The organism is Burkholderia sp. KJ006, from assembly GCF_000262695.1.
GTDB classification, from domain to species: Bacteria; Pseudomonadota; Gammaproteobacteria; order Burkholderiales; family Burkholderiaceae; genus Burkholderia; species Burkholderia vietnamiensis.
The window spans coordinates 2,122,183-2,236,962 of record NC_017921.1 but is presented as its reverse complement, the minus strand read 5'-3'; the positions used below and the strand labels follow the sequence as shown (position 1 = coordinate 2,236,962).

Genomic DNA, 114,780 nt, shown 5'->3' with positions numbered 1-114,780 from the left:
GCAACCACATGGAGCGCTTCTACCTGCTGACGCCGCGCGTGGTGACGAACGCGTCGATGTATGCGCCCGACGGCTCGCCGGTGAATCCGGGCGCGGACGCGCCGGCCGACCCGAACGCGATGTCGATGTATCGGCCGCCCGACAACGACGTCGCGGTGCCGCTCACGCCGCGGCCGCTGCCGGGCACCAAATTCGGCCCGCCCGCGCTGCCGCCGCCGCCCGATGCGGCGTCGCAGCCCGTGGCGGCGACTGCAGGAGCACCTGCCCATGTCGACGACCATCATTGAACCGCACGGCGACGGCCCGTTGCCCGGCGGCGCGGCAGGCGGCGCTGCGGGCGTCGTCGGTGCAGGCGGTGCAGGCGGTGCCGCGGCCGCGCTCGCGTCGCCGTGGAATCTGTGCTTCCTCAGCGGGCCGATGTACGGGCGCACGATGTCGCTCGCGCGCGGCGCGAACTGGGTCGGCACGGCGGCCGATTGCGAGGTGATCCTGCCCGATCGCGAGATCGGCGCGAAGCAGGTGTGCCTGCAGGTCGGCGCGCTCGCGGTGACCGTGCAGAACCACGGTGGCGAAGGCGCGGCGCCGGTGCTGTTCAACGACGCGCCGATCGGCGCGGGACGCCGCTCGATGACGCCGCAGGACGTCGTGACGGTGGGCTCGATCAAGCTCGGCATCGCGCGCCACGCGCAGGCTAGCGTCGCGGTGCCCGACGACGCGGATGCGCCGCACGCCGCGCACGACGCCGCCTGGCTCGCGTGGCTCACGGGCGGGCTGCGCCGGCTCGGCGGCCGACGGCTCGTGATCGTGCTGGCGGCGCTGTGGACCGGCGTGCTGCTCGGCGCGCTCGGCTACGGCTTCGTCGCGTGGTCGGGGCGGCTGCCGTGGCAGCACGAGTCGGTGCTCGCGCGCACGCACCGGTTGCAGCAGCTGCTGCACGCGTATCCGGAGCTGGCCGTCGCGCCGCGCGACGACGGCGTGATCGTGTCGGGCTACGTCGCCGATCCGGCCGCGCGCGAACGCGTCGCGCAAATCGTCGCGGGCGTCGACAACGCGGCGCTCGGCAACATCTACGTGGTCAGCGATCTCGTCGCGACCGCGCAGACTTATTTCAGCGACACGCCGCTGACGGTCGCCTATCTCGGCCGCGGCCGCATCGAGCTGACCGGCGCGGCCCAGCGCGCGCAGATCGAGCCGCGCATCCGCAACTACATGAAGGACGCGCGCCCGGCGCTCGAGGTAGTCGACCACGTGCGCGACGCCGATGCCGGCGCGCCGCGCACGGCGACGACGCTCGGCGGCGTCGCGGGGATTCCGGAGATCACGACCGTGTTCGCTGGCGACGGCGACCAGCGCTACATCGAGACGGTCGACGGCAGCCGCTATTTCGAAGGCGCGCGGTTGAAGGAAGGGCCGACCGTCGTGTCGATCGGCCCCGACGAGGTGGTGTTCGAGCGCAACGGCCAGCGCATCACGATGCCGCTCGGTGGTCCGCAGGCGAGCGCGCCCGAGCGCGTGCCGGCGCCGCCCGTGGCGCCGCTCGCGAGCGGCGCGGCGGCCGGCGTCGCGCAGCCGGTGCCGGGGCCGACGCTGTTGCCGGAAGCGCCAGCGACGCCGACGACGACGTCCGCCGTCGCCCCGGCCGGCGCGGCAAAGGACGTGGCGAAGGACGCAACGAAGGACGCAGCGCACTAGCGCCGCGACAGGTCATGCGCATCGCGCGAGCGGTGCGCGCATCACGCGACGCGCCGCACGCATGCGGCGCGTCACGTCGCCGGCGCGGCATGGGGCCGCGGCCGGATCGGGAATCGTGGTTCACGTAAAGGAGCGCAGCATGGGTAACTCGACAGGCAGTGTGAGCAATACGGGCGACGTGCAGAAGCAGGCGGACGACCTCACCAAGACGCAGCTGGAACTCACGAAGATCAACTTCCAGGTCCAGCAGTCGACCGCGACGTTCGAAACCAGCAACGCAGTGACCGCGCAGGAAGGGACGGCGAACGCCCAGGTTGCGCAACACCTGAGTTCGGCCGGCCGCGCATGACGGCGGTCGCCGGCCGCGCCGCGCGACGCCGCGTGCACGGGCTGCCCGCGACGGGCGCCCGAGCGGACGCGGGCGCGCGCCGGCCGGCTCGTTTCCGGCTTTGCCGGTCAAGGAGGACACGATCATGTCGGTAACAGGCGTAGGCGCGGCGCCGCCGGGCGCGGCCGCGCTCGCGGGCGCCGCACAGCAGGCGGGCGCGGCGTCCGATCCGGCGCAGGTGCGCCAGTTCGATGCATTGATGCAGCCGGGGGCAGCGGGCGGGTCGTCGCCGTCGGCAGCGGGCGTCGCGATGTCGCGCGCGCCGGCCGATGCGGCGCCGGCCGTGCAGATGACGCCCGCGACGCCCGCGCAGGCGAACCATGCGTCGCTCGTCGAGCGCTTGCGCACGTACGGCAACGATCTCGACACGCGGTACGCGAACATCGACAAGCATCGCGCCGAGATGCTGACGTCGATGGCGGACAACCGCCGCGACCCGCTGATGACGATGGTGCAGGCGATGGACTTCCAGTGGACGGCGACCACCACGATTTCGGAATACCAGTTGAGCCTGTCGGTCGCGCAGGCGGCGAACGGCTTCACGCACACGGTGCTGAAGACGCAGGAGTGACGACGGCCGGCGCGCGGCCCGACGCGGCCGCGGGCCCTGAAGCGGACAAACGATGACGACGATCGATTCGACGCCGCGCACGCACGCGTGGCGCAGCCGGGCGGCGCGCGCGCTGCTCGCGGGGCTGCTCGCGCTGCTCGCGGGCTGCCAGAAGGAGCTGTACTCGGGCCTGTCCGAGCGCGATGCGAACCAGATGGTCGCCGTGCTCGGCGATGCGGGCATCGGCGCGTCGAAGGACAACGACGCGCGCGACACGTCCGATCGCAACGCCTGGCAGGTGAGCGTCGCCGATGGCGACATGCAGTCGGCGCTGACCGTGCTGCAGGCGAACGGGCTGCCGAAGCCGAGCTACGCGAGCCTCGGCGAGCTGTTCCAGAAGCAGGGGCTGGTGTCGACGCCCGCCGAGGAGCGCGTGCGCTATCTGTACGGCGTGTCGCAGGACCTGTCGCGCACGCTGCAGGACATCGAGGGCGTGGTGGTCGCGCGCGTGCAGGTCGTGATCCCGGAGAACGATCCGCTCGCCGACAAGATCAAGCCGTCGTCGGCCGCCGTGTACATCCGCTACCGGCCCGGCGTCGACCTGCGCGCGATGGCGCCGATGGTGAAGGATCTGGTCGCGCACAGCATCGAGGGGCTGCAGTACGACAACGTGTCGCTGTTCCTGCAGCCGGCCGCCGCGCGCGCGACGCGCGTCGACGGGATCGGCAGCGCGGTGTCGGACCTCCTGCGGCTGCGCTCGCCGCTCGGCTGGCTGGTGTTCGCGCTGATCCTGCTGACCGGCGCGGTGATCGCGCTGTCGGCCGCGCGGCGCGGCATGTTCGGCGCGCGGGTCGCCGCGCTGGTCGGCACGCCGCGCGGTGTCGCGGGCGGCAATGCGGCAGGCGCGGGCGCCGCGCAGACGGGCGGCGGCTTGCGCACGCCCGACGGCGCGCGCGACGGCGCATGAGCGAGGTGCACGCCGCGTCGCCGGGTGCCGCGCCCGACGCCGTGCCGCTGCCGTGGCTGCAGCCGCTCGGCGCGCCGCCTGCCGCGCGGCGCGCGGCGTTTCACGCGCTCGTGTGCGAATTCAATCTGCGCCCGGACCGCTATCTGCACGTGACGCGCGTGCCGGCCGCGTGGCCCGCGCGCTACCGTTCGCTCGACGCGTTCGGTCCGGCCGGCCGCAGGCTGCTCGCGCGACATCTGCTCGACGCGCACGGCGTGGCCGGCCGTTACGACTTCGACGTCGCCGATCCGTGTGCGCGGCTCGCGCTGCTGCCGGGCGCGGCGCTCGAGCAGCTCGCGGCGTACGCGGGGCTGCTGCTGCATCGCGGCTGGCTGCGCGACGCGCTGAACGTGCGGCGCATTCGCGCGGAAGTCGCGGCGAAGCTCGGCGGCGACGCGCTGGAGCTGGCGCTCGAGCGCGCGCCGGAGTTCGGCGCGCTCGCCGACACGCTCGAGCCGTGGCGCGCCGATCCGGCCGCGCTGCCGGCGGTGATCCGCGCTCGCGGCGCGCGGCTGCTGGCCGATTTCATCGGCGTGGCCGGCGACGCGGTCGGCGTGCGCGCGCGGCTGAAATTCAACCGCGCGTGCGACGACGAAGCGCCGTACTGGCTCAATCGCGCGCAGCGCGACCAGTTCGGCGAGTTGCTGTTCCTGTTTCTGATTCCCGAGAGGCTTGCGTCATGGGACTGGCTTTTCTGATCACGAGCGACAACCTGCAGCTGCTGTCGGAGCGCAAGGTGCTCAAGGAGCGCGAATACGCGGCGCTGCTCGACGCGTCCGCGGTGATCGCGACCGCGCGCGACGAGGCGGCGCGCATCGTCGCCGACGCGCAGCGCGAGTTCGACAGGCGTCAGGCGGCCGGCTACGACGAAGGGATGCGCCGCGCGCAGCGCGAGCATGCGGCGCAGGCCTACACGCAGGCGCTGGCCGCCGCGCGCACGATGGAGTCGATGAAGGACGCGATGGCCGACATCGTCGTGAAGGCCGTGCGCGCGATCGTCGCCGAGATGAGCACGCAGACGCTCTACGAGGCCGCGCTCGCGCGCATCGCGCCGCTCGTGCGCGACGAGGCGTTCCTGATCGTGCGCGTCGCGCCGGGCCGTCAGGACGAGATGCGCGACGCGCTCGACCGTGCGTTCGCCGGCCAGTCGAACCGGCAGCGCATCCGCATCGTCGAGGATGCGCAGCTCGAGCGCCATGCGTGCACGGTCGAGACGCCGTCCGGGCGCATCGACGCGAGCCTGGACCTGCAGATCGATGCGCTGCGCCAGGCGATTCGCCGGGACGTGCCGCGATGAACGCGCCGCTCGACGAACCGCGCCCGTTCGGCGGCAGCGGCAGCAGCAGCGACGACGGCGACGGCGACGGCGCGCCGTTCGATGGCGGCCGTCTGGTCGGCGATCTCGACGCCGGGCTCGCGTTCTTCTCGCCGGTGTCGGTGCAGGGCCGCGTGAATCACGCGGTCGGGCAGATCCTCAATGCGACCGGCATCCGCGCGCGGCTCGGCGAGATCTGCGAGCTGCGCACGCCGAACCAGCCGACGCTGCTCGCCGAAGTGGTCGGCTTCTCGCGGCAGACCACGCTGCTCACGCCGCTCGGCGACGTGGCCGGCCTGTCGCCGGAAACGACGGTCGTGCCGTCCGGCCGCGAGCACGTGTTCGCGGTCGGCGACGCGCTGTTCGGCCGCGTGCTCGACGGGCTCGGGCGGCCGCTCGACGATCTCGGGCCGGTGACGGGCGCCGCCTGGGTGTCGACCCAGCAGGATCCGCCGAACCCGCTCGCGCGCAAGCTGATCGACACGCCGTTTCCGACCGGCGTGCGCGTGATCGACGGGCTGATGACGCTCGGCGTCGGCCAGCGGGTTGGCATCTTCGCGCCGTCCGGCGTCGGCAAGAGCACGCTGCTCGGGATGATCGCGCGCGGCGCGCAGGCCGACGTGAACGTGATCGCGCTGGTCGGCGAGCGCGGCCGCGAAGTGCGCGAGTTCATCGAGCACAGCCTGTCGCCGGAGGTGCGGGCGCGCTCGATCGTCGTCGTGTCGACGTCCGATCGCCCGGCGATGGAGCGCGTGAAATCGGCGCTCGTCGCGACCGCGATCGCCGAGCACTTCCGCGATGCGGGCAAGCGCGTGCTGCTGCTGGTCGATTCGCTGACGCGCTTCGCGCGCGCGCAGCGCGAGGTCGGCCTCGCGAGCGGCGAGCCGCCGACCCGGCGCAGCTTCCCGCCGTCGACGTTCGCGGTGCTGCCGCGGCTGCTGGAGCGCGCGGGGCAGGGCGCGCGCGGCTCGATCACCGCGCTGTACACGGTGCTGGTCGAGGGCGACGAGGAGTCCGACCCGATCGCCGAGGAGGTGCGCTCGATCCTCGACGGCCACATCGTGCTGTCGCGCAAGATCGCGCTCGCGAACCGCTATCCGGCGATCGACGTGCTCGCGAGCCTGTCGCGCGTGATGCCGCTCGTCGCGAGCCGCACGCATCAGCATGCGGCCGCGCGCGTGCGCGAGCTGATCGCGAAGTATCAGGAGATCGAGCTGCTCGTGCAGATCGGCGAGTATCGCGAAGGCAGCGACCGGCTCGGCGATCTCGCGCTGCGCGCGCGCGACGCGATCGGTGCGTTCTGCGCGCAGGCGTCGCACGAGGACGTGCGCTTCGACGCGCTGCTCGCGAAGCTGACGCGGCTCGCGAACGATCATGTCTGAAGCCGACGACCGCATCGTGCTCGCGACGCTCGCGCGGCTCAGGCGCGTGCGCGAGATGCGCAGCCAGATCGCGCGCGTCGCGGCCGCGCGCCAGCAGGGCGTCGCCGCGCAGAGCCGGCGCGCGCTCGACGCCGCGCAGGCGCAGCTCGCGCAGCAGGTCGCCGCGAAGGCGGCGATCCAGGCGCGCCTCGCCGACGACGTGCGCGAGGCGCGCGCGCTGCAGAACGCGGCCGCCGACACGCGCACGTTCGACCGCCATATCGGCGTCGCGAATGCGTCGGTCAGCGAGGCCGCGCACGTGCATCGCGATCACGAGGCGACGCTCGCCGACCTGCAGCGCGCCGCGCGCAAGGCGAAGGCGGCCGAGGACAAGCTCGACAAGGCGGGCGAGAAGGCGCTGCATGCGCGCGCCGCGCGCGTCGAGCGCGAGGCCGACGAAGTCGCCGATGCGCACGCGGTGCGTCGCTTCGCGACGGCCGGCGTGTGGGCCGCGGGCGGCGCGGATGGCCATGCTGCGCGCAGCCAGCCGGAGATGACGGCGGCGTTCGATGCGGAGATGGTCGGGGGCGCGGCGGAGGCGGGGGGGGATGTGGGCGATGTAGCCAATGCAGCCAGCGCAGCCGATGCAGCCAGCACAGACAACGCAGACAATGCAGACAATACGAGCGATGCCGCAGATACGGCAGCTGCCTCCGCCCACCCATCTCCGCACTTCGACGACACAGCGCCCGCACCCGTGCCCGTGCCCACGGAGCGCCGATGCTAGATCAAGCGACGAACTTCAACGACATCGCCGGCACGCTGCGTCCGCTGCTTTACGTAATGCCGCGCCTGTTGCCGATCATGCTGATCGTGCCGGTGTTCAACGAGCAGATCATCACGGGCCTCGTGCGCAACGGGATCGCCGTCGTGATCGCGGCGTTCGTCGCGCCGGCGATCGATCCGGCACAGGTCGCGTCGCTGCCGTTTCTCATGTGGTGCCTGCTCGTCGCGAAGGAGGCGGTGGTCGGCCTGCTGCTCGCGGGCGCGTTCAGCGCGGTGCTGTTCGCGATCCAGGGCGTCGGCTTCCTGATCGACTTCCAGACGGGCAGCGGCAGCGCCGCGTTCTTCGATCCGATGGGCGGCCACGAAGGCGGCCCGACCTCCGGCTTCCTCAATTTCGTCGCGCTCGCGCTGTTCGTCACGGCGGGCGGCCTGCAGGTGCTCGTGCAGCTGTTCGCGCAGTCGTATGCGTGGTGGCCGATCGGCTCGTTCGGCCCGGATCTCTCGTCGATGCTGCAGACCTTCGTCGTGCGGCAGACCGACACGATCTTCGAATGGATGGTGAAGCTCGCCGCGCCGGTGATCATCGTGCTGGTACTGGTCGAGCTCGGCATCGGGCTGGTCGGGCGCGCGGTGCCGCAGCTGAATGTCTTCGTGTTCTCGCAGCCGCTCAAGAGCGCGCTCGCGGTGCTGATGATGGTGCTGTTCCTGCCCGTCGTGTACGCGTCGCTGCATGCGCTGCTGAGCCCCGACAGCGGCTTGATGGCGCTGCTGCGCGCGCTGTTCGCCGCGCACGGCGGCGCGTGACGGCCGGCGCGGCGACGGAGCGACGATGGCCGAAAAGAACCAGCAGCCGACCGCGAAGCGCCTGCGCGAGGCGCGCGAAAAAGGCGACGTGCCGAAGAGCGCGGAGACGGTGTCGTCGGCGTTCTTCGTCGGCGTGTGCGTCGCGCTCGCGGTCGGCCTCGGCACGCTGTTCGCGCGGCTGCAGGCGCTGTTCCGGCTGGTGTTCGATGCGGCCGGCGCGGCCGACCCGGCCGCGCGGCTCGCGGTGCTGGTGGACGGCGCCGCGCGCGACTGGGCGCTGCTGTCGGCGCAGATCGTCGCGGCGGGGCTGCTCGCCGGCCTGCTCGCGGGCTTCGTGCAGGTCGGCGGCGTGATGGCATGGAGCCGCCTCGTGCCGCAGCTGTCGCGGCTCAATCCGGCCGAGGGGCTGAAGAACATGTGGTCGATGCGCAACCTCGTGAAGATGCTGCTGAAGACCGTGCTGCTGGTCGCCACGCTCGGCTGGCTGATCGTCGAGTCGCTCGATCCGTCGGTGCAGGCGGGTTTCACGCGGCCGGTGTCGATCCTCGCGCTGATCGTGAAGCTCCTGATGCTGCTGTTCGGCTGGGCCGCGCTGATCTACGTCGTGATGGCGCTGATCGACATCGTGCATCAGCGGCACGAGTTCAACCAGAAGATGAAGATGTCGATCGACGAGGTGCGGCGCGAGCACAAGGAGGACGAAGGCGATCCGCATATCGCGGCGAAGCGCCGGCAGCTCGCGCGCGAAGCGCAGTTCGCGGCGCTGCCGGACCGCATCGGTTACGCGTCGGTGGTCGTCTATTCGCCGCGCGTCGCGGTCGCGCTCTATTACGGCGGGATCGGCTCGCTGCCGTGGGTGCTCGCGCGCGGCGAAGGCGAGGCGGCCGAGCGGATCGTGCGGCTCGCGCGCGACGCGCTGCGCCCGACGCTCGCGAACGTCGGGCTCGCGCATGCGCTGTACGAAACCACGCCGGAGAACGGCACGATCCAGCAGCAGCATTTCCGCGAGGTCGCGCAGTTGCTCAAATGGGCGACCGGCGCGTAGTGGATGCGCGGCTCATGCGAACGAATCCATCATCGAATGCAGGGTCGCATCCCGCGCGCGCAGCACACGCGGTGCGAATCTCCGCGCCCATTTTCGCGCACGGTGCGGCAGCCGCTTGACGCCGTTTTTTTTCGGTAGCAGCACCGTTTCGCGCGGGAATTATTGCTGATTTATTTCTTCGTAAGATGGCTCGACCGTCAACCGGGCGGCGGGCCGCGAAGTCGCGCCGCCGTTGCCGGATCGGGTCAACAGGGGCAGACAAACCAATGTGCGGAATCGACGGCTTTCTGAATAGCGTCGCCTTCGATGAGGAGACAGCGCGCGGCACGCTTGCGCGCATGACGGCGAGCCTCGCGCATCGCGGGCCGGACGGGCAGGGCATGTGGGTCGATCCGGAGGCCGGCATCGCGCTCGGCCACCGGCGGCTCGCGATCGTCGATCTGTCGGTGCAGGGCCGGCAGCCGATGGCCTCCGCGTGCGGCCGTTACGTCCTCGTCTTCAACGGCGAAATCTACAACCATCGCGAACTGCGCGCGGAACTCGAACGCACGGGGCGCGCCCCCGCGTGGCGCGGCCGCTCGGACAGCGAAGTGCTGGTCGCGGCGATCGCCGCGTGGGGCGTCGACGCGACGCTGCGGCGCGCGACCGGCATGTTCGCATTCGCGCTGTGGAACCGAGCGTCGCGGGTGCTGACCCTCGCGCGCGACCGGATCGGCGAGAAGCCGCTGTACTACGGCCGGATCGGCGACGCGCTGGTGTTCGCGTCCGAGCTCAAGGCGCTGCGCGGCTATCCGGGCTTCGACGGCGCGGTCGATCGCGACGCGCTGTGCCTGTACCTGCGCCAGTCGAGCGTGCCCGCGCCGCATACGATCTATCGCGGCATCAGCAAGCTGCCGCCCGGCACCTTCATCCAGTTCGAGCATGCGCGCGACACGCCGCGCGTGCGCGCGTACTGGACGCTCGAGCAGGCGATCGAAGCCGGCCGCGAGCGGCCGTTCGACGGCAACGCCGACGACGCCGTCGGCCAGCTCGACGCCGTGCTGCGCCAGGCCGTCGCGCGCCAGATGGAGGCCGACGTGCCGCTCGGCGCATTCCTGTCGGGCGGCATCGATTCGTCGGCGATCGTCGCGCTGATGCAGGCGCAGTCGGCCAAGCCGGTCGACACGTTCACGATCGGCTTTCACGAGGCCGGCTACGACGAGGCCGGCTATGCGAAGGCGGTCGCGCGCCACCTCGGCACGCGCCACACCGAGCTCTACGTGACGGCCGACCATGCGCTCGCCGTCGTGCCGAAGCTGCCGTCGATCTACGACGAGCCGTTCTCCGATGCCTCGCAGATCCCGACCTTTCTCGTGTCCGAGCTGACGCGCCGGCACGTCAAGGTGAGCCTGTCCGGCGACGGCGGCGACGAGCTGTTCGGCGGCTATACGCGCTACTTCCTCACGCCGCGCCTGTGGCGCAAGCTGCATCGCGTGCCGGCCGCGGTGCGCGCGCGGATCGCGGCCGCGCTGCACGCGCTGCGGCCCGACCACGCGGACCAGCTCGCGGCCGTCGCGCAGGGCGCCTGGGGCGGCGTGGACGCGCGCGACGGCGCGTCGCGCATCGGCGACCGGCTGCACAAGCTCGGCCACGTGATGACGGCCGAGAGCCGCATCGGGCTGTACCGGCTGCTGATGTCGTCGGTCCATCATCCCGAGCGCCTCGCGCTCGCCGGCCAGGAGCCGCCGACGCCGCTCGACACGGTGTCCGCGTGGCCCGCGCATCTGAGCTTCGCCGAGCAGGCGATGGCGATCGACACGCTCACGTACCTGCCGACCGACATTCTCGCGAAGGTCGACCGCGCGGCGATGGCCGTCGGCCTCGAGACGCGCATGCCGTTCCTCGATCATCACGTCGTCGAATTCGCGTGGCGGCTGCCGGCCGCGGTGCGGCTGCCGCAGGGGCAGCCGAAGGCGCTGCTGCGCCGGCTGCTCGATCAGTACGTGCCGCGCGCGCTGATCGACCGGCCGAAGCAGGGCTTCTGCGCGCCGGTCGATCACTGGCTGCGCGGCGCGCTGCGCGACTGGGCCGAAGCCTTGCTGGAGCCGTCGCGGTTGCGCGCCGAAGGCTTCTTCGACGCGGCGGCGGTCGAGCGGCTGTGGCGCCAGCATCTGACGGGCCGGATGAACTGGCAGCATCAGCTGTGGACGGTGCTGATGTTCCAGGCGTGGCTCGAGGGACAGCGCGCGGTGTGACGGCCGGGTGAAACGCGATGCGCAACACGCGGAGGCCCGCGAACGGCCCCCGTCCTTGCCGGTTCAGGCCGTTCGAGGCTCACACTCCCACGCCGCTCAACCGATGTTCAGCGGCGTACCGACCGACAACTGGTTCGGATCGCCGGCGACCGACGGATTGAGCTGCAGGATTTCGGTCAGCGCGCGCGCGTCCTGCTGGTCGCGCGTCAACCCTTGCTGATCGGCGCGCGACACGTGCGCGGCATCGAGCAGCGACTGCCGATGCCGGTTGGCGATCACCCACAGCGAATCGCCGGCGACGACGATGTACGGCTGCGCGGCGGCCGGCGTCTGCGGCGTCGTCGGTGTCGTGGGCGGCGCCGCGGGCGCGACGTGCGCGTGCGTGCCCGATGGCGGCAGGGGCGGCACGGCCGGCGCGGAAGGCGCGCTGCCGTGGTGCGTGGTGCCGTTCGACGGCGGCGTGTTGTTGTTGCCGTTGTTACCGCCGTTGCCGCTGCTGCTGCCGCCACTGACCGCCGTATAAACCCAGTTGCCGACGTAGATCCCGATCGGCGCGAGCAGCAGGATCGTCGGCATCTTGCCGGTGACGCGCTTGGTCAGGTTCGGGAAATGCGTGTCGGCGCGGGCGAGCGCGAGCAGCGTGGCCGAGCTGAGCGACGCGATCGCCGTCGGCAGGTTGGTGTGGATCGTCGCGGCCGCGCCCACGAACGGCGCGATATAGCCGCCGGCGATGCTCGCGAGGTCGGACGCGGTGTCGATGAAGCGCACGAAGCGGCTGCGCCGTTCGATGCTCAGGTGGGTGAACGCGCTGGCCTGCACGAGGCCGGTGTAGGTGAGGCCCAGCACCGCGCCGGTGGTGCCCAGCAGCGGCACCAGCGACGGATCCTGCAGCAGCGTATGCAGCGACATCTCGCCGAGGCTCGCATAACCCGCGATCGCGGCCGTGCGGCCCACCTTGCCGAGGAAGCGGCGCGGATTGCCGTGGTGCAACTGCTGGATCGACGTGCCGGCCAGCACGCCCTGCATCTGCTGGATCATGTCGTTCGCGAGCAGCTTCGTGTACTCGACCGTCTTGTCGGCGGACAGCGCGTTGCGGCCGTGCAGTTCGAGCTGCAGGTTGATCTTCGCGCGGCCTTCGCCGGCCAGCCGCACCAGCGACGCGCGACGTTGCGCCTCGTCCATCCGGTGCGCCGACAACTGGTTGTTGAGCCCGTTGATGAAGCGATCGATCACGTGGTTGAACAGCCGCGGATCGCCGCTTTGCAGCGCGCGCAGCGTGTCCTGATGCAGCGCCTGCACGAGGCGGCCGGTCCGCACGCCGACGAAGGTCGCGTTGGCCGCCTGCTTGTAGTCGGTCGGCGTCAGGCCGATATGGTGGACGGCGATGCCGGCGCCGATCCCGACCAGCCCCGACAGCACGTTCTTCCAGCTGAGCACCGACCACGAGCGTTCCATCTGCTGCAGGCGCAGCGCATTGAGTTCCGCGAAGGCGGCGAGCGGATCGCCCGGCTTCACGTAGTCGGCCGCCTGCGCGCTGATCAGGCGGCTCTCGCTGACCGGCAGCGACGCGTCGACCATCAGCGCCGGCCGTCGGACCACTTCGCGCCACGGTTCGAGCCCCGCCGCGACGGTGCTGCCGTCGACCAGCGTCGTATCCTGCTGCGGCGCGCGCAGCCGGGCGCCGACGTCCTTCAGCCAGGCCTCGTTGAACTTGCGCTCGCGCGACTTCTCGGACGGCGCATGGCTCGGGTCGGCGTGCCACGCGTCGGTCGCGAACTTCGCCGTCGCATAGCGCGCGCGATGCAGCAGGCGCGTCGTGTTGCCTTCGTACAGGCGCTGGCGCAATTCGGCGATCTGCGCGGGCGTGAGGCCCTTGTCGCGGCCGATCCGTTCGATCTCGGCCAGCAGCATCTGGTGCTGGTCGGCCAGCGTGTCGCGGTCGACGCGCTCGAACACGCGCGTCAGCGCGTCCGTGCCGTGCAGCCGCGCGAGCTTGCTGCGCGGTGCGTCGAGGCCGTCGGGCTGCGCGTATTCGTCCACGGCGCGCTCGACGAGCCGCTTCGCCAGCGCGGTCGTCAGCTCCTGGTTCGCGATGAAGTCGGCGCCGTGCGTCGCATACGACAGGCCGACGTGCACCCATTCGAGCGTGGGGCGATCGAGCAGCGAGTCGAGCAGCTCGAGGTGCCCGGCGCCGGGCACCGGCTCCGGCACCGCGTCCCAGCCGTGGAACGTGACCATCACGTGCGGCGCGGGTTCGCCCTCGTGCTCGGCGGCCCACGATTCGAGCAGCGCGCCGAGGCGTGCGTGATGGTGATAGCCGTCGTTGGTGCCCGCGAGGTGCCGGTAGTCGGCGGCCGACACGAGCGCGCGCGCGGGCGCCATCTCGAGGCGCAGCAGGAAGCCGGCCTCCGACGCCGCGTCGAGCCAGCGGTGCAGGTTCTCGCGGGTCAGGTCGTCGAGGTGCATGACCTTGCCGTTTTCGCCGGTGATGGTGCCTTCCCAGTAGTCGATCTTCGCCTTGCGCTGGTCGCCGATCGATTTCACGTCGCCGACGAATTCCGGGTCGTGCTTCGCGCCGCGCGTCGCGTTCAGCGTGTGCGGATCGATCGGGATCGTCACGACCGGCATGACGCCGCCGTGGCGACGCGTCTGCGCGACGAATTCGGCCGGATCGTCGGACAGCCGGTACGCACGGCTCATCGGCACGAGGCGGTTGCGCACCGCGTCGCCGGCGCCGAGCACGGCGCGCCGCAGCGCGCGGTCGGTGGCGGCGGCCGTGCTGAGGCCGCGCTGCGCGCGCCTGGAGAACGGCACCGGCGCGTAGCGCGCGCCGCCGCCCGACCAGTCGCGCGCCACGTACAACGGCAGGCCGGTGCTGCGCCATGCGGCGGCGTCGGCCATCGTCGCGGGCGGCGGCGTCGTGGCCGTCGCGTCGGTCAGCTCGAGCGGCGGCAGGCGCGAATCGCGCTCGTGCTTCGCGAGCGCGTCGATCCGCTCGAGGTGCGCGAACAGGTCGGGCACGTTGCCGTCGCCATACAGGCGCTTCCATTCGACCAGCGTCGTGCTGACGAGCGACGGCTGGTACGGGCGCAGCTTGAGCTCCGGATAGGCCGGCTCGGGCAGCCCCTGGCGCTTCGCGGCCTTGGTCGCGGCCTTGATTTCCTTCTTCAGCGCCTTGCGTGCGCTGCGCGTTTCGCGGGCCGCGTCGCTTGCCCAGTTGCGCAGCGACGCGAAGGTGCTCGGCGACGTGTCCTTCGCGATCCCGTCCAGATACTCGACGCGCCGGTTCAGCGCGGCAAGGCGCGTGCCGCGCGCGTGGTCCGCGAGTTCGGCCGGCGTCAGCTCGGTGAGCAGCAGATGGGTGTCGGCGCCGTAGGGCCCCGCGCCGATCGGCGACGATTCGAGCGGCACGCCGGGCGCGCCCGGATTCTGCCAGTCGTGCCACGTCAGCTTGCCCTTCGCGTCCGGCACCAGCACGCCCTGCGGCGTGTCGAGCCGGTGGGTGAGCGGGTCGCTCGTGTCGTACACGTAGATGTGATGCTTGCCCGCATCGAGCGCGCCGAACTCGGCCGCACTCAGCAGATGCACCGCATTGTGGCCGCTGAAATCCAGCGCCGCGTGCTTGCCCGACGGCAGCAGGTTCCGGTCGAACAGCGGCACGCTCGCCGCCGCCGCCCCGGCAGCAGGCAGCGCGGCGCCCGTGCGGGCGCGGCCGAGCAGCGCCGCGGTGCGGTTGCGCGTCAACAGCGCGACGCGGCGCGGCGCGTTAAGCGTCTTGGTGATGCCGAGCTGGCCGAGGTAGCGCAGCCCGGGCCGCGGCAGCCTGTCCGGCTTGTCGGCCTTCGGCGGCTTCGGCGCATCGAAGCGATTGCCGACCTGTTCGAGCATGGCCGGATCGATGCTGCTGACCACGAACGACACGCTATGCCGGCGCGCCCGCGTGAGCGGCACGCCGTGCGGTTTGCCGTGCGGCCGCACGCGCACCTGCGCGCGGCGCGGATAGGCGTCGCGCAGCGGCCGCTCGCCGATGCGCGTCTGCGCCAGCGGCGCCTTCTCGTGGTAGTTCCACGAACCGCTCGCGGCATCGTAGGTCGCATGGCCGCGCAGCTCGCCCGTCGTGCGGTCGATCGCGTAGATGGTGTCGGTCCGGCCGGCCGCGCCGAGCGCCTTGTGCGCGCTGCGATAGTGCTTCGCATCGGCGAGCGCGCCGATCGCATCGACGTAGCGGCTGCTCACGCGGCCGCGCCGCGTGAATTCGACGACCTTGCCGTCGCCCGCGTACTCGATCTTCGCCATCCCGCCGAGCGCCTGCAGCTGCTTGAGCGACACCGGCGACGCATGGAACGCGAAGCCCGCGCGCGCGGCCGCGGCCGGTGCGGGGTCGGCCGCGTCGTGGGCGGGATCGAGCGCGGCCGTGAGCGATTGCTGCTCGTCGGGCGTGAGCTTGCCGCCGACGAACTTCGGTTGCGCGATGGCGCCGTTCGCATCGATCCGTGCGGTCGCGACCACCTCGGGCACCGCCGCGGGCGTGATCTTGCCGGCGCGCGTGATCAGCAGCACGGTATCGGTGCCGGTCTGGCGCACGAGCGCGCGCAGCGACGCCGCATCGGCGCCGTCGACGCGCTTGAGCGTGCGCATCCCGCGCGCGTCGAGCCACGCGCGCGCACGCGTCATCTCGGCGCTGTCGAGCGCGTTGCGGCCCGACCGGGCGCCGCCGCGCCGCCCGCCGCCGCGCCCCGTGGCCGGGGCCGCCAGCGTCAGCGGCGCCGGCTCGCCCGCGAGCTCGGCGCGCGCCTGCTCGCCGTACAGCGCGCGATAGGTCGGCGTGCCGGGCAGCGACGTGCGGATCTCGCCGAACGCGTCGGCGAGCGCATCGAGCGCGGCCGGCTCGCCGCTGGCAAACGCGTGTTCCGCCGCGCGCGCGAGCGTCGCCGGCAGCTGCACGTGCGCGGCGACGTCGGGGCCGCCCGCCGCGAGGATTTCGGCGCGCACGCGATACGCGTTGAGCTGCGCACGCGCTTCGGCGAGCAGCAGGCTTTTCACGTACGCGTCGGGGCTGCTGCGGTCGAGGCCGAGCGTGTCGGTGGCGAGGTCGACGCTGTGCTGCGCTTCATGCGCGAGCGCGAACACCAGCGTGCCGGCGCGGCGCGTGTTGCCGTCGAGCACGATCCTGCGTCGCGCCGCATCGACATACTGACCGCCGCCGGGCGCGCCGAGCTTCACCTTCCAGCCGTCGGCGCGCGCGAGCCGCAGCTGCGCGCGCAGCGTCGGCGAGCGGCGCGCCAGCGCGTGGGCCTGCATCCTCAGCACGATGCCGCGGAAGGTCATGACGACGTGCGCGATCGCGCCGCGGCGCGGCGCATACGCGCCGGCCTCGTCGAACGCGGGATGCGCGAGCTTGATGCGGCCGTGCCTGAGCCCGGCGTGGATCTTCGCGGCGACTTCGTCGATGCGCGCGAGCACGGTGCCGTGCGGATCGCCGTGCGGCAGCACTTCGCCGGGATCGTGCAGCATCACGTCGCCGTTGCGGCCGAACAGCACCTGGAAGTCGTACAGCAGATTGTGGTCCTGCGTGACGCGACGGATGCGGGCGAGATCCGTCAGGCCGCGGCTCGACACCACGGCCGGCAGGCCGATGTCGAACTCGACGTCGACGCTGCTCAACTGCGCGGACGGCTTCAGCACGACGCCCACGCGGTTCACGACCGAGAACGGCCCGTCGGTGGTGCTGGTCGGCAGCTCGTAGACCTCGCTCAGCGTCTTGAGCCCGCCTTGCTCGAGCTCGACCGCTTCGTACGCATCGGCGAGGCCGTCGATCGAGCCGTCGCGGTAGACGCCGAGCGCCTGGCCGGCGCCGCCGTCGAACACCGTCTTGTACGCGCCCGAGCCGAGCACCGGCCCGAGGTAATCGGCCGGATCGACCGGCCGACCGGGCGCGCCGTCGAGATGGAGCGTGCCGTGCGCGCCGTCGACCGACAGCTCGCCGAGCGACGGCTGGCGATAGCTCGCCGGCACGTAGCGGTTCATTGCCGACAGGTCGGTCGGCATGCCGTCCGCGCCGATCGCGTCGGGATGGACGGTGTAGATCGCGCGCTGCCACAGGTTCGCGAGCTGCGCGGCGCCGCCTTCGTTCGCATGCCGCGCCGCCAGGATCGTCGTGTAGCCGTAATCGGACGGCGGCGCGTTGAGCAGCGTGAACTCGTGCGGACCGACCGGCTGCCCGTCGGGGCCGAGCAGCGTGCCGTCGCGCAGCGTGTCGGCCGGCACGATCGCGATGCGCTGGCCCATGTCGAGCAGCACGCGGCCGTCGCGCAGCAGCGCGAGCGTCTCGACCGGCGGCGCTCCGCTCGCGCCGAACGGCGACGCGTCGCGTTCCGCATGCGCCTGCGACCATGCCGCGCGCTGCGCCTGGATCTCGCGCATCGTCGTCGGCGCGTCGCGCTCGCCATCGCCGTCGTGTGCAGCGCGCGTCTCGGGCGCCGGCATCGCGCGCGCGCGCCGGCCGGGGCCGCGATCGTACGCGTCGCCGTAAAACTCCGTGTAGGTCTTGCCGCGCGCGCCCGACACCGGTGCCTCGGCGAACGCGTCGGCGAGCCGTGCGAGCGCGCCGGCGTCGCCGCGCGCGGCCGGCCATGCGTCGGCTTCCGCCTGCAGCGCGTCGGGCAGCCGCACGTTCGCGGCGATGTCGATGCCGCTCGCCATCCGGATCTCGTAGCGGGCCTCGAATGCGTTGAGCTGCGCGCGCGCCTCGGCTTCGAGCGCCGTGCGCGTGAAGCGGCCGCGACCGCTGTAGTCGAGGCCGAGCGTGCCCGCGATCGCGTCGATCGCATGCTGCGTTTCATGCGCGAGCACGTAGGTCATCCAGCCGGGGCCGGCCGCTGCGCCGTCGATCGTCACGCGCCGGTGCTTCGTGTCGATCCGGCTGCCGCCGCCGCGCTTGCCGACGCGCACGCGCCAGCCGTTCGCGTCGAGCATGCGCAGTTGCGCCGCGAGCGTGCCGGAGCGCTGCGCGAGCGCGCTGACCTCGGCCGGCAGCGGCGCGCCGCCCACCCGCATGCGCACGCGCGTGATCACCGACGGCTTCTGCACGAACGCATCGTCGGCCAGCGGCGTCGGGTCGCGGGCCGGATCGAGCGCCGAATCGAGCGCGTCGACGCCGTGCTGCTCGATCCAGCGGTGAATGCCTTTCTCGATCTCGAACAGGCGCGACAGCGACAGCGTGTGCGCCGCGTAGGTGTTCAGGATCGGGCCGGGATCGCAGACCAGAAAATCGCCCGAGCGCGTGAAGATGCCTTGCAGGTCGAAGCCGACCTCGTGTTGCTCGAGCACCTCGCGCGTCTTCAACACGTTCTGGATGGCCGCGCGCGCCACCGCGGGCGGCAGGCGGCCGCTCGCGAATTCGTCGCTGTGGAACACGCCGAGCGGGAGCGACAGCGCGGAGACGCGGTCGCCGAGCGCGGGGAACGGGCCGTCCAGCCGAACGGTGCGGATGCCCCACTGTTCCAGCTGTGCGAGCGCGCGTTGCTCGTCGCGCACGAGCTGCTCGTCGGCGGCGCGCTGCGCTTCGGGCGTCAGCGGTTCCTGCGGTGCGCCGGGCGGCTTCGGGCTGCGGTCGACGGTGGCGAGCGCGGCGTCGTCGCCGAGTGCGAACGCCGTCTTGCGCGCGCCGGCGCCGAGCAGTTCGCCGACGTTGCCGTCGATGTCGATCCGGCTGGCCGGATCGCCGGCCAGATGCACGCCGTCGGCGTCGGCGGCGAGTTCGCCGAGCGCGTGCGGCGCGGCGGGCGCGGGGTCGAAGCGGTGGAACATGCGCGTGTCGTGCACCGTCGCGTCGGCGCCGACCGCATGCTCGGGCGGCGCGTAGACGGCGCGCTGCCACACGTTCGCGAGCCGCGCGGCCGCTTCGTAGCCGCCTTGCCCGGCGGACAGCACGATCGTGTCCGCCTGCCTGAGCGTGGGCCACGGCGCCATCGCGAGCGCGTATTCGTGCGCGCTCACCGGCTTGCCGTCGACGAGCAGCGTGCCGTCGGGCAGCGTGTCCGCATGCAGCACCAGCACGTCGCCGTCGGCGAACGTCGACATGTGGCCGTCGCGGCGCGCCTGCAACGTGGCGGCATCGGGCGCCGGGCGCTCGCCGAACGGCGACTCGAGCACGGCGTGCGCGTAGCTCCACGCGGTGCGCGCGTCGAGCTGCTGCCGGCCGGCCGGCGCGGTGCCGTCCTGGCCGTCGGCGGGCTGCATCCGCGGCGCGGGCATCCGGCGCGGGACGCCGCCGCGGCGCTTCTGGCGCGCCCACACGTCGTCGTAGAACTCGCGGTAGGTCTGCGCGTCGCGAGCGGCCACCGGCGCATCGGCGAAGTTTTCGGCGAGCCGCGCGACCGTGCCCGTGTAATCGCTCGTCGGCCCGTGCCAGTCGACGCCTTCGCGCGCGATCGCATCGGGCAGCTGCGCGTGTTCGGCGATGTCGACGCCGGTCGACAGCGCGATCTCGTAGCGCGCCTCGAACGCGTTGATCTGCGCGCGCGCCTCCGCTTCGAGCGCCTTGCGCGTGAAGCGGCTGCGGCTGCCGTAGTCGAGGTCCAGCGCGCCGGCCATCGCCTCGACCGCCTGGCGCGCCTCGCTCGCGAGCGTGTAGGTGATGCTGCCCGGTTCCTGAAGCGCGCCGTCGATCGTCATCACGCGCTTGCGCACATCGATGTGGCTGCCGCCGCCGCGCTTGCCGACCTTCACGCGCCAGCCGCCGTCGTTCAGCATGCGCAGCTGCGTGACGAGCGTCGCCGACTGCGAGGCGAGTGCCAGCACGGTGTCGGGCACCGGCGCACCGCCGAAACGCACCTGCATCCGCGTGAACCAGCCGGGGCCGGACGCGGCCGCTTCGGGCGGCGCGGCTTCGGTGATCTCCGGATGCGCGGCCACCAGGTCGGCATCGTAGGCGTGGGCGACGTCGTGGTGTGACACGGGCCGCGCGGCGCCGCCGCCTGCGCGCTCGCGCGGCGGCGCGGTCTCGCCGTGTGCCGGCGCACGCTCGGGCGCGGCGCTGCGCTCGGACTTGACCAGCACCAGCACGCGGTTCGGCGCGCTGAAGCGGCCGTCGAGCGCCTTCAGCGGCCGCGGCGTCGCGGCGGGACGCGGCAGCGCCGGCTCGTTCGGCCCGCGCTTGCCGGCGAGCACGATCACCGGCGCGTCGCCTGGCGCGCGGGCGGGCGACGTGTGCGGTGCCGCTTCGGCGTCGCCCGCGAGCGCGACGCCGTCGGGCGCCGGATCGAAACGCAGCGTGCGCGCGTCGGCGCGCAGCTGACCGTCGGCGTCGAGCGCCTCGGGCGTCGCCGCATAGACGGGCTTGTCCCAGCGGTTCGCGAGCTCGGGTGCGAGTTGCGCGTCGTGCTCGCCGGCGATCACGACGATCGGTTCGTCGAGCTTCGGCGTGCGCGCGGCGGCGGGCGACGCGCTATGCGGCGCGTCGCCGTCGCGCACGATGTAGAGCGTGCGGCCGCCGACCTCGAGCGGTTCCGCGCTCGGCCCGCGCGGCACCGAGATGCCGGCCGGATCGGCCGTCGCCGCGCGGGCGGCGGGCTTCGCGCCGGTCAGGTCGACGACCCGGACGTCGACACGCGGGCGTGCCGCGGCAGGCGTCGTGCGCGCGCCCGCGCCGGGCGACGCGTCGGCGTCGAGCGGCCGGTAGCGCAGCGCCTGGGCGTCGGCGCTGCGCCGGTCGAGGTTCGCGTCGGTCGCGCGCTCGGCCGCGGCCTCGTCGCGCTGCGCGTCGACGCGCGCGCGTTCCTGGCTCGTGCGCCGCGTGCTGCGCGCGTCGTTCGCGGCGCTGGCCGTCTCGCCTTGCTCGGCCGCTTGCGCGAGGCTGCGCGGCGCCTGTTCGTCGCGGGCGGCCGCGTATTCGTCGCGCGCCTGCTGCAGCGTGCGGTCGAGCAGTTCGAGCGGTGTTCTCGCCACGACCTTCGGCGTCGTGCTCATGCCGCCGCCGTCGCCGAACGACAGCCGCTCGCCGGTGTCGGTCACCGAGTCGATCCGCGTGCCGTTGGTCCAGCTCTTGTCGGAGGCGGAGACGACCGACAGCTTGCCGTCTTCGCCGAGCACGACGAATTTGCCCGCGGGCAACGCGTTGCGCGACGTGCGGTCGAGCACGCGAATCGGCTGGTCTTCGTAGGTCAGGATCTTGTCGCCGACGCGCAGCGAGCCGTCCGGCGACACGGTGACGGCCTCGCCGTCGAGCGTCACGCGCGTGCGGCCGGCCGCGAGCGACGCGTCGTCGCCCTTGTTGAGGATCCGGCCGATCGTCTGACTGTCCACGCTGACGGTCTTGCCGTCCGCACCGCGGATCGGTATCGGCCTGCCGGTGCCCGTGCGCACCGACGTGACCACGCGCTCCTTGAGGCCGCCCGCGGCCATCAGCGCGACGTTCGTCAGCCCCGACTTGAGCTCCTCGCCGGCGGCCTTCTTGTCGCCGGTGACGAAGTAGTCGTAGCCGGCTTCGCCGAACGCCTCGAAGCCGGCGCCCAGACCGGTCACGACCGCGGTGGCCTTCGTGCCGCTGGCGAGCACCGACGCGACTTTCGGCGTGCGCGTGAGCGCCGTCACGGTGCGCGTGAACAGCTTGGCGCCGGCCAGCTTCGCGGCGCCCGCGGCGCCCATCGGCACGAGATTGATGAAGTCCATCCGCGCACCCGCGTCGGTGAACGGATTGATGCTGCGGCCGTGGTCGGCGCGGTTGGCCAGATCGAGCCCGGCGCTCGTCACCGTCGCGCCGATCGCGGTGTACATCATCCCCGCGCCGAGCAGGTTCAGGGGCACGCCGACGACCGCGCCGACGACGGTGCCGTCGAGCAGCGTGCCGAGGCCTTCGAGCGCCATCCCGCCGACCATCATGCCGATGTTCAGGCCGGTGCTGGTCAGCGTGTTCATGAAGCTGTCGAAGCCGCTCTCGTGGTGCGCGGCCTTCGAGACGAGCTGCAGCGTGCCGTCCGCGTTGTGGCCGGTGGCGATGTCGACGGTGCCGTCCTTCGACAGCTCGTTGTTGTCGATGTAGTCGTTGATGTCGTCGTAGGTGCTCGCCGTCTCGTCGACGTACTGCGTGTCGCCCTTGCCGCTGACCTTGAACAGCGCGCTGGTGGTCATGCCGGCATCCTTCGCCGCGTACACCATCGGCAGCACGCTGACCTGCGTCGTCGCGCCGCCGCCGACTTTCAGCAGCTGGTCGCGCACGCTGTCGATCGTCGACAGCTTGTCCTTGTTGGTGAAATGCGTCTGCGTGTCGGTCGCGATGGACGTGTTCGACGACGCGTCGCCGCCGACGTCCGGCGCCATGCCGAGCGCGACGCCGATCAGATTGCGCTGCTGCGTGTCGCTCAGCTTGCCGAAGTCGATGGTCGCGCCTTTGCCGGTGCTCGCGCTCGCCGCGTCGAGCAGCGTGTTCGACAACTCGCTGCGGTGTGCCTCGTAGAAATCGTGCTGCGCGCTCTGGTAGTCCTTGTACGCGTCGGAATTCGGATCGGCATAGCGCAGCCGCTCTTCGAGTCCCGCGTCGAACTGGTCCAGCAGCACCTGCTGGTGGGCCGACTCGCTCAGCAACTGCAGCCGCTGCACGGTGTTGTCGGCGTTCTGCGCATCCTTCTTCGCCTGATCGAGCTGGGTCTGGTTCGGGTTCGGCAGCGGCGGCGTATACGCGGGCAGGATGTCGCCGTCGGCGAGCTGCCGGAAGCGCGTCGGCGCCGGATGCGAGGCCTGCCAGTCGTCGTATTGCTGCTGGATCGTCGCGAGCGTCGCGTGCTTCTGCGCTTGCTGGTTGCGCGCTTCGGTGAGCGCCGCGCCGGTCGCACGCTCGTTGACCAGATTCGACAGCCGGTTGTCGGCGGCGCGGATGGCGCCCGCGGTGACGCGCAGGCGTTTCGCGTCGAGCAGCGTCGGGCCGGACGGCGTGGCCGGGTTCGCCGCCGCATCCGCCGGCGCGAACGACAGCGGGCCGTTCAGCAACGGCGACGTGTTCCACAACGGCTGGCTGCCGTTCGGCGCGCCGTTGGCGTTCGGCGCGCCTGCGGCGTTCGTCTTCGGCAGCGGCGACGAAAACAGCGGCGCCGCGTTCGTGGGGGTGCCGTTCGCTGAGGTGCCCGTCGTGTTCCACGGCGGCGGCGCGAACAGCTGCGACGGGTTCGCCGTGTTGAACGGCGAGGGGCGCGCGGGCGGCTTGACGCTCGCCTCGATCTGCGCGGCCTGGTCGTCGTACTGCTGCGCGAGTGAGGCGCCGTACGCGACCACGAACGCGTCGTGCGCGATGCTGGCCTGCTGCTTCGCGAGCTGCAGCTGCTGGTACGGCTCGCTCGGATCGTCGGACAGGCGAGCGAGCTTGCCGTGGTAGTTCGCCTGCAACGTGTCGGCCTGCTGCTGCGCGGCCAGCATCTGCAGATAGCTGCTGCTGGTGCCCGCCGTGACCTGCGCATGAGCGAGCGCCGTCTTGTCCTTGGCGATCGCGTCGGGCACGATCACCGTCGGCCCTTCCTTGCCGTTGTCGGCATCGGACTGCTGCTGCGCCTGGGCGAGCGTCACGTTGTCGTTTGCCGCCGCGAGCGCGGCATTCGCGTAGTTCGCGTCCTTGGCCGCGGCCGTGACGGTCGTCTGCGCCGCATCCGCGGAATCCGGCGCGTCGGGCATCGACACCTGCAGGTCGAGCGGCTGCAACGCATCGTTGAGCCGGCCGACGCCCGCATCGAGTGCCGCCTTGTAGTCGGGATCGGCGAGGTACGACTGGAATTGCGCGTACGCGAGATTGGAGTTCGCGACGTCCGCGAAAAACTTCGCCGAGCCGGCCGACGCATGCGCCTGCGCCTTCTGCCAGTCGTCATAAAGCCGGATCTGCAGCGGGTTCTTGCAGTCGCTCGCCTGCGGCGCCCAGTTCGGATCGTCCGGGTGATCGGGGAATGCCGCGATCAGCGTCTTGAGCTGCTGGTCGGCCGCGTGCTGCGCGTCGCCGGGGTCCGTCACCTTGCCGGAATCGTCGAGCTTCATCCCGGCCGGCATGTCGGCGTTCGCCTGCTCGCCGTACAGGATCATGTAGCCGGCGTCGGTCGTCACGTTCAGCTCGCGCTGCGCGTCGTCGGCGGCCGCGCGCGCCTTCGCATAGTCGGCCTGCGCGCTCTTGCGCTCGGCGGGCGTCGACTCCGGGTCGCGGTTCGCCAGGTGCAGCACGTTCTGCGCGCCTTGCAGCGCCTGCGACGCGTTGTCGTACTTGGTCTGCGCGCCCTGGATCGCCTTCTGCACGGCGGTCGTCTTGTCGTTCTCCACCGTGATGTCGGGCGGCGGCGCCGTGTACTGCGCGGCCATGCTCTGGATCAGCGACGTGGCCGACTGGATTTCCGCGTTGGTCGGCTTGGCCGGGTCGGTGGCCAGCGACGCGGTGACGGGGATCGGCGGCGTCACGGTCGGATTCGCGGGGCCGGCTGCCGGATCGTCCTGCTTCGGCGGCGGGGGCGGCGGCGCGACGACCGGATTCAGCGTTTCCGACAGGAAGCGCTGCCAGTTGACACCCAGTCCCAGTCCGTCGATCGACAGCATGCTCGTCTCCGTTGAGCCGCGCGATGCGCGGCGCGCACGGCGCGCCACACGCCGCGCCGCGATCGTTCGAGTGTACGGACGCGCATCGCGGCGGGCGCACGGCTGTTTCGTAGCGCGGCGAGGCGCGCGGCGCGACGGCGCCGCACGCGCTACGAGAGCGGCGCGGGCTGCGGTGGTGCGGCGCGGCAGCGTCGTTCGACCCCTGAAAACGACCCGCATCCGGCGATGCGCCGACGCGCGCTCAGCCCGTCACTGGTCGAGGCACCGCACGCACAGCCGCTTCGCCTGGCTGGCCGGCAAGCCGCGACACATCATCACGACGGGGCGCGCATGGCACGACGGCGCGTCCGCGGCGGCGGCCGCCGACGGCAGCCGTCGCGCGCGCTCGGGCGGCGTGGTCGCGACCGCGTCCATGCGCCGCTGCCGCGCCGGCGGCGGCACGTCGCGCACGACCGGGATCGGCTCGACGCCGCCCTCGCGCGCATTGCGCTGCGCGCTGGCGACGACGCGGCTCACGTAGCCGCTCGAGAAGCCGGTCGTGAAGTTGCCGCTGTAGTAGCAGGACAGCGCCGCGCGCAACGCGGCCTGCGGCGAGCGGCCGGTGTTCGACGAGCGCGCGAAGCACTCGGTCAGGATCGCGCCGCCCGCGCGCAGGTTGCGGCACGGTTCGAACATCGTCGCGTCGTCGAGCCCGTACTTCGCGAAGTTGCGCTCGTTCACCTGCGCGAGCCCGACGCTGTAGCTGAAGCCGCGCGCGGCCAGCTCGCTCGCGGTCGCGCGCGCCTCGTCGAGCGACGCCGGCTGGCGCGTCAGATGGCCGCCGACCACGCCGATCGCATACGGATTGAAGCCGGATTCGGTCCGCACCAGCGCGGCGAGCGTATCGGGATCGACGTTCGGCGCGCACGCGCGCGCAAGTTGCGTGAAGGCCGCGGCGCTGCCTGCCGCGCGCGCGTCGCGCACGTTCAGGCCCGAGCACGCGAGCATCAGCGCGGCCAGCGCGTACAGGCCCGCGGCGACGCAGCGCAGCGCGCGCGCGTTCATCCCGCCCCCGCCACGCGGTACGACAGCACGAGCCCGTGCACGAGCAGCGACCAGCCGTCGAGCGCGACGAACAGCAGCAGCTTGAACGGCACCGAGATCGTCGTCGGCGAGATCATCTGCATCCCGAGCGCGAGCAGGATGTTCGCGACCAGCAGGTCGACGACGATGAACACGATATAGATCACGAAGCCGATCTGGAACGCCTTGGTCAGCTCGGCGAGCGTGAAGCTCGGCACCAGCACGAGCAGGTCGTCGTCCTTGATGCCGTCGGCGCGGTTCTTCGGCCACACCGACGTCGCGGTGCGCACGAAGAATTCACGGTCGCGCTGGCGCGTGTGCGAGACCAGGAAATCCTTGATCGGCGGCAGCGCGGCGTCGGCGAGCACGCCGATGTCCGCGGTCGACAACTGCCCCGCCGCGTCGAAGTGGCGCGCCTGCAGCGCGTCGCGGATCGACATCCCGACCGGCGCCATGATGAACAGCGACAGGATCAGCGCGATGCCGTTCAGCACGAGGTTCGGCGGCACCTGCTGGATGCCGAGCGCGGAGCGCAGCAGGCCGAGCACGACCACGAGCTTCGTGTAGCTCGTCACCATCAGCGCGGCGAACGGTGCGATGCCGAGCGCGGCGATCACCGCGATCAGCGCGACCGGATTCGGCAGATTGCCCATCGCTCAACGCTCGCGCGGGGCCGGCTGCGTCAGCGTGACGACGCGCACGCCGAGTTTCTGGCCGACCGCGATCAGATGCCCGGTGCCGATCAGCATGCCGTTCGCGACCAGATGGATCACGCTCTGGTTGATCCCTTGCTGCAGCTCGATCACCGCGCCGGGTTGCAGCGCGCCGAGTTCGCCGAGCGGGATTGACGTCGGCGGCAGCTCGAAGCGCAGGTCGACCGCGAGGCCGTCGAGCGAGCGCGGTGCGTCGTCCGGCGGTGCGTCGTGCGCGGTCGCGGGCGGGGTGTCGGTGCGGGTCGGTTCCAAAGGCATCTCCCTGATTCGTTCGACGGTCAGCCGGGTGCCGGACGGCCGGCCGGTGATCTCCCACGCCGGCGTGGCCGGCACGCGCGCGACGCACAGCAGGTTCTGCTCGTGCGCGCGCCAGCGTTCGATCGCGATGATGTCGCCGCCGACGACGTCGGCCAACTCGGCCGTCGTCAGTTCGGTGCGGCCGATCTCGAACACGAGCGGCACCGGCAGGCTCGCATAGGCCGCATGCGGGGCCGGCCGCGCGGGCGCCGGTTGCGCGAAGAACACCGCGAGCGCGTCGGGCGCGTCGAACAGCAGCGCGCCGTGGCAGCGCCATGCGCCGTCGGCGCGGCGCAGCTCGAAGCGCAGCGCGGCTGGTGCGGTGCGCCATGCGGGCACGCTCGCGGGCGGCGGCAGCAATTCGACGCGCTGCCGCGTCGCGGCCTGCAGCACGGCCGCGAGCGGCGCCGCGAGATCGGCCAGCAACGCCGTTCGGATCACGGCCGGCACGGCCGGGTCGGCGGCATCGCCGAGCCATTCGGTTTCGGCGAGCGGGTCGAGCCACAGCGTGCCCCTGGCCGGGCCGACGACGAACCGGTATGCATGGGCATCGGCAACCGGCTCGGCGGCGACGCGCCAGCGCACCTCGTACGCGTGCTCGCCGAGCGTGACCGGCACGGCGGCCGGCGCGCCGTATGCATGCGACAGCCCGCGCGCGGCGGCCGCGGACAGACGCGGCAGATACGGCGACGCGTCGAGCGGGACCGCGACCGCGACCGGCGCGGGCGGCACGGCGGCGGCGGTCTGCGCGGCGGCCGGAGCGGCGGCGGGCGCTTGGTTCGCGGCGTCGCCGGTGTCGGCATTCGTCAAAGGCAGCGCAGGCACGGCGGGATCGGGGCGGATTCGGCGATGGTCGACGGGTTGTGGTGGCCGGCGGCGCGGGGGGCGCGCGGCTGCTGCGTCGATTGTAGGGACGGTGCCGGCCGCGTGCGGCGCCGGAATCCGTAGTCGCAGACGGCACGCGGCGCGGCTCGTGGTGGCGAGCTACGAAGCGTGTCGGGGGTGTGGGGGCGGGTGAGGGGGAAGGTGGGTGGGGCTTGGGGCGCGGGGGCTGGGGCGGCGCTGGGCGGTGTGGCGAGGACGCGGCGCGGTGTGGGGCTCGGGTTGGCGCTTGGGTTGCCGTGGCAGGGCTTGGCTCGACTCGACCGGGCTCGGCTCAGTCCGGCACGACTTGGCACAGCTCGGCTCGATGCGGCTCGACATGGCATGGCTCGGCCTCGCCTCTGCTCAACGCGCCCGATGTACCGCGCCCCACCCAACCAGAAAACCGGCCGGCGCGCCTCGGGGCGCCGGCGCGGCCGCGGGTCACGCGTAGTCGGCGGTCACCATCGGCTGCGGCGCGGCGCGCAGGATCGGCGCGGCATCGTGGCGCTCGACGTGCGTCATCGCCGCGCCGAACAGCACGAGCCGATAGCCGACCGCATAGATCGGGATGATCCGCAGGTTCTTGTCGTGATCGAGCTGCAGCTTCGAACGGATCCGCGAGATGTGCGTGTCGAGCGTGCGCGACGACACGCCGAGCTCCCGGCCCCAGACCGCTTCCTGGATCGCTTGCCGCGGAACGATCTTGTTCATGTTGTCGAGCAGGAACTCGACGACGTCGAATTCTCGCGGCGTGACGTCGACGACCTTGTCGTCGATTTCGATCGTCCGGCGCACGAAGTTGATTTTTATGTTGTCGATGTACAGGTATTTGCAATCCATGGTGGCCCTCGCATGTCCGTAAAGGAGTGTTGCGAGTCATGTACTGCAACTTCCGGGCCAGTGATGAAGCCGCCCCAGCCGTGCGGCGGGTCCCGGCGCCCGCAATCGCGCGCCGGTGTTGAATCTAAAAGAATTTTTAACGGCGCCGCAGCCGCGTGCCGCGGCGCCGGCCCGACCGATATTGAAGAATTGTTACGTAGCATCGCGCGGGAACGTTACGGGCGTTACGTGCGTAACGTGCATTACGGGCGGCGTTACGGCGCAGTCACGCGCAGCACGATGCGGGCGCGGCGGGGCGCCGCGCCGCACCGACGCACCGGGCAACAACGCCACACCGCACCGCCCGATGCGTCACACGCCGGTCAAGCCTTCGCGCCGCCGGCCGAATCGAACGGCAGCACGTAGTGCCGCTTGCCGGTCGCCGCGAAGATCGCGTTGGCCACGGCCGGCCCGACCGGCGCGACACCGGGCTCGCCGACGCCGGTCGGCGCCTGCGCGGACGGCACGATGTGCACCTCGACCTTCGGCATCTCGGCCATCCGCAGCACGTGGTAGCCGTCGAAGTTGCGCTGCTCGACGCGGCCGTCCTTCAGCGTGATCGCGCTGTGCAGCGCCGCGCCGAGCCCGAAGCCGATGCCGCCTTCCATCTGCGCGGCGACGATGTCGGGGTTGATCGCGATCCCGCAGTCGACCGCGCACACGATGCGCTCGACCTTCACGTTGCCGTCCGCGTCCACCGACACCTCGGCCACCTGCGCGACATAGCTCTTGAACGCCTCGGCCACCGCGATCCCGCGCCCGCGGCCCTTCGGCAGCGGCTGCGCCGGATCCCAGCCGGCCTTCTGCGCGGCCAGCTCGAGCACGGCGCGCATGCGCGGCTCCTTCGCGAGCAGGTCGCGGCGGAACAGGTACGGGTCCTTGCCGGCCGCGTGCGCGGCTTCGTCGATGAACGCCTCGACCGCATACGCGGTGTGCGAGCTGCCGACCACGCGCCACCACAGCACCGGCAGGCCGACCTTGGTCGTGGTGAGTTCGACCGACACGTTCGGCACCGCGTACGGCAGGTTCGCCGCGCCCTCGACCGACGTCGCGTCGATGCCGTTCTTCACCATGAACGCGGCGAACGGCGTGCCGGCGAGGATCGACTGGCCGACGATGCGGTGCCGCCAGCCGACCAGCCGGCCATCGGCGGTGAGCCCCGCATCGAGCTTGTGGAAGTACATCGGGCGGTAGAAGCCGCCCTGGATGTCGTCCTCGCGCGTCCACTGCAGCTTGACCGGCGTGCCGTCCGCGCCGAGCGCCTTCGCGATCGACACGGCCTCGACCACGTAGTCGGACCACGCGTTCGCGCGCCGGCCGAAGCTGCCGCCCGCATACAGCGTGTGGATGCGCACCTGCTCGGGCTCGAGCCCCGCGACCTTTGCGGCGTTGCCCTGGTCGATCGTCTGGAACTGGTCGCCGGCCCAGATCTCGCAGCCGTCGGCCGTCAGCTTGACGACCGCATCGAGCGGCTCCATCGGCGCGTGCGCGAGATACGGGAATTCGTAGGTCGCGCTGAGCTTGCGCGCGGCGCCGGCGATCGCCGCGTCGGCGTCGCCGTCCTTGCGCGCCGACACGCCCGGTTTCGCGGCGAGCTGGCGGTATTCGCGCATGATCTCGTCGGAGCCGCGCTTTTCGGCGTGCGTTTCGTCCCAGTCGATTTTCAGTGCGTCGCGGCCCTGTTTCGCGGCCCAGAAGCCGGTCGCGACGACGGCGACGCCATTCGGCACCTGCACGACGGCCACGACGCCCGGCACCGCCTTCGCGGCCGTCGCATCGACCGACTTGACGGTCGCGCCGAAGCGCGGCGGCCGCTGCAGCAGCGCGACGCGCATGCCGGGGAAGGTCGTGTCGAGCGTGAATTGCGCGGTGCCGTTCGACTTCGCCGACGCGTCGACGCGCGGGATGCGATGGCCGATCAGCTTGAAATCGGCCGGCTGCTTCAGCGTGACGTGGTCGGGCACCGGCAGTTTCGCCGCATCGGCGACGAGCGTGCCGTAAGCGGCCGTCCTGCCGCTCTTCGCGTGCGTGACCACGCCGCCCGCGGTGCTCAGCTCGCCGGCCGGCACCTGCCAGCGCGCGGCCGCGGCCGACACGAGCATCGCGCGCGCCTTGCCGCCGGCTTCGCGCAGCTGCTGCCACGAGTTCGCCATCGCCGAGCTGCCGCCCGTGCCCTGTATCGTGCCGAACGCGAGGTTCGCGTAGCGCTTCGCGTCGGCCGGCGCGCTTTCGACGCGCACGCTCGACCAGTCGGCGTCGAGCTCCTCCGCGACGATCGTCGCGATGCCCGTGTACGCGCCCTGGCCCATTTCGACGTGCTTGGCAATTACCGTGACCGCGCCGTCGGGTGTGATGCGCAGGAACGCGTTCGGCGCGAAGTCGGCGGCGGGCGGCGTCGCGGCGAGCGCGCGGCGGCCGAGGCCGGCCCATTCGAAGCCGATCGTCAGGCTGACGGCGGCTGCGGCGCCCGCGGTTTTCAGGAAGGTGCGGCGCGACGCGCGCACCGAACCGGCGTTGTCGAGTTCGATCGTCATGGTCACGCTCCCAGCGTCGCGGCCGCGTCGTGGATCGCGGCCCGGATGCGGGCGTAGGTCGCACAGCGGCACAGGTTGCCGTTCATCGCGGCGTCGATGTCCGCGTCGGTCGGCTTCGGGTTCTGTTCGAGCAGTGCGGTCGCGGACATGATCTGGCCGGACTGGCAATAGCCGCACTGCGGCACCTGCAGTTTCACCCAGGCGGCCTGTACGGCCTGCGCGGGCTTGCTCTGCAGGCCTTCGATTGTCGTCACCTGTTTGCCCGCGATGCCGGCCAGCGGCAGCACGCACGAGCGCACGGCCTGGCCTTCGAGATGGATCGTGCATGCGCCGCACTGCGCCATGCCGCAGCCGAACTTCGTGCCGGTCAGCCCCGCATGCTCGCGGATCGCCCAGAGGACGGGCATCGACGGATCGGCGTCGAGCGTGACGCTCTTGCCGTTGAGGACAAACGTGGTGGGCATTTTTTTGTCTCCGTGGGGAAAACCCGGCATGCGCCGGATCAGGTGGGAGTGTGCGCGAACGGCCCGTCGTTACGGCTATCCGATCCTGCAAATTTATTGAACAATCCTGCAAATCCCGGGCACGGCGGCGCGCGTTTCGCTATGCTCGCGCGATCCGCAAAACGACACGAGGAACCGCCATGGACATGACCGATATCGCGGCATCGCGCGAATCCGGGCGGCGCGAGCTGGCGTCGCTGATCGGCCGCTTCGCGCCGGCGGACGGCTCGCACGCGACGGCCGTGCCGGCGCTGATGCTGCACCGCCATACGCGTGCGGTCGATCTCGGCTGCGGCGTGTCGCGCGCCGCGCTCGTGATCGCCGCGCAGGGCGCGAAGCGCGTGGTCGTCGCGGGGCAGGCCTACGAATACGACGCGCAGCACTGCCTGATTACGTCGATCGACTTGCCGATCCTGTCGCGCGTCACGCAGGCGTCGCCCGACGTTCCTTATCTTTGCCTGTCGCTGACGCTCGACCTGCAGCGCATCGTCGAACTCGCTGCAGAGATGCGTCTGCCCGAGCCGGAGGCCGGCCCCGAAGGCGAAGGCATCGCTGTCGCCGAGCTGACGCCGCCGCTGCTCGACGCCGCGCTGCGCCTGTTGCGGCTGCTCGATACGCCGGCCGACATCCCGGTGATCGCGCCGCTGATCGAAAAGGAACTGCTGTACCGGTTGATGACGAGCGGGCAGGGCGCGCGCCTGCGTCACATGGCCGTCGCCGGCAGCCACACGCACCGGATCGCGCGCGCGATCGAATGGATTCGCGACCACTACGCGGAACCGATGCGTGTCGAGACGCTCGCGCAGGCCGTCAACATGAGCGTGTCGTCGCTTCATCATCACTTCAAACACGTGACCACGCTCAGCCCGCTGCAGTATCAGAAGCAGTTGCGCCTGCACGAGGCGCGCCGGTTGCTGCTGCGCCAGGGCGGCGACGTGGGGTCGGTGGCCGCGACGGTCGGCTACGAGAGCGCGTCGCAGTTCAGCCGCGAATACAGCAGGCTGTTCGGCGCGCCGCCGATGCGCGACGTGGGTCATTTGCGCAGGAAGGAATTGCTCGGTACGTAGTCGGCGCCGTCGTCGGCCGATGTGGTCCGATGTGGTCCGACGCGGGCCGGGTGCGCGCGATGGTGCTGCGCGCACGGCCAACCACGCAGCGTTGCAACCGGCATGCCAGCGGCGCGCGCGTCATATGCGGCGCGGTATCGGGTCGTGCCGCGGCGCGGCCGGCGCGCCGCTGTTCCACCCGTGTATCCCGCGCCGCGCCGCACGCATTCGGCGCTTGCGGCGTCGCCGCGTATCGACGCGCCGAAAATGCGAGAAACGCCATACCACGATGATTTTTTCGCGCCGAAACGACGCTTGCGCGCGCCGCTTCGCGCGCGGGAAAGCGGCGTCGACGTCGTTTCCGAGTTGTTTCTCCGGTGTATCGCGCGCCATGCGGACTCGCGTGACGCCCGCACGATACGCACATCGAAATGCAATGCGCCGGCGATCATTACCGGACGATGAAATGAATGTGCAACGTAATAAAACGCCCGATGTGCTGGCGGATACGCGCGAATGCCCGGCGTTTTTCATCGAATATGCGGACCGGTAGAAAGCGGTGCGGCCCGTGCCGGTTTTGCGATTCGTCGCTCTGCGGCATTAACCATCGATGTGCGAGCGAGTCGGGATTTTCACGGATGAATCAATCGTATTTTCGGGTAATCGGTTTGCCGCTGCATGCTTCGTGCAATCGGTCCCGTGCCGTATGCGCGCACGCTTTGCGCGAAGGCGCGCGGCGCGCGAGCGAGCCGTCCGCAACTTGCCGCGCGCCCGCGAAAGCCCGGTGGCAGGCCGTTTTCGGGCGTTGACGTGTCCATTGTTCCGAACCGGCAGCGCGCGATTCTCAACTCTGAAACAGACGTTCGGTAGCACACACATGCGGCGCCGCGCACCGCGTCGCGCGGCCTTCGGTGGGATTGCTTCTCGTCAGTCGATGATCGCCGCAGGCGGCCACCCGTTGCCGCGATACATTCCTGAAACGAAAATCGCATGTTTCCGCGCTGCCCGCGCGCCGTGCCACCCGCAATCGTCGGCGCAATCGTGCGTGGCATGCCGCTTGCGGTATTGACCGCACCGGCGGGCAGTCGACCTGATGCAGTGAAGATTGGGGGGGCGACGGTCTCGTCAATAAGCAGTCGGGGAACAGCGATGAAGACCACAAGCAACGGCTTGATCCGCGCATTCTCAGCGCAACGATGGGGTAACCGTACGACTCGCGGCGCAGTGCCGGCGTCGCGAGTGCGTCGTTGCCGGCGTTCCGGTATCCGCGCATTGCGCGTGCTGGAGCAGCTGTCGTTTCGCGCCACCACTGATCGACAGCGGCGCTCTCGTCGACTCACTTCACCCTGATGGACCAGCAGTTCGTATCGGGCCGCTCGATGCCGATGCGCGCGTGCACGTCCATCGACATTTCGATCGCATCGCGGCAATAGCGGCGCGACCCGGACTGTACCGAAAACCCGCGAGCCGGATTATCCGCATGATCGGCGACCGGTAACTCACGAACAACGTTGCTGCGTGACGGTCAGGCGCGCGTGCACGGTTGCGCATTGTTGTCGCGTTGCCGCGATTACGCGGCGATTTTCAGCGGCAGGGCGTTCGCCTTCGGTAAATCGGGTCGTGCATTTTCGCTCGCCGGCAGTGGCGAGCCGCATGCCGGCGCGCGGCGCCGCCCGATATCGAACGACGCACGACGAACGATACGGAACGATGCATTCGTTTTCCGGGTTCGAGACTCGGTTTATTCCGGTGACTTCACCGGTGCGCAAGCCGGTATTCAAAACGATGAATCGCAGGGCCAATAAAACAGCGAATGGGATTTAGGCAATGAGCCGAATTGCGATCGGAGAAACGCTCGTTGCCGATTGAATGGCGGTCCTTGTGTTCAGGGATTGCTCGACGCAGGCAGGCTGAAGGCGTGCAGCTTCCTGCGCTTGTTCCGTCCACGCCGTTTTGGAGTCGACCATGAAGAAGCTTCTGATTGCAGCAGCAGTGATGGCGGTTTCGGGTGCAGCGTTCGCAGCGAGCGGCACCCAGTCGAGCAGCAGTTCGTCGAGCGGCGGCCAGACGATGGCGGGGGTGACCGGCTTCGGCCACTTCACCGCCACCGATTCGGGTGCGGCACTCGGCGCGGCCGGCGCGATGGCCGGCGGCGGCACCAGCGCGGCGGTGTCGTACACCGATCACACCAACACGTCGACGGTGGGCGGCTTCGGCTTCGGCGGCTCGCAGTCCGGCGGGCTGAGCGGCGCGAACGCAGGCTCCAGCGCCTGGACGTTCCGCCACTACTAAGCCGCCGCGCGCAGCGCTCGTCATCGAATGGTGGCGCGGACGCCGGGAATCGCCCCGCACGGGGCGGCCCGGCGATCCGGCCACCGACCTTCGTCATCGCAAGGAATTGCTATGAAAGCCAACGTCTTTTTAGCGACCGCGCTCGCCGTGCTGTCGTCGGCCGCAGCGGCCGCCGGCACGACGACCTTCAACCAGACTCAGTCCGTGGCGTCGGGCGTCTCGGGTTCGGTGCTGGTCGGCACCGGCAGCTATACGAGCAACACGACTTCGGTCGCAGGCGCGAATGCCGGAAGCACGGTGACGCCCGCGGGCTCGACCGGCACGGCGTCCGCGTACCACGACTCGACGTCGACGGCCGGCGGGTGGGGCACCAACGGCGGCGCGTTCGCGGCTGGCGGCGGGATCGGCGCCGCGGGCTCGTTCGGCGGCACCGCCAATACGACCGAGAACGCGAATGCGCTGTCGGGCGGCGTGACCGCCACGATCGTGCTCGGCGCGAACCACTACACGGCGAGCGGCGGCAACGACGCCGGCATCGCGAACGCGGGCGCGAGCGGGCTGGCCGGCTTCGGCGGATCGTCGACGATCGCGGGCTCGAACCACTACAACACGTCGACCGTCTGGAGTACCGGGCCGGCCGGATCGCCGTCGGCGTCGGGCGGCAGTCAGGGCAGCTCCGGCGCGACGGCCGGCACGCCCTGATTCGGGTGGAAGGGACCAGTTTCCCGGTGACGCTGGTCTCTGTTGCGCCGTTGTCGTCACCGTAAGGAGCTGGCATGAAGCAGAACCTGATTGCCGCCGTCGTGATGCTCACGTCGCTGACGGCGTATGCCGCCGACCGCGCGACCGACGACGTGCAATCGAACGTACAGACGTCAAGTAACACTGAGCAGACAACCAAACCGTCACCGCAACACACGCTGTCGCCGGGCAATGCCGCCGGCGCGCCCGCGGCCCCGCCATCGCAGGGCATGCCGGGCGGTTCGTGGTCGCAGTTGGGCAGCGGCTGGAAGCAGTTCGGGGAAACAGGCAAAGCGGCAGGAACGCAACGGGATTGATGCGGTTGCCTGGGTAGGCGGTCCAACCTCGTCCGGAGATCAAAATGAACAGCAGCAAGATCAGGGCGGCCAGTGCGGCGATGTTCGCGCTGGCCACGATCGGCGCCCATGCGCAGACCGCCGACTCGACTTCAAGCGCGCAGTCCTCGACGTCGTCGACGGCCATCGGCCAGGGCGGCGGCTCGAGCATGAATACCAACGTGACGAGCTCGCGCGGCGGCAATGCGACGAGCGGCAGCACGAGCGGCGTGCGCGGCAGCGGCAATTCGAGCGTGCAGGTCAACTTGACGCTGCCTTCGTCGACGAGCGGCGGCTCGACCGTGACGCCGCAGAGCGCGAGCTCGCTCGCGGCCGGCGCGCCGGGCTCGAGCCCGTACAACACGCAGGTGGCGGAGAACGTCAACTACTCGGGCACGCAGACGATCAAGACGAACCCGGCGATCCAGGCGCCCGGGCTGACGACCACGTTGTCCGATACCTGCATGGGCTCGGTGAGCGTCGGCGTGTCGTTCCCGGGGTTCGGCGCGACCGGCGGCACGACGCTGGTGGATCAGGCGTGCGTGCGACGGCTCGATGCGCGCGAATTTCGCGCGATGGGCTTGACCGACGTCGCGCTGGCGCTGCTGTGCCAGAGCGACGCGAACCGCCGCGCGGTCGAGGCGACCGGCCACCTGTGTCCGGGCACGACCGCGCCGCTCGCGCGCTCGAACGTCGCGCCTGCCGCCGATGCGACCGTCGCCGACGACTTGAAGTACCGCGATCCGCTCGTGCGCAGCCGGATGGGGCTGCCGCCGCTCGATGCGGCTGGGCCGGCGCCTGTGCAGATGCGGGCGGTGGCGGGGAATGCTGGGCAGGCGGGGGCGTTCGTCGCGGGAGCGCCGATCGGCACGCCGGCTGCGGCGGCGATGCCGGGTGCGGCGCAGGCGGCTGCGGGGAATGGTGCGCAGGCGGCCGCGGTCGTGCCGGGCGTGGCTGCGGCGTCGGCTGCGATGAGCGCGGTGCCAGCTGCAGCGACCGCTGCCGTGTCGCCGAGTGCCGCGACGGTTGCGGACAACGTGTCACGGCCTGCACCGGCACCGGTCGCGGGGGATAAGGTGCCCGCGCCTGCGTCGGTGATTGCGGAGAAGGTTTCGAAGCCCGCACCGATGGTTGCCCAGGAGGCATCGAAGCCCGCACAAGTGGTTGCGGAAAAGGCACCGGCACCCGTCCCGACGGTTGCGGAGAAGGCGGCGGAGCCTGTGTCGATGAGTGCGGAAAAGGCGTCGACGCCTGCAGCAGCGGTTGCGGACAAGGCATCGGCAGCTGTCCCAACGGTTGCTGAGAAGGCGTCAGAGCCTGCGTCGGCGATCGCGGAAAAGGCCTCGACGCCTGCACCAGTGGTTGCAGAGAAGGCGTCGGCACCCGTCCCGACGGTTGCGGAGAAGGCGGCGGAGCCTGCGTCGACGATTGCGGAAAAGACCACCGAACCCGCGGCGACCGCCGCCGACAAGGCCCCAATGGTCGCCGACAAGCCCGCAGACCCCGCCCCGTCGCTCGCCGCCAACGCGTCCGCGCGCACGCCGGCCGCGACCGACACCGGCGCACCGGCCATGCCGACGGCCGACGCCAACGCAGTCGACCACGCGCCGCAAGCGCCGATCGCCTCGGCCATGCCTGCCGCCGAAGCCGCCCAGCCCGTGGCGGCGACGGCCCCGAGCGCTGCCGACGCAACGGCCGTGGTCGAATCCGCAGCCGTGCCAGCCGCGGACGTGCCCGCGACAGCCACGCCGGCGATCGACCAGCACGCCGCCCCGTCGGCGCCGCTCGCGCCCGCGCCGACCGTCGTCTCGACGAGCACGTCGTCGTGACCGGCAGCGCGCTTCGATGCAACCGGTATGCCGCCTGCACGGCAAGCGCCGCAACCGGTTGCGCGATGCGCGCGACAGCTTTGACGGGTGTTGGTTCTACCCCGAGGCCAACACCTCTTTTTGCCTGTCGAGGGGACAGGAGGCGCGGATCATGAGGTTCCTTTCGATCGTTCTGCTGCTGGTCGGCGCACACGCCGCCGCGCAGTCGCTGTTTCAGAATCCGGCGGTGTTCGTGATCCTGAACGAACAGAGCGTCGCGAACGCCGCGAGCATCCAGCAGTCGCTGACGACGCTCGGCCGCCCCGACAACACCGCATGCGTGCCGATGATGATGGTCGGCGATCCGCAGACGATCTACATGGTGCCCGAGGAAGGCCACGCGCCTTCATGGCAATCGCCGGTGTACGGCCGCGCCGCGCCGTTCGTCGCGCAGAGCGGCCCGACGCCGACCGGCAAGACGGTCGGCGCGATGCAGCACGCGGACGACATGCAGACGCAGCCCTGGGCCGACGGCAGCACGGTCACGCAGACGATCGCCGGTGCATCGAGTCTGTCGGCATCGGCGCGCGTCGACGACTGGCAAAGCCACGCCCTGGCCGCGATCGAGACGGCGCGCGCCGGCGACGTGACCGTGGACGGCAAGACCTACCGCCGCTATCGCGACGAGCTGGACCGGTCCGCGCGGCCCGTCGTCGAACCGCAGATCTATATGCGGCGTGTCGTGTTCTGCCGATAACGTCATTTTCCCGATCGGACCGGCAGGCCGCGCGCCATGTCGCGCGCCCCGCTCCGACCGACAACGCCATGTGACGAGGCCATCGTGAATCAATGTTGCCGGATCAGACTGTCGAGCCATCCCGAAACCGAGCGGATCGCGTGCATGCCGCCGCCGGTCGCCGCGTCGCGCCATCATGCGGCGCCGTCGCGTCCGCTCGTCTACGTGTCGCCGTGTCCGGACGCCGCGCTCGTCGACTGTCTCGCGTCGCGCGGCTGGGACGTCTCGCGCGCCAAGTCCGTTGCGGACGCACTCAACCTCGTGAAGGCGAACCGCCTGCATGCGGGAATCGTCGACTTCACCGCGTTCAATATGCGTGACGCGGCGCGTGACGCGGCCGCGTTCGAGGCGCTGCTGCGCGACCCGCACGTCGGCTGGGTCGCGCTCGCCGACGACGCGCTGCTGCGCGATGTCGCGCTCGCGCGCCTGATCCGCCAGTGCTGTTTCGGCTTCGCGTCGCGCGCCGCGGGCTGCAAGACGATCGGCTATCTCGCCGGCCATGCGTACGGGATGCTGAAGCTCGCGCACGCCGATCCGGCCGCGCTCGCGATGCCGCCCTGCGACACGATGATCGGCGCATGCGACGCGATGCGGCGCCTGTTCTCGACCATCCGCAAGGTGGCGAACACCGACGCTGCGGTGTTCATCGCCGGCGAATCCGGGACGGGCAAGGAGTTGACCGCCCGCGCGATCCACCGGCATTCGTCGCGCGCCGACGCGCCGTTCGTCGCGGTGAACTGCGCGGCCATTCCGCCGACGCTGCTGCAGGCCGAACTGTTCGGCCACGAGCGCGGCGCGTTCACGGGCGCGCACCAGCGCAAGATCGGCCGGATCGAGGCCGCGCACGGCGGCACGCTGTTTCTCGATGAAATCGGCGACATGCCGTTCGAGAGCCAGGCGAGCCTGCTGCGCTTTCTGCAGGAAGGCACGATCGAGCGGCTCGGCGCGCACGCGTCGGTGCCGGTGGACGTGCGGATCGTGTCCGCGACGCACGTCGATCTCGAGGCGGCGATGCAGGCCGGGCGCTTTCGCGCCGATCTGTATTACCGCCTGTGCGTGCTGCGTATCGACGAGCCGCCGCTGCGTGCGCGCGGCCGCGACATCATGCTGCTCGCCGATCACGTGCTGCAGCGCTATCGGGGCGACAGCCCGCACCGGATTCGCGGCTTCATGCCGTGCGCGATCGAGGCGATTCACGACTATGCATGGCCGGGCAACGTGCGCGAGCTGATCAACCGGATCCGCTTCGCGGTCGTGATGACGAACGGCCCGCTGATCTCGGCCGACGATCTCGAGTTGAGCCAGTACCGGTTGCGCCGCCCGCCGACGCTCGTGGAGGCGCGCCGGCAGGCGGAGCGCCGCACGATCGAGGAGATGCTGCTGCGGAACCGTCGCCAGCAGCATGCCGACGTCGCGGCGCAGCTCGGCGTGTCGCGCGCCACGCTGTACCGGCTGATGACCACGCACGGCTTGCATGGGTGACGCGGCGTGCACGCGCAGCGGACCGCGTTAGGGCCTGTTCGGAAGAACGCGTTCGTGGGGCCAGCGCAAGCCCTTTATTGGCGTGAACAGGCCCTAAGCCGGGCGCTCGAAATCCGATTCGATCCAGCGTGCGGCGCTGGCCTTGTTGAGCTTGAATCCCGCCGACACCTTCGCGTCGGCCAGCAGTTCGCCGTACGGGTCGAACGCCTTCAGTTCGGCATACGGCTCGAACTCGTCCGGCACGATGTCGAGCGTCACCGACACCTCGATGCCGTCGTCGCGCTGCACGGTCACTTCCTTGTGCAGCATCGCGCGGCGCTGCTGCTCGTGACGCATCAGCACTTCGGTCGCGGTTTTCACTAGCGTGCGGAACGCGTTCGCATCCATCGGCTTCGGGTTCTTCTTGTCGCGGCCCATCGTCCACGGGCCGACGAGTGCGGGCTCGGCCTCGCCGTCCTTGATCATTTCGACGGCCCAGCCGTCGTCGTCCTCGTTCTTGATGATGCGGGCCGTCCAGCCGTTGTCGCGCCAGAGGCCGTCTTCGTGGATGGTGGTGTCGTCGGAGTGCAGATCGGATTCGGTCATGGAAGAAGCAGGGGGCCGGCCGGCGGCGCACGGCCGGGCGTGCGCTGCCGTCGGCCGGTCGTCCGGAATGGCATGCTGGGCCGCAATTTTACCGCGCCGGCAGGCGGCGCGGCCCGCACGGCCCGCAACGTCGGCCGTCCGGACGATGCGCGCGTCCGCGATCGCGTACGACGATCGAAATATCAAACTCGTATTACGTCCCTGGACGCCCATCTATACCGCGTCCGATATCCCGGCCGCGCGCCGTTTCATAGAATGACGGCGGGATAAAAATATCCCGCCCGCGGAGTCACCGCCCAACCGGCCGCGTCGCGACGTGTCGCGTCGCGCGGCCACGCGACCTTCAGGAACCACGCATGGGGAAATTCAACATTCGCACTGTTTTCGCGTACGACTGGCCGCTGACGCTGGCCGGCGTCGAGCATATCGCCGGCGACGCGTGCGCGATCGAGCTCGTCGGCGCCTACCGGAGCCCGTCCGACATGGTCGCGGCGCTGGCCGATGTCGACTGCGATATCGCGCTGGTTGACTATTCGATCCGCGGCGGCCCACCGATGGACTGTCTGGCGCTGCTCGCATGGTTGCGGCGCATGCGCCCGGGCGTCGGGACGGTCGCGCTGGTCGGCAGCGAGAGTCCGGTGATCCTGCGCTCGATCGTCGCGCAGGGCTGTCCGAGTCTCGTCAGCAAGTTCGACGATGTCGGCCACATCGTCACGGCGATCCATTCGACCTACAGCGGCGGACGCTATGTGTCGCCGCTCGTGCGCAGCGCGCTCGATGCGATTGCCGAACAGGACGGGCCGCCCGTCAAGCTGTCGACGCGCGAAATCGAGGTGATCCGCCTGTATCTCGACGGCATGCCGATCAAGACGATCGCGCAGCGGCTGAACAAGGGCAAGCAGACGGTCAGTGCGCAAAAGATCAGCGCGATGAAGAAGCTCGGCGTGAACAACGATGTCGAGCTGATTCAACGGGCGGCCGCACTCGGCTTCGGCGGCGGACAGGCTGCAGGGCGGCTGCGCGGCGCGGGTGCGGTATCGGTGATGCAGCGCGAATGACGATGCCGACGCGTATGCGCGATGTCGATGGCGGCAAGGTCGCGCGGTGGGGCGGTATGCGATCGGCCGTGAACGCCGATCGGTGGGAAGGGTGAATGAGCGGAGTGGGCCGAATGCGCCGAGCGGGCTAAACGGACGAAGGGATCTGAACGGCCGCGGCCGATACATCTTCGATCGACGTGCGCCCCGCGGGGACGGCCGGGCAATTGCGTAACCGGCCGCGACACGAGACGCCAGTTCGCCGCGCGATCGTCGCCGCGCAAGGGGGCGTTCGCGCCTATGAAGCGCACGTGCGTGCGTCGTCGCATCGACACCGCACGCAACCGAATGTGAGCCCCGGCCAGCCACCCGACGCGAGCGCGCCGGTATCAGCCCGTCATGCCGGCAACGAGAACCGCGTGACCGCGTCGCGCAGCGCCTCGGCCTGGTCGCGCAGCGAATGCGCGGCAGCGGCCGCCTGCTCGACGAGCGCCGCGTTCTGCTGCGTGACCTGATCCATCTCGCCCACCGCGCGGTTGACCTGTTCGATGCCGGCGCTTTGCTCGCGCGACGCGTGGCTGATCTCGTCGAGGATTTCGTTGACGCGGCGCACCGACTGCACGATCTCGGTCATCGTTTCGCCGGCGTGCGTGACGAGCGTCGCGCCGTGCTCGACCGTTTCGTTCGACGATACGATCAGCGACTTGATTTCCTTCGCCGCCGTGGCCGAGCGTTGCGCGAGCGAGCGCACCTCGGCCGCGACCACCGCGAAGCCGCGGCCCTGTTCGCCCGCGCGCGCCGCTTCGACGGCCGCGTTCAGCGCGAGGATGTTGGTCTGGAACGCGATCCCGTCGATCACGCCGATGATGTCGCCGATCTTGTGCGAGCGGGCCGTGATCTCGTTCATCGTGCGCACGACGTCGTCGACCACCTCGCTGCCGCGCGTCGCGACCTGCGCGGCCTGGCCTGCCAGCGTTGCGGCCTGCGCCGCGCTGTCCGCGTTCTGTTTCACGTTGGCGGTCATCTCGTCCATGCTCGATGCGGTCTGCACGAGGGCGGCTGCCTGCTCCTCGGTGCGCTGCGACAGGTCGGTGTTGCCCGATGCGATCTCGCTCGCGCCGACGTTGATGTTCTCGGTGCCGGCCCGCACCCGCGACACCATGTCGATCAGGCCGCTCTGCATCGAATGCAGCGCGTGCAGCAGGCTGCCGCGATCGTCCTGCTTCACCGTCACGCGCGTGGTGAGGTCGCCCTGGGCGATGCGCTGCGCGGCGTCGAGCGCAGTCTCGAGTTCGCCGCCGAGGTTCGCACGCACGCTCTTCAGCACCAGCACCATCACGACGGTCGCGGCCGCGCCGAGCACGGCCGTCATCACGAGCCAGCGGCCGACGCTCGCGAGCACCGCCGCATAGACGTCGTCCATGTACATGCCCGTCACCAGATACCAGTCCCACGGCGCGAAGCGCTGCACCGCGCTGGTCTTGGCCTGCGGCTTGTCGGCGCCCGGCTTCGGCCACATGTATTCGACGAAGCCCTTGCCGCCGTCCGCGTTGCCGGCCTTCACGATCTCGATGAACAGATGCTTGCCGTCCGGGTCGGTGAAGTTCGACACGTCCTTGCCGTTGAGCTCCGTCTTGATCGGATGCATGACGATCGCCGGCTTCGAGTCGTTGATCGAGATGTAGCCGTCGGTGCCGTAGCGCATCGCGGCGATCGCTTCGAGCGCCTTCTGTTTCGCGTCGGCTTCGGACAGCGCGTTCTGCTGCGACAGCTTGTAGAAGTGATCGGCGACGTTGGTTGCCTGCGCAACCAGCGTGGACAACTGGTCGCGGCGGTCTGCCGTCATCGACGTGCGCGTCTGCCACGCGCCGATCCCGGCGATCATGAGCAGGCCGAGCCACAGGATGACGATCATCGAAGCGAGTTTCTGGTTCAGGGAAAGGGTGCGCATGGGTATCAGGTCGGTCGGTCAAGCAGGCGCGCCGGGACGGCCTAGCGGTTTACTTCTGGTTTACTTGTTTGTCGGCTCGACGCGACCGTTCCCGTAGGCGGGAAATCCCTTAGATGTCGTGCGAACGTCGCATGCCGGCGTGCGGTCGTCCCTGCATATGCATAGTCTGCATCGCTATACTGTCTGACGATTGCGGCCATGCGCCGGGCCGGCGAGCGGCCCGCGTGGCGGCATTGAACGAGGCGAAAGGAGGCAGCGATGCGGATTCTGGTGGTAGGGGCCGGCGCGGTCGGCGGATATTTCGGCGGACGCCTCGCGGCGGCCGCGCGCGACGTGACGTTCCTGGTGCGCGAAGGTCGCGCGGCGGCGCTCGCGCGCGATGGTCTGATGATTCGCAGCCCGCGCGGCGACCTGACGCTCGCCAATGTGCAGACGTTACGCACCGGCGACGCGGCCGCGCCGTTCGATCTGGTGCTGCTCAGCTGCAAGGCGTACAGCCTCGACGACGCGATCGCGTCGTTCGCGCCGTTCGTCGGGCCGTCGACGTCGATTCTGCCGATGCTCAACGGGATGCGTCATCTCGACGTGCTGCGCGAGCGGTTCGGCGCGGAGCGGGTGCTGGGCGGACTGTGCGTGATCGCGGCGACGCTCGATCGCGAGCAGTGGATCGTACATCTGAACGACACGCACGGCCTCTCGTTCGGCGAACTCGGCGGCGGCGAATCGGCGCGCGTGCGCGCGGTGGCCGACGTGCTCGGCGGCGCGGGCTTCGACGCGACGCTCAGCGACGACATCGTCGCGCGGATGTGGGACAAGTGGGTGTTCCTCGCGACCCTGGCCGCGAGCACGTCGTTGTTTCGCGGTTCGGTCGGCGATATTCTCGCCGCGCCGGACGGGCGCCGCCTGCTCGAGGCCATGCTCGACGAGTGCAGCGCGATTGCCGCGCACAACGGTTATCGCCCGGAGCCGGCCGCGATCGAGCGGATGCAGCGAATGGTGCTGACGCCGTCGCCGCTGACGGCATCGATGCTGCGCGACGTCGAGAACCGCGCGCGCGTCGAAGCCGATCACGTGCTCGGCGATCTGCTCGCGCGATGCGACCCGCATGCGGCAGATGCACTGTCGCTGTTGCGCATCGCGTACAACCATCTGAAGACTTACGAGGCGCGCGTCGCGCGGGAAAGCGCGGCCGCTTAATGGCTGTTGCGGGTCAAACGATGCGCGATGCGTGCGCAACCGTCGGCTAAACCGGATCCTTGCTCGGCGGCCCGTCCGGTTGTTGCGGATTCTCGTGAGGGTGGCCGGGCGCCGGCGGCGACAACGGGTCGTCTTCCGGATCGCGGTTCGGGTCGGCCGGGGGCTCGGGCATCGGGGTAGTGTGATCCATGGAGAGCTCGCGCAATGCGTGACAGGGGAAGCGGACGGCGCGGTGAGCGCGCCTCGTCTTCGTTATAGGCAATCGGGCATGCGTTTGCAGTGCGATTGCCTGCGATATTCGCTCGGCGGTTGATATCGCACCGAATCTCGGACCTTGCGCTGGCGGCGCGCGTCGACGTCAGCGCAGATCGGCCGGCGTATCGACGTCGCGCACGATGCCCGGATCGTCGACGTCGAGCAGCTGCACCGGCGCGCTGGCGAACAGCGCGCGGGCGCCCGTATCGCCGTCGAGCGCGGCGAGCGCATCGTAATGGTGCAGGGCAAAGCCGACCGGATGACCGCGCACGCCACGATGCATCGGCGCGACGATCGATGCGCGATCGGCATCTAGCGCGCGCGTGACGGCTTCGTAGGTGGATGCGGCGATCCACGGCATGTCGGCGAGCGCGACGAGCCAGCCGGTCGCGTCCGGCGCCGCGCGCACGCCGGCTGCGAGGCTCGCGCCCATGCCGCGCATCGCGTCGGGTGCGTAGACGACCTGGCAGCCGGCTTCGTTCAGCAACATCGCGAGTTTTTCGGCGCCGGGACGCACGACGGCGACGACGTCCGCCGTCGCCGCCGCAAGGTGCCGCGCAGCGGCGACCGCGACCGGCGTGCCGTTGGGCAGCCGTGCGAGCAGCTTGCTGTGCAGCCCCGTTGGATCGAAGCGTTGACCAAGACCGCCGGCGAGCAGGACGCCGGTGGCGAGTGACGCATAGGACATCGGCGCGGGGAGAGGAGGGCAGGTGGGCCGATTGTGCGGGAGCGGTCGGCGATCGGCAAGTGCCGATGTTACCGACGCAGGCGGATGGGTGGCGGAAAGAATGTCGGCGAGCGGTTGCGTTCGTGCATGGTCGCGCCGAGCGCAGCGGATTGCACGTGCTGAGCCGTGCATCGCCGCGTAGGCGCGGACGCCGCTCGCGTTACCGATGATTGCGACGATAGTTGTGCGGCTGGCGGCTGGCGGCTGGCGGCTGGCGAGTGCGACCGGCGACCGGCGACATGCGCCGCGACGCGCGTGCTCGCGCTGCCGGCATCGGCGTTCGCGGCCGGATGCGAACGAATCCGGCCGCGCGGCGCCGCTGCGCGTCAATCGATCCCGTGGAACACCGCGTCCTCCGGCCCGAGATACGCAGGCGGGCGCCACGTCGCGTCGCGCATCGAGTGCTGAACCAGATTCTCGACGCCGAGCAGCACCGCGAAGATCGCCATTCGCACGGGGATGCCGTTGTCGGTCTGGCGGAAGATTGCGAGGCGCGGATCGCGGTTCAGGTCGATGGACAGGTCGTTCGCGCCGGGCCGGCTGTCGCGCGGCAGCGGGTGCATGATCAGCGTGTCGGGCTTGCATACGGAGTCGACGAGCGCCTGGTTGATCTGGAATTCCGGCGTGTAGCCTTCGAACGATTCGTCGGTGAAGCGCTCCTTCTGGATCCGCGTCGCGTAGACGACGTCCGCGCCGCGCAGTCCGGCCGCGAGGTCGTTGGTCTGCTCGATCACGTGACCGTTCGTCGTGATCTGATCGATGATGTACGCGGGCATCTCGAGCGTCGGCGGCGACACCAGCGTGAACTTCAGCCCGCGATACAGCGCCAGCAGCTTGACGAGCGAATGGACGGTGCGGCCGTATTTCAGGTCGCCGACGAGCGCGATATGCGCGCCGTCGACGATCTTGCCCAGGCGCGAGAATTCGCGCTGGATCGTGTAAAGGTCGAGCAGCGCCTGGCTCGGGTGCTCGCCGGGGCCGTCGCCGCCGTTGATCACCGGCAGGTTGGTCGCGCGCGCGAATTCGGCCACCGAGCCCTTCTCCGGGTGGCGGATCACGAGGGCGTCGACGTAGCCGGCCATCACGCGGCTCGTGTCGTAGATCGATTCGCCCTTGGCCATCGACGAGAACGTGAAGCCGGTGGTGTCGCACACCGAGCCGCCGAGCCGGCAGAACGCCGCCCCGAACGACACGCGCGTGCGGGTGCTCGCTTCGAAGAACAGGTTGCCGAGCACCGCGCCCTCGAGCACGCGCGAAATCTTGTGGCGGCGCGCGATCGGCTGCATCACGTCGGCGACGCGGAACAGCGCTTCCACCGAGTCGCGCGAGAATTGGTCCACCGAGATCAACTGCGGCTTGCCTTCGAACAGGAACTGCTTCGCGAGGCCTTGCTTATCTACGCTTTGCGTATAGTCTTCGCCATCCGGGCCGGCCCGCCCGACGATTTCCGAGACGAAGCGCTCGACGATCTCGGGCATGCCGCGCGATTCCTGCGAATCGTCGGGCAGCAGCCACGTATCGAGCGCACGGCGGCTCACGCCGATGCGGCTCGCGAACGCTTCGCGCGTCATGTTGAGGCGGCGCATCGCGTCGCGCAGGAAGGCTTGCTGGGGAACGGTCATCGGCGGCACCCTGGTGGAAAATATACGCGATGCGTATATTAGTTCGGGCGACGGCGAAGTCAAGCAAAATCTGCGCGGCCGCGACGCTGCGTGCACTGGCGCGCGGCGGGCGTCTCCGTATAATCCGTTCAGGCCCCGTGTTCCGCATGCCGCGGGACGCGCCGCCTGACACGATCTGCCCGGTCGGGCTTGTTGACTCGAAGGAGAATGAGAATGACGCGTACGATTGCTGCAATGCTGCTGGTGGTGACCGCCGCGCTCGCCGGTTGCAATACCGTTGCCGGCATGGGGCAGGACATTTCGAAGGGCGGCCAGGCGATCAGCGACACGGCTGAGAAGGCGAAGTAAGCCGAACGGTTCCGGCTTGCGCGGAACACACCGGCCCGTCCCGCCGTCGCGGGGCGGGCCGGTGTTTTTTTGCGGCCCGCGATAGAGGCCGCGTCACGCCGAACGCGGCGTCAGGCGCTTTCGACGAAGGCGTAGCGGCCGTCGATCTTGCGCGGCGAAAACCAGCCGAAGTCGGGGAACATCCGGTTACGGACGAACCACACGTAGCCGACCAGGATCACGGTGACGGCGAGGCTCGGCAGGGCGGCGGACGGATCGCGACCGAGCGCGGCGATGGTTTTCGGCAGTTGCAGGAGCGACAGAACGATGAACGCGTGATACGCGCCGACGCGGTGAGTCGCGAAGCCCCAGATGAACAGCAGCGACAACGACACGGTCAGCGCGCCGAACAGCAGCGTCGCGCCGATGCCGAGCCCACCGGCGGCGAACACGTAGGCGAGCGCGACGCTGATCAATAGCTGCGCGACGCCCAGCCCGACCAGGATGCGCGTGTGCACGCGGTTTCTCCGACACAGCTCGGGATCGGGGCGCGACGCGATCAGGCGCGCGAGCAACTGTTCCTTGAGGCCGTGGCCCGCCAGCTCGGCGAGCACGTCGGCTTTCCTCGCGCCCGCGGACAACAGCGCCGCGATGCGTGTTTTGGCTTCCTTCTTGTTCATGGCGATGCGTATGCGTTCGGTGGTGGTCGAATGGCCAAGCCACGCGAATATTGCATCTTGCGCGACGCGGTGCAACGGTTTTGCCGCGCGCCGACACATTCCTACAATCGTTACCGTTGGCCGGTCACGCGGGATGCGCAGCGGACCGCATCACTCGGCGATCTGCGATGCGGATGCGTCCGCCTGCGCCGCCGGTCGATGCGTCGTCGCATCACGCCGCCGCGTCGCGCCTACGAGCATCGCCGCGACGACGAGTGCAACGCCGAGTAGCTGCGTGCCGCCGAGCGTCTCACCGAACAGCGCCACCGCGAACAGCACGGCCGAGACCGGCGCGACGGCGGTGAACAGCGCCGCTTCGGTGCCGCTCGTGCGCGCCGAACCCGCGTACCAGCACACGTAGCCGAGCACGGTCGGCACCAGCGCGTAATACGCGATCGCGCCGACGGCGCCGAGCGTCCAGCCGCTCGCCAGCGCATGCCATTCGAACGCGGCCGGCACGAGGGCGAGCACGAAGCCGAGCCCCGACATCGCGGCAGACAGCGCGAGCGGCGACAGCGGCGTCGACAGCCGCCGGTTCAGCAGGATGAACACGGCTTCGCATGCGACGGCGGCCAGCACCAGCGCGTTGCCGGCGAGCGTGCGCAGCGACGGCATGGCGTGACCCGGCGCGAACGTGACGGTCAGCACGCCGGCGGTGGCGAGCGCGGCCGCGCACCAGTCGCGCGGCGTCTGGCGCTCGCGCAGCACGACGGCCGCGATCAGGGTCGACATCGCCGGCAGCGTGCCGAGCATCACGCCCGCATCGATCGGCGACGACAGTTTCGTGCCGCCGATCAGCAGCACCGTGTAGCCGACGCCGCCGGCCGCCGCCTGGACGACCAGCAGGATCGCGTCGCGTGTCGACACGCGCGGCCATCGTGCGCGCTGGATGCGCATCAGCGCGAGCAGCAACGGCGTTGCGATCAGGAAGCGCAGCGCGGTGGCGGTGAACGGCGGCAGGCCGCCGGCCGCGATGCGGCTCGCGATGACGGTGCTGCCGGCGCCCGCCATCGCGGCGGTGAGATAGAGATAGCCGATCAGTCGTGTGTTCATGCGGCGCATCATCGCGGGTGACGATGCGGCCGTCTTGAATGAAATTGCGGGGGGGTTCCGGGCGGTGAGGGGCGGCGGGTGGTGTGGTCGTGCGGGGAGGGTGATTATCGTGTGCCGGGCGTGACTGCGATCGGGACCGTGACCGTGATTGCGATTGCGACTACGACTGCCGCTGCGCTACAACTGGGAATTCGACTTTGGCTTCGACTGGGGCTGGGACTGGGGCTTCGGCTTCGGCTTCGACTGCGATTGCTATTTCGGCTACGACAGCGACAGCGATCGTGAGTACTGCCGCTACCGCCATCACCGCTCGGCGGCGATCATTGCTACCGACGCATCGCCAGCACCGCCCGCGCTATCGCGCGGAGCGTCATCCCGCCTGCAGGAATCGCCCCGGCGTGATCCCGAACTGGCGCGCGAACGCGCGCGTCAGATGACTCTGGTCGGCGAAGCCGGCTTCGGCCGCGGCATCCGCGATCGGCCGGCCGCTCGCAAGCAGCGCACGCGCGAGCCGCGTGCGCGACTGCATCAGATACGCGTGCGGCGTGATGCCCAGCTCGCGCGCGAAGCCGCGCAACAACTGGAAGCGGCTCACGCCGCCGAGCCCGGCCAGTTCCGCAAGCGATGCCGGTTCGGCTGGCGCCGCGTCGAGCCGTTCCCGCGCGGCGCGGATCGCCGGCGCGACGCACGCAGCCCGCAGCGTGCGATTCGAATGCCGCGCGAGCAGCGCGGCCACCAGCATCACGAGCGCTTCGTCGCGTGCGAGAGGCGGCGCGTTGCCCGCGACGACCCGCGCATGCAGCCGAGCGAACGCGGCTGCGAGCTGCTCGTCGCGCACGGCCGGGTTCGCGAGTTCCACACCGCCGATGCCTTCTTCCGCCGCTATGCCGGCAACCAGTGCGGGCGCGAGGTACAGCATTCGCCAGCGGCGACCGGTACCCGCATCGATCGGCATGCCGTCGTGCATCTCACCGGGATTCACCATGATTGCGTCGCCGGCCAGCGCGTCGACCTGCCCGCGGCCGCTCCACGACCTGTGTGCGCCGCTGACGATCACGCCGACGCCGAATTCGTCGTGTGCGTGCCGCGGAAACGAGCGATCGGAATCGAGGCTGATCGCCTCGATGCCTTCGTCGGTTCGTCGGTAATGCGTGACACGGTGCATGCTCGCTCCTCGCTCCTCGCTCCTCGCTCCTCGCTCCGCCGCGACGCGGATCAAATGCACTTTAGCGCGTTCCCGTATCGCGCGTCCCTCATCCGTTCGGCCGATACCGCGCGGCACACGCAACGTGCACCATGTACACATGAGCAGCGTAGACGGCCCGCCGGGCCGGAAGCTGTGCGGGAGAAAGCAATTGCTACGACGGCACCCGGTATTCCTTCAGGTCGGCGCGCTCGCGGAAGTCTTCGCGCCACACGCGAACGTACTCGCGCCCGTGCGCTCACTCGTCGGGCAGCCATGGTCCTTGCCGACGCGTGGGACGTGCGGCGCGCCTATTCGTTCGAGGTCGGCGCGCTGCAATGGCGCGACACGGCGAGCGACGCAGGCGGGCGCGCGCCGTGCCGCGTCACGCGGCCGCTCGAGGACCGGTACTTCGTCGACTACGTCGATCCCACCGAGCGCGCGACCTCCGTGAGCGTCGTGATCGACGTTGCGAACGACGTGTGGACATCGGTGACCGGCACACTCCAACCGAGGCCGACGTGCCGCGACGGCTGCGATCGCGCGCGATCGATGCGCCGTTGCCTCGGCCGACAGCGCACGGACGCGCCCGCCGCCCCAGCTACAGCCAGCCGTTGTGGATGAACTCGACGACCGAGTACCGGCGCCGCTCGAGCGCGTGCTGCCGCACCGCCTCGACGATTCGCGACACGCCGTCCGCGTAGGGCGACGCGCCGTACACGCGCGATTCGAACTGGAGGCTGCACGCGCCATCGTCGATTCGGACCCGATGGAATGCATGGCGGCCGAGCTGATCGTCCGGAATCTGCAGGACATCGCGTTGCGCGTCGGGGTCGCGCACCGAGCGGATATCATGGGCCGGCACGCCGAGCGACCGGGCGATGCCGACCGCGGTGCCGGGCACGGACGTCTTGCTCGCCTGATGCGACTCCGTCACGCTGATGCGGCAGTCGCGAAACAGATGGCCGCTGGTGTCGAGCATGCTCATGAACTTCAGCATCAGGATGTTGGTGTTCGGGCACAGCACGACGGGGAAGTCGTACGATCCGGTTTCGAGCGCGAAGCCGGTGGACAGCTCGACGAGCGGCGAGCCGGTTGCATCGCAGAAGGCGATCACGGCGGGCAGCTCGCGGCCCGAGCCCGCATGCACGACGATCGCGCGGGTATCGGGGCGCGTGCGCTGCGGCCACGCGATCACGTCACAGGCGGCGGGATCGAGTCGGTGCGACGCGAGCAGTTCGGCGGCCAGTTTGCCGGTGCCGACGACGAGTACTTGCATGGAATGGGCGCGTGAGGTTGGAGTGGTGCCGTGCGGGCCGGACGCGGCGCTCTCGCGCCCGACGCGGCCGCGGTGCGCCGTGCGGCGCAGCGGCTTCGCGCATTATGCCCGCATGCCGAGCGGCTCGGTGCGTGCGCCGACGTGGCTGCCCGATCGCGCGGAGGTGTCGAGGCCGCCCGGCGGTCCTCAGCTACGCGCATGCGGCCGGGAACGGCGCTACGCTGTCGAAGCGCCGGATCGCGCGTAGCGCCTGCATCGATCGCGCACCGCGCATCATTCGACAGGCATCATTCAACTCGCATAGACCAAGGAGAACATATCGATGGAACACGACCTGCAAGGCAAGGCCGTTGCGATCACCGGCGGATTCGGCCATCTGGGCGTCGCCACGGCCGCATGGCTCGGCGGGCGCGGCGCCCGCGTCGCGCTGATCGGCCGCGGCCTGGCGCCCGAGCCACAGGCATTGCCCGACATACCGGCCGACGCGCTGCGCATCGGCGGCATCGATCTCGTCGATCCGCAGGCCGCCGTGCGTGCGCTGGAAATGGTCAATCGCGAATTCGGCAAGGTCGACGCGCTGCTGAACATCGCCGGCGCGTTCGTGTGGCAGACGATCGCCGACGGCGATGCAGCCACCTGGGACCGCATGTACGACCTGAACGTGAAGACCGCGTTGAACGCGTCGAAGGCCGCGCTGCCGTATCTGATCGCGAGCGGCGCCGGCCGCATCGTCAACATCGGCGCGGGCGCCGCGTCGAAGGCCGGCGCCGGAATGGGCGCATACGCGGCCGCGAAGGCCGGCGTCGCGCGGCTCACCGAGGCGCTGGCCGCGGAACTGCTCGATCGCGGCGTCACGGTGAACGCGCTGCTGCCGAGCATCATCGACACGCCGCCGAACCGCGCCGACATGCCGGATGCGGACTTCTCGCGCTGGGTGCGGCCCGAACAGCTCGCGGCGACGATCGGCTTTCTGCTGTCGGACGACGCGCAGGCGATCACCGGCGCATCGATCCCGGTGAGCGGGCGGGTCGCGTAGCGACGCGACACGCGAGCGCATTCGGCTTCGGCATCACGGCAGGCGTAAGCGCACGCGCCACCGCGCGCGACGCCTGCCGGCCGATGTGCCGGCGAGACGCTGCGTGCATGCGTGAGCCTGCGTGCAGCCGGCCATCGCCTTATACTCCGCGTTCGACATCAACCGACCGAAGCCGTGACCAAGCCTGACGCTGCGGATGCGCCCGCCGACGATCCGCGTCCCATCTCGCCCGAACAACCTGAACTGGAAGACTGCTGCAACAGCGGCTGCTCGCCGTGCGTCTTCGACCTGTACGACGAAGCGCTTGCGCGCTATCGCGCCGAGCTCGCCGAATGGGAAGCGCGTCACGCGCCGCCCAAGCCGCAATCGTGAGCGGGCCGCTCGCAACGGCTCGCTCGTGCACCGCGTTCGTCATGTCGCGGCCGGCGATGCTGCGCCGCTGACCGTCACGCGCGCGCCTGCGTCCGCCGTTGCAGCGGCCCCAATGCTGCCGACAACACGACGCACACGAGGAATACCGCCGTCAGCGCCCACATCGTCGCGCTGAACGCGTGCACGTAGTCGGGCGGCGCCGGCCGCGCGCCGAGCCGCGCGAAGAATAGGCCGCCGAGCGCCGCCGCGCCGACCGCTGCGCCGATCTGCAGCATCGCCGTCACCATGCCGGACGCGACGCCGGCGCGCGCGGCGTCGGCTTCCGCGAGCACGATCCGCACGACCGAAGGCAGTACGAGGCCTTGCCCGATGCCGATCGCGGCGATCCCCGCATGAAAGCCCGGCCCGGGCGCGTGTTCGCCGGCCAGCGCGGCGGCCGTCGCGACGCCGGCCGCGAGCATCGCGAAGCCCAGCGTGAGTACGCGATGGCCGCCGAACCTGCCGACGAGCCGCGGCATCAGCAACGGGCTTGCCAGGAAGCCGACGCCGAGCGGCAGGATCGCGAGCCCAGACTGCAGCGCCGACCAGTTCAGGCATCCCTGCAGATAAATGCCGTAACTCAGGAAAAACGCGCTGAGCATGTAGAACAGGAACGCGAGCGTGAGGCCGAGCGCGATGACCGGATTGCGCAGCAGCCGCACGTCGAGCAACGGGTCGCGTCCACCGGCGAGCTGGCGCGTTTCGACCGCGAGCAGCGCGCCGAGCATCGGCACCGCGCCGGCCACGCACGCGACCATCCACAGCGGCCAGCCGGCTTCGCGCCCATGCGTGAGCGGATAGACGAGCATCAGCAGGAACAGCGACAGCAGCGTCATGCCGGGGACGTCGATGCGCTGGCCGCGCGGCGGCCTGCTTTCGGGAATGAAGCGCCAACTGCCGAGCAGCGCGAGGATCCCGATCGGCACATTGACCAGGAAGATCGCGCGCCAGCCGAGACCGAACGGATGCAGCGCGATCAGCACGCCGCCGCCGAGCTGACCGATCACGGCCGCAAGCCCGAACACGAAACCGTAGAAGCCCATCACGCGCACCTGCTCGTGCGGGCTGAACACGCTGCGGATCGTCGCGAGTACCTGCGGCGCGAGGATCGCCGCGAACAGCCCCTGCAACACGCGGCCGCCGACCAGCACCGCGCCGCTGTCGGCCAGCCCGCACAGCGCGGACGCCACGACGAAGCCCGCCATCCCGGTCATGAACATCCGCTTGCGGCCGTACAGGTCGCCGAGGCGCCCGCCCGTGATCTGCACGACCGCGTTCGCGCATGCATACGCCGACACGACGAGTTGCAGCTCGGCCGGCCGCGCGCCGATGCCGTCGCGGATGGCCGGCAGTGCGAGATTGACGATGAAGTAGTCGAGCGGCGGCAGGATGGCGCCGATCAGCAGCACGACGAGAGCCCAGCCGTGATGGCTGCGTGCCGGTGCCGCGGCCGCAGTCCCGGCCGGGGCTGCGGCGCAACGGGCGAGTGTGTTGTCGGTCATGAACGAAAGTCCGAAAGAATGAGGGCCGCGCGGCATGTCGGGTGGTGCCGAAATGGAGCGACGCGGCGGTTGACCGACATTCTGATCATCGTCCATGGTTCGGAAAAGCGGGAATTGGTGGTAGCATCCATCGGGTTATTCGATGGATGGGGTGCGTGATGCGAGGTTTCGATCTGGATCAATTGCGCACGTTCGCGGCGGTCGCGGACGCCGGCAGTCTGAGTGCGGCCGCGCCGTTGCTGCACTTGTCGCAGTCGACGGTCAGCGAGCAGGTGCGCAAGCTCGAATCGCGCGCCGGCATGTCGTTGTTCGTACGCAGCAAGCGCGGCGTCGAGCCGACGCCGGCCGGCGCGCGTCTGCTGCAACATGCGCGGCGCATCGTCGCGTTGAACGAGGCGGCGTTCGACGAGGTGCGCGGTCAGGCGATCAAGGGCGAGTTGCGCGTCGCGATCACCGACTATTACCGCACGCACGAAGTGGCGGGCCTGCTCGCGCGATTGCGCGAATGCTACCCGCAGCTGAGGCTGCACGTGAGCGCAATGAAGAGCATGGACATCGAAGCGGCCCATGCGCGCGGGCAGATCGATCTCGGCGTCGTGATGCACCTGTCGCGCGGGCCGTTCCGGCCTGCGTCGGCCGATACGCGCTGGGTGTTGCGGCGCGAGCCGCTGTCGTGGGTCGCGGCGCCGGCGCTGGCCGAACAGCTTCCGCAGCCGCTGCCGCTCGTGCTGCTGCCGGACGACTGCATGATGCATCAGATCGCCGTGCGCTCGCTCGATGAACAGCAGGTGCCGTACGGGCTCGTGCACAGCGCGTCGGGCGTCGCCGGGCTGCAGTCGTTGCTCGCGGCCGGGCTGGGCGTCGGCTGCCTGTGCGCGTCTTCGATCGGCGAAGGCCTCGTGCGGCTCGGGGCGAAATACCGGCTGCCGGCGCTGCCCGACGCGGTCTTTTCTCTGACGCCGCCGATGCCCGGCGAACGCGAGACGGTGACGCAGGCGCGTGAGGTGCTGTCGCGACAACTGCTGATGTGACGTCGGGGCGGGTGAGGGCGTCGCCGCGCTCGACGTGTATCGCGATGTGCTGCTTGCCAAGCTGAAGCGGTCGAAGCAGCCGGAGCGGCCGAAGCGTCCGAGGCAGCCGGAGCAGCCGGAGCAGCCGGAGCGGTCGAAGCGGCCGAAGCACCCAAAGCAGCCGGAGTAGTCGAAGCGGTGCCAGCGACCCAATCCCTCGACATCAACACCCGCGCCCCACATCCCAAATAGCCGCTCCGTCGCCCGCCGCACGCATCGCATCGCCCGCCCCAGCCATTCACGCGTACCGCAGCATCGAAGAACCCTACTCGCCGCCCCCCTCGGCATACCCACGCAGCCCGTTTGCGAGCGCGTCGAATACGACGCGACAGCGCGCGCTCGTGCGCAGATCCTCGTGCATGACCACCCAGGTCTCCAACGCGAGCGCGGGCGTATCCGGCAGCACGCGAACGAGCCGCGCATCGCGCCTGGCGAGCGCGCTCTGACAGAAACCGATCCCGTACCCCGCACGGATCATCGCCAGTTGCGCGAGATTGCTGTCGGTGCGCAGCGCGAACGCGTCGCGCTTCCACTGCGGCATCGCGCGGCCGGCCGCGCGAATGAACGGCGTCACCGTATCGAAACCGATCAGCGCGTGACGCGCGAGCTCATCGACCGTCGACGGCGCGCCGTTGCGCGCGAGATAGTCGTCGCGCGCATGCAGCGCGACCTCGATCGCGCCGATGCGCCGCGCGACGAGCGCGTCCTGCGCGGGCGGCGCCATGCGCACCGCAATATCGGCTTCGCGGTTCAGCACGTCCTGGATGCGGTCAGTCGAGACCAGTTCGATCACGAGCCCCGGATGGTCGCCGCGCAATTGCGCGAGCATCGGCGGCAGCACTTCGACCGCGATCACGTCGCTCGCCGAAACGCGGACGATCCCGCGCACGCCGGCGCCGTGGCTCGCGGCCGCCCGCTCGAACGCGGCGGCGGCACTGCGCAGCGCCTCCGCGTGACCGCGCAGCGCCACGGCCGCCTCGGTCGGGAGAAGCCCCGACGGCGATCGCGTGAACAAGGTCTGGCCGAATGCGGCCTCGAGCGCCGCGACGTGACGGCCGGCCGTCGGCTGCGTGATGCCGAGCGCGCGCGCGGCGCCCGACAGCGACCCTTCCGTCAGCACGGCGAGAAAGGTGCGGTAGCGTTCCCAGTTCAGATCGGTGGTCATGCATAAATGTATAGCCGATCGCTCAAGCTCGGCAATTCATTATTAGCTCGCTCCGGCCGAGAATGGCGACCGATAACGGTTCGATCACGGAGGGCGGTCATGACGGCAGGCGCAGCGGGGACACAACGGCAGGTACTCGTGCTTGGCGCGAGCGGCGGAATCGGCGGCGAGGTCGCGCGGCAATTGCGCGATGCCGGCTGGCAGGTGCGCGCGTTGAGCCGCAGTCTCGACGCCGCGAGCGTGGAGCGCGACGGCATCGGATGGGTGCGCGGCGACGCGCTCGACCGCGACGCGGTGCTTCGTGCGGCACGCGGCTGCAGCGTGCTCGTACACGCGGTGAACCCGCCCGGTTACCGGAACTGGTCGACGCAGGTGCTGCCGATGCTCGACAACACGATCGGGGCGGCCACGCGCGAGCAGGCGACGATCGTGCTGCCCGGTACGGTCTACAACTTCGGTCCGGACGCGTTTGCGCTGCTGCACGAGGACGCGCCGCAGCGGCCGGTGACGCGCAAGGGCGCGATCCGCGTCGAGATGGAGCGGCGGTTGCAGGCGGCGACGGCGAACCGCGTGCGCACGATCGTCGTGCGGGCCGGCGATTTTTTCGGTCCCCGCGCGGGCAACAACTGGTTCGGGCAGGGCATGGTGAAGGCGGGGCGTCCGGTCACGGCGATCAGCGTCCCGGGGCGGCCGGGCGTCGGCCATCAATGGGCATACCTGCCGGATGTCGCGCGCACGATGGTCGAACTGCTCGAGCGGCGCGACGCGCTGGAGCCGTTCGCGCGTTTCCATCTCGGCGGCCACTGGGACGCGGACGGCATGCAGCTGGCGCAGGCCGTATGTCGCGTGGCGCAGCGGCACGGGTTGCGGCCGACGATCCGGCAGTTCCCCTGGTGGCTCGTATGGGCCGCGGCGCCATTCGTCACGACGATGCACGAGATGCTCGAGATGCGGTATCTGTGGCGCGAACCGCTGCGGATGGGGAACGCGCGGCTGACCGCGGTGCTGGGGCGCGAACCACTGACGCCGCTCGACACAGCGGTGGAGACGACGCTGGCGGGGCTCGGCTGCTTGTCGTGAACGGAGGCGGCGGCCGGAGGCCGCGCGAGGAAGGCGCCGAATACAGAGAGCGGACGAACGTGCGGCACCGAGCGAACCGATCGAACGAACGGACATAACGAACCCCACACCCCCCGTGAACACCTGCCACCCCGTGCCGACCGAATGCACGGCGCGCATCCAGGTGCGTCAGGCGTCTTCGAACGCGAGCGTCGACACGTCCACGATCCTTGCGCCGCCACCGGCGACGAGCGGCGCACCGGCTACGAACGACGCGGTCGCCCCTCGCGGCGAAGCGGCGCACACGCGCAGCGCCGATGCCGGCACCCGCGCCGGTGACCGCAATCATGCGGGGACGCACATAGCTCATGCCTTGCTCCGCAAAGATGCCTTGCCTCGTCACCGTACGCGGCGCGGTCGTACGCCGGCATCCGCGGAAAGGATGAATGCGATCGCCCGCACGATCCAAGCGGGTTGCCGCTGCCGGCCTGACCGGCGGCCAGACGCGCCATTTTGCAAAGGCTGACGATGTCCTGCACCGAATCGCTCTATCCTCCGTATTTTTGCGACAAGTCGTAAAAGCCCCGGCAAAATAGCGCGAAGGCCGGTGCCAAGGCCAGTGCAGACGCCATCACCAACACCCGGCGGCGCGCCGCACAGCGCGTAACCGCCGACAGCGCCGCTGCCGCCAACTCACAGCCGATGCGCCTGCATCGCGTGCGCCGAAGCCTCGTGCAACGGCGGCGCACTGCCCGTTGCGCGAACGGCACGGATTCGACAAGACAGGGAGGAGCCAGCAATGAGGCTGGACGACGAAAGAGAAAGCGTGAACGTCGAGGATCGACGCGGCGGCGGCTTCGGCGGCGGGCGCGCGACGATCGGCATCGGCACGATCGTGGTCGCGCTGGCCGTATCGTATTTCTTCGGGATCGATCCGCGCGTCGTGCTGCAAGGCGCGTCGGCGTTGCAGGGCCGCGAGCAGCAGACGCAGCCGGCGCCCACGCAGCATCAGGGCGCGCCGGCGAACGATGCGGGCGCGTTGTTCACGCGCAAGGTGCTCGGAAATATCGAGCGCACGTGGACGGGCGTGTTCAGCACGCAGCTGCATGCGCAATACGAGCCGCCGAAGCTGGTGATGTTCACGAATTCGACGCCGACCGCGTGCGGCACCGGCCAGACCGCGATGGGCCCGTTCTATTGTCCGGCCGACCGCAAGGTGTACATCGACCTCGGCTTCTATGACGAATTGCGCAAGCGCTTCGGTGCGGGCGGCGATTTTGCGCAGGCCTACGTGATCGCCCACGAAGTCGGCCATCACGTGCAGAACCTGCTCGGCATTTCGGACAAGGTCGATGCCGCGCGCCGGCGTTCGAGCCAGACGCGCGCGAACGCGCTGTCGGTGCGGATGGAACTGCAGGCCGACTGCTTCGCGGGCGTGTGGGCGAACAACGCGCAGCGCGCGAACCAGCACCTGATGGAGCCCGGCGATTTCGAGCAGGGGCTGAAGGCGGCCGCCGCGATCGGCGACGACCGGCTGCAGCAGCAGAGCCAGGGCTACGTCGTGCCGGAGAGCTTCACGCACGGCACCAGCGAGCAGCGCGCGTACTGGCTGCGGCGCGGGATGGAGTCGGGTCAGGTGAGCGCCTGCGACACGTTCGCCGCGAACTCGAACCGATAGCCGCCGACGCCGACGCCGACGCGGCCCAGCGCGCAGCGGCACGCGCATCGCCGGGCCGCCGGTGCGGCGGCTCGTCCATCACGAATTGCGACACGGCGGCGGCCGGCGCCATCGCGATCCGCACGCGCGCGCCAACCTGGCCGCGATCTCTCGCTGCCACACCGTCTCTCGTCCCGCGCCGTCCAGCTGCCATCAATCCGTAACGATCGACGTGAACAATGGCGGTCGCTTCAGATTGACGGAAGCATAGCCATCGCTGCACACGTGTGCAGCGCGAGGCCGACCTGCCACCACGCCGAACGAGAGAGACCACATGACCCTGCTGAGCCGTCTGCGCGCGCTGTCCGCCGCCGTTACGCTGTCCGTTGCCGCTTCGCATGCCTTCGCGGCGGATCTCGTCATCGCGGGCCGCGACGACATCTACGGCAAGGGGCTCGCCGACGCCGTCGCCGGTTTCAACAAACTGCATCCGGGCACCGACATCGAGCTGCTCAAGCTGCCGAACGCGAACCTGTACCAGAAGCTGAAGCTGTCGATGCGCGAAGGCACCGGCACGTACGACCTCGTGATGATGGACGACACGTGGGCGCCCGAATTCATCGGCAACGGCTGGTTGAAGCCGCTGCCCGCGGCACTCGCCGACGCGGACCTCGTGCCGTCCGCGGTCGCGCTCGGCCGGAATGCGTCGGGCGCCCTGTACGCGCTGCCGATCGTCGGCAACGTCGAGATGTTCGCGTACCGCAAGGATCTGCTCGCGAAGTACCGCCTGCAGCCGCCGCGCAACTGGGACGACGTGCTGAAAATCGCGCAGACCGTCGGCGCGGCGGACCACAGCATGTCGGGCGTCGTGTTTCGCGGCACCAAGGGCAACCCGATCGTGACCGGCTTTCTGCCGATCCTGTGGGCGTACGGCGGCGACGTGTTCGATCGCGCCGGCAACGTGACGATCGATTCGCGCGAGGCGCAGGCCGCGCTGAAGACTTTCGTCGCGTTGAAGGCGTATGCGCCGAAGGACGTCGACGTGTACGGCGCCGCCGAAGTGCGCGACGCGCTGCAACGCGGCGCCGCCGCGCAGTCGATCGAAGTGTGGCCGGCGTGGATTCCGGCGCTCGACGATCCGAAGCAGTCGCGCGTGGCCGGGCAGATCGCGCTGCAGCCGCCGCCCGGCCAGACGGCCGGCCCCGCGCCGATGCTCGGCATCTGGCAGATGGGCATTCCGAAGGATGCGCCGCACGCGAAGCTCGCGCAGGACTTCCTCGCGTACCTGAGCTCGCGCGACACGCAGACGCGGCTCGCCGCGCTCGGTATTCCGCCGACGCGCCGCAGCGTGTTCGCCGATCCGGCGCTGGTGCGCCAGTATCGCTGGTATCCCGATCAACTGAAGGCGCTCGAAGCGGGCCGCGCGCGGCCGCGCGTGAAGGACTGGCAACAGGTCGAGAGCATTCTCGGCGATCAACTGCAGCTCGCGCTGACCGGGCAGGCCGCGCCCGAGGCGGCGCTGCGCCAGGCACAGCAGAAGATCGCGCAGGCGATGGCCGCGGCCGGCAAGTGACGGCGCGCGTCCATGCGCGCGGCGGCGTCGCGCGCGTCAAGCCGTTGGTCCGCAGTCTGCCGTTCGTCGCGCTGCTCGGCCCCGCGCTGCTGGTGCTGGCCGCGCTCGCGCTGTACCCGGTCGCACAGGTGCTGGTCGACTCGTTCTGCCGCGTCGACTATGCGGCGGGCCGCCGCGCGTTCGCGGGGCTCGCGAACTATCGCGCGGTGCTCGGCGACGACGCCTTCTCCGCCGGCTTCGGCAATACGCTGCGGTTCACGATCGTCGCGTCGCTCGCCGAAGTCGCGCTCGGCTTCGGCCTCGCGCTGTTGTTCGTGCGCGCTTTCCCCGGGCGGCGCATCGCGCTGCCGCTCGCGATCCTGCCGATGATGCTGTCGACGCTCGTGTGCTCGGCGATCTGGCGCAACTGGCTGAACTTCGACGGCTTCCTCAATGCGCTGCTCGCCGCGCTCGGCATCGAAGGCGTGCGCTGGCTGTCCGATCCGCATCTCGCGCTGTGGTCGCTCGCGCTGGTCGACGTGTGGCAGTGGACGCCGATGGCGTTCCTGATCGTGCTGGCCGGGCTGCAATCGATTCCCCACGAGCTCTATGAAGCCGCGCGCACCGACGGCGCGAGCGAATGGCAGTGCCTGCGCGACATCACGCTGCCGCTCGCGGCGCCGCAGATCGGCCTTGCGCTGCTGCTGCGCTCGATCGACACGTTCAAGCTGTTCGACAAGGTCTATGCGCTGACGGGCGGCGGCCCGGGCAACGCGACGCAGACCTTGTCGACCTACATCTACGACACGGGCTTTCGCTTCTTCGACGTCGGAACGGCGAGCGCCGCGTCGGTGCTGATGCTCGCGGCGTCCGCACTGCTGGTCTCGGGATACGTATGGCAAACGGTTCGCAAGCGGCGCGCGTGACGCCGCAACGCGTCGGCAACGCGCCTGCGCGCGCGGGCGCCGCGCTCGCGCACGCGGCGCCGTGGGCGCTGCGCCTCGTCGCGCTCGCGTTGCTGTTGCTGCCGTGTCTGTGGATGGCCGGCGCCGCGTTCATGCCGACGCTCGAACGCCTCGACCATCCGCTGCGGATCTGGCCGGCCGCGCCGACGCTCGAGCATTTCGCGTCGGTATGGTCGAACGGCATCGGCGCGCCGCTCGCCAATTCGCTGCTGGTCGGCTTCGGCACGACGCTGCTCGCGCTGCTGCTTGCGTTTCCGGCCGCGTATGCGCTGGTACGGCTGCGATTCCCCGCGCGGCTCGACGTGCTGTTCCTGATGCTCGTGCTCGCGTTGAAGCTGATGCCGCCGATCACGATCGCGGTGCCGCTGTTCGCGCTCGCGAAGCGCCTGCATCTGCTCGACTCGACGCCCGGCCTGATGCTCGCGTATCAGCTGTACGCGCTGCCGATGGCGATCTGGATGCTGCTTGCGTTCGTGCGCGACGTGCCGCTCGAATACGAGGAGGCCGCGTGCATCGACGGTGCGGGGCTCGCGCGCCGGCTCGTGCAGATCGTGCTGCCGCTGTGCGCGCCGGGGCTGATCGCGACCGCGATCTTCGTGTTCATCGCCGCATGGAACGAATTCCTGATCGCGCTGCTGTTCGTGTCGACGCCGAGCCGCTTCACGCTGCCGCTCGCGATCGCCGGCTACGTGACCGAGAACGGCATCGACTGGGGCGACCTCATGAGCGCGGGGCTGCTCGCGTCGCTGCCGACGCTCGCCATGGCCGGCTACGTGCAGCGCTACCTGCTGCGCGGCTTCGCGGGCGGGCTGAAGTGACGGCGCGCGTCACGCGCAACTGTGCCGCACCACGTGCGTGACCGGCACGACGCGCGTGCGCGACGCGCCGTCGAATGCGCTGATCCGGTCGGCGAGCAGGTCGACGGCCGCGTGCGCGAGACCTTGCGTATCCTGGCGCAGCGTCGTGAGCCGGTACGCGTCGTATGCGGCGGCGGGGATGTCGTCGAAGCCGATCACGCGGACGTCGTCGGGCACGCGCAGGCCGAACGCAGCGCGCGCGGCGTCGATCACGCCGAGCGCGAGCAGGTCGGACGAACAGAACACGCCGTCCGGGCGGTGGTCGGCCGCGAACAGCTGCTGCGCGGCGTCGAGGCCGCACGCATGCGTGTCGGATGCCGTATCGATCACGCTCGCGAGCGTCGCGCCGGACATGTTGCCGCGTTGCAGCGCGTGCGCGAACGCGTCGGCGCGCGAGCGCGCGCTGAAGCTCGCGGTATGCGGGCCGACGAACGCGAGCCGGCGTGCTCCGGCGTGCACGAGACGCTGCGCGGCCTCGGCGGCGCCGGCCGCGTTGTCGCTGACGACGACGTCCGCGCCGGCCAGATTCGCTTCCCTGTTGATCATCACGACCGGGATCCGGTGCGCGAGATACTGCCGAGCGACCGACAGCGGCGGCGACGCGGACGTCATCACGAGGCCGGCGACGCGGTAGCTGAGCAGCCGTTCGAGCGCTTGCCGGAGCTGCTGCGGGTCGTCGGCGTTGGTCACGAGCGGCGTGAATGCGCGCTGCCCGAGCACGGCCATCAGGTCCGACAGCAGCCGCGCGCGCAACGGGTTCTCGAAACCAGCCGTCACGACGCCGATCATGCTGCTGCGCTGCGTGATCATGTCGCGCGCGATCAGGTTGACCTGATAGCCGAGCGCACGCGCGGCGGCCATCACGCGTTCGCGCGTGTCGGGCGCGATGCTCGCCGTCGACGAGAACGCGCGCGACACCGCGGAGCGCGACACGCCGGCGCGCGCGGCGACGTCCGACGCCGTGACCCAGGTTTTCCTTTCCTTGCCGATCATCGACACATGTTCCTCTCGACACACGAAACGCCCGCACCGCTGACCGACTGGATGTCGGCGCTCGACGACGCACGGCCGCTGCATACGCTGACCCTACCGGGCAGCCATGACACCTGTGCGTATACGGTCGACGATCCGCTCGTGCGCACGCAGCGCGCGCCGCTCGCTGCGCAGCTTGCGCACGGCGTGCGGCTGCTCGACATCCGCTGCCGGCATCGTTGCGACACGTTCGACATTCATCACGGCGCGATCGCGCTCGGCATGTCGTTCGACGACGTGCTCGCCGATTGCGCGCGGTTTCTCGCCGCGCATCCGCGCGAATGCATCGTGATGTCGGTGAAGGACGAATGGCCCGCGCACGCGTGCACGCGCGGCTTCGATGCCACGTTCGACGCGCATCGCGCGCGTCATCCGGCACTGCGCTGGCATGCGGGTCGCGCGCTACCCGCGCTCGGCGACGTGCGCGGCGCGATCGTGCTGCTGCGGCGGTTTCGCAGCGGCCGGCCGCTCGGCATCGACCTGAGCGCGTGGCCCGACAACGCGACCTTCACGATCGATCATCCGGATGCGTCGTTCGTGATCCAGGACGAATACCGGGTGCCCGTCGTCGGGTCGATCCAGTACAAGTGGCGGGTGATCGAAGCGCTGCTGACCGGCATGCCGTCGCCGCAAAGCGGCCGCTGGGCGATCAACTTCTGCAGCGGTACGGGGATGGGCGCGAATCCGTCGATCGTCGCGCGCGGCGACGGCCGCGTGCAGGGCATCCATGCGCGGCTCGCCCAACACCTGCGCGAACGGCCCGGCCCGTGCGGCGCGATGCTGCTCGACTTCTGCGATGACGACGACTGGGCGCTCGTGCGCGCGCTGGTCGCGTGCAACGGTTTCGTGGTTGCGCGGCCGTGCGCGCCGAGCGGCTGTTAGCGCATGTGTGCGTTGAAGAACGCGAGCGCGCTCGCGTCGAGCGTCGCATGGAACGCCACGCGATCGAAACCCTTCGCGTCGGTGCAGACGGCCGGCGCGTGCTGCGCGAGTGAGGGCGGACACGGCGCGAGAAACGCGAAGTGCCCCGCATTGGGCACCACGTGCAGTTCGGGGCGCGCGGGCAGCAACTTGGCCAGCGCGGGGCCGGTGTGCGGCTCGACGCCGTCGCCGCCGAATTCGGAGGTCCATAGCTGGATCGGCGCGTGCACGTTGGTCAGCGTGGCGGCGCTCGGGAATTCGTCGAGCGGATCGGCGATCACGTAAGCCTTGATGCGCGCGTCGTGCGTCAACGGCTGGCGCGTGATGCTTTCGTCGTGAATCTGCTTGCAGATGCGCCACGCGGGGTTCGTGCACGCGACCGGCGCATGCTCGAAATCGGGGTTGCCGCCCGCCAGCACGAGGCCCGTGTAGCCACCGCGCGAAAAACCGAAGAAGCCGATCCGCGCCGGGTCGATGCGTGCGGCGTCGGCCGAGGGGCCGAGCATGTAGTCGACCAGCCGCTTGATGTCGATCGGCCGTTCGAAGAATTCCTGCGCGTCGGCGGCGCGGCTCATGTCGGCGAACGTGTCGCCCGGATGATTGATCGCCGCGACGACGTAGCCCGCATCGGCGAGCGTTTCCGCCAGATCGTGGTGGCCGAGATACGTGCCGCCGTGGCCGTGCGAGATCACGACCAGCGGCAGCGCGTCGCCGACGGTCGCGCAGTCGCGCCGGCCTTGCAGCAGGTACGGGCCGACCGTCAGCGTCTGCGCGGCATCGGCGCAGGGCGTCCATATGATCGCGTGCAGTTCGGGGCCGGATGCATCGGCAGGAATCGTGGCGAACTTGACGCCGGCCGCCTGCGCGAGCGTCGCGCACAGGCACAGCAGCGAAGCGGACAGCCAGTGCTTCATGATGGACTCCTCCGGTGAGGCGAGTGCATGCGACGTGCTGGCCCGCGTGTCCGATCGTACGGACCTTCCGATTGGAGCCTGTCGCCGTTCGTCATGCCCGGCGAGGGCGAGTCACCGCACCGCGATCGCGACCGCCGCGCCGGCCATCGCGGTCGCACTCGTGCGGTTCGCGATCCGCTTCGCGCGTGCGGAGGTGAGGAACGCGCGCGCCCGCAGCGCGAGCAGCGACCAGAAGCAGTCGGTCAGGATCAGGATCACGAGCATCGTGCCGACCAGCTCGCCCCACGCGAGCACGCCGACCTGCGTCAGATCGACGATCGTCGGCAGCAACGCCAGATAGAACAGCATGATCTTCGGGTTGCCGAGCGTGACCAGCGTGCCGGCCGCGAACATGCGCCACGGCGACTGGCCGCGCGGCAGGTCGGCGGCTTTCGTGTCGGTCGGCGCCCGCCACATCTTCCACGCGAGCAGCAGCAGATACGCGACGCCGACGAGCTTCAGCACGAGCAGGCCGCTTTCGAACGTGCGCGTGAACGCGGACAGCCCGGCGACGGCCAGCGTGAGCCACAGCGCTTCACCGATCCACATCGCGGCGAGGAACGGCAGCACGTCGCGCACGCCGTTCGTCAGCACGCGCGCGACGAGCGCGGCGACGCTCGGGCCGGGCGTGCCGGCCAGGGCGAGAAGGGCGAAGGCGAACACGGCGAGCGCGGACAACGTCATGGCGAACCTCTGGCGGAAGGGGGCGTTCGAAAGGTATGAAGTTTCGATTATAGTGACGGCCGTTTCCGTCTGCCTGGGTTGCCGTGATGACAGTATCGATCCGGATTCGCCGCGCCACGCGCGCAGACGCGGCCGCGATGGCCGCCGTCGAAGTGGCCGCTGCCCGGCGCTTTCATTTCATCGGCATGCCGGACATTGCCGAAGGCGAGCCGACCGATGCGGCCGCCGTGCTCGAGCGCATCGACGCGGGCCACGCGTATGTCGCGACGGACGAAACGGGCGCGTGCGTCGGCTTCGCGTTCTACCGGCTGCTCGACGCGCGGCGGCTCTACCTGGAAGAACTCGATGTCGCGCCGTCGCATGCGGGGCAGCGCATCGGCGCGCGCCTGATCGAGCGGATCATGACGCGCGCCGCGCGCGACGGGTTCGCTGAGGTCGTGCTGTCGACGTTTCGCGACGTGCCGTGGAATGCGCCCTACTACGCGCGCGTCGGCTTTCGTGTGATCGACGACGCAGCGCTCGACGCCGCGCTGCGCGCGATTCGCGCGCATCACGTCGAGCGCGGGCTCGACGAGACGCGCCGCGTGTTCATGCGCGCCGACGTGCGCGCGTGAACGTCTGCGCCGTCAGGCTGCGTCGTCTAGCGCCGGATAGTCGGTGTAGCCCGTCTCGCCTTGCGCATAGAACGTCTCCGGCACCGGCTTGTTCAGCGGTGCGCCGAGTTCGAGACGGCGCGGCAGGTCCGGGTTCGCGATGAACAGCTTGCCCCACGCGATCGCGTCGGCGCTGCCGTCGGCGAGCGCTTGCCGTGCCGAGTCGGGCGTGAATTGCTCGTTCGCGATCAGCGGGCCGCCGAACGCTTCCTTCAGGCGCGGGCTCAACTGGTCGCCCGTATACGACTCGCGCGTGAAGATGAACGCGATCTTGCGGCGGCCGAGTTCGCGCGCGACGTAGCCGAACGTTGCAGCCGGATTCGAGTCGCCCATCGTGTGCGCGTCGCCGCGCGGCGCGAGATGGACGCCGACGCGGCCCGCGCCCCACACGTCGATCGCCGCGTCGACCACTTCGAGCAGCAGGCGCGCGCGGTTCTCGATCGGGCCGCCGTACGCATCGGTGCGACGGTTGGTGCTGTCCTGCAGGAACTGGTCGAGCAGGTAGCCGTTCGCGCCGTGAATCTCGACGCCGTCGAAACCGGCCTTTTTCGCGTTTTCGGCGCCCTTGCGGTAGGCGGCGACGATGCCCGGAATTTCGTCGAGCTCCAGCGCGCGCGGCGTCACGAACGGGCGCTCCGGCCGCACCAGGCTCACATGGCCGCCTGCCGCGATCGCGCTCGGCGCGACCGGCAGGTCGCCGTCCAGGAACATCGGGTCGGAGATCCGGCCGACGTGCCACAGCTGCAGCACGATGCGGCCGCCGGCCGCGTGCACGGCCTGCGTCACGCGCTTCCAGCCTTCGACCTGTTCGTCGGACCAGATGCCCGGCGTGTCCGCGTAGCCGACGCCTTGCGGCGTGACCGACGTCGCCTCGCTGATGATCAGGCCGGCCGACGCGCGTTCGGCGTAGTAGCGCGCCATCAGCTCGTTCGGCACGCGGGTCGTGCCGGCGCGGGCGCGCGTGAGCGGCGCCATGACGATGCGGTTCGGCAGCGTCAGCTCGCCGAGGGTAACGGGGTCGAACAGGGTAGGCATGGAGATAACCTTTTCACGATAGGCGGGAGGCCGTCGCTTCGCTTCGCGTGCGGCGGCCGGTCCGCAGGGTCAGAGTTCGCGGCGCACGGCGTCGAGAAACGCCTCGATGACGGCCTCGTTGCGCCGGAAGAACGCCCACTGGCCGATCCGTGTCGACGTCACGAGCCCCGCGCGCTGCAGCGTCGCGAGGTGCGCGGAGACGGTCGATTGCGACAGCCCGCAACGCGCGTCGATCTGCCCGGCGCAGACGCCGTGGTCGTACGGCAGCGTCTGCGCGGGGAAATGCACGTCGGGCGTTTTCAGCCAGACGAGAATTTCCCGGCGCACGGGATTCGAGAGCGCTTTCAGGATCGCATCGATGTCGAGTTCGGTCGGCATGGCAAGGGTCAGATGTTCGGGCGGAAAAACCGGAGCACAACGAGTATCGCCGTTGACCGAATCATATATCGGAAAAAGACGATATGCACGATGGCACTGGCGAGAGTGGGGTTGATCGACTGTCGGCATTCAAAAAGGACCGCACTTTTGGGGTATCCGTCCAACGAAGGCCGTCTTGACGCTCAGAGCTTGATGCGCTGAAGGCGCGCCTGGATGAGGTCGTGGTCGATTGCGGCGGGATCGAATGGTCCACCATGCCAACCGAGCATGTGTTCGTGTTCAGGGTGAGCGGAGTCGGCAATCGCCTCGAGGAACTCGACGTAGCCGTATGGGCTGCCCACATGTTCAGGTGGGCAAGCATTGGCGCCGCCGAGGTATACGGGAGTCGGGCAGACATCTGCCGGCAGGACCTTTTCCACCTTGATCTTGTGCTCCCAGTCGTCGCCGAAGTCGTAGACGTATCTCAATGAGGCGTCGCCGCCTAGGCTTTTGCCCAGCTTCGTTCTCACTTCGGAGATTACCGGTTCGCCGAAGTCGAACTCCGGATCGGGGACGCCATAGCGCTCCCCGGCGATTTCGAACTCATGCAGATGGCTGTCGGTCCAGCCCATCGCAGCTTGTATGATCCGGTGCAATTTGGCGAGTGTGACCGTTTCCGGTACCAGGATCCGCCGCCAGATCAATGGCTTGATTCTCGACAGTTCGATCTTCAGTTGCAGCAGTTGCCCCGATGAACGGGAAGTCGTCTTTCGTGCAGTCATCTCACGCGGCCGCTTGCAGAACGGGGAGCATCTCGATATTCCATGGAAGCAGGTCTTCGATTCGGTTGATGGGATGGTCGGCGATGCGGTCCAGCACTCGCCGCAGATATGCCTCGGGATCGATGCCATTCAGCTTGGCCGTCTCGACCAGGCTGTAGAGGGCTGCCGCACGCTGACCGCCGGAATCGGCACCTGCGAACAGGTAATTCTTGCGTCCGAGTGCGACGCCACGCAGCGCTCGCTCTGCCGCCGAGTTATCGATCTCGACGGCACCGTCGTCACAGTAGCGCGTCAGTGCGTTCCAACGGGCCAGATGAAGCGACCTCGCTCAAGACGCTTGGCGAGCAGGCACAATCCATCCCCGGTCCACCACAGTACCTTTACGAGATCGCCGCTCCGGCCGCGAAACACAAAGATGTGCCCGCTGAACGGATTCTCCGCTAACGTTGTCTGCACTTTGGCCGCCAGACCATTGAAGCCGCAGCGCATGTCGGTGACACCTGCCGCGATCCAGATGCGGGTGCCTGCCGGCAGGCCAACGACCGAAGTCAGGTCCCGATGCGATCATCGACGCAACGCCGCCAGCACCGCTCGTGACGTCGCCGGCTCGGCACCATGGCCAATACGGACCATCACGTCGGCGAAATGCACCTCGATCGTGCCGGCGGACAAGGCCTCCTCGGCACAGGCGCCGCCACCGACGTATCGTGACGTGCTTCGGCCGGTTGCGCTGCCGACGCCGCGTCGACAACCGTAATCGGTAGCATCGCCAGCGTCGCGTCCGACGTCCCAAATAATCCGACTCGATACTGCCGTCACCATCTGAACAGCTGATTGGCATTGAGGCCGTGTTCGAGAGCCAGCTTCGACACCGAAACGCCAGGCTCGCACGCCAGCTCCGCCGAGCGCCTCTTGAAATCGATCGGATGATTCGGGCACCCCTTCCGGCTCGCCCGCTTCGGTTCGCTATCCAATTTGGTTCCCTCCACTCATGTGATGGGAACTACTTTCGCTCGCTCCGTGCAATCTCGCTAGACGGTACTGGCAGGACGCTTGCCTCGCAACTAGGCGGCCGGTTTCGTGCAGTGGTACAACGTCGAGCATCGTCGTAGCGGTATCCGCTACGTGACGCCCGCGCAGCGGCATGCCGGCGACGATCGCGTGCTTTTCGCGGCACGTCACGCACGGTATGCGAAAGCCCGCGAATGCAATCCCGCCCGATGGTCGGGCAAGACACGCGACTGGACACCAGTCGGCGCAGTGACCCTGAACCCGGAGCGCGACTCGGTCGTCGCCGCGACGCCACCCAATCCAAATGAACAGCCTTTGGCTGGATGAATGAGGCGGCAACTACCTTGACGCGTGCCGAACTACTATCGGCAACTTGAAACAGCTGCCGCTGAACCCGCATCAACTTAAATCAACCAGCCTCCACGATTCCGGGGCGGTTCAAATACGCGAAGCGAAGGGCACTCCTTCCGAATTAACTCGATGAGTTCAACGCCGTTCACGCCGGGCATTATGAGACCAAGCGTCGGCACATCCGCGTCAGTCGAGCGCACTAACGCGAGAGTACTGTCGCGATCGAAAGCTTCGCCCACGACCGTGAATTCGTCCGTCGCCTCAAGCGTGCACCTCACTCCCGAGCGTAGCACTGCGTGCGCATCGGAGATCGCCACTTTGATCATAAGGAGCGTCTCCGGAATTCACCATACGCGGCGAAAGACGCTAGCCCCTTTTCAGATGCTAGCAAGAATTCTTCATACTTGATGTGCTTGGCTTCCTGCTACAGGAGGCCGTTATCGTCGTTGGGCGGACCAAGCAGCACGTCGATCGCTGCCTGCCCCGCCACCTCTGCGATGAGGTATGCCCAGCGTCGGGTATAAGGGCCGTTGCGCAAACGGATACGGCTACCTCGTTCGCCAATGAGGACGAGGTTCCGGCTACCTTTTATCTGGAAACTTACGTTGTACAGATCCTCTGCCGAGGAGGTCAGTTCAACATGAATCTCGAAACCGCGATATGGGATCATCCGGTACATGAGGCGCTCCGTCTATTGACGAACCAACGCGCCTCTTGTCGGGGCTGTGCGAAGGGTGATGTGGATTCATTGTACACGTGATGCCGGTGATCCCACCGAGCCACATCGGCAACGTCTGCGCCAACGCGACATCGGGCCCTTGCTTGCCAAAATTGGGGGGGCTCACAGCAATGGTCTCGGCAAAAACACGCTGGTTCATCGAACGTTCCTTCGCCTAGCTTCATGCTTTCAGTCGGCTCAAGTTTCGCTACGAACGATACACACACGTGCATGAGGCATTCCTCTCGCCAGCATGCTGCTTGATTTGCTGGCGCACACTCAAGACTGCGCTGGGTGCTGCCGCATATGGACCCGGCTGGCGGGTTATATTGGATCATTGACGACACGGGATTTCCCAAGAAGGGCAAGCATTCGGTCGGCGTGGCGCGGCAATACTGCGGTCAGTTGGGCAAGCAGGACAACTGTCAGGTTGCGGTGGGCCTGTCGGTGGCGACGGAAGACGCGAGCTTGCCGGTATCGTATCGACTGTATCTGCCGCGCGAATGGAGCGACGATCCCGCGCGGCGACGGAAAGCCGGCGTGCCTGAGGAAATTGAGTTTTCAACCAAGCCGGAGATTGCGACCGGGCAGTTGCGCGAAGCACGGCAAAGCGGCGCGCCCGACGGTGTCGTTTTGGCCGATGCAGGGTATGGAGACGACACCTCGTTTCGCGAGGCCGTCAGCGAGCTCGGGCTGCAGTATGCGGTGGGCATTCGCTCGAACACGCGCGTATGGGCACGGCTCCTCTCCCTCCCGAGCCCTCCACGGGGAAATCGGGCCGGCCGCGTAGCTTGTTGCGGCGCGCGCCGGGACATGAGCCGATCGGAGATCAAGGATCTGGCCTCGACGCTCGATGCCTCGTGCTATCGCAATGTGATATGGCGCGAAGGCACATGCGCCGCGCTCAGTTCGCGCTTTGCCGCCGTGCGCGTGCGTGCTTCACACCGCGATTACTGGCGGTCCACACTGCGCGATGAGGAATGGCTGCTGATCGAATGGCCCGAAGGTGATCCGGAGCCACTCAAATATTGGCTTTCGACTTTGCCCCCAGACACGACGCTCGAACGCATGGTTCATGTCGCCAAGATGCGCTGGCGTATCGCTGCATACATCGCGCGCCGGCTTCAGCGATGTCCGCTTTGTTCGGCGCCAAAGATTTATTTATTGACACAGTAGGATTAAAGACGCCAGCCAGACTCGACTTGTACGTCAGCGGCGCAGCGCGCGGCCATGGCTGGGACGCAAATCCGCAAGTCTAGCCAGTTGAATTCTGGAAGGCGCATTGAGCCTACTTATCCCCGAACTTTTGCTCGTCGATGAGTATGTGGCAGTAGGCGTCAGAGGCATCGAGGGCCAAGCCCTCGGTGATGAATGTGCCAGGCACGTCCATATTCGAAATCACAGCTTCGGTTGTGCCGTTCCAATGACGTCGACGAATATCAATCGTGCCGCGCCACTCTCCTGCCGGACAGGAATTTGCAGAGACGCGATAGAAATAGCCGCGATACGGCTTGAATCCGTCTAGGTCCATTGCCTACTCCCAATCATTCGGTAATCAATCGTAGCACGTCGCGGAAACTTGGATTGCAGGAAGCAGCGCAACAGATAGTGACCCGGATAAATTGGGGATTGATATGAGCAAGCGAGCCCTCATCCCGAAGAAGTTGCCTAGCTGCTCGGCGTCTCGTACTTCCGGTGACCCTGCCTCGTTTTCACATACAGCAACTCATGCGGTGATCAACCTGTCCTCGTAGTCGACGGGGGTAAGGTAGTCGATCGAGGTATGCAAGCGTCGCCGATTGTAATTGACCTCGATCTAGTCGACGATATCCAGGCGGGCGTGAGCGCGCGTTTCGTAGTTGTTCTGATAGATTCTCTCGACCTTCAATGTCTTGAAGAAGCTCTCCATTGGGGCGTTGTCCCAGGCGTTGGCACGCCGGCTCATCCAGACGTTCATCTGGAACGTGGCGGCCAGTTTCCGGTACGTGCGACTGGCATATTGCGCGCCGCGATCGGAGTGCAGCAGCAATCCGGGTGGCGGCTTGCGTTGCCAGCACGCGCTGCGCAACGCCTGGCAGACCAGATCCGCGTTGATCCGCTCGGACATCGACCAGCCTACGATGCGCCGGCTCGCCAGATCCAGGATCGCCGCTAGATACAAAACCAGCCCTCGGCGGTCCTGACGAAGGTGATGTCGCTGACCCAGGCCTGATTGGGCTGCTAGCCGTCGAAACGCCGATCCAACAGATTCGGCGCCACCGGCAGGCGATGCGTCGAATCCGTGGTCACCCGATACGGGCGCTTGTAGACCGACCGGGCGTAGCCCCTGGCGTTGCAGGCGGCGACGCACGCGTTCGGCGCCCGCCGGTTGGCCCTGAGCACACAACTGTCGCACGATACGAGGTCGGCCATAGCTGCCGCGGGTGGCACGATGAATGGCGGCTACCTCGGCGTCCAGCGCGGTATTGGCCTGGGCTCGCCGACTTGGCGCCCGATCACGCCACTGGCAATAGCCGCTGCGCGACACACCCACAACCCGGCAAAGCCGACTTACGCTGTACTGGTCGCGATGTGCGTCGATCCAGGCGTACCTCACCGCGACCCCTTCGCGAAGTTCGCCTGTCGAAGAATTTCGATATTCAGCTTTGCGCTGGCCAGTTCCTTACGCAGACGACTGTTCTCAGCCTCCAGGTCGCTGAGCGGGTGACGGCTTGAGCTCGGCGCAGCGGACACCGACTCTGTTGCGGCCTGCGCACTGCCATCGCGCTGATCACGGCACCAGTTTCCCAGCGTTGCCACCGGCACGCCCAGCCTGCGAGCAGCCTCATGCTGACCGACGCTCTCAGCGAGCCGCACCGCCTCAACCTTGAATTCCTTCGTGTACTGCCGTCTCGGTACCACGTTCTCTGCCATGCTCTTCTCCATACAGACAAAAAGTTATCAAACTTCTTGCTGTACGTGGATTCGAGGCAGGGTCACACTGCTCGCCGAATGTGATGCGCTGCGCGGTGAGCTTCGACTTGTGACGGCTCAGCGCGATCTGGCCGAGGAGAAACTGCGGGCCTACGAGCACGAACTGTTCGGCGCATCGAGCGAAGCGCGCCATGCCGACCAGATCGGTCTGTTCAACGAAGCCGAGGCGCTGGCGATGACTACCGACGCGCCCGCGCGCGAGGATATGCCCGGTACATCGGTCGCCGCCCATACCCGAGGCAAGCGCGGGCGCAAACCACTCGATCCGAACCTGCCGCGCGAGGTCGTGCGGCACGAGTTGCCCGAGTCCGAACGGTACTGCGCGCATGATGGCCATGCTCTCGTCGAGATCGACGTGGAAACGAGCGAACAGCTCGACGTGATTCCCGAGCAAGTGCGCGTCGTTCAGCACCAACGGGTCAAATACGCGTGCCCATGCTGCGATCTCGGTATCACGGTCACGCCCGCGCCGGCGCGGATCATCCCTCGCGGGCTGCTCACGGAATCCGCGCTGGCGTGGATCATCACCGGCAAGTACCAGTACGGCATGCCGCTGTATCGTCAGGCCACGCTGCTGCGCTGCTTCGGCGGAGACATCTCGTCGAATACGCTGGCCGCCAGCGTGGTGCGGGTGGGACTGGCCACGCAGCCGGTAATCAACCTGATGCGCGACGCGCTGCTCGAGTCGGACCTGAGCCTGCGGGCGATGGTAGTCGCCGGTCGGTTCAAGCGCGACCCGGCAATTGCCGGGTTGCGCTTGAAGGTGCCCACGCATTTGAAGTCATCATCGAAGTCGCCTGGCGCGAACGGGGGACGCTGCGAGTCGTCGATGGCGCCGTCGGTGATTCGCCCGATGGGCTCCGAATCGATGAAGGAGGGCGGCCGCCGTCACCGGCGGCCGACGCTTTTACTGGCTCATGCCTCAGCGTATGCGCGTCCTCGGAGGACAGCGGCCCGCCACGCTCGGCTGGCAGCGGCATCGCGGTGTCGCCCAGTGCGTGCGGCCGGCCGGTCTCAGCTTGTTCGCGAGGAAGTCCTCGGCATGCGGGGTGTCTCGATACCGTTCGGAGATCTCATGAAACGTCGGTGCGAGGAACGACATGTCGGCGGTGTGGCAGAACGCATATTGCTACTGGTCGACGAGCGCGGCGGGCTCCGGCATCCGGGTGGACGCCGTCCCAACCGCGAGCCAAGCGAGGGCGAGCAGGTCTCCCGGCAAGCGTGTCAGAGGCGCGCTCGCCATTGCGCGGTGTCCGGCAGGCAGTCCGATCCGGTCTATGCGTGGTCCCGGCCCGGCGATTGATGCAAGTCAAACTCCGGAACACCCTCGCCGGCCGGCTGGATCCGCGGTCGGGACCGTGCATCGATCCGGGGCGTGTGATTCATGTCAAGCGCGGTGGCGCCGCCGCGCGTTTCAATGGATTCAGCCAGGACGACCGTGGATGAAAGCCTTGTTCCTGCGGGAGGGCGGTGATGAACCAGGATCGGTTGCTCGCATCGTTGGCGGCCTTGGCGCGCGACCTGTCGATTTCGGACGACACGTAGCGGCGGATGCTCGACGACGAAATCGCGACGCTGACGAAAGATGCTCACGTGCATGATTACGTGCGAATATTCACGATCCGTCGCCTGAGTCTGCGCATGCGGTCAGCGGATGCTGCAGGCGGGTATCCGCGGCCGAAACCCGGAGAATAGGCGGCCAGCGCTCAGACGCGCGCGAGCCCGGCCAGATCGATGATATGGATCTGCTTGCCGTGCGGGTCGATCAGTCCGTCGCGCTGGAATTTCGACAGCATCCGGCTGACCGTTTCGAGCTTGATGCCGAGATAGCAGCCGATCTCCTCGCGCGTCATGCGCAGGTTGAAATCCGCCGACGAATAGCCGCGCGCCCTGAAGCGTTCGGACAGGTTCAGCAGGAACTCCGCGACTCGCTGTTCCGCCGACATCGTGCCAAGCAGCATCATCAGGCCCGACTCGCGCACAATCTCGCCGCTCATCATCTTGTAGAGATGGTGCTGCATCGACCTCACCTTGGCGCAAACCTTCTCCAACTGGCCGAACGGGATGATGCAGACGGTGCTGTCCTCCAGCGCGATCGCATCGCCGTTGTGACGTCCGCTGTAGACGCCGTCGAGACCGAGCGTTTCCCCTGCGATCTGGAATCCGGTCACTTGCTCCTGGCCGTCGCGATGCATGACGGTTGTCTTGAATGAGCCGGTGCGGACCGAATAGAGGCTCTGGAACGTATCGTGTGCGCGGAACAGCGACTCGCCCCGCTTGACCGAGCGGGTCGTGCAGACGATCTCGTCGAGGATGGCCAGGTCTGCATCGTCGAGTTCCGTCGGCATGCACGCCGAACGGACCGAGCAGGTCGAGCAGTGCGCGCCGGGGTGCTTCACTCGGTCGTCCCGATCGACGGGATGCAGTGCGATCGTCATCGCATACGCGATGGCGGGACAGGCATTTTCGCGGGCTCGGGCGGTCGGCATGATCTGCTCCTCGTCAGTCGGTCGGGTGCGGCGCCACTGCATGGAGGGTGTGTCATGCAGCGGCGCGGTCGATCTGGCCGAAAAATTCGTTTCTGGTCATCTGCTGGCCGTGCGCAGCTCGGAACCTAGCGATTGAGTCAGCGCGACGGCGGGCGGCGATCCGGTACCCGTAACAGTGCCGAGCCATTGTTGGGCGACGCTGGCGACGGCATGATCGGCACCCGGACCTCCGTACAGATCAGTATGGTTCGCGCGCGGCCGGACCGGAATCGGCAGCGATGGAAAGTCACGTAGGGTTTGGGGAACGGCTGTAGGGGGATACTGACAACGGCTGCGGCGGGCGAAAGCCCTCGTTGGCATCGCCCGGGTGCTCCAGCGGGGGTAAGCGCCTGCCGTCGGCTGTCAGATGCCGTCCTGGTCGTCGACCCGCGAGTGCTGCATCGCATGACGCACGAGCATCGCATCGTGCGGCATGACGCCGTCCCGGATCGGAAACGCTGCCGCTGCCATCGATGCGATGCCGGCGCCGACCGGATAGAACCGGCGGCTGTCCCGATCGATGCCGGCCGCGCGTCGGCGAGCGGTAGCGGCCAGGGACAGGGTGCCGGACGGCAAGCCCCGGCCGGATCCCGCCGGAGCACACAGGAGCCGGGATGAATCTGGCCCGGCCGCCCGAGACGGGTCGCACATTACGTTGGTTTGGTCTGAACGTTGACGCCGCCCAACACCTCAAGCGCGCCGAGTCGGGCATTCATCAGCTCTGCATGCAGCTTGATCGCCCGGATCAGAAATTGAACATCCTCGTTTTCGCTTTTCGAAGCAAGGTCATCAAATTCGGCCCATAGCTCGTTAATCCGTTCGGCGCGCATGGCAACTCCTTTGGCGTGTGTATGGATGACGTCGTACGGCAGTCTGGAAGGCCCTTGACGCCGTATGAACAGCATCGGTACGGGCCTGTCTTGTGTGCTGATCTGGATCAAGGGGGCGCCACTTCGGGGTATCGCTCGATATTCGGCACGGGATTTGAAGGACCCTTGCCTCGCTCGAAGAGACGGTTTCATAAAGACGCGTAGCTACTGTTAACTTTTCTTTCGACCTGTTAACCTGAGCCGTCATGGCAACAGGATCAGGGAGATGGGCGAGCCGATCATTGACGACGAGTTGTGGAAACTAATCGAGCCACTTCTACCACCTGCCAATCCCCGTCGGTTCAAGTACCCGGGTCGCAAGCCCGTGCCGAATCGCGCAGCGCTGACGGGCATTCTGTTCGTGCTGAAGACCGGCATTCGCTGGCGCGATCTTCCTGCGGAAATGGGATGTGGCTCGGGCGTGAGTTGCTGGCGGCGGCTGCGGGACTGGCAAGAGGCTGGTGTGTGGGACGCATTGCATGCGTTGCTGCTGACCAAACTACGCGTGGCTAACCAGATCGACTTCTCACGTATGGTCGTCGACTCCTCGTCGATTCGTGCGGTTGGGGCGGGCGAAAAACTGGCCCGAACCCCACCGATCGAGCGCGACCCGGTTCCAAACACCACCTCGCCACCGACGCCAACGGTACACCGATCGCGGCAATCTTGACTGGTGCCAACCGCAATGACGTCACGCAACTGATCCCCCTGATCGAAGCGATCGCGCCGATCAAAGGCGTTCGCGGTCGGCCACTGAGCCGGCCCAAACGCGTCTATGCTGATCGAGGCTACGATCACGACAAGTACCGACGCATCCTGCACGAGCGAGGCATTCCCACCAGCATTGCCCGACGCGGACAACCACACGGCAGCGGCCTCGGGAAAGTTCGATGGGTCGTTGAGCGCACGCATGCCTGGATGCACCACTTTCGACGTCTCCCGTCTCCGTATCCGATTCGAACGGCGTGCCGACATTCACGAAGCGTTCCTCAAACTCGGTTGCTCCATGATCTGCTGGAACATTTTGCAGCGGACTCAGCAGCCTTTATGAAACCGTCTCTTAGTGTACGTGTCGCGGCGCTCGGTCCGCGCCGCCGGACTTTGTACGGCAGCGTGCAGACGAGATGCATTCCCGATCCCATGCTTTGAAACGAGTTAGTGCCTGCAAATCACCCGCCACCGCGAGTTGGTTCGCTTACCAAATGAATGGGTGTCTGCCATGATAAAAATGGTGATTTCCGACGCACATGCCGTCATGCGGGCAGGTGTGCGTAGCGTCCTCGCAGAGGTCGACGACGTCGATATCGCCGGTGACGCCGCAGATGGGGCCGGCACGCTCGAACTCGTGAGCGCTATGAAGCCGCGCGTGTTGTCACTCGGATTGGAGATGTCCGGTATTCATGGGGTCGAACTCATCAGGAAGATCAAGACGGAGCATCAGGATGTTCGGGTGCTCGTTCTGACTGCGCATTCCGAACAGACCCATGCGGTGCGGGCATTCAGGGCAGGGGCTTCGGGATTTCTTTCGAAGACTTGCTCGCGGTCGGACCTGATCGACGCGGTTCGAAAGCTTGCCGGCGGTGGGGTATACGTGAGCACGATGGTGGGCGATCTGCTGGCGCAAGTCACCAACGGCGACAGTGAGGCGCTCGCACATCATCGCCTGACCGCGCGGGAGTTCGAGATCCTGGTCGGCTTGGCATCAGGACAAGCGATTTCGCAGATGGCCGGAAGCCTGGACCTCAGCATCAAGACAGTCAGCACATACAAGTCGCGCATTCTGGAAAAGCTGGACCTGAATAATGAATCAGACATGGTTCGCTTTGCGCTACGTCACCAGTTGCTGGATATTGGTGTTGAAGGAAGCCGTTAAACGGACCGGGAATCGTCCGCGTGGAAGCGTATCGTCTCCCAAACTTCGAGATGCGGATCCGAGATGCGATGCACGATCGTTCTTGAGTTTGATAACGGCGATGGGAGTGCGGTGAAGCGTGCGCAGATCATGCGGTTTCACATGACCACAGAGGAAGTGTGGTGGTCAACCGATTCCGGACCCTGCGTTAAGATTTTGTTTCGCAAAAGCTGGCGGCAGTCCGTCGTTGAATTGATGGGGCCGTATCCAGTTGTACCGGTTTCAGGAGTAGCACGTCGACGAGAATTCGACTGCAGGAAACCACGCGATCATTACCGGCTGCCGTCCGGACAAATCGGGGCGCAAAATTTGCGCACAGGTCACCGCCCTGAAAGAAGCCAAGAGCAACTCGGCACCTATCTGTCCGGGCTCAAGGTCATCTTCCTGATTTCTCCCAGAGTGATAGGATGAAAAATATACATGAAGGTTCATCATGGACGATCTTATATTCAGTACAACAACACATTGCGCACGCATTCGCATAATGGAATCTGCTCACGGTACGTTCCGAGGGTATGTGTATCTGCGCCGCGCAACTGAAGGGCCGAACGATGATTCCCCATACCAAACCGATGCTGACAGAGCGCAATACGATCTCGCGCTAGAAGACGCCAAGATCCTCGCGCAACGTCTGCTTCGCGAACTCGAGTCCTAAGCGCAACGACTCGCGTCGCCGGAGCATTAGGTAGTGTCTGCATCCCGAGCGACATGTGTCTGGTCAGCCATCCATCTTCGAGGATCATTTTCTGGCAGCATTGCCGGAAGTAGATCCAGTGCGAATTTCCACGCAGCTTGCGTTGGCTGACATGCCGCTGGGAAAGGTGCGGTACGAGTCGAGCGGTTCTCGCAGTTGGGGGATGCGGACAAAATCAACAGTCACAGATCTCCGGGCATCCATCGACAAGAACCGGAGCAGGCGAGCTGCCGCTCACGCCGAACCTCGGGGCCGTGACAGCCTCTTGTGCAGACGTTTGAATCTCGAGCAGTCTTCGGTGGCCTGGCGCGAACGCGCAGTTTCTGCAGAAGGTGTACGCAATGGATCAGCCGGAATCTTACTTTTGGAACCAGCCTTCTGCTGCACTCCAGGCCCGTTTAGCATCCTCAATTGAGGGCTTGAGTCAGTCGGAAGCACGCCAAAGGGCGGTGCGCTTCGGCCCCAATACGCTGCGCTCGCGCGGTGAGCGATCCCTGTTGCTACAGTATCTGAACCACTTCAGGAATCCCCTCGTGATGATCCTGCTCGCCGCCAGTGCCGTGTCGGCGCTGACTGGCGAGGTCACCGGATTTGTGGTCATTTGGGTCATCGTTCTTGTCAGCGTGACCCTGGATTTCGTTCAGGAGTATCGGGCCGGGCAGGCTGCGGAACAGCTCAAACAAACGGTTGACGTTCGCGCAACGGTGATACGCGATAGACATCCACAGGACGTGCCGATCGCCACGCTGGTGCCTGGCGACGTGGTTCTGCTTACCGCTGGCGATCTCATGCCGGCCGATTGTCGCTTGATCGAGGCTAAGGATTTCTTTGTCAACCAGGCATTGCTGACCGGCGAATCTTACCCAGTGGAGAAGCATGCAGCGGACCTCGCTGAGCCGACGGGCGACCTCAGTCAGGCCGAAAACGCTGTCTTCATGGGAACGTCTGCCATCAGCGGGATGGCAAAGGCGATGGTGTGCCAGATTGGTTCGGATACCGCCGTTGGCAACATTGCCGATTCGCTGGTGGCAAAGGCTCCACCCACTGCTTTTGAGTTGGGTACGCATAGTTTTGGCATGCTGATCATGCGCCTGACCGTGCTGCTGGTGCTTTTTGTGTTTCTGGTCAATGCGCACTTCCATCGCCCCTTCCTGGAGTCGTTTCTCTTCGCTATCGCGCTTGCGGTCGGGCTGACGCCGGAACTCCTGCCGATGGTGGTTACAGTAACGCTCTCGCGCGGCGCACTGCGCATGGCCCGGCAGCATGTCATCGTAAAGCAGCTCGCTGCGATTCATAACCTGGGCAGCATGGACGTGCTGTGCACCGACAAGACCGGCACGCTGACCGAGGCACGCATCCATTTGGAACGGCATCTGGATGTGCAAGGGCGAGATAGCGCGCAGGTGCTGCAGTTGGCTTACCTCAATAGCTATTTTGAAACCGGCCTCAAAAGCCCCCTGGACGCCGCCATCCTTGAGCACACTGAGATCGATGTCGGTCATTGGCGCAAGATCGACGAAGTGCCGTTCGATTTCGAGCGCAGGCGTGTGTCGGTGTTGGTCGATGCTGCCCAGCAGCGGTTGCTGGTGGTAAAGGGCGCGCCGGAGGATATTCTCAGACTTTCCACACAATACGCGCGTGGAGAAGCACTGGGGACGCAACCGCTGGATGAGGCCACGCTGGCGACCATCCAGGCATTGCACGACAGCCTTGAGCGAGAAGGCTTCAAAGTGCTTGGCATCGCGTGGCGTTCGGTCGCGTCGGACTGCTTGCACGCTGGGCTGAGTGATGAAACCGAGCTGATCTTCGCCGGCTTTGCGGCCTTCCTGGACCCCCCCAAGCCCAGCGCGTCGAAGGCGCTCAAGGAGTTGGCTGAAATCGGCGTGGACGTCAAGATCGTCACTGGTGACAGTGAGCTGGTCACCCGACACGTGTTTGCACAACTTGGCGTACCAGTCACGGGGGTACTCACCGGCAACGAAATCCAGCAAATGGACGATACCGCGCTAGCGGTGCAGATAAAGAAGGCCAACCTGCTTTGCCGCGTCACGCCCGCGCAGAAAAACCGTGTCATCCTGAGCCTGAAAGCCCAAGGACATACCGTCGGATATCTTGGCGACGGGATCAATGATGCACCCTCGCTTCATTCCGCGGATATCGGTATTTCGGTCGATAGCGCGGTAGACGTGGCCAAGGCGGCGGCAGCGATGATATTGCTGCGGCAAGACTTAAACGTATTGCGTGCTGGCGTGCTGGAGGGCCGACGGACCTTCGCCAACATCATGAAGTACATCATGATGGGAACCAGCTCGAATTTCGGCAACATGTTCAGCATGGCGGGCGCAACGATGTTTCTCGCTTTTTTGCCGATGCTGCCGGCGCAGATTCTCCTCAACAATCTGCTTTACGATGTTTCGGAATTGCCTATTCCGATGGATAACGTAGACGACGATTTTCTTTCTCATCCCAAGCATTGGGATACGAAGTTCATTCGAAATTTCATGTGGGTGGTCGGGCCAGTGAGCTCGGTCTTCGATTTCTTGACGTTCTTCATCATGCTGAAGGTGTTCAATGCGGACGAGGCGCTATTTCACACGGGCTGGTTCATTGAATCGATTGCCACTCAAGTACTGGTGATATTTATCATTCGAACGCAGGGCAGTCCGTTCAAGAGTCGGCCAGGTCGCGTATTGACAATTACCTCGCTCGCGGTCGTGCTGATCGCCGGTGCATTGCCCTTCACGCCGGTTGCGGCACTTCTCGGCTTCGTCGCCCCCCCGCCGCAGTTCTTCCTGATTCTGCTGGCGATGCTGCTCTGCTATTTGGTTGCGGTGGAATGGATTAAGCAATTGTTTTACCGGTTTTTTGCGGCGTATTGATCCGACACAACACGAATGCGACCTCTGGTTTTCCGATAGCGAGTACCGTCGACATGCTGTCGCACCTCTATGCTGCCGTCTTGAGCGTCGGCACCGCAGTCGAATCGGTCGCGTCGTGCCCAGCGATTGCTAATGCGAGAACCGGGTTCAGGCTGTCCACCATCGAACTCGGAATCAGAATCGTGGCGCCGCGCTCCTTCGTCGTTTCATAAATGATGTTCATTGCTCGCAATTGAAGTGCGGACGGATGATTCTCATAGACTTTCGATGCCTCGACGAATTTCGCCGCCACTTCTGCCTCCGCGGAACCGAGTATCACACGCGCCTGCTTCTCGCGTTCGGCTTGCGCCTGCCGCGACATCGAATCCTGCAGCGCGACGGGGATTGCGACGTCTCGCGTTTCCACGGACCTCACCGTGATACCCCAATCGGCGGTTTTTCTGCCGATCTCCTCTGCCAAGTGTTCATCGGCCGCCTTTCGATCAGAGAGCAGCGTGGCCAGCATCGACGAACCAATCATCTCCCGCAGCGAGGTTTGAGCGACACGATCGATGGCCTGCCGGTAGTCAGTGATGGCGAGCGCTGCCTTTTGGGCGTCGTGTACGTGCCAGAAGATGATGGCGTCGACGTTGACCGGCACGGTATCCCTGGTGAGCGCCTCTTGAGCATTGAATGCCGTCGTTTGAATACGCTCGTCGATTACTGCAACGACGTTGTCCAGTATCGGAACAATCAGAAAAAATCCGGCGCCCTTGACGCTCTGCAGTTTCCCAACGCGCAGGATCACAAATTTTTCCCAGACATTCGCCACTTTTACAGAGAGTGCGATCAGGATGGCGACGATGAAGACGGGTAATGCGAGATACAGATTGACCAACGCGCCGACGGCAAGCGCCGCAAGCATTACGACGGCGGACAGAAATAGCGTGACGGGGTTCATGGTAGCGCTCCATTCGATGATGCCGACTTGCGGCAAGCGTCACGAAGCACGACAACTTTTCGCGCGATTGTCCTTGCGCCCGGGCATCGGAGATTTGGGCGTCCATTCAAAGGATGCGCCGGATTGCGATGCGAATCTGTACGATGACGTACCGGGACGGGGCGCATGCGCCACGACTCGTCGCGAGCAATGCGCAAGACATGCAAATGCCGCGCACGATTGCGCCAATGCTGGCTACCCGGCGCCGGACGGGGCGGCGTTTATCGTAACGAGCGATCTGCACCGGTAAAAAGCCGGCGTTTCGGCCGGCTTCCCATTCCGCCTTGCTGGGGCGGCTCCCCGTTCTGTTTCAGCGCGGGGAGGGTGACTACGGGAACGTTAAAGGGTCGATAGAAAACCCATGCCGAGACGTTTCCTTGCGCCGGAAATATATCGTCTGGGCGTCACGGCTTTCCACAAAAGGGGATATCGCTTTTTTCGCTGCGGACCCACGACCGGCATGCCGTCGTCGGTCGCGCGCGCCTCCGCCTGTTCTTGTTGGTTATCCTTGAGTTTTTTTTCTCGCTTCGGGTGATCTTTCATCAAACGGCTCCGTCAGGGGATCGCGTTGCATGATAGTTCAGGCTTGTACGGCTTGAGTCGAATCAAATCGCGCAAGCGATATGGGGCGCAACGGGGGCGCAACGGCCTACGTCCATCACGACGTCCCCCTCGTCATGAAGTCCACGGTCCATCGCCAATCTGCGCGTGAAGTACCACCATGCGTCTGCACGCTTCGTCAGTCGGTACGCTGTCGTACAAAGCCGGTGGCGTACAGGGGCGCGCGGGATCGCGTCCCTCGCGCTTCACGCGCGATCATCAAACACGCCGCACAGACTGTTCTTCAACGTACAGATTCGTCGAGCCCCGCCGTGCATGATGACTTTCGTTGCATTTTCCGTCGAGAGCGAGTCATGAAATATCCGGTCTATATCACGCGGCGCGGGAATCCTCGCTATCACGGCGCGCTTCCGGATTTTCCGGAAATCGATGTGGAGGGGGACTCGTATGACGAGTTGCTGGTAGCTGCGGCGCAACAGGTCATGGCCTGCTATGACGGTTCCCAGCGTCTTGTACCGCCGCCGACCACGGATATGTCGATATTGCAGGCGTCGGATATCGACGTAGGTGACGGAATCTGGCGGTTCTTCGATATCGACCTGACCGGCATGACCTCGAGTTCCGAGAGGATCGAGCTGTGCCTACCGAAATGCGTTGTGCGCGACATCGACATGAAGGCGAGTGCGCTGCACACGACTCGCGATGCCCTCGTGTCGATGGCGTGTGCGAATGCCATCGACCGATCTGCACCGCACGTCGCGGAGCGTTTCGAACCCGACGTGAAATCGCTGTCGGAAGCGGTTTGACGGTGCGACGCTTTGGGCGTGAAGCCTGGGCGGATGGAGTGGTCATTCAGGAGAAGGTGCCGTGAAGATTCGCGTTGCGCGTATTTTGCGACGCCGGACATCGCCATGGAGCAATGCACGACCGATTCGCGAGGAGTTCTTTGGTGATGAACGGCTGGCGCAGCATGCGGGAAGCCTGGCGCGTGCGCAGAAGGTAGTGCCCGGGGCGGCCTCTGGCCCGTCTCTGGCGACGCGGCTGAAGGACAACGCGGATCATCTGCTGAAGGCGTACCGGAACACCGTGGCCGCAGACGCCCGCGGCGAAGAGATCACGCCGGCAGCGGAGTGGCTGCTCGACAATTACTACCTGGTCGCGGAGCAGGTGCGGCAGATCCACGATGATCTTTCCCCACGCTATTACCGGCAATTGCCCAAGCTCGGCAACGGCCCGTTCGCCGGTTATCCGCGCGTATTCGGGATCAACTGGTCGTTCGTCGCCCATACGGACAGCCGTTTCGATCCCGATGTACTGTGCCGTTTCATGCTGGCCTATCAGGCGGTGGAACCGCTGACGATCGGCGAACTGTGGGCGGTGGCGATCACGCTGCGCATCGTGCTGATCGAAAACCTGCGGCGGCTCGCGGATCAGATCATCGACGACCGGCGCGCGCGGCTCGATGCCGACGCGCTCGCGGATCGCCTGCTCGGCGAACGCGGGCAGGCGCGGGCGGAGACAGAGCCGCTCGTCGCGCGTTATGAGCAGGCGGTATCGCACGATGCGTTCGCGGTACAACTGATCCAGCGGCTGCACGATCCCGATCCGGCCGTCGCACCGGCACTGGTGTGGCTGCATCGGCACCTGGCAGCGCGCGGCGCGACGCCTGACCAGATCGTCGCCTCCGTCAACCACGAGCAGGGCGCCGCCAGCCTCACCGTGCGCAACGTGATCACCAGCATGCGGCTGATTTCGGAGGTGGACTGGACCGAGTTGTTCGAGCGCATCAGCCTGGTCGATCGAGTGCTGCGCAGCCACCCGGGTTTCGCGGAGATGGATTTCCCCACGCGCAATCTGTATCGCGACGCGGTTGAAGCGCTTGCCCGCGGCGCGCCCGTCAGCGAGCTCGAGATTGCCCGTCGCGTCGTCGCCGATGCCGTGGCGCAAGGGCCGAGCCAAGCACCGGCCGCCGGCGCGATGCCTAGCCGCGAGGCGGACCCCGGTTACTACCTGCTAGCGGACGGTCGCGCCGCATTCGAAGCGGAGATCGGCTATCGGCCGCCCGTTGCGTTGTGGTTGCGGCGCCTTACTCGCCACGCCGGTCTCGGCGGGTATCTCGGCCGGATCGGGCTGATTGCCGCGCTGCTGCTGACGGGCATGCTGGCATGGCTCGCTCGCATCGAGCCGCCCGGTCAGTGGCTGATCTGGCTCGGCGTCGCCGGCCTGCTACCCGCGCTGGATGCCGCGGTCGCGCTCGTCAATCGCGGCGTGATGCGCGATGTCGGTGCGAAGATTCTGCCCGGCCTCGCATTGCTCGACGGTATTCCGCCGGACCTGTGCACGATGGTCGCCGTGCCGGTGCTGCTGACGACGGAAGCTGCGCTCGGCGAGCAGATCGAGCAACTGGAAATTCATCACCTGGCGAGCCCCAACGGCGCGCTTTACTTCGCTTTGCTCTCCGACTGGATGGACGCGTCCACGCCGCACACCGACAGCGACGACGGGTTGCTGGCATCCGCGATGGCGGGCATCGACCGGTTGAATCGGCTTTATCCGGCCGCGCCGGGCGCAGGCGAGCGCTTCCTGCTGCTGCACCGCAAGCGCGTATGGAGCGACGGCGAACGGTGCTGGATGGGCTGGGAGCGCAAGCGCGGCAAGCTGCACGAGCTGAACCGATTGCTGCGCGGCGCATCGGACACGACGTTCATCGCGACGGCCGACCGGACGCCGCACGTGCCGCCGGACGTGCGCTACGTGATTACGCTCGATGCCGATACGCGGTTGCTGCGCGATACTGTGCGCCGCCTGGTCGGCAAGATGGCGCACCCGCTCAACCGGCCGGTATTCGATTCGGCGAGCCGGCGCATCGTCGGCGGCTACGGCGTCCTTCAGCCGCGCGTCACGTCGTCGCTCGCGAGCGGCGACGAGGGTTCGCTGTTCCAGCGCGTGTCGTCGAGCGCGCACGGCATTGATCCTTACGTGTCAGCCGTATCGGATGTCTATCAGGATCTGTTCGACGAAGGCTCCTATGCGGGCAAGGGCATCTACGACGTCGATGCGTTCGAGGCGGTGCTCGCCGGTCGCGTGCCGGAGAACGCAGTGCTCAGTCACGATCTGTTCGAAGGTATTTTCGCGCGGGCCGGACTAGCGTCGGATATCGAGGTTGTCGAAGCGTCACCGTCCCGCTACGACGTCGCCGCGAGCCGCCTGCACCGATGGGCGCGCGGCGACTGGCAGCTCCTGCCCTGGTTGCTGTTCGGCCACGAACCGTTGACGGCGGTCGGCCGCTGGAAGATGCTGGACAACCTGCGCCGCACACTCACGGCGCCCGCCATGCTGGTTGCGCTACTGGCCGGATGGATGCTGCCGCTCCCCGTATCGCTCGCCTGGAGCGCCTTCGTGCTGGTGACGATCGCGCTGCCGTTCCTGTTGCCTGTATTGAGCGGGCTGGTGCCGCGCTGGCGGCGCACGCACGTGAAGATGACCACGCGCAGCGTGCTCCATGCATGGTCGATGGAGTTGCGGTTCGCGTTGACGCGGTTCGGCCTGTCGATCGTCATGTTGCCGCAGCAGGCGTGGTCGATGGGCGACGCGATCGCGCGTACGCTGTTTCGTGTGGCGATCAGCCGTCGCCATCTGCTCGAATGGACCACGGCGGCCGCAGCGGGGGCGCGCGACCGGCGGACGCTCGCGCCCACCTATCTGCAAATGCGCGGCGGCGTGACGCTCGCACTGCTTGTCGCGGCTGCCGCCCTGATGGCGGGCTGGCGCTTCGATCGTCATACGGGTTGGCTGGCCGTGCCGTTCGTAGTCGTCTGGCTTGCCGCGCCGGCGATTGCGTATTGGCTGAGCCGCGCACCACGGCCGGCGGGCGAGCTGGCGGTGACCCCGCACGATGCGCGTCAACTGCGGCGCGACGCGCGCCGGACCTGGCGTTATTTCGAGACGTTCGTGACGGCGGACGATCAGATGCTGCCGCTGGACAATTTCCAGGAGAACCCGAAGCCCGTCGTCGCGCACCGGACTTCACCCACCAACATCGGGCTGTACCTGCTGTCCGCCGTCAGTGCCCGCGAGTTTGGCTGGCTCGGTACGCTGGACGCGGTGTCGCGGCTGGAGGCGACAGTCGCGACGATGCGGTTGATGTCACGCTATCGCGGCCACTTTTATAACTGGTACGACACGCGCGACCTGCGGCCCCTCGAGCCGAAGTACGTGTCGTCGGTCGACAGCGGCAATCTTGCCGGCCACCTGATTGCCCTCGGCAACGGTTGCCGGGCCTGGGCGAATCAGCCCGCCGGTGTGGGGTGGCAGGCCGCGTACGAAGGGATCGGTGACACGCTCGCGCTGTTGCGCAAAGCCGTGTGCAGCGATGGCGATGCCCGGACGACCTTGCACGGCGAATTCGAGCGGGCCGCGACCGAGCTGGATGAGGCGCTCGCCGTTCCGGCCCGGGAAGTCGGCGCCCCGGACGGCCCCGCCGCGCCGGAATGGTCCGAGATCACGATCCTCACCGCGACGGTCGCCGATGTCGCACGCGCGCTGACGGACGAGGTCGGCGGGGTACGGGGCGGCGACGTCGACGACGTGCTGTTTTGGGCGCAGGCGCTGGAGCACGCGGTGCAGGGGCATTGCCGCGACGCGACGCGCACGCCGGACGAAGCGGACGTGCTGAACAAGCGCCTGCATGCGCTGGCCGATACCGCGTTGCAGATGGCCTACGCGATGGAGTTCGGCTTTCTGCTCGACCCGGTGCGCAATCTGCTGTCGATTGGTTACGCGGTGGCCGACGGGCGGCTCGATCCTGGCAACTACGATTTGCTGGCGTCGGAGGCGCGCCTCGCGAGTTTCGTCGCGATCGCGAAGGGTGATGTCCCGGCACGGCACTGGTTCCGGCTCGGCCGCCTGGCGACGCCGATCGGGCACGGCGCGGCGCTGATCTCGTGGTCGGGATCGATGTTCGAATACCTGATGCCGTCGCTCGTGATGCGCGCGCCGGACAGCAGCCTGCTCGCGCGCACCAATCACCTGGTGGTGCGTCGACAGATCGCCTACGGCGACGGGCTGCGCCTGCCGTGGGGCATGTCCGAATCGGCGTACAACACGCGCGACATCGAGCTGACCTATCAGTATTCGAGCTTCGGCGTGCCGGAGTTGGGGCTCAAGCGCGATCTCGACCAGAACCTAGTGGTCGCGCCCTATGCGACCGCGCTCGCGGCGATGGTCGCGCCGGACGCCGCCGCGCGCAACTTCGAGCGGCTGCGTGCAGCCGGCGCGTGCGGGCGCTTCGGCTTCTACGAAGCGCTCGACTACACGCCCGCGCGCGTGCCGGAAGGCATGTCAGTTGCGATCGTGCGCGCATTCATGGCGCATCACCAGGGCATGTCGATCGTGTCGATCGCTAATGCGCTGCTGGGCGGGCGCATTCGCGCCTTCTTCCATGGCGAGCCGGCCGTGCGCGCTACCGAGCTGCTGTTGCAGGAGCAGGTGCCGGGCCGGGTCGCGGCAGGGCGGCCGCGGGTCGACGCGAGCCCCGCCGGCAGGATGCATGGCGTCGACGCCGGCGTTGCACGGCGCCTGCTGTCGGCGGACGATCCCGCGCCCGTCACGCATCTGCTGTCCAACGGCCACTACGCCGTGATGCTCACGGCCGCAGGCTCCGGCTACAGCCGCCGCGACGATCTGGCCGTCACGCGCTGGCGGGAAGACGCGACGCGCGACGATTGGGGTAGCTATCTGTATCTGCGCGACGCCGAGAGCGGCGAGGTCTGGTCGGCCACGTGGCAACCCACCGGCGTGGTGCCGAACAGCTACGAAGTGACGTTCACCGAGGATCGCGCCGAGTTCGTCCGTCGCGACGGCACCCTGACGACGTCGCTTGAGGTAGTGGTATCCGCCGAGGACGATGCGGAAGTGCGGCGGGTGTCGGTGGCCAATACCGGCTCCCGGCCACGCGTGATCGAATTCACGTCCTATGCGGAAGTCGTGCTCGCTCCGCACGTCGCCGATCATGCCCATCCGGCATTCTCGAAACTGTTCATCGAAACCGAGTACGTGCCTGCGTCCGGCGCGATTCTGGCGACGCGGCGCAAGCGCGCGCCGAACGAGGTGGAAGTTTGGGCCGCTCATCTGGCCGTGACTTCCGGCGAAACCGTCGGCGCGGCAGAATTCGACACCGATCGATTGCGCGTTATCGGACGCGGGCGCAGCGTTCGCCTGCCGCTTGCGCTGACCGAACAGCGTGCGCTGGGCGCTTGCGAAGGCGCGGTACTGGACGCGGCGTTCACGCTGCGGCAGCGGCTGCGCATCGAGCCGGGCTCGAAGGCGAGCATCGCCTACTGGACCATCGTCGCGGATTCGCGCGCGCAGCTGCTCGACCTGGTCGACAAGCATCGCGACGGCGAATCGTTCGCGCGGGCGGCAATGCTCGCGTGGACCCAGGCGCAGGTGCAGCTGCGGCATAGCGCGGTGAGCCTCGACGAGGCCGCGTTGTTCCAGCAACTGGCCGGATACATGCTCTACAGCGATGCGTCGATGCGGCCGGGCTCCGCCGCGCTGCTGCGCCATGCAGCGGCGGTGTCGGCGGCGGGCGGCGTGGGCGCGTCGCCGCTATGGACGCACGGCGTATCGGGCGATCTGCCGATCCTGCTGGTGCGGATCGACGACATCGAGCACATCGCCATGGTGCGGCAGCTGATCCGTGCGCACGAGTACTGGCGGATGAAGCGGCTCGAGGTCGATCTGGTCATCATCAACGAGCGCGCGGCGTCGTACGTGCAGGATTTGCAATTGGCGCTCGAGGGGCTGGTGCGGGCCCGGCAATTGCCGGACGAAGCCGGGCGCGGCAGTATTTTCGTGCTGCGCGAGGACCTGATGGCGGCGGCGGCGCGCGCGCTGTTTCCGGCCGTTGCGCGCGCCGTGCTCGCCGCGCGCAACGGCCGGCTGGTGGACCAGTTGCGACGCCTCGCTGGTTCACCGCCGCCCGCCCGCCCGGATGCCGCGCGCGCGCCGCTGCCGCCGCCCGCGATTGCGCCGCCGAAGGGCGCGCAGGCCGGCGCGGGGCTCGAATACTTCAACGGTATCGGTGGGTTCGCGCGCGGCGGCCGCGAATACGTCGTGATCCTGCAGCCCGGTCAACACACGCCGATGCCGTGGGTCAACGTCGTCGCGAATCCGTCATGCGGCTTCCTGACGTCGGCGGAGGGCGGCGGCTATACCTGGGTGACGAACAGCCGCGAGCATCCGCTGACACCGTGGTCGAACGACCCGGTCACCGATCCGTCGAGCGAGGTGTTCTACATCCGCGACGACGAGACCGGCATGCGCTGGGGGCCGCAGGCGGTCGCGATCGGCGACGATGCGCCGGGCGCGACCGCTTTCGTGGCGAGTCATGGCCAGGGCTACAGCCGGTTTGAGCATTCCGCCGCCGACGTCGCCGTCGAGTTGCTGCAGTTCGTGCCCCTGGCCGATCCTGTCAAGATTTCCCGCCTGACCTTGCGCAACCTGTCCGACCGGACTCGCCGGCTGTCCGTCGCAACCTATGCGGAGTGGGCGCTGGGCGCGTCGCGCAGCGTCGCGGCGCCGCACACCGTGAGCGAGATCGATCAGCCGACCGGCGCGCTGTTTGCCCGCAACGACTGGAGTCAGGTGTATCGCGGCAGGGTGGCGTTCGCCGATTTATGCGGCCTGCAAACCTCGTGGAGCGCGGACCGGCGCGAGTTCATCGGCCGCAATGGCGTCCTGAGCGATCCTGCCGGTTTTCCGGGCAGGACCGGCGCGACGCCGTTGTCGGGCCGCGTCGGCGCCGGGCTCGACCCGTGTGCCGCGTTGCAGACCACGGTCGATCTCGAACCTGGCGGCAGCGTCGAAATCGTCTTGCTGCTCGGTGAAGGTGCTGATGCGGCAACGGCACGACAGTTGATCGCGCATTACCGTCAGGCGGATCTCGACGCGATATTCGCCGCCGTGACGGCGTTCTGGGACGAGACGCTCGGCGCCGTTCAGGTCGAAACGCCTGATCGCGCGATGGACCTGATGCTGAACCGCTGGCTGTTGTACCAGACGCTGTCGTGCCGGATCTGGGCGCGTGCAGGCTTCTATCAGGCGAGCGGCGCGTACGGTTTTCGCGACCAACTGCAGGACGGTATGGCGCTCGCGGCCGTCCGCCCGGCCCTGACGCGCGAGCATTTGCTGCGGGCGGCGGCGCGCCAGTTTCCGGAGGGCGACATGCAGCACTGGTGGCTGCCGGAAAGCGGCAGCGGCGTACGCACGCGGATCTCCGACGACCGCGTCTGGCTCGCCCATGCGGTCGCGCACTACGTCGACGTCAGCGGCGACCGCGAGATTCTCGATGTATCGATCCCCTTCATCGACGGACGACCGCTGGCCGCCGACGAGCAGGACGCGTTCTTTATCCCGCGCATCTCGGAGACGAGCGCGTCGCTGTTCGAGCATTGCGTGCGCGGGCTGGAGTCCAGTCTCGCGCAGGTCGGCGAGCATGGCCTGCCGCTGATCGGCACGGGCGACTGGAACGACGGCATGAACCGGGTCGGAGAAGCCGGGCGGGGTGAAAGTGTCTGGCTCGGGTGGTTTCTGCATGCGACGCTCACGGCGTTCGCCCCGCTCGCCACGGCACGCGGCTCGGGCGAACTGGCGGCGCGCTGGCTGACGCGCGCCGGCGCGTTGCGCGATGCGCTCGCCGATGCGGGGTGGGATGGCGAATGGTATCGGCGCGGCTACTTCGACGACGGTACGCCGCTCGGCTCGGCCGACAATACCGAATGTACGATCGACGCGATCGCGCAGTCGTGGAGCGTGCTGTCGGGCGCGGCGGACCCGGCGCGCGCCGCGCAGGCGATGGACGCGCTGGACGCGTGGCTGATCCGCCGCGACGATGGCCTGGCGCTGCTGTTCGCGCCGCCGTTCGATCGTTCGCCGGTCGATCCCGGCTATATCAAGGGCTATCCGCCGGGCATCCGGGAAAACGGCGGCCAGTACACGCATGCGGCCACATGGTCGGTGCTCGCGTTCGCACAGATGGGTGACGGCGATCGCGCCGCGAAACTGTTCGCGCTGCTCAATCCGGTCAATCGCAGCCGCACGCGCAGCGGCGCGAATCGCTATCGGGTGGAGCCGTACGTGGTCGCCGCCGACGTCTATTCGGTCGCGCCGCATGTGGGCCGGGGCGGATGGACCTGGTACACCGGCTCGGCGGGCTGGCTGTATCGCGCGGGCGTCGAAGGCCTGCTCGGCCTGCGCAGGCATGGCGACATGCTGTCCATTCAACCGTGCGTACCACGATCCTGGCCGGGTTTCAGGGCAACGCTGCGCCACGGGGCGTCGTACTACGACATCGTCGTCGAGAACCCGGACGACGTCAGCAGCGGCGTGTCCCGCCTGGTCGTCGATGGCGTGCGGCGCGCCACCGGCAAAGCGGCGGTGCGACTCGTGGACGACGGCCGGCGTCACAGCGTGGTCGTGACGCTGGGGGGCGCGCAAGCGGCGCTTCAGTGAGGCGGCAGGTCGGCATCCGGGCCGGTACGTTGGCGGACGGACTGCGTGCGATTCACCGCCCATCATGAACCGACGTCCCGAATTTCATCGAGACGTCAGCGCATGGGTTTCCGCGCATCGTGCCGGATTGGACAGCGCAGCGGCAACCCGAGGAGATGATCATGAGAAAGCTACATTCCGTGGCAGTCGAGATGGCGGTAGTCACCATGACGATTGCCTTGCTGGCGGGTTGCGGCGGTATGTCTCGCCGCGGAACGGATACCGTGATCGGGGCGGGTGTCGGCGGCGTCGCTGGCGCGGTCCTGACGGGCGGTAGTGCATTGGGCACGGTTGGCGGCGCGGCCGTCGGCGGCGTTGTCGGCAATCAGGTCGGGAAATAGGCCGGCCGAAGGGTAGGGAATCGGCGCGCGCACTCGCCGTCACGGCGAAGCGCGCGAATACGTGCGTGCTCCGGAGTGCGACCGGCATGTCGGCATTTCTGCTGAGCGGCGAGCTGAGGCTGTCCTGGTGGCAGCTTGCGTGGATCGTGTTCGCGCTCACGCATGTCACCATCATCGGCGTGACGGTGTACCTGCACCGCTGTCAGGCGCATCGGGTGCTGGATCTGCACCCGTGCGTTAGTTACTTCTTCCGGCTCTGGCTGTGGTTGACGACCGGCATGCTGACCCTGCAGTGGGTCGCCGTGCATCGCAAGCATCACGCGAGAAGCGAGACCCCGGACTATCCGCATAGCCCGCGAACCCGAGGCCTCGCGACCGTGCTGCTGCGCGGCGCGGAGCTGTACCGTGAGGAAGTGCGGAACGAGGAAACGCTGCGCCGATATGGCTCGGGTACACCGGACGACTGGCTCGAACGCCACGTCTATGCCCGCTATCCGAATCTCGGCGTCGGGCTGCTGGCCGTGATCGACGTCGGGCTGCCCGGCGTGGCGGCGTGGGCGATCCGGATGATGTGGATTTCGTTCTGAGCCGGCGGCGTGATCAACGGTTGCGGCCACTTCGGCGGCGATCGGAATTTCGCGACGCACGATGCGAGCACGAACCTTTTCCGGATGGGCATCCTGATCGGAGGAGAAGCGCTGCATAACAATCACCACGCATACGTGACGTCCGCCAGGCTGTCGAACCGCCGGTTCGAATTGGACATCGGCTGGCTGTACATCCACCTGCTGGCGGCGTTGAGGCTCGCGACCGTTCGGCGAGTCGCGACGATGCCGCGCCTGCTCGCGAACAAGGTCGTGATTGACGACGCAACGCTGCAAGCGGTCATCCGCAACCGGCATGCGGTGATCGCCGCCTATGCGCGCATGCTCGAACCCGCCTGCCGGGCGGGAGCTGCGCCGCATCCAGGACATGAGCCGGGACGACAAGCGCGCGTTCGCGCTCGGCATGAAACGCTGGCTGCGCCAGGCCAGGGGCCATCAGCGCAAGCCCGATCTGCGCGCGCTGACGAGCCCCAATGCGAACCGGCGAATACGCGTGTACGTGCATATGTACGAGGCGTTGCTCGAGCTATGGACGTGGTTACACGCATCGCACGAGCAATTGCTGGTTCAGTTGCAGGATTGGTGCCGTTGTACGGAGCAGAGCGACATCAAGGCGATCGCCTATTTCTCGATGCGCCTGCGCCGGTATGCGTGATCGCGGCACGCCGCGACCCGCCATGCGGGACCGGCGTGCCACACGCTTGCTGCGCAAGTGCCGCTCATCTTGCCCGATTGTCGGGGCGCGAATAACGCCACTTGCTCGCATTGGAATTGATGCCGGCATCCTGGCGGATGCGCTTTTCGGCGCGTTCGACGTCGGCACGGGCCAGATCATCCCGCTGCTTTTGCCGGGTCGCGTCATCGCGCCGATCGATCGAGGTGCCTGAGTAATATTTCATGGGCTGCTCCTGAGTGAGGTGTGCTCGCGTCGCGAGACGCCGCGTCGAGTCGGATGCGGCGGACGGATCAGATTGCCGCAGGGGCGATCTTGCCGTCCACGATGTCCTTGCCGAATTGCATCGCCAGGTCGAGTGCGAGCGCCGCCGTTTGCGGAGCGCCATGCTCGAAAATGGTCGAGTAACGCGGCGCCGTTGCCGAGGTCGCCGGAATCGTGTCGATGCGCACGATTGAAGCGAAACGCTTCGGGCCGGGGGCGTGCGGATCGCCGAACGGTGGGAAAAGCATTTGTGAATAGACGCGGAGTTCACGTCCGCGATATTCGAGAGTGGGGATGGTCATGATGTGCTCCTGACAGAGCAGCCGTTGGCGCCAAAGGATTCAAGGGCGCCGATGCCTTGACAAAAAACCGGCAGGTATTTTCAGTGTGCGCGCTAGACAATGGTTTCGCAATAAAAGAATTGGATGCCGAAACATATTCTCCATGCTGATAAATCACCGGGCTGCGATGCGGTTGCGGAAGAATTCGCCTCCAAATAGTCGATACCGTACAGACCGGCGCGTGGCGTCCGGTTCACGATGAACTCAACACCGAGGAGGCCGCCATGTGCATCCCACTTTCACCCGAGGTCGTCGAGACCCTCAAATCGCTTGATCGAATTCCGGATTCCCAAGCCGATATTCCGCGTCCCATAGCGAATGAACTATTGACTCACGGGCTTGCATACGAGTCGCGCACCGGCGGCTCGATCAACATGACGGCCGCAGGCCGGCTGTGGCTGAATCGGTGCGCGTATTAGCGCACATGCGTCGGCCAGGCGGGACCGGAGTTTTGTCCTGCAAAACGATCCGTGGACCCATGAGGAGGCAATGATGAAAATCCAATCTACACGATGGTTTACGCTGGACCAATATGCGCCTGTTCGCAACGGATGGTATGAAGTGCGACTGGTGAGCGGCGACACGGCGTTTGCGAAGTTCGGCGACGGCGAATGGACCGAAAAGCCGATGCTCACCTTTACGCGTTGGCGAGGCTTGTGCTCTGATCCGGCCAAGTCGGTCGACCAGGAGACGATTGCCGCGGATGCGACCGCAGCGAAAGGCGTCCGCGATGCGTGGGACGCGTTCTTTCCCGGCATGGGAGACGAGCAGCACAAACCACTTGCCGCCGCGCACGGCGACCACACCCGACGTATTGCGGCATCGTGATGGCCAGTCGGGAAACGGGTATCGCCGGATGTTGCATGCACGCGCCGTCAACACCCGGTGAATCCGCGCACGTTGCCTGTTCGCGCGGCGCGACGGAACCGTTCGCGCGAACACACTACGGCCGCTTCCTGAACTGCTCTTTCGCGTCACCGAATGACGCTTGTGTCTTCCCGACGACCTGCTCGACCTTGCCCTGCATTCTGGTCGATCGATTTCCCATGACCCTGCCGACCATTTCCTTCAGTCTGCCTTTCGCTTCCGCGATGCGACCTCTCACCTGATCCCTGTTCATCACACTGCTCCTTGACATGGGTCGCCTGCTTTGCTGATACGAAACCTGGAACCATCGAAGCGTCATATCGGCCGCTTCAGCGCGGAACAATCAGGGCGCCCGAAGACACACTGCGCGCAATCGAGACGGAAGTCGGTACGATGCCGTACGCGAATCGACGCCGGCGTGCCGTCGAATGCACGCGGGCGGCGATCGGCGCGATCACCGCGAAGAGAGGTTGTGCAGGTTGTCTGTTTTTGCATGCTTGGTACGCTTTCGTACCGCATTCGTATTCGCCTGTGTGTAGCGTCAGGGATATCCACGAACAACCTTGGGGTGAATCATGCAGCGACGAACCTTTCTATGGGGTACGCCGGGATCGATCCTGGCTATCGGCCTCGCGGTCTCGGGATGCACGACGACCGGCACATCCGACGCCAGCGGCCACCAGACCGACAAACGCCACACCATCGATGCAGGCGTCGACTCGACCCTTGCGCGCCTTTACACGACCGCCAAAGGCTCGCGTGAACTCGTCGGCAAGGCACGCGGCGTGCTGGTATTCCCGTCAGTCATCGCGGCCGGTCTCTTCGTCGGCGGCCAGTACGGCGAAGGCTCGCTGCGCGTTGCCGGCAGCACGGTCGGGTACTACAGCACCACCACTGGCTCGATCGGGCTGCAGATCGGTGCGCAATCGAAAGCCATCATTTTCCTGTTCATGACCGAGGATGCGCTTGGTCGCTTCCGTAACAGCGAAGGCTGGTCGGTGGGCGGCGACGCGTCGGTGGCAGTACTGAAAATCGGCGCGAACGGCAACATCGACACCAGCACCGCGACCGCGCCGATCGAAGCGTTCGTGCTGACGAACAACGGGTTGATGGCCGGCGTCACGCTCGAAGGCACGAAGGTCACCCGGCTCAAGTCGCTGTAACGAGCGGCGGAGGCAGGGCGGCTTCGTATCCCTGTGTTGTTTTCAATCTTGCGGAGGGCGCATGCGCGTCCTCACGACAGCGGGCCCGCTGGTTTCGCTGATCGCCGGCATTCTGATTCTTGTGGTTCCCCGTTTGTTGAACTACATCGTTGCGATCTATCTGATCGTCATCGGGTTGCTCGGGCTGTTCGGCGGACATCTCCACTGAACCGGGACCACCCACGAGAAAGCAGGTGACGAACTTCGCAAGCGGCACCCGCGATCGTCGACCCGTTGCCGTCGCCGGGGCCGCACGGTGTCGACCGCGGAACGATGTGCCGGCTCGTTTTCCGGTTGCGCCATCGCGTGCCGATTGCAATCGAGGTCGCGCTGCCGGAGTGATGCTCCGCGATGCCCGCGATGACGCGCGTGCGTCCGGTACGTTGCCGACCGACTCCACGCCCGCGTCCACCTGCTTTCATATCGAAAGAGTCGATGCACGTTCCGAACCTGGTACATCGAGCGCGGGTCCTGCATGAAGAAAGCAGGCGACTTCCGTCCAGGGTACTCAGGCATTCGACAGATGGCACCGCCGATTTCGACGCGACAGGCGACGAACGGCGCATGTGAGCGTATCGACGGAAGCATCGGTTCGATTGCATTCGGCAGCCATCGGTGCGGACGCATCGCGACATGACTGACCGGATTGATTGAGGAGAGACGACATGTCACTGCGACTTCTTCTACTGATCGTGGTCGTGCTGCTGCTGGTCGGGGCGATTCCGGCCTGGCGCTACAGCAACGGCTGGGGTTATGGTCCAAGCGGATTGCTGGGCTTGGTATTGGTCGTGTTGCTCGTCCTGATGTTGCTTGGCAGACTGTGACGCGAGACGTCATCGACACTGCAGGTTCATGGAAATACCGCCGCCCGGCACCTTGAGTGCCGGGCGTTGCACTGCACCGAACCGTTCGACCCGTGCCGCCTCGCCCGCCACGGATCTCACGCATAGCGGCGCATCAGCGGCGCGGCCGAGATGCCGTGCAGCACGATCGACATGGCGATGATGGATAGTACCCACGGAACCAGCGGCAACAGTTCCGCGCGTGGCCCTTGCTCGAGAGCCAGCATCAGGTAATACAGGGAACCCACGCCGCGAATGCCGAACCAGCTGATCAAGCGGCGCTGGTGGTGCGACGCTCGGGAGCCGATCAGCGCGAGCTGGATGGCGACCGGCCGGATGACGAACAGCAGGATTGCGACCACAGCCGCACCCGTCCAGGTGAGCATGTCAGCCCAATAACGGGAGACAAGCGCGCCGATCAGCAGGATCAGCACGGCTTCGGCAATGTGTTCAAGCTCGATCGTGAAACCCATGACCGACTCCGCGACGAATGCATGGGCTTTGTCGGGATCGGTGGAGGTGGCCTCGACATCCTCGCTGTCCACGATGCCGACCGTCTCCTTCGACGTTTTCTGGCCGCTCGTTCGGTGCTCGACGCGCCGCATCGCGACGCCCGCGGCGAACACGGCCAGAAACCCGTAGCCATGAATGGCGAGCGTCACGCCATACGACAGCATGATCAGGCCAAGCGCGAAGAATCCTTCGAGGCCGAGCGCCTGCCCGTGACGGCTGCGCAAGAACGCGACGATCCGAGCGGTGGCGAAGCCGAGCAGCCAGCCGGCGCCCACCCCGGACGCGATGCCCCATGCAATGCCGCCGACCATGCTCCAGTGAACATCCGAACTCGTGCCGGAGCCGCACAACAGCAGGCCGAGCACCGCGCATGGGTAGGCAGTGCCGTCGTTGATCCCGCCTTCGCCGGACAATGAAAACCGCACCAGCTCGACGTCGCCGGCGTCACGCACGCCGACGTCATGAGCAAGCACCGGGTCCGTCGGCGCGATCATTGCGCCCAGCAATACCGCGACGCCGAGACTCAAATTCAACACCAGCACGCCGAGCATGGCGATCGACGCGACAGTGACGATCATCGCGACGATGCCAAGCCGAAGCGGCAACATCCAGCGGCGATCGGTAGGCGGGACACGCAGTCTCAGGCCGATGGCGAACAGCGAGATGAGAAGGCCGATTTCGGCGGCGATGCGCAAACGCGTGACGTCGTCCGGCAATGTCATCGACAGGAAATCGATGCCAGAGGGTCCGATTAGAAAGCCTATCCCGAGATACACCATGGCGGCGCTCAGCGGTAGGTGCTTGAGCGATGATCCGATGAGGCCCATGAAAATCAGCAGGGCTCCGAAGATGAGGCATCCGATCGTTTCGGTCACGTTGCATACTCCGCATAAATGACGTTGCGCTCGCCGCGCTTCGGTTGCAGGTGGCCATGTGGCGTCGCGGAGGCTGTACGCGCGCGCACCGGACGGGGCGTCGATGCCCCACACTCGTCGCACAGTATCGCGCCGATCGTCCCACGTTCGCAGCGAGCCGGTCAGGCGTCTGTCCGATGGCGGACAAAGGAGCGGGCACGACCATTGCGATCGCAGCGACGCGTGCCTGCGGCCCAAGCGGTCGGGAACGCGTGCCAGAAGCGGCACGCAGGCGATGTACGGTAGCGGGCAGAGTGGCGCCGTGCGTCGTCATAGACTGTTCGCCGATCCTCACGACAACCGGAGCGTTGCCATGGCCCACTCAGCAATCGAGGGAGACCTGCGTTCGCTTGAACGACTCATTGCACGCGTCACGCTCGGTGAACCTGCGCCATTGGCACTCTGGCGAATTCGGCTGGAATCGATGCTGGAGAACGGCCGTCTGACGCCCCCGGAGCGCACGCATTTCGTCAGCATCATTGCCCTTATCCTCATGCTCGAACGTCGAGCGGGCAAGTCGGCCGCGCATTGAGCACGGCCGGCCATCGGGTACCGGGGATCTCTATCGGATCGATGCGGAAAGCTTCAACGTAGAGAATCACGTGGAGCGCGCATCGTGTCCGATGCCCAGTCGATGGTCGACGCGGTGCTCGAAGCCGGTACGCGCGATGCCGGCGGCGGCCCGAACGCCTGATTCGCGCACGGGCCGCCGATGGCTCAGGCGAGCAGTTTCATCGCGCGGTCGCAGACGTTCTCGACCGTGAAGCCGAAATCGCGCATCAGCTCGGCGCCCGGCGCCGATGCACCGAAGCCCGCTATGCCGAGCACGTCGCCACGATCGCCGACATAGCGATGCCAGCCTTGCGACACACCCGCTTCGATCGCCAGCCGCGCGCCGACCGACTTAGGCAGCACGGCGTCCTGATATGGCTGAGGCTGAGCGTCGAACAATCGCCAGCAGGGCAGCGACACCACCCGAACCGCCACGCCGCGCGCGAGCAGTTCGACTTGCGCCGCCAGCGCCAACGCGACTTCCGAGCCCGTCGCGATCAGGATCAGCGCGGGGCGGCCGTCGGGGGCGTCGGCCAGCACGTATCCGCCGCGCCGCAAGCCCTCGGCCGGTGCGAACCGGAGGCGATCGATGGTCGGCACGTCCTGGCGGGTCAGGACCAGTGCGGTCGGCCGCTCCCGCGCTTCGAGCGCCACGCGCCACGCGACGGCCGTCTCGTTGGCGTCGGCCGGTCGAATCACCAGCAGGCCCGGGATCGCGCGCAGCCCGGCGAGTTGCTCCATCGGCTGGTGCGTCGCACCGTCCTCGCCGACCGCGAGGCTGTCGTGTGTGAACACATAGATCACCTGCAGGTGCATCAACGCGGCGAGCCGGATCGGCGGGCGCATGTAGTCGGAAAAGATCAGGAAGGTCGCACCGAACGGCAGGATGCCGCCGTGGGTTGCCAAGCCGTTCAGGATCGCGCCCATCGCATGCTCGCGCACGCCGAAATGCAGATTGCGGCCGCTGCGGCTCCAGCCGCCGCCGTCGGAGCCTTGCCGGTCGAGCGCGTTCATGCCGGGGGCCTCGAAATCGCCGAGCCCGGTCAGCGCGGTGAAGGTGGAGGGATTCAGATCGGCGGAGCCGCCGACCAGCGACGGTACGCGGGAAGCGAGGGCGTTCAACACCTTGCCGGATGCGACCCGCGTCGCAATGCCTTGCTGATCGGCCGGAAAGACCGGGATATCGCGGTCCCAACGGTCGGGCAGCGTGCCGCGCACCGTGTTCAGCAGCATCTCCGCCAGCTCGGGGAACGCGCGCGTATAGGCCTCGAACCGCGCGTTCCACTGCTCTTCTCGTGCTCGCCCCTCCACCAGCGCCCGGCGAAAATGCGCGAGCGCCGGTGGGGGGATATGAAACGCGGGATCGGGTGGCCAGCCGAGGTTGTGCTTGGTAAGGCGCACCTCGGCATCGCCGAGCGGCGATCCGTGAGCCTGGTACGTGTCTTGCCGGTTGGGCGAGCCGTAGCCGAGATGCGTGCGCACGAGGATCAACGACGGACGCCGCTGCTCGGCGCGTGCGTTGACCAGCGCCGCATCGATGGCGGCCAGGTCGTTGCCGTCGTGGACCGTTTCGGTATGCCAGCCGTAGGCGTCGAACCGTCGCGCGCGATCTTCGGTGAAGGTGATCGCGGTGCCGGCGGACAGCGTGACCCGATTGTCGTCGTACAGGCAGATCAGCTTGCCGAGCCGGAGATGGCCGGCAAGCGAGGCCGCTTCCGCTGCGACGCCCTCCATCAGGTCGCCGTCGCTGACGAGTACGTAGGTGTGGTGATCCACGATCGCGAAGCCGGGACGGTTGTAGCACGCTGCGAGCTGCGTTTCCGCCATCGCCATGCCGACGGCGTTGGCGAAGCCCTGGCCGAGCGGGCCGGTCGTCGTCTCGACACCCGGCGTGAGGCCGCGCTCCGGATGGCCGGGTGTGAGGCTGCCCGATTGCCGGAAGTTGCGGATCTGATCGAGCGGCAGGTCGTAGCCGGTGAGGTGGAGCAGGCTGTACAACAGCATCGAGCCATGTCCGGCCGACAGGATGAAGCGATCGCGATCGAACCACGCCGGGTTGGCGGGGTGATGCTTGAAATGGCGCATCCATAACGCATAGGCCATCGGTGCGGCGCCGAGCGGCAAGCCTGGATGGCCGCTCGCCGCTTTCTGCACGGCATCGATCGACAGGAAGCGCAGCGTATTGATGCAGAGTGCATCGAGTGCCGAACCTTCGGTTGGCGGGGAATCGGTTGAGGTCATGCAGTTGCTCCCTGGCGTCCGGTCACGGGATATCCCGCACGGGATGGTCGTTGCGTTGGCTAGCCATTGTGCGGGTCAGCGTTATCGGTCTCCGTGCCAATAGCCGTGCTTGCCGTAGAACTCATGCAACTCGATCTCGTAGCTTCGATGCACGAGCTGCGAGTCGTCGTATGGAGGGCTGCGGCGGATCGCGTCGCGCGTGAGCGTGGTCGATACCGTTTCCGTCGGCCAGTCCACCTGGTCGAGCCAGTGAGTCGCGATCAGCACTTCCTTGCCGGTCGACCACCAGCTCGACGTGTCGATCGCCAGATAGCGGATCACCCAGGCTTCATCGTCGTAAATGAAGTCGGACACGTGGCCGATATGTCCGTCCTTGACTTCGAGCCGATAGCCGTCGACCTCGCCGGTGCTGTGCAGATGCGTATCCGCCGGCGTACTGGCCGCCGCGCCGTGCGAGAACAACGGGTCACCCGCTTCGAGGTCCTGCGACGGACCGGCCGGATCGAAAGCCGGGTAAGCACCCATCCCCCAAAGGTTCGGGCCGCCCCAGTAAGTCGGGTAGTTGTAGTAACGCAGGTACTCGATCTCGTGCTGGCGCGATACTGGTTTGTGCGTGTCCACGTTCGGGCTGTCTCTCACCTGCTGTTGCGACAGACTGACATATAGCGTGCGGAATTCGGGATGTGTTACGGAATATGGCGAGATGAGAACCCGTCTGTCGTGCAGCCAGTCGCCCGTCTCGACGACGAGGTAGCGAATACACCAGTTGTCATCGTCGAAGTAGGCCTGGTTAATGTGCCCGATATCGCCGTCCTTCGCTCGAACCGTATCTCCGTGCAACCTTCGGATGCTTCGCAACATGATGTCCTCGTCAGAACGATGCCCTGCACATTGGTAATCAGGCGAACCTGCCTGCCGTGCAGTGGTATCCAGCCGTTCCCGTCGATGCGGAACGATGCCCGCCGAGCGCGTCCCCCGGGTGGCCGGCATGGTTGAGACGCTACACACAACGAATGCCAGATGCGGTACGAAACCGTACAAAGCACGCACGGGCGTAAATCTCCCCTCCCGGCATGTCGCGACACATCCACTCGGTCATCATCAGGATAACGAAGTCGTGAGATTCACTACGTCCACTTGCCGGCCGGGTGTATCCGTCCGCCGGACTGGATTCGTGCGTCACCACAGCCGCAGGGGGAAGAACTGCGAGACGCCGGGCGCCCGTGCGGGGGATGGTCGTGGTGGCGACCGCCGTGATGCGTCATGCCCGCGTGGTTGCCCCGGTCCCAGCCGTGATTCATTCTGTCCGCGCGCAACTGCGGTGCACCGACAAGGCAGCCGAACGGAACGATCAGGCCGACGAGTCGCATCCCCGTTCTCGGTGCCATCGTGTTTCGACATGCGTGTCCGATTGAAACGTCCATCATGTTTAGATGAACGCCTCCCGTTTGCGACGGTTTTTCGTGTGTTCCGACCGCGACAGGATGGGTTGCAGCTTTATACCCGGCAACTGGACCTTACCGCCCGTGCCGGTTTGCCTCGGCACCAGCCCGATCCACGCCGCAAACTCGCGCCCGGATCGGAACGTCTTCACATCCCCCATCGTTGCAACTGCTGCGGTCGCCGTCAGCGGCCCGACACCCGGTACCGCGGCAATTGCCCGGCAGGACTTGTCCTCTCTCTGCCATGCCCGTAGACGCCGTTCGATTTCGGCAATCTGCGTGATCCGGTGCAGGGGCGGCGGCATTCGAGAGTGGGGCGAAAACCGCTGAGCCGAGGGCGACTGTCGCCGCCACGGCGTACGCGCCGGCAATCTGTCAGGGGGATGGCGAGAAGAGCAAGTTTCATGGCGGATCCAGATGGAAATTGAAGGAGTTGACGTCTCGTGATTCATACGGGCGGCGGCGAATTCGGCCCGGTGGCCCGGCTATAGGCGGGTGTGCGGGCTGAGTCTTTCCGATGCTGGACGGTTTGCTGGTGTGCGTGGCTGTCTCGCGATGCCTGGCGTTGGTCGGCGGATCGCGCTAGCACCGGGCGGAATATTCCAATCGGGTCTATGCTGGCAGGTGACCGGAGGCGTTTCACGCGGGCGGCCCAGCTGAATCCGGCGCGGCCCGATCCGAACCTCACCTCCATGGAGGCGGTTATGCGCAGCAGATATCGAGAGCAGCATACGAACGGCGGCAAGAGCGAACGTAATGTCGACGAGGCGGTGGAGGGGACATTCCCCGCCAGCGATCCGCCGTCGATCGGCGGTGTAACGAAAATGATCTCCCGCCCGACCCACCGAAAGCATCATCGGAAGTCGTCGCACATCAAGCACCGCTAGCGCAGGGTGGGCGCCCTGCGCGACCACGAGGCATCGAGTAGTCGCCGATATCCGGCGATATCGATAAGCATGGCGAAATCGGTCGGCGCACCGGCGAGCCGATATTCCCGGTGTACCCCGGTACGGAGCCGTACCGACTTCCAATGCCGATGCACGTAGCGTTTTCTCGTGCGTCGAGTGCCGCTTTCGATGTCGAGGCCGTGCACGAGACGGATATTCCCGGAACTTGTCCAAGGATTACACCATGAGGATGCTCCATACCCCCGACCGATCCGGGGATGACGGAAACGGAAGCAAGCTCGTCGAACGCGATGCTGGCGATGAACCCGGTCATATGGTGACGACCGCGGATGTCCTGAAGGGCAGCCAGATCATCGCGTCGGACGGTGAGAATATCGGCAACGTATTCGACATCGTGCTCGATTTGCACCTCGGCAAAATTGCCTACGCGGTGGCGTCCAGCGGCGGCACGGGCGAGATGCTTCGTGCCATTCCGTGGAGTGCGATGAAATACAATGTCGGCGACAAATGTTTCCATCTGGATGTAACCGCTGCGCATGTCAAAAGCGCCCCGGGCTTCGACGAGGAGCATTGGCCGGTGATGACGCAATCGCAGTGGGGATTGTCACTTCACCAGTACTACAACCGGGTGCCGTACTGGGCCGTCGGATGAGGCGTAGTGACGGCTAGAGTTGCTTCAGAGCCGGAAGCAAGCGGTCGAATTCGCGTTTGACCACGCCGTAGCATTCGCACACGCGATTTTCGAGCCCGGGTCGGTCCAGCACCTCGATATGGCCGTAGTTGTAGCGGATGAGGCCGGCGTCCTGCAGCTTCAATGCCGCTTCCGTCACGCCCGACCTGCGCACGCCCAGCATGTTGGCGATCAGTTCCTGAGTCATGCGCAACTGGTTCGATGGCAGGCGGTCGAGGCTGAGCAGCAGCCAACGACACAGCTGCTGATCGATCGAGTGATGACGGTTGCATACCGCGGTCTGCGCCATCTGCGTGATGAGCGCCTGCGTATAGCGCAACAACAGACGCTGCATCGCGTTGCCGCGCCGGAATTCTTCTTTCAGGACGCTGGCGTCGAGCCGGTAGGCCTGTCCAGCGCTTTGCACGACGGCGCGGCTCGGCGTCGTTTCGCCGCCCATGAACAGCGACACGCCGATCATGCCCTCATGCCCGACGATCGCGATTTCCGCGGACGAGCCATCCTCCATTACATACAGCAGCGACACGATCGACGTGGTCGGAAAATAGACGTAATGAAGCTGGCCGCCCGATTCGTACAGCACTTTCCCGAGCGGCATGTCGACGATCGTCAGGTTCGGGATGATGCGTACAAGCTCGTTCTTCGGCAGTGCGGCAAGCAGGTGATTCTCGGTAACGGGCGGGTTGTCCGGCATGCGTGACTCCAGTGCTCGCGCCCGGCTGACGAGCGAGAATCCGACCGATGTGGGCGCTGCGGGAATCGGCGGACGGGGCGACCATCATACTTTACCGATCCGACGACCAGGCGGCAGCAATATGTCCCTTTTCCCGATGAAGTTCTGTAGATCGCTCGAATGCGAATCCTGTTTCGAAAATTATAGTGGCGGCACATGTCGCATCAAGGCAATGCGCAATCGCGCGCGCTTGATACGGGACCGATATTTCACGGAGCAGTTGAGGGGAAATCAATCGCGATCGGCAGGCCTGAGCGGTGTCGACCGCGGAATGATGAGCCGCGATGATGCGCGCGCGTCCGCTCCGTTGCTGGACGGTGCCACACGAGCACGCGAAGCGTAGCCTTCACCACACTGACCGCCGATCCAGAAGCCGGCCGCGATGACCGACGGGAACAGGGGTAATCGTCCTTTTCACGCATGTATGGACCCGACGCCTTTTGCAAGGGTAGGTTCAACGGATTGTTGCAACACCTTCCTATTAATATCGAATGAGGGAGGGTTGACGAATGGCATAAATGGGACGGCCGGGGTTGTCGCCAGAAGGCAAGTCAGAGGTTTGGCAGCGGTGGTGGGCAGGGAAATCGTTTCTCGCTATCGGGAAGGCGCTAGGGAAACACTGATTTATCCGTCTCGGTGGTCATCGCTGACGCAGCCGAGGACGTTGTAGAACATAGTTCACGGAACGAGTCCATGACGATGAAACGGCAGATGAGCTTTGCGGAAGCGGAAAGTGCGGGCAAGAAGCGCGTGACGCGGCGTCAGCGTTTCCTGGACGAGATGGAGAAGCTGGTGCCGTGGTCGCGGTTGCTGACGGCAATCGAGCCGTATTACCCGAAAGGAGCGCGCGGGCGCCCGCCGATCGGTCTGGAGCGGATGCTTCGAATCTACTTCCTGCAGCAGTGGTACAGCCTGTCGGACGAGGGGCTGGAGGATGCGCTGTACGACAGCATCGCGATGCGGGCGTTTGCCGGGATTGATCTGGCCATCGAGAACGTGCCGGATGCAACCACGCTGCTGAAGTTCCGGCGCCTGCTTCTCGAACATGACCTGACGCGCAAGCTGTTCGACGAGATTGGCATCTCGCTGTGCGAACGCGGGCTGACGATGAAGGAAGGCACGCTGGTCGATGCAACGATCATCGAGGCACCGCCGTCGACCAAGAACGCCGAGAAGTGTCGCGATCCGGACATGCATCAAACGAAGAAAGGCAACGAGTGGTGTGTGTCACGAGCGCAGGCGGAGTCTGCGATGCTGTACTGAAGATGGGAGGAGGCCTCCCGGAGTCGGCTTGCAGGAGCGGGCTCCAAACCACCCGGTGCTGCTGCGTTCAAAAGGCGTGGTGGTGAGCGACCGGGGAAGTCATCCGCAGAGGATGGTGGGTACGTGCTGAGAAGATGAGCGAAAGCAAACCGTCCGATGACGCATCGTTATTGCCGCGACGCTGTCGAAACTGAGGCTGGCCACTTGCTTCAGGACTAACCGGGACGACACCTGTTTACGGGCCCGGTGGCAGCCGGTGTATAGGCGGCATGATCTCAGTGCAGGCTTTGGTACGGAACGTGAGAACCTTGCTCCAGATGTGAAGGGAAATGACAAATGGCAGACACCACGAGGAAGAATACCGATGCTGGAGTGAGGGGTGGAGCCGCCCGTAGTAGTGTCGAAGTTCCTGTAATGGGAATGGAGCGAAGGGGCGGCGTTATCTTGCCGGTGAACGCGGTCAACCTGCGGGGATGAGCGGCGTGAAATCGGCGAAGCCGTACAACATTGCGAAGCGCACGGTATGGGAGGCATACCGGTAGGTCAAGGCCAACCGTGGGGCTGGCCGGGATCGACGAGGAAACCATCGCCGAGTTCGAGCAGAACCTGTCGAAGAATCTATACAAGCTGTGGAACCGGATGTCATCGGGGTCGTATTTCCCGCCACCGGTCAAGCAGGTGGAGATTCCCAAGGCGTCGGGAGGCACGAGAAAGCTGGGGGTGCCCACGGTCGCAGACCGTGTTGCGCAAACCGCGGTCAAACTGGTCATTGAGCCGAGCCTCGATGCAATCTTCCATCCGGACTCCTACGGGTACAGGCCGGGGCGGTCGGCGAAGCAGGCGGTGGCGATCACTCGTGAACGCTGCTGGCGATATGACTGGGTGGTGGAATTTGACATCAAGGCAGCCTTTGATCAGATCGATCATGGACTGCTGATGAAAGCGGTGCGGACCCACATCAAGGAAGACTGGATACTGCTATACACCGAACGGTGGCTGGTTGCACCGTTCGAGACAGCGGACGGCGCACGTGTGCCTCGCACGCGGGGGACACCCCAAGGCGGTGTGGTCAGTCCGATCCTGATGAACCTGTTCATGCATTACACATTCGACCGATGGATGCAGCGCACCAGTCCCAACTGTCCGTTTGCCCGTTATGCGGACGATGCGGTGGTTCACTGCCATAGCCGCAAGCAGGCGGAATACGTGATGCGTTCTATTGCAGCACGGCTGGCAGCTTGCGGGCTGACGATGCATCCGGAGAAATCGAAGATCGTGTATTGCAGGGGCAGCAATCGAAGCGAACGCCATTCGCAAGCGAGCTTTACGTTCCTCGGCTTCACGTTCAGGCCGAGAAAGGCGTATAGCACGCAAGGCGGCATTTTCACCAGCTTCCTTCCGGGGGCCAGCGAAGATGCGCTGAAGCGGATGCGGCAGGCAGTGCGGGGGTGGCGGCTCAACCGCCAGACCCACGTAACGCTTGCCGATGTGGCGAGACTATATAACCCAGTGATACAGGGGGGTGCCCCTATGTGTTTCGTCAAGCGTTAGGGACTGACTTGGGTTGGTAAATGGTGCCGTCGCGCAGCATGGCGAACAGAACGTCGCAGCGTCGCCGCGCGAGCGCGATGAGCGCTTGGTTATGACGCTTGCCTTGCTGGATCTTGCGCGAGTAATAGGCCCGTGAGACTGGGTCCCGCAAGGCCGCGAAGGCGGATAGGAATAAGGCGCGCTTGAGCACCTTGTTGCCGCGTCTGGATGGATGTTCACCGCGTATCGATGAACCTGAGCGTCGGGTAACCGGCGCGAGGCCGGCGTAGGCCGCCAGATGCGCCGCCGAAGCGAACGCCTTATGAGCGACCTCGGTCAGGAGTCTGGCGGCGGTCCTGACGCCGACTCCCGGCATGCTGGTCAGGACCGGCCAAAGAGGGTGAGCAAGCACCAATCGCTCCACTTCGGCAGCGATCTCGTCGCGTTGCTTACGCAATGCCGCAAGCTGCTGGGCTAAACGGGGCATGACGATGGTGGCGGCTTGCGTGCCGGGCACGGTCACGGCTTGTTCGCTCAGTGCCTGAACGATTTCGGCCGCTAAGCCTTTGCCCATGCGCGGAGCGAGCTTGGTCAGGCGATTGGCGAGCGTCTTCTCGCTGGTGCCGGCAAGCGCGGCGGGCGACGGATAGCGCTCAAGCAGATCGAGTACCGCTGGATGGTCAAGGCGCGGTCCGAGAACACGCTCGAGCGCCGGATGGATCTGGGTAAGCAGCCCGCGAATGCGGTTGCTGGTTTGCGTGACCTGAGCGGCGAGGTCGTCATCGAAGCCGCAGAGCATGGTGAGTTCGGCGAGTTGCTCGTCGGCCAGTCGAAGCGAGCGCAGCGTATGCGGCATCGAGCGAGCGGCTGCGGCGATGATCGCGGCGTCGCGGGCATCGGTCTTGGCTTCGCCGGCGTGCAAATCAGCGATGCGGCGCATGGCCAGTCCGGGCAGATAGGCGACGAGTACGCCTTCGGCGCGGGCGACGGCTACAGGAAGCGCACCGATGGTGGAAGGCTGATCGACGACGAACAGCAGTCGACCGTGAGTCTTGAGTTCGGCGATGAGGGCGCGCAGCTTGGCCTCGTCGTTGGGCAGTGCCTTGTTGTACAGGCGCTTACCGTTCCGATCGAGTGCCACGGCGTGATGGTGGCCCTTACCGACATCGACGCCGACAAAGACATCGACGGCGTCACGTTGTTGAGTGTCTTGCATCGAAGTTTATGCAGAGTGAACGGATTGGCCTGCAACAACGGTGGCAAGTCTCGGCATCCACGTTACGGACGGCGTCGGGATATCCCGGCCAAACCCCTATCAGCGATCACCAGCCACCCACCAGGCCCGGTGACAACACCCCCCGGATCATGACTGCGACTGGGGGCGAGAATCATGCCGGGCCTGGCTGGCCATAGCCCCGATTATCGGGGCGTGAAGATAGTAACGGGGAATTACTATGGCGCGTTCTACAAGACTGCCATGCTTCGCATCGTCCAGCACATCGACTGTGCTCTTGAGCGCTGGGCCAGACGGAAGTACAAGGGCCTACACGGGCGCAGGCGACGCAGTGCCGATTGGCTGGACAGAATGCGCCGGACCAACCCGATGCTGTTCGCTCACTGGCGTGTGGTTACGCCGCAGGCTGGATAACGGGAGCCGTATGACGCGAGAGTGTCACGTACGGTTCTGCGAGAGGCTCGGGGGGCGGTTCCCCGGGTCTACTTACCACTTCGGCATGAAGGCGCACATCGGCGTCGATGCCGATTCGGGGCTGGTTCACAGCGTGGTTGGCACGTCGGCCAACGTGTCGGATGTTTCGCAAGCGCACGCGCTGTTGCACGGCCACGAGCAAGAAGCGTTCGGCGATGCGGGCTACATCGGCGTGGACAAGCGCGCTGAAATGAAGAGCAAGTCGGTAAAGTGGCGCGTGGCGGCCAAGCGAGGAAAGATCAAGGCCATGCGCGACGGTGCGCTGAAGGATCTGGTAATCGCGCTGGAGCGAACCAAGGCGCAAATCCGCGCGCGGGTCGAGCATCCGTTTCATGTCGTCAAGAACCTGTTCCGTCATCGCAAGGTGCGCTACAAGGGGCTGTTCAAGAACACCGCGCAACTGTTCAGTCTGTTCGCCTTGGCGAATCTGGTGATCGCGCGAAACCGGCTGCGGTCGATTCATGGGAGCAATCCGTCATGCGTGTGAGAAATGCGGGAAATTAAGCGCATCCTCGGGTCAAACTTCCCCGAACGGGCGATGCTTCGCTTCGACATGCAGCCATGCCACGCCTGCGTCACCGACAACCTCGCGTGATCGTCTATTGATCAGTGTTTCCATAGAGACGGTTTCAAAAAGACGCGTAGCTACTGTCCCTCAGTGCCTCCCCGTTTAATGTCTCGTCCAAACCCTCCGTCGCCATTGCCGAGTGTGGAGTCTTGTGTGCCTTCGACTGCAACGCGGTCGCGTTTCCGACTCGAGTACAGACTTTCTACGATTTCCGGCAACGCGGCGGGACACCCGAAGACCGTACTGGCAAGGAGTCGAGGTACGGACACTTTTGTGCGCACACATCGACGGCGCGTCCCGCATCGCTCACGCAGCCGCATACTGCGCAAACAGCCACCGCCGCATGGCTTCGAGCGTATCGGACTGCGCATTCGCATTCGGAAAGACGACGTAAAAGCCGAGCGACATCGGAAACGAAAAATCGAATACGCGCCGCAGCCGGCCTTCGGCGATATCGCGCTCGACGAGCGGCTCGCTCGTCAAGGCGATGCCCTGGCCGGCGATCGCGGCGTCGATCGCGAGCAGCGACTGACTGAAGCGCGGGCCCTTGGTCGCGTCCACGCGGCCTCGTCCGCCGAGCTTGTCGACGAATTCGGGCCACAGATCGTGCGCGTCGTGCAACAGCACGTGCGTCGACAGATCGTCGATCGAGCGGATCGGCGGCGCGCCGTCGAGCAATTTGGGGCTGGCGACGGCGAACACGTCGAGCGGCGACAGTAACTGCGCGGTCAGCCCGGCGGGAAACGGCGGCTTGCCGAGCCGAATCGCGATATCGACGCCATCGGCCCGGAACGATGCGAGCCGCTCGTCCGCGACGACGCGCACTTCAATGTCGGGATGCTGCCGGCCGAAGTCGGCCAGCCGCGGAATCAGCCATTTCGACGCGAACGACGGCGTCGTGCTGACCGTGAGCGCCGCCGGCCGCTGGCCGAGCGCTTGCGTCGCGTCGGCGATCAGCTGCAGCGCGCGCTGGACCGACGAGAAATACTCGAGCCCGTCGCGCGTCAGCGCGAGCCCTCGCGGCAAGCGCCGGAACAACTGTACTTGCACCGCGTCCTCCAGATGCCGGACCTGCTGCGCGACGGCGCCCTGGGTGACGCCGAGTTCATCGGCGGCGAGGCGAAAATTCAGGTGGCGCGCGGCGGCCTCGAACGCGCGCAGCGCATTCAGCGGCGGAAACCGACGGGCATTGGACAGCGCCTTCATGCAGTAGAAAACCTACAGGGTAAATGCAGAAATGATCGTTCGACAGGCCGATTATAGAGGCCTAGAGTGGCGCTTTTGCACACGTCGGTAGCGTTGCGCCGACCATTCTGGAGAACGGCATGACTGTAGAAAAAGTGGCGTTGATCACGGCGGCGGGCAAGGGCATGGGTGCGGCGATCGCGCGCGACCTCGCGAACCACGGCTATCGCGTCGCGCTGATGTCGCCGTCCGGCAGCGCGGTCGAGCTTGCGACGGAACTCGGCGGTTTCGGCATCGCGGGCTCCGTCACCGACGACGCGGACATCGAGCGCTTCGTGAGCGGCACGCTCGCGAAATACGGCCGCATCGACGCGGTCGTCAACAACACCGGGCATCCGCCGAAGGGCGATCTGCTCGCGATCGACGACGCCAAATGGCACGAAGGGCTCGACCTGATCGTGCTCAACGTCGTACGCGTGCTGCGTCGCGTCACGCCGGTGTTCCTGCAGCAGGGCGGCGGCGCCGTGGTCAACATCTCGAGCTTCGCGGCCGATGCGCCCGAGCAGCCGATGCCCGTGTCGTCGGCGCTGCGGGCGGCGCTCAGTGCGTTCACGCGGCTGTACGCGGAGCGTTACGCGAAGGACAACATTC

Annotated in this window: 93 protein-coding genes and 11 pseudogenes (2 of these 104 cut by a window edge); 56 read left to right on the top strand and 48 right to left on the bottom strand. The window is 67.3% G+C overall.

Annotated elements, in window-relative coordinates:
- The 12 genes from sctC to asnB all read left to right on the top strand — a co-directional run.
- A protein-coding gene (gene sctC, locus MYA_RS23715; protein WP_011882611.1) for a type III secretion system outer membrane ring subunit SctC crosses the window boundary here: on the top strand, positions 1–287 show its end. It extends 1,753 nt beyond the left edge of the window; 287 of the gene's 2,040 nt are visible here — the last part of the coding sequence; its start codon lies beyond the left edge, outside the window; its stop codon occupies positions 285–287.
- Positions 268–1,692 carry a type III secretion system inner membrane ring subunit SctD gene (gene sctD / locus MYA_RS23710; protein WP_011882610.1) on the top strand — a complete coding sequence of 475 codons (1,425 nt, stop codon included), beginning with the start codon at positions 268–270 and terminating at the stop codon, positions 1,690–1,692. Before sctC ends, sctD begins: the two co-directional genes overlap by 20 nt.
- Positions 1,693–1,831: 139 nt before the next feature.
- Complete coding sequence (locus MYA_RS23705) at positions 1,832–2,041, top strand: hypothetical protein (RefSeq protein ID WP_011882609.1); 210 nt, start codon at positions 1,832–1,834, stop codon at positions 2,039–2,041.
- Positions 2,042–2,165: 124 nt separating this feature from the next.
- Positions 2,166–2,651: a hypothetical protein gene (locus MYA_RS23700; RefSeq protein WP_011882608.1), complete on the top strand. Its 486-nt coding sequence runs from the start codon at positions 2,166–2,168 to the stop codon at positions 2,649–2,651.
- 52 nt (positions 2,652–2,703) lie between these two features.
- Positions 2,704–3,597, top strand: coding sequence for a type III secretion system inner membrane ring lipoprotein SctJ (sctJ, locus tag MYA_RS23695; protein ID WP_014725404.1), 894 nt, complete (start codon positions 2,704–2,706; stop codon positions 3,595–3,597).
- Entirely contained in the window at positions 3,594–4,334 is a 741-nt protein-coding gene (locus MYA_RS23690; protein ID WP_011882606.1) for a SctK family type III secretion system sorting platform protein, read from the top strand. The genes sctJ and MYA_RS23690 overlap by 4 nt, the downstream gene beginning before the upstream one ends.
- On the top strand, positions 4,316–4,933 hold the full coding sequence (gene sctL / locus MYA_RS23685; protein ID WP_014725402.1) for a type III secretion system stator protein SctL: 618 nt from the start codon (positions 4,316–4,318) through the stop codon (positions 4,931–4,933). The genes MYA_RS23690 and sctL overlap by 19 nt, the downstream gene beginning before the upstream one ends.
- Positions 4,930–6,333: a FliI/YscN family ATPase gene (locus tag MYA_RS23680; protein WP_014725401.1), complete on the top strand. Its 1,404-nt coding sequence runs from the start codon at positions 4,930–4,932 to the stop codon at positions 6,331–6,333. The genes sctL and MYA_RS23680 overlap by 4 nt, the downstream gene beginning before the upstream one ends.
- On the top strand, positions 6,326–7,099 hold the full coding sequence (locus tag MYA_RS23675; protein ID WP_014725400.1) for a hypothetical protein: 774 nt from the start codon (positions 6,326–6,328) through the stop codon (positions 7,097–7,099). Before MYA_RS23680 ends, MYA_RS23675 begins: the two co-directional genes overlap by 8 nt.
- On the top strand, positions 7,093–7,902 hold the full coding sequence (sctT, locus tag MYA_RS23670; RefSeq protein WP_011882602.1) for a type III secretion system export apparatus subunit SctT: 810 nt from the start codon (positions 7,093–7,095) through the stop codon (positions 7,900–7,902). The genes MYA_RS23675 and sctT overlap by 7 nt, the downstream gene beginning before the upstream one ends.
- 25 nt (positions 7,903–7,927) lie before the next feature.
- Entirely contained in the window at positions 7,928–8,947 is a 1,020-nt protein-coding gene (locus tag MYA_RS23665; protein WP_014725399.1) for an EscU/YscU/HrcU family type III secretion system export apparatus switch protein, read from the top strand.
- A 266-nt stretch (positions 8,948–9,213) separates the two neighbouring features.
- Positions 9,214–11,181, top strand: a complete 1,968-nt coding sequence (gene asnB, locus MYA_RS23660; RefSeq protein ID WP_014725397.1) for an asparagine synthase (glutamine-hydrolyzing) — start codon at positions 9,214–9,216, stop codon at positions 11,179–11,181.
- Between the two features lie 96 nt (positions 11,182–11,277).
- Here asnB and MYA_RS23655 read toward each other — a convergent pair whose 3' ends face one another.
- The 7 genes from MYA_RS23655 to MYA_RS23625 all read right to left on the bottom strand — a co-directional run bounded on the left by MYA_RS23655 (position 11,278) and on the right by MYA_RS23625 (position 31,554).
- Positions 11,278–24,741 carry an LWXIA domain-containing protein gene (locus tag MYA_RS23655; protein ID WP_014725396.1) on the bottom strand — a complete coding sequence of 4,488 codons (13,464 nt, stop codon included), beginning with the start codon at positions 24,739–24,741 and terminating at the stop codon, positions 11,278–11,280.
- A 249-nt stretch (positions 24,742–24,990) separates the two neighbouring features.
- Positions 24,991–25,785, bottom strand: coding sequence for a lytic transglycosylase domain-containing protein (locus MYA_RS23650; protein WP_014725395.1), 795 nt, complete (start codon positions 25,783–25,785; stop codon positions 24,991–24,993).
- Positions 25,782–26,456 carry a type III secretion system export apparatus subunit SctR gene (sctR, locus tag MYA_RS23645; protein ID WP_011882597.1) on the bottom strand — a complete coding sequence of 225 codons (675 nt, stop codon included), beginning with the start codon at positions 26,454–26,456 and terminating at the stop codon, positions 25,782–25,784. Before sctR ends, MYA_RS23650 begins: the two co-directional genes overlap by 4 nt.
- 3 nt (positions 26,457–26,459) lie before the next feature.
- Positions 26,460–27,638: a type III secretion system cytoplasmic ring protein SctQ gene (gene sctQ, locus MYA_RS23640; protein WP_014725394.1), complete on the bottom strand. Its 1,179-nt coding sequence runs from the start codon at positions 27,636–27,638 to the stop codon at positions 26,460–26,462.
- Positions 27,639–28,118: 480 nt separating this feature from the next.
- Positions 28,119–28,517 carry a winged helix-turn-helix domain-containing protein gene (locus tag MYA_RS23635; protein ID WP_011882595.1) on the bottom strand — a complete coding sequence of 133 codons (399 nt, stop codon included), beginning with the start codon at positions 28,515–28,517 and terminating at the stop codon, positions 28,119–28,121.
- A gap of 362 nt (positions 28,518–28,879) precedes the next feature.
- Entirely contained in the window at positions 28,880–31,090 is a 2,211-nt protein-coding gene (locus MYA_RS23630; RefSeq protein ID WP_014725393.1) for a xanthine dehydrogenase family protein molybdopterin-binding subunit, read from the bottom strand.
- A gap of 2 nt (positions 31,091–31,092) precedes the next feature.
- Positions 31,093–31,554, bottom strand: a complete 462-nt coding sequence (locus tag MYA_RS23625; protein WP_011882593.1) for a (2Fe-2S)-binding protein — start codon at positions 31,552–31,554, stop codon at positions 31,093–31,095.
- Positions 31,555–31,733: 179 nt separating this feature from the next.
- Here MYA_RS23625 and MYA_RS23620 point away from each other — a divergent pair, with 179 nt between their 5' ends.
- The gene (locus tag MYA_RS23620; protein WP_011882592.1) at positions 31,734–32,660 is read left to right on the top strand and encodes an AraC family transcriptional regulator; all 927 of its coding nucleotides are present in this window, start codon (positions 31,734–31,736) and stop codon (positions 32,658–32,660) included.
- On the opposite strand, the gene MYA_RS31475 is transcribed toward MYA_RS23620, so the two are convergent.
- The gene (locus tag MYA_RS31475; protein WP_014725392.1) at positions 32,627–33,091 is read right to left on the bottom strand and encodes a hypothetical protein; all 465 of its coding nucleotides are present in this window, start codon (positions 33,089–33,091) and stop codon (positions 32,627–32,629) included. The two genes, MYA_RS23620 and MYA_RS31475, sit on opposite strands and share 34 nt — an antisense overlap.
- 1,059 nt (positions 33,092–34,150) lie before the next feature.
- Between MYA_RS31475 and MYA_RS30325 the strand changes: the two genes are divergently transcribed.
- The 7 genes from MYA_RS30325 to MYA_RS23585 all read left to right on the top strand — a co-directional run bounded on the left by MYA_RS30325 (position 34,151) and on the right by MYA_RS23585 (position 40,093).
- A complete protein-coding gene (locus tag MYA_RS30325) occupies positions 34,151–34,444 on the top strand; it encodes a hypothetical protein (protein ID WP_014725389.1) in 294 nt (97 codons plus the stop codon).
- Positions 34,445–34,604: 160 nt separating this feature from the next.
- The gene (locus MYA_RS23610; protein ID WP_011882588.1) at positions 34,605–34,931 is read left to right on the top strand and encodes a hypothetical protein; all 327 of its coding nucleotides are present in this window, start codon (positions 34,605–34,607) and stop codon (positions 34,929–34,931) included.
- A gap of 111 nt (positions 34,932–35,042) precedes the next feature.
- The gene (locus tag MYA_RS23605; RefSeq protein WP_014725386.1) at positions 35,043–35,633 is read left to right on the top strand and encodes a hypothetical protein; all 591 of its coding nucleotides are present in this window, start codon (positions 35,043–35,045) and stop codon (positions 35,631–35,633) included.
- 74 nt (positions 35,634–35,707) lie between these two features.
- Positions 35,708–35,989, top strand: a complete 282-nt coding sequence (locus MYA_RS23600) for a hypothetical protein (protein WP_011882586.1) — start codon at positions 35,708–35,710, stop codon at positions 35,987–35,989.
- 44 nt (positions 35,990–36,033) lie between these two features.
- A complete protein-coding gene (locus tag MYA_RS23595; RefSeq protein WP_014725385.1) occupies positions 36,034–37,836 on the top strand; it encodes a hypothetical protein in 1,803 nt (600 codons plus the stop codon).
- A 151-nt stretch (positions 37,837–37,987) separates the two neighbouring features.
- On the top strand, positions 37,988–38,572 hold the full coding sequence (locus MYA_RS23590) for a hypothetical protein (RefSeq protein ID WP_011882584.1): 585 nt from the start codon (positions 37,988–37,990) through the stop codon (positions 38,570–38,572).
- Positions 38,573–38,716: 144 nt separating this feature from the next.
- Positions 38,717–40,093 (top strand): sigma-54 dependent transcriptional regulator, encoded by a 1,377-nt coding sequence (locus MYA_RS23585; RefSeq protein WP_085954512.1) that lies wholly within the window; start codon positions 38,717–38,719, stop codon positions 40,091–40,093.
- Between the two features lie 93 nt (positions 40,094–40,186).
- Here the strand turns inward: MYA_RS23585 and MYA_RS23580 are convergent, their stop codons facing one another.
- Entirely contained in the window at positions 40,187–40,678 is a 492-nt protein-coding gene (locus tag MYA_RS23580; RefSeq protein ID WP_011882582.1) for a hypothetical protein, read from the bottom strand.
- A gap of 356 nt (positions 40,679–41,034) precedes the next feature.
- Here MYA_RS23580 and MYA_RS23575 point away from each other — a divergent pair, with 356 nt between their 5' ends.
- Complete coding sequence (locus tag MYA_RS23575; RefSeq protein ID WP_034194297.1) at positions 41,035–41,736, top strand: response regulator transcription factor; 702 nt, start codon at positions 41,035–41,037, stop codon at positions 41,734–41,736.
- Positions 41,737–42,112: 376 nt separating this feature from the next.
- On the opposite strand, the gene MYA_RS23570 is transcribed toward MYA_RS23575, so the two are convergent.
- On the bottom strand, positions 42,113–43,666 hold the full coding sequence (locus tag MYA_RS23570; protein WP_011882580.1) for a methyl-accepting chemotaxis protein: 1,554 nt from the start codon (positions 43,664–43,666) through the stop codon (positions 42,113–42,115).
- Between the two features lie 258 nt (positions 43,667–43,924).
- Here MYA_RS23570 and panE point away from each other — a divergent pair, with 258 nt between their 5' ends.
- Complete coding sequence (gene panE, locus MYA_RS23565; protein WP_014725382.1) at positions 43,925–44,863, top strand: 2-dehydropantoate 2-reductase; 939 nt, start codon at positions 43,925–43,927, stop codon at positions 44,861–44,863.
- 46 nt (positions 44,864–44,909) lie between these two features.
- Here the strand turns inward: panE and MYA_RS32005 are convergent, their stop codons facing one another.
- The 3 genes from MYA_RS32005 to MYA_RS23555 all read right to left on the bottom strand — a co-directional run bounded on the left by MYA_RS32005 (position 44,910) and on the right by MYA_RS23555 (position 47,467).
- A complete protein-coding gene (locus tag MYA_RS32005; RefSeq protein ID WP_165487640.1) occupies positions 44,910–45,053 on the bottom strand; it encodes a hypothetical protein in 144 nt (47 codons plus the stop codon).
- Positions 45,054–45,221: 168 nt separating this feature from the next.
- Positions 45,222–45,806: a nucleotidyltransferase family protein gene (locus tag MYA_RS23560; RefSeq protein WP_014725380.1), complete on the bottom strand. Its 585-nt coding sequence runs from the start codon at positions 45,804–45,806 to the stop codon at positions 45,222–45,224.
- A 365-nt stretch (positions 45,807–46,171) separates the two neighbouring features.
- Positions 46,172–47,467: an aspartate carbamoyltransferase gene (locus tag MYA_RS23555; protein ID WP_011882576.1), complete on the bottom strand. Its 1,296-nt coding sequence runs from the start codon at positions 47,465–47,467 to the stop codon at positions 46,172–46,174.
- Positions 47,468–47,680: 213 nt separating this feature from the next.
- On the opposite strand from MYA_RS23555, the gene MYA_RS23550 reads away from it, so the two are divergent.
- Positions 47,681–47,815: an entericidin A/B family lipoprotein gene (locus tag MYA_RS23550; RefSeq protein ID WP_009688930.1), complete on the top strand. Its 135-nt coding sequence runs from the start codon at positions 47,681–47,683 to the stop codon at positions 47,813–47,815.
- A 110-nt stretch (positions 47,816–47,925) separates the two neighbouring features.
- On the opposite strand, the gene MYA_RS23545 is transcribed toward MYA_RS23550, so the two are convergent.
- The 3 genes from MYA_RS23545 to MYA_RS23535 form a co-directional block, all read right to left on the bottom strand.
- Positions 47,926–48,474 (bottom strand): hypothetical protein, encoded by a 549-nt coding sequence (locus MYA_RS23545; RefSeq protein ID WP_034194326.1) that lies wholly within the window; start codon positions 48,472–48,474, stop codon positions 47,926–47,928.
- A gap of 150 nt (positions 48,475–48,624) precedes the next feature.
- Positions 48,625–49,566: a DMT family transporter gene (locus tag MYA_RS23540; protein ID WP_041494327.1), complete on the bottom strand. Its 942-nt coding sequence runs from the start codon at positions 49,564–49,566 to the stop codon at positions 48,625–48,627.
- Positions 49,567–49,936: 370 nt separating this feature from the next.
- The gene (locus tag MYA_RS23535) at positions 49,937–50,731 is read right to left on the bottom strand and encodes an AraC family transcriptional regulator (RefSeq protein WP_014725377.1); all 795 of its coding nucleotides are present in this window, start codon (positions 50,729–50,731) and stop codon (positions 49,937–49,939) included.
- 294 nt (positions 50,732–51,025) lie between these two features.
- Between MYA_RS23535 and MYA_RS23530 the strand changes: the two genes are divergently transcribed.
- Positions 51,026–51,373, top strand: coding sequence for a MoaF N-terminal domain-containing protein (locus tag MYA_RS23530; RefSeq protein ID WP_050991239.1), 348 nt, complete (start codon positions 51,026–51,028; stop codon positions 51,371–51,373).
- Here MYA_RS23530 and MYA_RS23525 read toward each other — a convergent pair.
- Positions 51,351–52,028, bottom strand: coding sequence for a dihydrodipicolinate reductase C-terminal domain-containing protein (locus tag MYA_RS23525; RefSeq protein ID WP_014725375.1), 678 nt, complete (start codon positions 52,026–52,028; stop codon positions 51,351–51,353). The two genes, MYA_RS23530 and MYA_RS23525, sit on opposite strands and share 23 nt — an antisense overlap.
- Before the next feature lie 322 nt (positions 52,029–52,350).
- Here MYA_RS23525 and MYA_RS23515 point away from each other — a divergent pair, with 322 nt between their 5' ends.
- Together MYA_RS23515 and MYA_RS23510 are read left to right on the top strand one after the other, a co-directional pair.
- Complete coding sequence (locus MYA_RS23515) at positions 52,351–53,064, top strand: SDR family NAD(P)-dependent oxidoreductase (protein ID WP_014725374.1); 714 nt, start codon at positions 52,351–52,353, stop codon at positions 53,062–53,064.
- A 174-nt stretch (positions 53,065–53,238) separates the two neighbouring features.
- Complete coding sequence (locus tag MYA_RS23510) at positions 53,239–53,436, top strand: oxidoreductase-like domain-containing protein (RefSeq protein ID WP_014725372.1); 198 nt, start codon at positions 53,239–53,241, stop codon at positions 53,434–53,436.
- 74 nt (positions 53,437–53,510) lie between these two features.
- Here the strand turns inward: MYA_RS23510 and MYA_RS23505 are convergent, their stop codons facing one another.
- Positions 53,511–54,977 (bottom strand): MFS transporter, encoded by a 1,467-nt coding sequence (locus MYA_RS23505; RefSeq protein WP_041494213.1) that lies wholly within the window; start codon positions 54,975–54,977, stop codon positions 53,511–53,513.
- 158 nt (positions 54,978–55,135) lie between these two features.
- Between MYA_RS23505 and MYA_RS23500 the strand changes: the two genes are divergently transcribed.
- The gene (locus MYA_RS23500; RefSeq protein ID WP_011882568.1) at positions 55,136–56,008 is read left to right on the top strand and encodes a LysR family transcriptional regulator; all 873 of its coding nucleotides are present in this window, start codon (positions 55,136–55,138) and stop codon (positions 56,006–56,008) included.
- 304 nt (positions 56,009–56,312) lie between these two features.
- On the opposite strand, the gene MYA_RS23495 is transcribed toward MYA_RS23500, so the two are convergent.
- On the bottom strand, positions 56,313–57,212 hold the full coding sequence (locus MYA_RS23495) for a LysR family transcriptional regulator (protein WP_014725368.1): 900 nt from the start codon (positions 57,210–57,212) through the stop codon (positions 56,313–56,315).
- A 99-nt stretch (positions 57,213–57,311) separates the two neighbouring features.
- On the opposite strand from MYA_RS23495, the gene MYA_RS23490 reads away from it, so the two are divergent.
- The 5 genes from MYA_RS23490 (at position 57,312) to MYA_RS23470 (ending at position 63,263) form a co-directional block, all read left to right on the top strand.
- Complete coding sequence (locus MYA_RS23490; RefSeq protein WP_014725367.1) at positions 57,312–58,292, top strand: NAD-dependent epimerase/dehydratase family protein; 981 nt, start codon at positions 57,312–57,314, stop codon at positions 58,290–58,292.
- A 778-nt stretch (positions 58,293–59,070) separates the two neighbouring features.
- Complete coding sequence (gene ypfJ, locus MYA_RS23485) at positions 59,071–59,949, top strand: KPN_02809 family neutral zinc metallopeptidase (RefSeq protein ID WP_014725365.1); 879 nt, start codon at positions 59,071–59,073, stop codon at positions 59,947–59,949.
- 313 nt (positions 59,950–60,262) lie between these two features.
- Positions 60,263–61,501, top strand: coding sequence for an ABC transporter substrate-binding protein (locus MYA_RS23480; RefSeq protein WP_014725364.1), 1,239 nt, complete (start codon positions 60,263–60,265; stop codon positions 61,499–61,501).
- Positions 61,498–62,406, top strand: coding sequence for a carbohydrate ABC transporter permease (locus MYA_RS23475; protein WP_014725363.1), 909 nt, complete (start codon positions 61,498–61,500; stop codon positions 62,404–62,406). The genes MYA_RS23480 and MYA_RS23475 overlap by 4 nt, the downstream gene beginning before the upstream one ends.
- A complete protein-coding gene (locus tag MYA_RS23470) occupies positions 62,376–63,263 on the top strand; it encodes a carbohydrate ABC transporter permease (RefSeq protein WP_014725362.1) in 888 nt (295 codons plus the stop codon). Before MYA_RS23475 ends, MYA_RS23470 begins: the two co-directional genes overlap by 31 nt.
- 9 nt (positions 63,264–63,272) lie before the next feature.
- On the opposite strand, the gene MYA_RS23465 is transcribed toward MYA_RS23470, so the two are convergent.
- Entirely contained in the window at positions 63,273–64,295 is a 1,023-nt protein-coding gene (locus MYA_RS23465; RefSeq protein ID WP_014725361.1) for a LacI family DNA-binding transcriptional regulator, read from the bottom strand.
- A gap of 6 nt (positions 64,296–64,301) precedes the next feature.
- On the opposite strand from MYA_RS23465, the gene MYA_RS23460 reads away from it, so the two are divergent.
- Complete coding sequence (locus tag MYA_RS23460; protein WP_014725360.1) at positions 64,302–65,216, top strand: phosphatidylinositol-specific phospholipase C; 915 nt, start codon at positions 64,302–64,304, stop codon at positions 65,214–65,216.
- On the opposite strand, the gene MYA_RS23455 is transcribed toward MYA_RS23460, so the two are convergent.
- Positions 65,213–66,169, bottom strand: a complete 957-nt coding sequence (locus MYA_RS23455) for an alpha/beta hydrolase family protein (RefSeq protein WP_014725359.1) — start codon at positions 66,167–66,169, stop codon at positions 65,213–65,215. The genes MYA_RS23460 and MYA_RS23455 overlap by 4 nt on opposite strands.
- 111 nt (positions 66,170–66,280) lie before the next feature.
- Positions 66,281–66,892 carry a LysE family translocator gene (locus MYA_RS23450; protein WP_011882557.1) on the bottom strand — a complete coding sequence of 204 codons (612 nt, stop codon included), beginning with the start codon at positions 66,890–66,892 and terminating at the stop codon, positions 66,281–66,283.
- 86 nt (positions 66,893–66,978) lie between these two features.
- Between MYA_RS23450 and MYA_RS23445 the strand changes: the two genes are divergently transcribed.
- Positions 66,979–67,506: a GNAT family N-acetyltransferase gene (locus MYA_RS23445; RefSeq protein WP_041494212.1), complete on the top strand. Its 528-nt coding sequence runs from the start codon at positions 66,979–66,981 to the stop codon at positions 67,504–67,506.
- A 12-nt stretch (positions 67,507–67,518) separates the two neighbouring features.
- On the opposite strand, the gene MYA_RS23440 is transcribed toward MYA_RS23445, so the two are convergent.
- From MYA_RS23440 to MYA_RS32630, 6 genes and pseudogenes are all read right to left on the bottom strand, one after another.
- A complete protein-coding gene (locus tag MYA_RS23440) occupies positions 67,519–68,580 on the bottom strand; it encodes an alkene reductase (RefSeq protein WP_014725357.1) in 1,062 nt (353 codons plus the stop codon).
- Positions 68,581–68,649: 69 nt separating this feature from the next.
- The gene (locus MYA_RS23435) at positions 68,650–68,958 is read right to left on the bottom strand and encodes an ArsR/SmtB family transcription factor (protein WP_011882554.1); all 309 of its coding nucleotides are present in this window, start codon (positions 68,956–68,958) and stop codon (positions 68,650–68,652) included.
- 182 nt (positions 68,959–69,140) lie between these two features.
- The gene (locus MYA_RS23430) at positions 69,141–69,719 is read right to left on the bottom strand and encodes a plasmid pRiA4b ORF-3 family protein (RefSeq protein ID WP_014725355.1); all 579 of its coding nucleotides are present in this window, start codon (positions 69,717–69,719) and stop codon (positions 69,141–69,143) included.
- A 1-nt stretch (position 69,720) separates the two neighbouring features.
- Positions 69,721–70,032, bottom strand: a pseudogene (locus MYA_RS30320) (transposase domain-containing protein); the annotation flags it as partial.
- Positions 70,011–70,208, bottom strand: a complete 198-nt coding sequence (tnpB, locus tag MYA_RS30315; protein ID WP_081064175.1) for an IS66 family insertion sequence element accessory protein TnpB — start codon at positions 70,206–70,208, stop codon at positions 70,011–70,013. The gene tnpB and the pseudogene MYA_RS30320, both read right to left, overlap by 22 nt.
- A 326-nt stretch (positions 70,209–70,534) precedes the next feature.
- Complete coding sequence (locus MYA_RS32630; RefSeq protein WP_230945012.1) at positions 70,535–70,591, bottom strand: hypothetical protein; 57 nt, start codon at positions 70,589–70,591, stop codon at positions 70,535–70,537.
- Positions 70,592–70,796: 205 nt separating this feature from the next.
- On the opposite strand from MYA_RS32630, the pseudogene MYA_RS30305 reads away from it, so the two are divergent.
- Positions 70,797–71,057 (top strand): annotated as a pseudogene (locus MYA_RS30305) (IS3 family transposase); the annotation flags it as partial.
- 77 nt (positions 71,058–71,134) lie between these two features.
- On the opposite strand, the gene MYA_RS23425 reads toward MYA_RS30305, so the two are convergent.
- Together MYA_RS23425 and MYA_RS23420 are read right to left on the bottom strand one after the other, a co-directional pair.
- Positions 71,135–71,407 carry a response regulator gene (locus MYA_RS23425; RefSeq protein ID WP_050991238.1) on the bottom strand — a complete coding sequence of 91 codons (273 nt, stop codon included), beginning with the start codon at positions 71,405–71,407 and terminating at the stop codon, positions 71,135–71,137.
- A gap of 98 nt (positions 71,408–71,505) precedes the next feature.
- Positions 71,506–71,760, bottom strand: coding sequence for a hypothetical protein (locus tag MYA_RS23420; protein WP_041494211.1), 255 nt, complete (start codon positions 71,758–71,760; stop codon positions 71,506–71,508).
- A gap of 327 nt (positions 71,761–72,087) precedes the next feature.
- Here MYA_RS23420 and MYA_RS30300 point away from each other — a divergent pair.
- Positions 72,088–72,900 (top strand): annotated as a pseudogene (locus MYA_RS30300) (IS701 family transposase); the annotation flags it as partial.
- A gap of 187 nt (positions 72,901–73,087) precedes the next feature.
- Here MYA_RS30300 and MYA_RS23415 read toward each other — a convergent pair.
- Both MYA_RS23415 and MYA_RS23410 read right to left on the bottom strand, forming a co-directional pair.
- Complete coding sequence (locus MYA_RS23415) at positions 73,088–73,330, bottom strand: hypothetical protein (protein ID WP_041494210.1); 243 nt, start codon at positions 73,328–73,330, stop codon at positions 73,088–73,090.
- A 195-nt stretch (positions 73,331–73,525) separates the two neighbouring features.
- Positions 73,526–74,724, bottom strand: a pseudogene (locus MYA_RS23410) (IS3 family transposase).
- A 37-nt stretch (positions 74,725–74,761) separates the two neighbouring features.
- Here MYA_RS23410 and MYA_RS32625 point away from each other — a divergent pair.
- Positions 74,762–75,466 (top strand): annotated as a pseudogene (locus MYA_RS32625) (transposase); the annotation flags it as partial.
- 229 nt (positions 75,467–75,695) lie between these two features.
- Here the strand turns inward: MYA_RS32625 and MYA_RS32620 are convergent.
- Positions 75,696–76,015: pseudogene (locus MYA_RS32620) on the bottom strand (c-type cytochrome); the annotation flags it as partial.
- Positions 76,016–76,323: 308 nt separating this feature from the next.
- On the opposite strand from MYA_RS32620, the gene MYA_RS32615 reads away from it, so the two are divergent.
- Entirely contained in the window at positions 76,324–76,467 is a 144-nt protein-coding gene (locus tag MYA_RS32615) for a DUF3562 domain-containing protein (protein ID WP_014725352.1), read from the top strand.
- 11 nt (positions 76,468–76,478) lie between these two features.
- Here the strand turns inward: MYA_RS32615 and fnr are convergent, their stop codons facing one another.
- From fnr to MYA_RS30290, 3 genes are all read right to left on the bottom strand, one after another.
- The gene (fnr, locus tag MYA_RS23395) at positions 76,479–77,261 is read right to left on the bottom strand and encodes a fumarate/nitrate reduction transcriptional regulator Fnr (protein ID WP_014725351.1); all 783 of its coding nucleotides are present in this window, start codon (positions 77,259–77,261) and stop codon (positions 76,479–76,481) included.
- A gap of 402 nt (positions 77,262–77,663) precedes the next feature.
- On the bottom strand, positions 77,664–77,876 hold the full coding sequence (locus MYA_RS23390) for a hypothetical protein (RefSeq protein ID WP_014725350.1): 213 nt from the start codon (positions 77,874–77,876) through the stop codon (positions 77,664–77,666).
- Between the two features lie 74 nt (positions 77,877–77,950).
- The gene (locus MYA_RS30290; protein WP_014725349.1) at positions 77,951–78,130 is read right to left on the bottom strand and encodes a hypothetical protein; all 180 of its coding nucleotides are present in this window, start codon (positions 78,128–78,130) and stop codon (positions 77,951–77,953) included.
- 265 nt (positions 78,131–78,395) lie between these two features.
- On the opposite strand from MYA_RS30290, the pseudogene MYA_RS30285 reads away from it, so the two are divergent.
- From MYA_RS30285 to mgtA, 3 genes and pseudogenes are all read left to right on the top strand, one after another.
- Positions 78,396–79,220, top strand: a pseudogene (locus MYA_RS30285) (IS5 family transposase).
- A 177-nt stretch (positions 79,221–79,397) separates the two neighbouring features.
- Entirely contained in the window at positions 79,398–80,042 is a 645-nt protein-coding gene (locus MYA_RS23375) for a response regulator (RefSeq protein ID WP_226102831.1), read from the top strand.
- Between the two features lie 1,074 nt (positions 80,043–81,116).
- Positions 81,117–83,654, top strand: coding sequence for a magnesium-translocating P-type ATPase (mgtA, locus tag MYA_RS23370; RefSeq protein WP_041494207.1), 2,538 nt, complete (start codon positions 81,117–81,119; stop codon positions 83,652–83,654).
- 67 nt (positions 83,655–83,721) lie between these two features.
- Here the strand turns inward: mgtA and MYA_RS23365 are convergent, their stop codons facing one another.
- Both MYA_RS23365 and MYA_RS30275 read right to left on the bottom strand, forming a co-directional pair.
- Positions 83,722–84,594 carry a slipin family protein gene (locus MYA_RS23365; protein ID WP_014725345.1) on the bottom strand — a complete coding sequence of 291 codons (873 nt, stop codon included), beginning with the start codon at positions 84,592–84,594 and terminating at the stop codon, positions 83,722–83,724.
- A gap of 378 nt (positions 84,595–84,972) precedes the next feature.
- Positions 84,973–85,176, bottom strand: coding sequence for a hypothetical protein (locus tag MYA_RS30275; protein WP_072465588.1), 204 nt, complete (start codon positions 85,174–85,176; stop codon positions 84,973–84,975).
- Between the two features lie 371 nt (positions 85,177–85,547).
- Between MYA_RS30275 and MYA_RS23360 the strand changes: the two genes are divergently transcribed.
- From MYA_RS23360 to MYA_RS23345, 4 genes and pseudogenes are all read left to right on the top strand, one after another.
- The gene (locus tag MYA_RS23360) at positions 85,548–86,000 is read left to right on the top strand and encodes a type II toxin-antitoxin system HicB family antitoxin (RefSeq protein ID WP_034194763.1); all 453 of its coding nucleotides are present in this window, start codon (positions 85,548–85,550) and stop codon (positions 85,998–86,000) included.
- 61 nt (positions 86,001–86,061) lie between these two features.
- Entirely contained in the window at positions 86,062–94,707 is an 8,646-nt protein-coding gene (locus MYA_RS23355; RefSeq protein WP_014725343.1) for a GH36-type glycosyl hydrolase domain-containing protein, read from the top strand.
- Positions 94,708–94,868: 161 nt separating this feature from the next.
- Positions 94,869–95,087, top strand: coding sequence for a glycine zipper 2TM domain-containing protein (locus MYA_RS23350; RefSeq protein WP_034194773.1), 219 nt, complete (start codon positions 94,869–94,871; stop codon positions 95,085–95,087).
- 86 nt (positions 95,088–95,173) lie between these two features.
- Positions 95,174–96,347, top strand: a pseudogene (locus tag MYA_RS23345) (DesA family fatty acid desaturase).
- Positions 96,348–96,411: 64 nt separating this feature from the next.
- Here the strand turns inward: MYA_RS23345 and MYA_RS30270 are convergent.
- On the bottom strand, positions 96,412–96,591 hold the full coding sequence (locus MYA_RS30270; protein WP_014725342.1) for a hypothetical protein: 180 nt from the start codon (positions 96,589–96,591) through the stop codon (positions 96,412–96,414).
- 67 nt (positions 96,592–96,658) lie between these two features.
- Positions 96,659–96,931, bottom strand: a complete 273-nt coding sequence (locus tag MYA_RS23340) for a hypothetical protein (RefSeq protein ID WP_014725341.1) — start codon at positions 96,929–96,931, stop codon at positions 96,659–96,661.
- 531 nt (positions 96,932–97,462) lie between these two features.
- Between MYA_RS23340 and MYA_RS23335 the strand changes: the two genes are divergently transcribed.
- A complete protein-coding gene (locus MYA_RS23335; protein WP_034194774.1) occupies positions 97,463–97,798 on the top strand; it encodes a hypothetical protein in 336 nt (111 codons plus the stop codon).
- Positions 97,799–97,913: 115 nt separating this feature from the next.
- On the opposite strand, the gene MYA_RS23330 is transcribed toward MYA_RS23335, so the two are convergent.
- The gene (locus tag MYA_RS23330) at positions 97,914–98,090 is read right to left on the bottom strand and encodes a CsbD family protein (protein ID WP_034194764.1); all 177 of its coding nucleotides are present in this window, start codon (positions 98,088–98,090) and stop codon (positions 97,914–97,916) included.
- A 322-nt stretch (positions 98,091–98,412) separates the two neighbouring features.
- On the opposite strand from MYA_RS23330, the gene MYA_RS23325 reads away from it, so the two are divergent.
- The 3 genes from MYA_RS23325 to MYA_RS30255 all read left to right on the top strand — a co-directional run bounded on the left by MYA_RS23325 (position 98,413) and on the right by MYA_RS30255 (position 99,863).
- On the top strand, positions 98,413–99,000 hold the full coding sequence (locus tag MYA_RS23325; RefSeq protein WP_034194765.1) for a BPSL1445 family SYLF domain-containing lipoprotein: 588 nt from the start codon (positions 98,413–98,415) through the stop codon (positions 98,998–99,000).
- 61 nt (positions 99,001–99,061) lie between these two features.
- Positions 99,062–99,208, top strand: coding sequence for a DUF3096 domain-containing protein (locus MYA_RS30260; protein ID WP_014725336.1), 147 nt, complete (start codon positions 99,062–99,064; stop codon positions 99,206–99,208).
- A gap of 496 nt (positions 99,209–99,704) precedes the next feature.
- The gene (locus tag MYA_RS30255) at positions 99,705–99,863 is read left to right on the top strand and encodes a DUF3309 family protein (RefSeq protein WP_072465587.1); all 159 of its coding nucleotides are present in this window, start codon (positions 99,705–99,707) and stop codon (positions 99,861–99,863) included.
- A gap of 116 nt (positions 99,864–99,979) precedes the next feature.
- Here the strand turns inward: MYA_RS30255 and MYA_RS23320 are convergent, their stop codons facing one another.
- Positions 99,980–101,269: a cation:proton antiporter gene (locus MYA_RS23320; RefSeq protein ID WP_041494206.1), complete on the bottom strand. Its 1,290-nt coding sequence runs from the start codon at positions 101,267–101,269 to the stop codon at positions 99,980–99,982.
- 352 nt (positions 101,270–101,621) lie between these two features.
- Between MYA_RS23320 and MYA_RS23315 the strand changes: the two genes are divergently transcribed.
- Entirely contained in the window at positions 101,622–101,840 is a 219-nt protein-coding gene (locus MYA_RS23315; protein WP_041494205.1) for a hypothetical protein, read from the top strand.
- Positions 101,841–102,025: 185 nt separating this feature from the next.
- Here MYA_RS23315 and tkt read toward each other — a convergent pair whose 3' ends face one another.
- The 3 genes and pseudogenes from tkt to MYA_RS23300 form a co-directional block, all read right to left on the bottom strand.
- Positions 102,026–104,101 carry a transketolase gene (gene tkt / locus MYA_RS23310; protein ID WP_014725334.1) on the bottom strand — a complete coding sequence of 692 codons (2,076 nt, stop codon included), beginning with the start codon at positions 104,099–104,101 and terminating at the stop codon, positions 102,026–102,028.
- Between the two features lie 81 nt (positions 104,102–104,182).
- Positions 104,183–104,962, bottom strand: a complete 780-nt coding sequence (locus MYA_RS23305; RefSeq protein ID WP_014725333.1) for a PRC-barrel domain-containing protein — start codon at positions 104,960–104,962, stop codon at positions 104,183–104,185.
- Positions 104,963–105,599: 637 nt separating this feature from the next.
- Positions 105,600–105,821: pseudogene (locus MYA_RS23300) on the bottom strand (transposase); the annotation flags it as partial.
- A 426-nt stretch (positions 105,822–106,247) separates the two neighbouring features.
- On the opposite strand from MYA_RS23300, the gene MYA_RS23295 reads away from it, so the two are divergent.
- Both MYA_RS23295 and MYA_RS23290 read left to right on the top strand, forming a co-directional pair.
- Positions 106,248–106,430: a hypothetical protein gene (locus MYA_RS23295; RefSeq protein ID WP_041494320.1), complete on the top strand. Its 183-nt coding sequence runs from the start codon at positions 106,248–106,250 to the stop codon at positions 106,428–106,430.
- A gap of 244 nt (positions 106,431–106,674) precedes the next feature.
- Positions 106,675–107,103, top strand: coding sequence for a PRC-barrel domain-containing protein (locus MYA_RS23290; protein WP_034194768.1), 429 nt, complete (start codon positions 106,675–106,677; stop codon positions 107,101–107,103).
- A 13-nt stretch (positions 107,104–107,116) separates the two neighbouring features.
- Here MYA_RS23290 and MYA_RS23285 read toward each other — a convergent pair whose 3' ends face one another.
- Entirely contained in the window at positions 107,117–107,836 is a 720-nt protein-coding gene (locus MYA_RS23285; protein WP_014725330.1) for a Crp/Fnr family transcriptional regulator, read from the bottom strand.
- Positions 107,837–108,574: 738 nt separating this feature from the next.
- Here MYA_RS23285 and MYA_RS23280 point away from each other — a divergent pair.
- Both MYA_RS23280 and ltrA read left to right on the top strand, forming a co-directional pair.
- A pseudogene (locus MYA_RS23280) lies at positions 108,575–109,096 on the top strand (IS5 family transposase); the annotation flags it as partial.
- Positions 109,097–109,693: 597 nt separating this feature from the next.
- Positions 109,694–110,689: a group II intron reverse transcriptase/maturase gene (ltrA, locus tag MYA_RS23275; protein ID WP_014725328.1), complete on the top strand. Its 996-nt coding sequence runs from the start codon at positions 109,694–109,696 to the stop codon at positions 110,687–110,689.
- Here ltrA and MYA_RS23270 read toward each other — a convergent pair.
- The gene (locus tag MYA_RS23270) at positions 110,679–111,884 is read right to left on the bottom strand and encodes an IS110-like element ISBma3 family transposase (protein WP_014725327.1); all 1,206 of its coding nucleotides are present in this window, start codon (positions 111,882–111,884) and stop codon (positions 110,679–110,681) included. The two genes, ltrA and MYA_RS23270, sit on opposite strands and share 11 nt — an antisense overlap.
- A 496-nt stretch (positions 111,885–112,380) precedes the next feature.
- Here MYA_RS23270 and MYA_RS23260 point away from each other — a divergent pair.
- Positions 112,381–112,863 (top strand): annotated as a pseudogene (locus MYA_RS23260) (IS5 family transposase); the annotation flags it as partial.
- Positions 112,864–113,250: 387 nt separating this feature from the next.
- Here MYA_RS23260 and gcvA read toward each other — a convergent pair.
- A complete protein-coding gene (gene gcvA / locus MYA_RS23255; protein WP_014725325.1) occupies positions 113,251–114,150 on the bottom strand; it encodes a transcriptional regulator GcvA in 900 nt (299 codons plus the stop codon).
- 119 nt (positions 114,151–114,269) lie between these two features.
- Here gcvA and MYA_RS23250 point away from each other — a divergent pair, with 119 nt between their 5' ends.
- Positions 114,270–114,780: the 5' portion of an SDR family oxidoreductase gene (locus MYA_RS23250; RefSeq protein ID WP_014725324.1), read on the top strand. Its footprint extends 194 nt past the window's final position; 511 of the gene's 705 nt are visible here — the first part of the coding sequence; its start codon is at positions 114,270–114,272; its stop codon lies off the right edge, out of view.

What these genes read in the sequence shown, in the direction of transcription:
- MYA_RS23535 (WP_014725377.1), bottom strand. Translation starts at nt 50,731, where the DNA reads ATGCACCGTGTCACGCATTACCGACGAACCGACGAAGGCATCGAGGCG.
- MYA_RS23635 (WP_011882595.1), bottom strand. Translation starts at nt 28,517, where the DNA reads ATGGATTGCAAATACCTGTACATCGACAACATAAAAATCAACTTCGTG.
- MYA_RS23270 (WP_014725327.1), bottom strand. Translation starts at nt 111,884, where the DNA reads ATGCAAGACACTCAACAACGTGACGCCGTCGATGTCTTTGTCGGCGTC.
- MYA_RS23680 (WP_014725401.1), top strand. Translation starts at nt 4,930, where the DNA reads ATGAACGCGCCGCTCGACGAACCGCGCCCGTTCGGCGGCAGCGGCAGC.
- MYA_RS23440 (WP_014725357.1), bottom strand. Translation starts at nt 68,580, where the DNA reads ATGCCTACCCTGTTCGACCCCGTTACCCTCGGCGAGCTGACGCTGCCG.
- MYA_RS23315 (WP_041494205.1), top strand. Translation starts at nt 101,622, where the DNA reads ATGGCCCACTCAGCAATCGAGGGAGACCTGCGTTCGCTTGAACGACTC.
- MYA_RS23305 (WP_014725333.1), bottom strand. Translation starts at nt 104,962, where the DNA reads ATGTTGCGAAGCATCCGAAGGTTGCACGGAGATACGGTTCGAGCGAAG.
- MYA_RS23420 (WP_041494211.1), bottom strand. Translation starts at nt 71,760, where the DNA reads ATGTACCGGATGATCCCATATCGCGGTTTCGAGATTCATGTTGAACTG.
- MYA_RS23540 (WP_041494327.1), bottom strand. Translation starts at nt 49,566, where the DNA reads ATGAACACACGACTGATCGGCTATCTCTATCTCACCGCCGCGATGGCG.
- gcvA (WP_014725325.1), bottom strand. Translation starts at nt 114,150, where the DNA reads ATGAAGGCGCTGTCCAATGCCCGTCGGTTTCCGCCGCTGAATGCGCTG.
- MYA_RS23465 (WP_014725361.1), bottom strand. Translation starts at nt 64,295, where the DNA reads ATGATCGGCAAGGAAAGGAAAACCTGGGTCACGGCGTCGGACGTCGCC.
- MYA_RS23415 (WP_041494210.1), bottom strand. Translation starts at nt 73,330, where the DNA reads ATGGACCTAGACGGATTCAAGCCGTATCGCGGCTATTTCTATCGCGTC.
- MYA_RS23575 (WP_034194297.1), top strand. Translation starts at nt 41,035, where the DNA reads ATGGGGAAATTCAACATTCGCACTGTTTTCGCGTACGACTGGCCGCTG.
- MYA_RS30255 (WP_072465587.1), top strand. Translation starts at nt 99,705, where the DNA reads ATGTCACTGCGACTTCTTCTACTGATCGTGGTCGTGCTGCTGCTGGTC.
- MYA_RS23600 (WP_011882586.1), top strand. Translation starts at nt 35,708, where the DNA reads ATGAAGCAGAACCTGATTGCCGCCGTCGTGATGCTCACGTCGCTGACG.
- mgtA (WP_041494207.1), top strand. Translation starts at nt 81,117, where the DNA reads ATGGATCAGCCGGAATCTTACTTTTGGAACCAGCCTTCTGCTGCACTC.
- sctL (WP_014725402.1), top strand. Translation starts at nt 4,316, where the DNA reads ATGGGACTGGCTTTTCTGATCACGAGCGACAACCTGCAGCTGCTGTCG.
- MYA_RS30275 (WP_072465588.1), bottom strand. Translation starts at nt 85,176, where the DNA reads ATGAAAGATCACCCGAAGCGAGAAAAAAAACTCAAGGATAACCAACAA.
- MYA_RS23515 (WP_014725374.1), top strand. Translation starts at nt 52,351, where the DNA reads ATGGAACACGACCTGCAAGGCAAGGCCGTTGCGATCACCGGCGGATTC.
- MYA_RS23325 (WP_034194765.1), top strand. Translation starts at nt 98,413, where the DNA reads ATGCAGCGACGAACCTTTCTATGGGGTACGCCGGGATCGATCCTGGCT.
- MYA_RS23555 (WP_011882576.1), bottom strand. Translation starts at nt 47,467, where the DNA reads ATGACCGTTCCCCAGCAAGCCTTCCTGCGCGACGCGATGCGCCGCCTC.
- MYA_RS23550 (WP_009688930.1), top strand. Translation starts at nt 47,681, where the DNA reads ATGACGCGTACGATTGCTGCAATGCTGCTGGTGGTGACCGCCGCGCTC.
- MYA_RS23490 (WP_014725367.1), top strand. Translation starts at nt 57,312, where the DNA reads ATGACGGCAGGCGCAGCGGGGACACAACGGCAGGTACTCGTGCTTGGC.
- MYA_RS23470 (WP_014725362.1), top strand. Translation starts at nt 62,376, where the DNA reads ATGGCAAACGGTTCGCAAGCGGCGCGCGTGACGCCGCAACGCGTCGGC.
- MYA_RS23335 (WP_034194774.1), top strand. Translation starts at nt 97,463, where the DNA reads ATGAAAATCCAATCTACACGATGGTTTACGCTGGACCAATATGCGCCT.
- MYA_RS23590 (WP_011882584.1), top strand. Translation starts at nt 37,988, where the DNA reads ATGAGGTTCCTTTCGATCGTTCTGCTGCTGGTCGGCGCACACGCCGCC.
- MYA_RS23505 (WP_041494213.1), bottom strand. Translation starts at nt 54,977, where the DNA reads ATGACCGACAACACACTCGCCCGTTGCGCCGCAGCCCCGGCCGGGACT.
- MYA_RS23560 (WP_014725380.1), bottom strand. Translation starts at nt 45,806, where the DNA reads ATGTCCTATGCGTCACTCGCCACCGGCGTCCTGCTCGCCGGCGGTCTT.
- tnpB (WP_081064175.1), bottom strand. Translation starts at nt 70,208, where the DNA reads ATGCGCTGCGGCTTCAATGGTCTGGCGGCCAAAGTGCAGACAACGTTA.
- MYA_RS23610 (WP_011882588.1), top strand. Translation starts at nt 34,605, where the DNA reads ATGAAGAAGCTTCTGATTGCAGCAGCAGTGATGGCGGTTTCGGGTGCA.
- MYA_RS23570 (WP_011882580.1), bottom strand. Translation starts at nt 43,666, where the DNA reads ATGCGCACCCTTTCCCTGAACCAGAAACTCGCTTCGATGATCGTCATC.
- MYA_RS23705 (WP_011882609.1), top strand. Translation starts at nt 1,832, where the DNA reads ATGGGTAACTCGACAGGCAGTGTGAGCAATACGGGCGACGTGCAGAAG.
- MYA_RS23425 (WP_050991238.1), bottom strand. Translation starts at nt 71,407, where the DNA reads ATGATCAAAGTGGCGATCTCCGATGCGCACGCAGTGCTACGCTCGGGA.
- MYA_RS23580 (WP_011882582.1), bottom strand. Translation starts at nt 40,678, where the DNA reads ATGACCGAATCCGATCTGCACTCCGACGACACCACCATCCACGAAGAC.
- MYA_RS23365 (WP_014725345.1), bottom strand. Translation starts at nt 84,594, where the DNA reads ATGAACCCCGTCACGCTATTTCTGTCCGCCGTCGTAATGCTTGCGGCG.
- MYA_RS23650 (WP_014725395.1), bottom strand. Translation starts at nt 25,785, where the DNA reads ATGAACGCGCGCGCGCTGCGCTGCGTCGCCGCGGGCCTGTACGCGCTG.
- MYA_RS23690 (WP_011882606.1), top strand. Translation starts at nt 3,594, where the DNA reads ATGAGCGAGGTGCACGCCGCGTCGCCGGGTGCCGCGCCCGACGCCGTG.
- MYA_RS31475 (WP_014725392.1), bottom strand. Translation starts at nt 33,091, where the DNA reads ATGATCGCCGGCGCATTGCATTTCGATGTGCGTATCGTGCGGGCGTCA.
- sctJ (WP_014725404.1), top strand. Translation starts at nt 2,704, where the DNA reads ATGACGACGATCGATTCGACGCCGCGCACGCACGCGTGGCGCAGCCGG.
- MYA_RS23605 (WP_014725386.1), top strand. Translation starts at nt 35,043, where the DNA reads ATGAAAGCCAACGTCTTTTTAGCGACCGCGCTCGCCGTGCTGTCGTCG.
- MYA_RS23620 (WP_011882592.1), top strand. Translation starts at nt 31,734, where the DNA reads ATGGACATGACCGATATCGCGGCATCGCGCGAATCCGGGCGGCGCGAG.
- MYA_RS23375 (WP_226102831.1), top strand. Translation starts at nt 79,398, where the DNA reads ATGGTGATTTCCGACGCACATGCCGTCATGCGGGCAGGTGTGCGTAGC.
- MYA_RS23290 (WP_034194768.1), top strand. Translation starts at nt 106,675, where the DNA reads ATGAGGATGCTCCATACCCCCGACCGATCCGGGGATGACGGAAACGGA.
- MYA_RS23455 (WP_014725359.1), bottom strand. Translation starts at nt 66,169, where the DNA reads ATGAAGCACTGGCTGTCCGCTTCGCTGCTGTGCCTGTGCGCGACGCTC.
- MYA_RS23700 (WP_011882608.1), top strand. Translation starts at nt 2,166, where the DNA reads ATGTCGGTAACAGGCGTAGGCGCGGCGCCGCCGGGCGCGGCCGCGCTC.
- MYA_RS23525 (WP_014725375.1), bottom strand. Translation starts at nt 52,028, where the DNA reads ATGCAAGTACTCGTCGTCGGCACCGGCAAACTGGCCGCCGAACTGCTC.
- MYA_RS23585 (WP_085954512.1), top strand. Translation starts at nt 38,717, where the DNA reads ATGCCGCCGCCGGTCGCCGCGTCGCGCCATCATGCGGCGCCGTCGCGT.
- sctD (WP_011882610.1), top strand. Translation starts at nt 268, where the DNA reads ATGTCGACGACCATCATTGAACCGCACGGCGACGGCCCGTTGCCCGGC.
- MYA_RS23530 (WP_050991239.1), top strand. Translation starts at nt 51,026, where the DNA reads ATGGTCCTTGCCGACGCGTGGGACGTGCGGCGCGCCTATTCGTTCGAG.
- MYA_RS23340 (WP_014725341.1), bottom strand. Translation starts at nt 96,931, where the DNA reads ATGACCATCCCCACTCTCGAATATCGCGGACGTGAACTCCGCGTCTAT.
- MYA_RS23625 (WP_011882593.1), bottom strand. Translation starts at nt 31,554, where the DNA reads ATGCCCACCACGTTTGTCCTCAACGGCAAGAGCGTCACGCTCGACGCC.
- MYA_RS23360 (WP_034194763.1), top strand. Translation starts at nt 85,548, where the DNA reads ATGAAATATCCGGTCTATATCACGCGGCGCGGGAATCCTCGCTATCAC.
- MYA_RS23630 (WP_014725393.1), bottom strand. Translation starts at nt 31,090, where the DNA reads ATGACGATCGAACTCGACAACGCCGGTTCGGTGCGCGCGTCGCGCCGC.
- panE (WP_014725382.1), top strand. Translation starts at nt 43,925, where the DNA reads ATGCGGATTCTGGTGGTAGGGGCCGGCGCGGTCGGCGGATATTTCGGC.
- asnB (WP_014725397.1), top strand. Translation starts at nt 9,214, where the DNA reads ATGTGCGGAATCGACGGCTTTCTGAATAGCGTCGCCTTCGATGAGGAG.
- sctR (WP_011882597.1), bottom strand. Translation starts at nt 26,456, where the DNA reads ATGGGCAATCTGCCGAATCCGGTCGCGCTGATCGCGGTGATCGCCGCG.
- fnr (WP_014725351.1), bottom strand. Translation starts at nt 77,261, where the DNA reads ATGCCGACCGCCCGAGCCCGCGAAAATGCCTGTCCCGCCATCGCGTAT.
- tkt (WP_014725334.1), bottom strand. Translation starts at nt 104,101, where the DNA reads ATGACCTCAACCGATTCCCCGCCAACCGAAGGTTCGGCACTCGATGCA.
- MYA_RS23350 (WP_034194773.1), top strand. Translation starts at nt 94,869, where the DNA reads ATGAGAAAGCTACATTCCGTGGCAGTCGAGATGGCGGTAGTCACCATG.
- MYA_RS23460 (WP_014725360.1), top strand. Translation starts at nt 64,302, where the DNA reads ATGTTCCTCTCGACACACGAAACGCCCGCACCGCTGACCGACTGGATG.
- MYA_RS23665 (WP_014725399.1), top strand. Translation starts at nt 7,928, where the DNA reads ATGGCCGAAAAGAACCAGCAGCCGACCGCGAAGCGCCTGCGCGAGGCG.
- MYA_RS23595 (WP_014725385.1), top strand. Translation starts at nt 36,034, where the DNA reads ATGAACAGCAGCAAGATCAGGGCGGCCAGTGCGGCGATGTTCGCGCTG.
- MYA_RS23545 (WP_034194326.1), bottom strand. Translation starts at nt 48,474, where the DNA reads ATGAACAAGAAGGAAGCCAAAACACGCATCGCGGCGCTGTTGTCCGCG.
- MYA_RS23675 (WP_014725400.1), top strand. Translation starts at nt 6,326, where the DNA reads ATGTCTGAAGCCGACGACCGCATCGTGCTCGCGACGCTCGCGCGGCTC.
- MYA_RS23285 (WP_014725330.1), bottom strand. Translation starts at nt 107,836, where the DNA reads ATGCCGGACAACCCGCCCGTTACCGAGAATCACCTGCTTGCCGCACTG.
- MYA_RS32005 (WP_165487640.1), bottom strand. Translation starts at nt 45,053, where the DNA reads ATGGATCACACTACCCCGATGCCCGAGCCCCCGGCCGACCCGAACCGC.
- MYA_RS23495 (WP_014725368.1), bottom strand. Translation starts at nt 57,212, where the DNA reads ATGACCACCGATCTGAACTGGGAACGCTACCGCACCTTTCTCGCCGTG.
- MYA_RS23435 (WP_011882554.1), bottom strand. Translation starts at nt 68,958, where the DNA reads ATGCCGACCGAACTCGACATCGATGCGATCCTGAAAGCGCTCTCGAAT.
- MYA_RS30290 (WP_014725349.1), bottom strand. Translation starts at nt 78,130, where the DNA reads ATGCGCGCCGAACGGATTAACGAGCTATGGGCCGAATTTGATGACCTT.
- MYA_RS23450 (WP_011882557.1), bottom strand. Translation starts at nt 66,892, where the DNA reads ATGACGTTGTCCGCGCTCGCCGTGTTCGCCTTCGCCCTTCTCGCCCTG.
- MYA_RS23655 (WP_014725396.1), bottom strand. Translation starts at nt 24,741, where the DNA reads ATGCTGTCGATCGACGGACTGGGACTGGGTGTCAACTGGCAGCGCTTC.
- MYA_RS23330 (WP_034194764.1), bottom strand. Translation starts at nt 98,090, where the DNA reads ATGAACAGGGATCAGGTGAGAGGTCGCATCGCGGAAGCGAAAGGCAGA.
- MYA_RS30260 (WP_014725336.1), top strand. Translation starts at nt 99,062, where the DNA reads ATGCGCGTCCTCACGACAGCGGGCCCGCTGGTTTCGCTGATCGCCGGC.
- MYA_RS23480 (WP_014725364.1), top strand. Translation starts at nt 60,263, where the DNA reads ATGACCCTGCTGAGCCGTCTGCGCGCGCTGTCCGCCGCCGTTACGCTG.
- MYA_RS23295 (WP_041494320.1), top strand. Translation starts at nt 106,248, where the DNA reads ATGCGCAGCAGATATCGAGAGCAGCATACGAACGGCGGCAAGAGCGAA.
- MYA_RS30270 (WP_014725342.1), bottom strand. Translation starts at nt 96,591, where the DNA reads ATGAAATATTACTCAGGCACCTCGATCGATCGGCGCGATGACGCGACC.
- MYA_RS32615 (WP_014725352.1), top strand. Translation starts at nt 76,324, where the DNA reads ATGCTCGACGACGAAATCGCGACGCTGACGAAAGATGCTCACGTGCAT.
- ypfJ (WP_014725365.1), top strand. Translation starts at nt 59,071, where the DNA reads ATGAGGCTGGACGACGAAAGAGAAAGCGTGAACGTCGAGGATCGACGC.
- MYA_RS23500 (WP_011882568.1), top strand. Translation starts at nt 55,136, where the DNA reads ATGCGAGGTTTCGATCTGGATCAATTGCGCACGTTCGCGGCGGTCGCG.
- MYA_RS23445 (WP_041494212.1), top strand. Translation starts at nt 66,979, where the DNA reads ATGACAGTATCGATCCGGATTCGCCGCGCCACGCGCGCAGACGCGGCC.
- MYA_RS23430 (WP_014725355.1), bottom strand. Translation starts at nt 69,719, where the DNA reads ATGACTGCACGAAAGACGACTTCCCGTTCATCGGGGCAACTGCTGCAA.
- sctT (WP_011882602.1), top strand. Translation starts at nt 7,093, where the DNA reads ATGCTAGATCAAGCGACGAACTTCAACGACATCGCCGGCACGCTGCGT.